The sequence below is a fragment of the Pseudomonas koreensis genome (genome assembly GCF_024169245.1).
GTDB classification, from domain to species: domain Bacteria; phylum Pseudomonadota; class Gammaproteobacteria; order Pseudomonadales; family Pseudomonadaceae; genus Aquipseudomonas; species Aquipseudomonas koreensis_F.
Genome location: NZ_JALJWP010000001.1, coordinates 5,151,334 through 5,264,509, shown reverse-complemented (window position 1 = coordinate 5,264,509; position 113,176 = coordinate 5,151,334). Strand labels below are relative to the sequence as shown.

Sequence of the window (113,176 nt, the reverse complement as noted above, 5' to 3'; positions counted from 1 at the left end):
TCGGCCGCTGGCAGCATCGTCGACAATGGCAGCTGGCGCTTCGTCAATGACGTGCCGACCGGCATCTACACCATTCCGGAGATCAGCTCGATCGGCAAGAACGAGCAGGAGCTGACCCAGGCCAAAGTGCCGTACGAAGTCGGCAAGGCCTTCTTCAAGAGCATGGCGCGGGCGCAGATTGCCGGCGAGCCGCAAGGCATGCTGAAAATCCTCTTCCACCGTGAGACGCTGGAAGTGCTCGGTGTGCACTGCTTCGGTTATCAGGCGTCGGAGATCGTTCACATCGGTCAGGCGATCATGAACCAGCCGGGCGAGCTGAACACCCTGAAGTATTTCGTCAACACCACGTTCAACTACCCGACCATGGCCGAAGCCTATCGGGTAGCGGCGTACGACGGCCTCAACCGGCTTTTTTGACGGGCTCCGGCCGGTGGCCTGAGCCGGCCGGGGAGACCGATTTCAGCAATTCTCAAGGGTGGCAGTGGCCAAACCGGGAAAGTCTGTAATCAGGCTGTCAACGCCGAAGTCGGCGAGTCTGCGCATCAGCGCAGGCTCGTTGACGGTCCACACCGACACATGCAGGCCCTGACGCTGCGCCTTCTGCAGGCGTTCCGGCGTACACAGCGTCCAGTTCAAGGCGAGAATCTCGCAGCCGTAGCTCGCCGCAACCTTCAACGGATCGAGCCAGGCGTATTCGGCCACCAGGCCACGGGATACGTCCGGCACCAGATCCAGTGCTGCCTTCAAGACTTCCCGCGAACTCGAAGTGATCGTCACCTTGTCGAGCAGGCCGTGGCGCTGAGCCATTTCCCGAATCGCCAGCACGGTAGTCGCCGCGCGGGTGCGTGAAGCGCTTTTGACTTCCAGCTGCCAGTGCTCGAAATCACATTGCTCGAACAACTCTTCCAGGGTCGGGATCGGGCACGGTTTGATCCAGCCCGGGCCACCCTTGCGTGCGTCGTAGGTCACCAGTTCGGCAGCGGTGTGCTCGACGACCTTGCCGCGGCGCTCGGTGGTGCGCTTGAGCGTCGGGTCGTGGATGACCATCAGCTCGCCGTCCTTGGACAGGTGCAGATCCAGTTCGCAGCGGCGCACGCCGTGCTTGAGGCATTCCTGAAAGCTGCTCAGGGTGTTTTCCGGTGCTTCGCCCTTGGCGCCGCGGTGGCCGTAGATGAGGGTCACGGTGCTTCCTTAAGTTAAATGCCAGATTCGTTCTGTTCGCGGGCCAGACGGCGTTCCTGAGCCTGCTTCTGCAAAATGTAGCGCGCGAGCAACTGGCGCTGGGCATCGGTCGGGCGTTCGAACTCGGTGCCGACGTCATAGCCATCGCCCTTGGGATCGCAATGGGTGACCCGGGCACGCAGGAGCAGGCCGAGTGCCTGCGGCATCAGCACCAGTTTCACCGACAGGTGCGCGCCGGTGGCGATCGGGGTCGGGTACTGAAAGTCGATGCCGCCTTCGGAGATGATCACCGGCTGCGGCTCGCCGATGTGGCCGAGCACGGTCAGGGCGATCACCTGGCTGAGCAGGTCGATGCGTTTGTTCTGCGATTTGAGGAATGCAGCGATGGCGCGGTCGCGCTCGCTGATCTGCCGCAACAGGTGCTGCGACTCGAATTCGCTCAGGTGCAATTCGCTGAGCAGGTTGAACAGTGGGGAAGCATCCTGCAACACTTCCTGGCCTGCGGCTTCGGGAGCGGACAGGGGCCGAATTTCCAGTGCGATCGTGTCCTCGATACGGTAGTATTCGCGGCGATCTTCTTCATCTAATGTCGACATGGCGAACCCATGGTAGCGGCGGTGGTCTGAGTGTAAAGCTGGTTTTCGACCCCCGCCACAAGGACGTTCCTTTTCCCTCCGAACAAGCCCCGACATGTTCAGACCTCTCTTCGTATTTATCGGCACGCGTTATACCCGTGCAAAGCGTCGCAATCATTTTGTGTCATTCATTTCCCTGACTTCGATGATCGGGCTCGCCCTTGGCGTGGTCGTGATGATCGTCGTGCTGTCGGTGATGAACGGCTTCGACCATGAGATGCGCACTCGCGTGCTGGGCATGGTGCCCCACGCCACCCTTGAGACCGGCGAGCCGATCAACGACTGGCAGAGCCTGGCCGGCAAGGTCAAGCAGAATCGGCAGGTGACGGCGGTAGCGCCGTTCACCCAGATGCAGGGCCTGCTGACCAACAACGGTCAGGTCTCGAAAGTGTTGCTCAATGCCATTGATCCTGCGCTCGAGCGCAATGTGTCGATCATCGACAACTTCATGAAGCAGGGCAAACTCGACGACCTGACACCGGGCAGCTTCGGCATCGTTATCGGCGACAAGGCGGCGACCAAGCTCGGTGTCGGCATCGGCGACAAGGTCACCTTCGTTGCTCCCGAGGTCAGCGTGACCCCGGCCGGGATGTTCCCGCGCATGAAGCGTTTCACCGTGGTCGGGATTTTCCATGTCGGCGCCGGTGAGCTCGACGGCTACCTCGGCGTGACCAATCTGCAGGATCTGGCCAAGATGCACCGCTGGAAAGCCGATCAGGTGCAGGGCTTGCGTCTGAAGTTCGACGACCTGTTCCAGGCCCCGCGCGAGGCGTGGAATATTGCCCAGCAGCTCGGCGAAGACCGTTACTACGCCCGCGACTGGACCCGGACCCACGGCAACCTGTATCAGGCGATCCGCATGGAAAAAGCCATGATCGGGCTGCTGTTGCTGCTGATCGTCGCCGTCGCCGCGTTCAACATCATTTCCACGCTGGTGATGGTGGTCAACGACAAGAAGGGCGACATCGCCATTCTGCGTACCCTCGGCGCCACTCCGGGCACGATCATGCGCACGTTCATGGTTCAGGGCACGGTAATCGGCGTGGTCGGCACGGCCATCGGTGCGGTGGTCGGGATTCTCGCGGCACTGAACGTCAGCGCGGCCATTTCGGCACTTGAAGGGTTGATCGGCCACAAGTTCCTTAATGCTGACGTGTATTTCATTGATTATCTTCCTTCGCAGGTACAGAGCCAGGACGTCGTCATGGTTTGCGCTGCTGCGTTGGTCCTGAGTTTCCTCGCCACCCTGTATCCCGCCTGGCGTGCCGCGCGCACCCAGCCGGCGGAGGCGTTACGTTATGAGTGAGTCGGGCATGAGTGAACAAGCAATTCTGAGCTGCCGTAACCTGGGCAAATCCTATGAGGAAGGCCCGGAGTCGGTACAAGTGCTGGCCGGCCTGCAACTGGAGTTGCACCCGGGCGAGCGTGTGGCGATCGTGGGTAAATCCGGTTCCGGCAAAAGTACCTTGCTCAACCTGCTGGGCGGTCTCGATACGCCGAGCAAGGGCAGCGTCTGGCTTGACGGCGAAGAACTGTCGGCGTTGAGCGAGAAGAAGCGGGGCCTGCTGCGCAACCGCGCCCTTGGTTTCGTTTACCAGTTTCACCACTTGCTGCCGGAATTCACCGCGCTGGAAAACGTCTGCATGCCGCTGTTGATCGGCAAGACCGCCATCCCGGAGGCGCGTCAGCGCGCCACGGCATTGCTGGAGCGTGTCGGTCTGGGCCATCGCCTCGAGCACAAACCGGCGGAACTGTCCGGCGGCGAACGTCAGCGCGTGGCCATCGCCCGTGCCCTGGTCAACAACCCGGGGCTGGTGATGCTCGACGAGCCGACCGGCAACCTCGACCTGCACACCGCCGAAGGCATTCAGGACCTGATGCTGGAGCTGAGCACTTCGATGCGCACGGCGTTTCTGGTGGTGACACACGACATGAACCTGGCTCGCCAGATGGATCGCGTCCTGCAGCTGCAGGAAGGCTGTTTGACCCCCATCTGACTGGCTGAAACCCGGCGTCCGTAAGGGCGCCGGGTCTTTTATTTCCATACGGTGCCCCAGCGAATGTTCAGACCGTTATCGATCTTTATCGGCACGCGCTATACCCGCGCCAAGCGCCGAAATCGCTTTGTTTCGTTCATTTCGATGACCTCGATGATCGGCCTCGCCCTCGGCGTGCTGGCGATGATCGTGGTGCTGTCGGTGATGAACGGCTTCCAGCGCGAAATGAGCTCGCGCATCCTCGGCATGGTGCCCCACGCGACCATCGTCGGCGTCAAGCCGATCGACGACTGGCAGCCGGTTGCCGCCGCCGCAATGAAAAACCCGGAAGTGACCGCCGCCGTGCCGTTCACCGAAATGGAAGGCATGCTCTCCTACAAGGGTTCGATGCAGCCGATCCAGATCAGCGGCGTCGACCCGGCCCAGGAAGGCAAGGTGTCGATCGTCGCCCAGCACATCGTTCAGGGACGTCTCGATGCGTTGAAGCCGGGCGAATTCGGTGTGGTGATCGGTGAAATCACTGCGCGGCGTTTCCGCCTGAACGTCGGCGACAAGATCACCCTGATCGTTCCGGAAGTCAGCACCGCGCCGGGAGGCATTACTCCGCGCATGCAGCGCCTGAATGTGGTTGGCGTGTTCAAGGTCGGTGCCGAGCTGGACGGTTCGATGGGCTTGATCCATGTCGCCGATGCCGCGACCATGCAGCACTGGCAGCCGAATCAGGTGCAGAGCGTGCGCCTGGCGGTCAAGGATTTGTACGCCGCGCCGAAGGTGTCTGCGGACATTGCCGGTGGCCTTGGCGCCGACTTCAAGGCTGACGACTGGACCCATACCCAAGGCAGCCTGTTCAGTGCGATGAAGATGGAAAAAACCATGATCGGCCTGCTGTTGCTGATGATCGTCGCGGTGGCGGCGTTCAACATCATTGCGACGCTGATCATGGTGGTGAACGACAAGGGCGCCGACATCGCGATTCTGCGCACCATCGGCGCCACACCGCGGCAGATCATGGCGATCTTCATGGTGCAGGGCACGGTGATCGGTATTGTCGGCACCATCATTGGCGGTGTGCTGGGCGTGATCGCCGCGCTCAATGTCAGCGAACTGGTCGGCTGGGTCGAGCGCGTGACCGGGCAGCATATCTTCAGTTCGGACGTGTATTTCGTCAGCAATCTGCCGTCGGAACTGCAGGGTGGAGATGTGCTGTTGATCTGCTCGGCTGGATTCATTCTGAGCTTTTTGGCGACGGTGTATCCGGCGTGGCGAGCGGCGAAGATCGAACCGGCGCATGCCTTGAGATATTCGTAAGCGACTCCATGCTCGTTCCCACGCTCTGCGTGGGAATGCCTCAACGGACGCTCTGCGTTCGGCTCTTGAAGGGACGCGGAGCGTCCCGGGCTGCATTCCCACGCAGAGCGTGGGAACGATCAGGTCCGAGGCAACTCGATCACAAACCGCGTCCAACCCGCTTCAGATTCACAACGAATCTGCCCGCCATGCGCCCGCACGATCGACTGGGTAATTGCCAGCCCCAACCCCGCATGCTCACTGCTGCCTTCCTGCCGTGCAGGGTCCGCCCGATAGAACCGGTCAAACAAACGTGGCAGCACGTGCGCTGAAATCCCTTGGCCACTGTTCTCGACGCAAACGCGCACAGCTTTCGCCTCGTCGACGATGCTCAAGCGAACGTATCCCTCGGCCGGGGTGAACCGTAGCGCGTTATCCAGCAGATTCGACAAGGCGCGGCGCAACATGCCGCGGTCACCTTCGATACGCGCCGCCCCCTCACGGCTCAGGTTCACGCCTGCGTCTTCGGCCAATGGCGCAAAAAACTCCAGCAGCATGTCAGCCTCATCCGCCAGTTCCAGCGGTTCGCGCTTGGGCATCAGCAAGCCGTGATCGGCCTTCGCGAGGTAAAGCATGTCGTTGACCAGTTGCGCCATCCATTGCAGTTCTTCGAGGTTGCTGTGCAGTGCTTCGCGGTAATCCTCCAGTGCGCGTGGGCGGGTGAGAGTCACCTGGGTGTGGGTCAGCAGATTCGACAGCGGCGTGCGCAACTCATGGGCGATGTCGGCGGAGAATGCCGAGAGGCGCTGAAACGAGTCGTCGAGGCGAGCGAGCATGGCGTTGAAACTGTGGGCCATTTCCGCAAGCTCTGGCGGCATTTTCTCTTCAGGCAGTCGAGCATTCAGCGATCGCGCAGAAATCCCACAGGCCACCGCGCTCATGCGACGCAACGGGCGCAGACCGCTGCGCGCGGCCCAGGCCCCGAGCAGGGCCGTGGCCAGCGCTGACAGGCCGACGGTCAGCCAGATCAGATGCTGCATGCGCGCAAGGAAATGCTGGTGGTGAGTGATGTCCAGCAGCAGAGTCAGTTGCGGCGAATCCGCTGTGTCCGGGTAGAGCGGGGCGCGCAGTACGCGGTAGTCGGTGCCGTCATGGCTGATCGTCGACAGGCCTGTTTGCAGCGGCAGATTCTTGGGAATCTGCAGTGAACTGTCGTACCAGTGCTGACCGTCGCCACTGGTGATGCGCAACGACAGGTCGGCCTGACGGCTGAGTTCATCGGCCAGCCGCGCTTCGCGCTGGGCAGGCTGCAGATCCTGCAAGGCGCGGCGCAGGCCGATCAGTTTAGCCTCCAGTTGTTGCTGATCGAGTTCGATGAAGTGCGCCTCGCTGGCGCGATTGAACAGCACTCCGGCGAATAGCGAGACCACCGCGGTGCAGGCGGCAAACAGCAGGGCCAGGCGCGTGCTCAAGGACAAGTGACGCATCACAGCGCACGCTCTTCGAGCACGTAACCCATGCCGCGCACGGTGTGGATCAACTTGTTGGGGAAGTCATCGTCGATCTTCAGGCGCAAGCGGCGGATTGCCACTTCGATGACATTGGTGTCGCTGTCGAAATTCATGTCCCAGACCTGCGAAGCGATCAGCGACTTCGGCAGGACCTCACCCTGGCGACGCAGGAGCATTTCCAGTAGGGCGAACTCCTTGGCAGTCAGGTCGATGCGCTGGCCGCTGCGTTCGACCCGGCGGCGGATCAGATCCAGACGCAGATCGGCCAGTTGCAGGCTGGTCTCCTGGGCGATCGCGCTGCCGCGCCGCAACAGGCTGCGCACCCGGGCGAGCAACTCGGAGAAGGCGAATGGCTTGACCAGATAATCGTCGGCGCCCAGTTCGAGGCCGTGAACCCTGTCCTCTACGGCGTCCTTGGCCGTCAGAAAAAGTACCGGCGTGTCGAGGCCGGCGTTGCGCACCGCTTGCAGAATCTGCCAGCCACTGCGCCCGGGCAGCATCACATCGAGGATCAGCAGCGCGTACTCGCCGCTCAAGGCCAATTGCTGGCCACTGTTGCCGTCCGCCACCAGCTCGGTATTGAACCCGGCCTCGGTGAGGCCCTGACGCAGGTACTGGCCGGTTTTCGCTTGGTCTTCGACGATCAACAGTTTCATGGGCGACTCGGGCTGGTTGGGATGTAGAGAAGGCGAGGGCGTTATACCGTGAGATCGGGCGATGAGCGCCAAGCTGACAAAGTTGTAATCTGCCTGTCAGGTCGATGCCAGCGCACAGTGGTTAGAGTTTCCCACAGGCTGAACCTTCTCTTGTTGGAGCGTGACCATGTTTTTTCGCACATCCCTTACGTTAGCTGCCTGTCTGCTGGCATTGAGTTCGCCAGTCTCGGCGACACCGGCGCATAGCTACGCGTTCGGCCAGCCGGCAGCGGCGAGCCAGGCCACGCGCAGTATCGAAATCGTCATGGGCGACATGAACTTCGATCCGAAAATCATACAGGTCAAGGCCGGTGAGACGGTTCGCTTTGTGCTGGTGAATAAAGGCCAGTTGCTGCACGAATTCAACCTTGGTGATGCGGCGATGCATGCCAGTCACCAGCAGGAAATGTTGCAGATGCAGCAGAGCGGCATGCTCACGCCGACAGGGATAAAAGAAATGTCCCACGACACGGCGGGCATGGATCACGCGGCGATGGGCCACGGAATGAAACACGACGACCCCAACAGCGTATTGGTCGAACCGGGAAAAACCGCTGAGTTGACCTGGACTTTCAGCAAGGCCACGAACCTTGAGTTTGCCTGCAATATTCCCGGGCATTACCAGGCGGGCATGGTCGGCAAACTGACTGTCAGTCAGTAAGCACTCAAAGGCGCGGGCAAAGGCTGGTAGAATCCGCTGATTATTCAGTCAGGTTTCCGCCATGCATCCCGCAGCCGAACATTCGCCGCTGGGCAAATCCAGCGAATACATCGCCACTTATACGCCGTCCCTGCTGTTCCCGATTCCGCGCACCGCGAAATGGGCCGAGCTGGGCCTGACCGCCGAAACCCTGCCGTACAAAGGTGTGGATTTCTGGAACTGCTTCGAGCTGTCGTGGCTGCTGCCATCGGGCAAACCGGTGGTGGCGATCGCTGAATTCAGCATCCCGGCGGACTCGCCGAACATCATCGAATCGAAGTCGTTCAAGCTGTACCTCAACTCGCTGAACCAGACGCCGTTCGCCGACGTCGCCACGCTGGAGGCGACGCTGGTCAAGGATCTGTCTGCCGCCGCCGGCAAACCGGTGGGCGTGCGGGTTCGCAGTTTGAAGGACGTTGAGGCTGAAGGCGTCGTGGCACTGCCGGGCGTGTGCATCGACGATCTGGATATCAGTGTCAGCAACTACGAACATCCGCGCCCGGAATTGCTGCGTTGCGACGATTCGCGAATCGTTGAAGAGAGCGTGCACAGCCATCTGCTCAAATCCAACTGCCCGGTGACCAGCCAGCCGGACTGGGGCAGCGTGGTGGTGGAATATCGCGGCGCAGAGCTGGATCACGCCAGCCTGCTGGAATACATCGTCAGCTTCCGCCAGCACTCGGACTTCCACGAGCAATGCGTTGAGCGGATTTTTCTTGATCTGCAGCGGTTGTTGAAACCTGAAAAGCTCACCGTATTTGCACGTTACGTTCGCCGGGGTGGGCTGGATATCAATCCGTATCGCAGCACCGAAGAGGTGCAACTGCCGAACCATCGTCTGGTGCGTCAGTAACTGTAGGAGTGAGCCTGCTCGCGATAGCTGACTGACATTCACCATTGATGTCGACTGGTCCACCGCTATCGCGAGCAGGCTCACTCCTACAGGAGATTGCGTTTCAAATTGTGGAAATGAAAAAGCCCTGCCATCGCTGGCAGGGCTTTTTTGTGCACGGGGGCATCAGATGCCCATGCTGCCCAGCGTGTTCATGATATTGCGCAGGGTGCCGGCGATCGCCGGGTGTTCGACTTCGAAGCGCTCGACTGCCAGGTTCACGCCATCGGCGATGCTCGCGTCCTGGGTGGCAGTTTCCAGCTGGATTTCCGATTCGATCTGCGCCATCAGTGCATGCAGATCTTCACGCTCGACTTCCGACAGCGGAGGATTCTGTTCCAGCTGCTCGCGCAGGGTATCGAGCTGTTTTTGCAGTTCTTGGGCGGGCATGGTGGTTTCCTTTTATCAATAGGCACTGGCATTGACCGCAGCCGCGCGCCAAAGGTCTATGGCTGACCTTTAGATTAATCCACTCTCGGCGAACCTGCATGACGTCGGTCAGGGCTTTTCGCCTTTGGCGCGGCGCGAGCTGATGTCGGCAAGGCAGGCATCCAGTTCGCCGAGATGATCGATCGCCGAATGCACACCAAGGCTGAATAACTGCACAGTGGCCTTGCCGCGCAACTGTTCGCGCTCCTTTTGTGAGAGTGCCTGCCATTCGCTCGGGCTCAGGCCGCACAGCGAGCCGCAGGACGCCAGACCGATCGTCCATAATCCGGCATTCAGGCCGGCCTGTAACAGGCGCGGTTCACCGCTGACCAGGACGCAGCCATCGAGGCGGTCGATGTTCAGATCCATCAATGCTTGCCAGCAGGCATTCGGGGCTGGCCATGGATTCATTGTTGCTGAATGTTGCGTCGGTTTGATCCAGTCCGGCAGCGAGGCGGCCAGTGGCTGAGCGAGGGCAGGGGGCAATTCATCGAGCCACGCGCAGGGAATTCCCTGGCGTTGCAAGCTCTTCAGGCTATCGAGCGCGCCGGGCGTGGTTTCGGCGTGTTCCGGCCGGGCGTTGAGCTGTTGCGCGGCGCGGGCACCGAAATCCACCAGGCAACCGCTCAGGCCGAACAGCACGGCAGTCAGACTGGGCGCGGCGACGGGCAAGGTTTCGGCGTGAGTCATGGCAACGTCCCTGAAATAACGCTCAAGGCTATGGCGCGCGGGTGACAGTTGCATGACAGCCCTGTGAAAGACGACGTAGGAAACTTCCTGCATATCCTTGCAGCGGCAGACTGCCCAAATTGCCGTTTACGCTTATACTAGCGGCCTTAATGTCCGGGCCGAGAGGTCCGCGCCAGTATCAAATCCAAGGAGTTTTTCTATGCGCTGGAGCCCTTCGCTCGCTCAGCTAAGTGTTTGTGCCAGCCTGTTGCTGGCGCCGTTCGCCACCCAGGCGGCCACCGAAGAAGACCCTTGGGAAAGCGTCAACCGGCCGATTTTCCAGTTCAACGACTTCGTTGACACTTACGCGTTGAAGCCATTGGCGCAGGGTTATGAGTTCATCACTCCGCAGTTCGTTGAAGACGGCATTCACAACATGTTCCGCAACGTCGGTGACGTCACCAACCTGGCGAACAACATTCTGCAGGCCAAACCGGCTGCTGCCGGCGTTGATACCGCCCGACTGATTTTCAACACCACCTTCGGTCTGCTCGGCTTTTTCGATGTCGGCACCCAGATGGGCTTGAACCGCAGTGACGAAGACTTCGGTCAGACCCTCGGTTATTGGGGCGTGGGCAGCGGCCCGTACGTGATGCTGCCGCTGATGGGCCCGAGCACCCTGCGTGACGCACCGTCGAAGTACGTCGACAGCTACACCGGCATGTACCGCTACATCGATCACGTGCCGACGCGTAACTCGATCTTCGGCCTCAATATCGTCGACACCCGCGCCAGCCTGCTGTCGAGCGAGAAGCTGATCAGCGGCGACAAGTACACCTTCATCCGCAACGCTTACCTGCAGAACCGCGAGTTCAAGGTGAAGGATGGTCAGGTCGAAGACGATTTCTGATTTCGACCGCTGCCAGGAAGGCGACCCTCGGGTCGCCTTTTTTGTCAGCAGCAGAGCAGCGCCAGCGAGCGTCGCTACCTTCCATCGGGTTACGTTTAGAGGGGTTCTTATAACTCCCGGTGATTTGACAAACAAAGTCGTCGAGCGACAATCGGCGCATGCTTGAAACGCTCTGCGGATGGGAGTACCGTCTGCGCCTTAGAAGGGCACCTCTGTTTAAAACCGCGCGCCAGGCGAATGCTTGAAAGCGCTGCAGCAGAGAGGCTAGAAAGCGAATCCAGTAGTCTGCGCAGGGCCGTTGCCCCGCTCACTACGCCAACCTAATTCTGGCGCCGTTTGCCCACATGCCAAAAACCAGTGCCACGCTGCTGATAATCGATGATGACGAGGTAGTGCGCGCGAGCCTCGCGGCCTATCTGGAAGACAGTGGTTTCAGCGTCCTGCAGGCCGGCAACGGTCAACAGGGTCTTCAGGTATTCGAGCAAGACGAGCCCGATCTGGTGATCTGCGATCTGCGCATGCCGCAGATGGGCGGTCTCGAACTGATCCGTCAGGTCACCGAGCGCTCGCCAGAGACACCGGTGATCGTGGTCTCGGGCGCCGGAGTGATGAACGACGCGGTCGAGGCCCTGCGCCTCGGCGCGGCGGATTACCTGATCAAGCCTCTCGAAGATCTGGCTGTGCTCGAGCACTCTGTGCGCCGGGCCCTGGATCGTGCGCGGCTGCTGCTGGAAAACCAGCGTTACCGCGAGAAGCTGGAGAAGGCCAACCGCGAGCTCGAAGCCAGTCTGAACCTGCTCCAGGAAGACCAGAACGCCGGTCGCCAGGTACAGATGAACATGCTGCCGGAAAGCCCGTGGAGCATCGACGAATTCAACTTTGCCCACCAGATCATCCCGTCGTTGTACCTGTCGGGTGATTTTGTCGACTATTTCCGCGTCGACGAGCGCCGGGTCGCGTTCTATCTGGCGGATGTTTCCGGGCATGGCGCGTCATCCGCCTTCGTCACCGTGCTGTTGAAGTTCATGACCACGCGTTTGCTCTTCGAGTCGAAACGCAGCGGCACCTTGCCGGAGTTCAAGCCTTCGGAAGTGCTCGGTCATATCAACCGGGGGCTGATCAGTTGTAAGCTGGGTAAACACGTCACAATGGTCGGTGGAGTCATCGACGAGGAGACCGGTTTGTTGACCTATAGCATCGGCGGCCATCTGCCGTTGCCTGTGTTGTACACGCCTGACAATGTTCGTTATCTCGAAGGCCGTGGTCTGCCGGTGGGGCTGTTCAATGAAGCCACCTACGAAGACCACGTGCTTGAGCTGCCGCCGACGTTCAGCCTGACGCTGATGTCTGATGGCATTCTGGACCTTTTGCCGGAAGCAACGCTCAAAGAAAAAGAGGCTGCTTTGCCTGAACGGGTGAAGTCAGCGGGCGGCAGCCTGGATGGTCTGCGGCAAGTGTTTGGTTTGGCCACGCTAGGGGAGATGCCGGATGATATCGCCCTGTTGGTGTTGAGCAGGAATCTTCAATGAGTACCGGTAGAATCCAGTTCGCCGAGCAGGACGGCACCTTCGTCCTGAAGTTCGTCGGTGAAGTTCGCCTGACCCTGTGTTCGGCGTTGGATGCGACTATTGAGAAAATCTTCACCGCGCTGAACTTCAACGCGATCGTGATCGATTTGACCGAAACCCGCAGCATCGACAGCACCACCCTCGGCCTGCTGGCCAAACTGTCGATCCTGTCACGGCAGAAGGTCGGTCTGTTGCCGACGGTTGTCACCACCCACGAAGACATCACCCGGCTGTTGCAGTCGATGGGCTTCGAGCAGGTGTTCAACATCGTCAACCACCCGGTGCCGTGCCCGGAGTGCCTGGATGACCTGCCCGATCAGGATCAATCGGAAGAAGTGGTGCGAATCAAAGTGCTGGAAGCGCACAAGATTCTCATGGGCCTGAACGATTCCAATCGTGAGGCGTTTCATGATCTGGTGAATGCCCTCGAAAGACACTGATCTCGTGGATTGATGGTGTCTGGGCCGGCCTCTTCGCGAGCAAGCTCGCTCCCACACTGGATCAGTGTCGATCACAGATCCCCTTGTGGGAGCGAGCTTGCTCGCGAAGGCTTCAGTTCGGTCAACGCGCCTCTCAATGCAGAATGAAAAAGGGCGAACCTGTGAAGGTTCGCCCTTTTTGCGTTCTACCAACTCAAATCACAGCTTGGCCTGCAGCAACGCTTCGAGCTTCTCCTGGTCGCGAGCGAACTGACGGATGCCTTCAGCCAGTTTCTCGGTGGCCATCGCGTCTTCGTTGGACAACCAGCGGAACTGCGCTTCGTTGAGGCTCAGACGCGCTTCACCGGCATTGCCCGGCGCCAGTTTGCGTTCCAGCTTGCCGGTGTCGGCGGCCAGCTTCTCCAGCAGTTCCGGGCTGATGGTCAGGCGATCGCAGCCGGCCAGTTGTTCGATCTGGTTGATGTTGCGGAAGCTCGCGCCCATGACCACGGTCTTGTAGTCATTGGCCTTGTAGTAGTTGTAGATGCGCGTCACCGACTGGACGCCCGGATCATCGGCACCGGTGTAGTCGTTGCCGTTGGCTTTCTTGTACCAGTCGTAGATGCGGCCCACGAACGGCGAAATCAGGAACACGCCGGCGTCGGCGCAGGCGGCGGCCTGGGCGAAGGAGAACAGCAGGGTCAGGTTGGTCTGGATGCCTTCTTTCTCGAGGATCTCGGCGGCGCGGATGCCTTCCCAGGTCGAGGCGATCTTGATCAGTACGCGGTCGCGGCCGACGCCAGCCTTGTCGTACAGCTCGATCAGGCGGTGTGCACGCTTGAGGATCGCGTCCTGGTCGAAGGACAGACGCGCATCCACTTCGGTGGAGATGCGGCCCGGAACCACGTTGAGAATTTCCTTGCCCACGGCAACGCCGAAACGGTCGCTGGCCAGGCCGACATCGCCCTTGCAGTCGCGGACGCAATCGTTCAGCAGTTCGGCGTAACCGTGAATCGCCGAGGCCTTGAGCAGCAGGGAAGGGTTGGTGGTGGCGTCGACCGGTTTGACCCGGGCGATCGCTTCGAAGTCGCCGGTGTCGGCAACCACGGTGGTGAACTGTTTGAGTTGTTCCAGCTTGGAAGTCATGGGCGTGCTCTATCCTATGGGTCTGAAGACATTACCCGAGCGCTGACGGGCACTCAAGGGTGCATTCGTGGATCGATGGCCCCTGCGGCAACAACCTGAAAACGATTGTTTGAAAGGCGGGGCGCGGTGTCGCTGAATACGATGCCAAAACAGCCCACAGGTTCAAAGCAACCGACCTGTGAACAGACCGGTTGCCCAAAGCCTACTCAGCGTTCAACACGCCTTCTACCGACAAGCGTGCCGGTTTCGGCTGACCGTCCGAAGTGAGAAAGCCGAAGTTCTTCTCGCGATCGTTGCTGCCTGAATCACTATTGCGCCATTCGTAGATAGACGTCAGCGGGATAGTCAGACGTTTAACGTCAGCGATAAACGCGTTGATCCTGGTCGCCTGCCCCTCAGGCCCGCCGTTGGAGGCGAGGGCCGAAACTCCCCACTCACTGATAACCCCCGGCAGATTGAAGTTCTGCTGGATAAACGTCTGCGCGTTGCTGATCTGCGTAGCGGTCATGCCGTAAGGGTGATAGGACACCGCGTTGAGGCATTTGGGGTAATCGCTGACGATGCTTTTCAACGCCACCGTCGAAGCCGAGCCAGCGCTTGGCGGCCGGGCGAAGCCGAAGCCGACCCGTGGTGTCGTTTGCGGCTGACCTTCGAAGGCCTTGCACATGCCAGCCATGAACGGCACGAACGTGGTGTCGAAATTGCGCGTCGGCCAGTAGGGTTCCAGATCCGGCTCGTTCCAGATTTCGATCGCGACCAGTTGCGAGCTGTAAGACTTTTCCAGCCCGGTTACGGCGTTGGCGAACTTACCGCCGGCCGTGTCCAGTTCAGCGGGGGAAGTGGCGGGCAATGCCTTGATTGCGCGCACGGTCAGCAGCACCGGCAGCCCGGCAGAAGCTGCGGCGGCGAAGGCGTCGCTGACCTGTTTCTGATAGGTCTTGGCGGTGAGGCTGTCGCTCCACACGCCGAAGCGCACAAAGCTGAAACCTGCTGCTTTGATCTGCGCGGCATCGGCGGCGGTAAAGCTCTGGATCTTCACCTGAACGCCGATGGTTTTCGCTGGAAGGTTGGGGAACAGCTCACTGGCATGAACCTGACTGGTGGCACCGATCGCCATCAGTACGAGGGCGGCGAGTTTATTGCGCTGTGCTGTTTTCATGTCTGCTCTCCTGAAGAGAATGACAACTACGAATATTTATCCCGTTACTCAATTTCCGATAACGGTGATGGCACTAAGTGCGTGAATGTTATTTTTTGTCAGGAAAACAACAACTGAAAATCACAGTTATTTTTAGTCCGCTAATTGTGGTTGGGGCGGCTTAAAACGCTGTGGTACTTAATGTTCCTGTACTAACAGGGCGAAGCTATTTCTGAGTGCAGGAAAGTCGTGAGGGTTCATTAACTTTTGCGGCATGTTGGCTGTTTGATATTACACAGGAAAGCAAGACTTGTTCAAAAAGATCCTGGTTGTCTGCGTGGGCAATATATGCCGAAGTCCGACGGCTGAACTGCTGCTGCGCAACGCGCTGGGCCCGTCCGCCATCACCGTGTCGTCTGCGGGCCTGTCCGCCCGCGTGGGCGAAGGCGTTGAGGCTTCGGCGCGGCAGGTTCTCGAAGAGCACGGGCACTGCGCCGAAGCTTTCAAGGCGCGGCAACTGACTTCGGACATCGTCAATGACTCGGACCTGATCCTGGTCATGGAAAAGGCCCATGTAAATCAAGTGCTGAAGATCGCCTCGCACGCCAGAGGCAAAGTGTTTCTGCTCGGAAAATGGCAGAGCGAGCGCGAGATACATGATCCGTATCGTCAAGGCAAGGCCGCGTTTATTCATGCCCACGCATTGATTGAAGATGCTGTTAGTTCATGGGCAAAGCGTCTCGGGCATTGATGAATATTCTTCAGAACAGTGAATGGTAAGAACAGACTTATGCAGTTACCGTCCGTAAACGGCACCCGCGAGAATGATCAAGACAGTATTGATCTGCTCGGCATCTTTGGCAGCCTGATCGATCAGAAGTGGCTGATCGGTGCGCTCACCGGTGCCTTCATGGTCACTGGCGTCGCCTATGCGGTACTGGCAACCCCGGTGTATCTGGCGAACGCGCTGGTGCAGGTCGAGCCGAAAAAGAACGACATGCTCGGATTCTCCGACCTCAACAGCATGCTCGGTGGGCAATCGCCGTCGGTGACCGAAATCGGCATCATCAAGTCCCGCGCGGTAATCGGCAAAACCGTTGACGACCTGCGCCTGGATATCGACGTCACGCCCAACAATTTTCCAATGATCGGCGGCTTCCTTGCGCGGCGCTATCGCGGTGACAGCGAGACCAGCGTCGCGCCGCCGCGTTTCGGTTTGAACAGTTATGCCTGGGGCGGCGAACGTCTGGAATTCAATCGACTGGAATTGCCGAAAGACCTGCTCGGCAAAAAACTCACCCTGATCGCCGGCGAGCAACAGCGCTTCCAGTTGTTCGATGAGAACGACAATCTGCTCGCCGAAGGTGTGGCCGGTGAAGCGTTTGCCAACGACGGTGTAGAAGGGCAGATCGCTCAACTGGCAGCCAACCCCGGCACGCGTTTTCAGGTGGTGCGCAACCCACGGATCGTGACCATTCAGGGCTATCAGGATGCGCTGGATATCTCCGAACAAGGCAAGGAGTCGGGGATCATTCGTCTGGCGCTGGCCAGCTCTGATGCTGCCGAAGCGGTGAAGATTCTCAATAAGATCGCCTCGCTCTACGTCGAGCAAAACGTGCGCCGCACCTCGGCGGAAGCCGCGCAAAGCCTGGCGTTTCTGCAAAGCCAGTTGCCGCAGGTCAAGCGTGACCTGGCCAAGGCCAGCGATGCCTTGAATGCCTACCAGACCCATGGCAAGACCGTGAATATCTCGCTGGAAACCCAGTCGGTGCTGGGGCAGTCGGTGGCGCTGGAAACGCGCATCTCCGAACTGAAAATGCAGCAGGCCGAGCTCGATCGCAAGTTCACCAAACAGCACCCGGCCTATCGCGCACTGATGACGCAGATTGGCGAATTGACCCAGCAGCAGAAATCCCTCGAGGGCAAGGTTCAGGACCTGCCGGCCACCCAGCAGGAATTGCTCAACCTGACCCGCGACGTTGAAGTGGCTTCGCAGATCTACACGCAGTTGCTGAACAAATCCCAGGAGCTGGACATCGTCCGCGCCGGGGCGGTCGGCAATGTGCGCCTGATCGACACCGCTGACGTCGACCTGACCAGCCCGATCAAACCGAAGAAACCGCTGATCGTGCTGATCGCGACGTTGCTCGGTGCGTTCGTCGGCGTGGCCCTGGTGTTGCTGCGCAAATCCCTCAGTCGAGGCCTCGAAGGCCCGGAGGGCATCGAGCAATTGGGCCTGCCGGTTTACGCCTCGATTCCCTACAGTGCCTTGCAGGAAGAAGAGGACAGCAAAAAGGGCCGTGCCCGCGATGGCGTTGATAAACCGGCCTACTTGCTGGCGCTGCGCAATCCGACCGATCTGTCGATCGAATCGATCCGCAGCCTGCGCACGTGCCTGCACTTTGCCGGGCTCGACTCGACCAACAACCGCATCATGATTTCCGGACCGAGCCCGCAGGTCGGCAAGACTTTTGTCTCGTCCAACCTCGCAGCGGTCATGGCCCTGAGCGGCCAGCGCGTGGTGCTGATCGACGCCGACATGCGCAAAGGTCACCTGCACAAGACCCTCAACACGCCGATCAGCAACGGTCTGTCCGACCTGCTGGTCAAGCGCTGTACTCTCGAGCAGGCGATCAACACCGTCGAGATCGACAACCTGCATTTCATCAGTCGCGGTCAGGTGCCGCCCAACCCTTCCGAGTTGCTGATGCATGCCAACTTCCGTGAGCTGCTGGCGCAACTCAGCGAGCGCTACGACCTGGTGATCATCGACACGCCGCCACTGCTGGCAGTGACCGATGCCGCCATCGTCGGTCGTGAGGCCGGCATCAGCCTGATCGTTACCCGCTTCGGCGTGAACCCGGCCAAAGAGATCGAACTGACCATTCGCCGCTTCGCCCAGAACGGCATCGAGTTGAAAGGCGCGGTGTTCAACGGCGTCGAGAAGCGTGCCGCCAGCTATTACGGCGGCACTGGCTATTACAACTACGAATACGCGTCCGACAAATCCTGATGGTTGCCGATTGTTCTTTCCTGTTTGAAGTGGGTGAGCTGTGAAAAAAATACTGCACGTGGCAGAGACGATCAAAGGTGGCGTGGCGACGGTGATCCGCACGATCTCGGCATCCCCCGAGGACGACGCGGCGAATTATCAACTGGTCTATCTGGTCCCCGAGGATCAGGCCAAAGAACTGCACGGCATCGCGCCCCAGCAGGTGCGTACCTTCCCGCGCAGTGGCCGTAACGTGCCGTCGCTGCTGCGTTTTGCCTGGCGCCTGAGCCAGGTGCTGCTCAAGGAAAAACCCGACATCGTGCATTTGCACAGCACTTTTTCCGGAGTGATCGGCCGTTGTGTCTGCGTGCTGTTGCGGCCGTGGCGCAAGCCGAAAATAGTCTACTGCCCGCACGCGTTTTCGTTCCTGATGGAAAGCTCGCCGACCAAGCAGAAGATCTACGCGTGGATCGAACGGGTGCTGCAGAAAGTCACCGACGTGATCATCTGCGTCAGCCAGTACGAACTCGACAAAGCTGCGCGCTTCGGCATCGAGCGCAAGCGCATGAAGCTGATCTACAACGGCATTCACCACAAGGAGGAGGCGCCGAAGATTGCTGGCGCCGAGCCTATTCATCTGCTGTTTGTCGGACGCCTGGACTATCAGAAAGGCTTCGACGTGCTGCTCAAGGCCTACGCCAAGGTCAATCGCAACGACCTCAAACTCACCGTGGTCGGCAGTGCGGTCAACGAGGATTCGGTGGAGTGCCCGCCGATGGATTCTGTCGAGTACCTGCCCTGGGTGACCCCGAGCGAAGTGCAGGCGCTGTATCAGAAGGCCGATGCGCTGATCGTGCCCAGTCGCTGGGAAGGCTTCGCCATGGTGCCGCTGGAAGGCATGGCCATGGGGCTGCCGGTGATTGCCAGCAACTGCACCTCGCTGCCGGAACTGGTCACCAATGAAGTGTCCGGCTACGTCTTTCCGTCCGGCGATCACCAGGCGCTGGCCGACGTGTTGACGATCATCCAGAAGCCGCGCCTGCTCGACCTCGGCAACGAAGGCCGGAGCATCGTCCGCGAACGCTTCAGCGCCGCATTGATGATCCGCCAGACCTACGACCTGTATCACGCTCCCACTTATTAAGTAGAACTCAAGCTTATGAACGTAACGATTTTGCATGGCTACAGCGCGTCCAACTCCGGTGACGGTCTGCTCGTCGATCTGGCCATTGCTCTGGTGCAGCGTAACTTCGGTGAAGACACCGCAATCAATGTCGTGGCGTCCGATCCCGAGTCGTTCAGCTACCTGCCGCACCCGCGTTTCGATGCGCCGGTGATGGCGGCCAAAGGTCTGGGCCGGGTCAAGCAAGCGGTGTTTCTCAATCAGTCCTACGCCGGGCTCGCCGAGCTGCTGAAGAAGACCGATCTGATCGTTGGTGTCGGCGGCGGGTACATGCGTTCGAAGAGCGCGTTCGAGCACATCAAGCTGAAGCTCGGCCATGCCAAGCAACTGGAAACCGCGATCCTCAGCAAGGTGCCGTCGGTGTACCTGCCGCAGAGCATTGGCCCGTTCCACGGCGAGAGCAACAAGATCGTTGAGCATTACGCCAGCGCCGATGCGGTGTTCGTGCGCGACAACCGCTCTTCGGCGATCTTCGACGCTTGCGAAAACGTCTATCGCGCGCCGGATCTGGCGGTGCAGTCGCTGGCAGGCAAGATTCTCCAGCAGCCTAAGTTCACCCGCTGCGCCGCGTCGCCGGCCACCGTGTGCGTAGTGCTGCGCAAGCCGCCGGAGTGGAGCAAAGAGAAGAAGGTCGCTTACGTGGCCAATCTGAAACTGTTGCTGCAGCGTCTGAAGAACAAAAGCAAAGTGGTCTGCGCCGTGCAAAGCGCGGTGCGTGGCAACGATGACGGCGCGTTCTACCGTGAGCTGGGCATCAACGAAGACCTGCTGTCGCTGAAGGCAACCATCGCCAAATATCAGCCGGACCTGGTCATCTCGGTGCGTCTGCACGGCGCCATCGAATCGCTGCTCTCCGGTGTGCCGGCGTATCACATCAGCTACGAGCGCAAAGGCTTTGGCGCCTATCAGGACATGGGCGTCGAGGACTGGGTGATCAACGGCGGCGACATTGATGTCGACACCATCATCAACACCGTTTACGCACCGAATGCATTGTCGAACTTCGGCAAGCGCCTGACCGACACCTGCCGCGAAATCGAAGCGAAAACCGTGGCGATGGACGAGATCATCAAGGGTGTCGTTCGATGATATTTCGGCTGTTGCTTCGCGGCGGAGCCTTGGGCGCGAAGTTCTTGCTGGTGTTGGCCATCACCCATTACCTCGGGTACGAGGCGCTGGGTTTTTACGGCGTGGTGGTCGCGGCTTCGCTGATCGCTTCGAAGTTCTACAGCGTCGGCTTCAGTTCCGAGATCAACCGGCTGATCAGCGTCGGCGGCAGTTCGCGGCGGGTGGTCGACAAGGTCCTGCTGTTGTACCTGGCGGTGGGGCTGTTGTTGTCGGTGCTGACCGTGCTGATCTATTCGCTGTTTCAGTCGATGGAAGCGACCGCTACGCTGGTCCTCTGCGTGACCCTGGTCTTGCTCACCGAGCATCTGTCGTTCGAAATCAATTCCTTCGTGTTCTCCGCACAGAAAGCCACCGCCGGCGCCTTGCTGTTTTTCATCAAGACTGGCTTGTGGGCGGTGTTGGCGGTCGGCGGCATGATGCTCGGCTGGGTCGCGGGCATCGCCAGTGTGTTGTGGTTGTGGGTCGCCGCCAACGCGCTGGTGATCATCGCCGGATACCTGATCGTGGTGAACGTGCACAAGGGTCGCGAGGCAGCGGTGCTGGACACCGCGACGGTGTGGAAGGCCGGGTTGCCGTTCTATCTCGGCACCGGTCTGATCGCCCTGAGTCAGTACGCCGAACGCTTTCTGATCATCGACCTGGAGCCCTACGCCAGCCTCGGTAAATATGTGTACGCCTGGTCAGCGGCGAACACTTTGCAGGCGTTGTCGTATGCGGTGGTGGCGGTGGTCGGCATTCCGGTGCTGGCCAAGCGTTTTCAGGCCGATCAACAGGCGTTCACGGTCAGGCAACTGTTCGTCAACAAATGGGTGATGCGTTCCCTCGCGGTCTCCGCGGTTGTCGCCGTGGCGATCTATGTGTTTTTCAATCTGCTGCTCAATTACGTCGCCGCCAGCGTGCCGCGTCCGGATAACGCGCTCCTCGCGGTGCTGATTTTCTCCTTCGCCTTGCGGGCGATTGGCGACATCGTCTGGGGCGGTTTGATTGCCTCGAAAAACAGCCGGGTGTCGCTGGCCAGCGCGGCGATCTGTCTGCTGATTTCCGTACCGGTCAGCTATGTGCTGATCGAGCATTACTCGATCTATGGCGCAGCATGGGGCAACGTTTTCGCCATCGTCGTGCAGCTTGGCGTGATCGCGTTATTGACCCGCGTCACCGGCGCGAAAAAGGCTGCGTTGTCATGGGCCTGAAACTGCCGCGCATCGAATTTCGCGGGCGCACATTCGATTCGTCGATTTCCTTTCTGATTCTGTTCACCGGGCTGTTCCTGTCAGTGGCGATGCCGCTGCTGGTGCCGCGCGATCCCGGGCCGGATGCGATGACGTTGTGGTCGTCGTATGCGCGCGCCGACAACTGCAATTTCTGGAACCCGTTCTCGCCGGATCGCTCGTCCTACGAGTGCTCGGCGTTCCTGCTGCGGCCCACCGGGATCAACCTGACCAATGCCTGGGCCTACGGCATGTTCTGCAATTTTTTCCTCACCGCAATTCCGGTGGTGGTGTTTCGGCGCATGCCGCTGACGATCTTTGGCACCCTGTGCCTGTGGGGCATCGTGCGTTCGTTTTTCCTCGAGAACCTGACCAAGGAAATCATCGTCTCGGTAGCGGTGCTGAGCATTCTGCTCAGCGCGTTGACGCGCAAATATCGCGGCGGGTTTTTTCTCTCGGCGGTGATCTACGGCGTGCTGATCCGGCCGTACTGGATTCTGTTTTCGCTGTCGTGGGTCGGCGTCTGCGTGATGAAAAAGTACGTCTCGCGCTTCACCTTCTTTCTGATGCTGTTCCTGTTTTATCTGGCGGTGGCCATGGCGATTCAGCTGGCGCTGGGTTTTCCGGTTTCATCGATCCGTGCGAGCAACAACGAGTTGCGCACAGCGGGCGAGGAGGGCTCGAAGTCGCTGATCGTCTCGTGGCTCAGCGGCAGCGACTTCGTTTCCCAGGCGCTGGACTCGATGATCATTTTCTTCCGCCTGTCATTCCCGGTGGAGCTGATTCTGCTGTCCGGACCGGGGCAGGTGATCTTCGTTGCGCTGATGATCATGACCGCGCTGCTGCTGTTCAAAGTCATCACTTCGACCGACTACAAGGGCGCGCCGATCCAGACCAAACCCAAGGAGCTGATCGCGATTCCGCTGGCATTCCTGTTGGTGCAAGGCTTGTTCGAGCCGGACTTCGGCTCCTTCGCCCGACATTTCTCGATGGTGGTGCCGGTACTGTTCGTCGGCCTGGGGTTGATGCTGCGCGCGAACAAACCGGTGCAGGTCGAATCAAGAATTCTCACTTAAGGCAGGTGCTCTATGTCGAGCAAGAAAAAATCCCTGGAGATCGAAACCCTGCGCGGCCTGGCGTGCCTGCTGCTGGTGCTCTATCACGTCATCGGCCCGCTGGGCGGGGGTTTGAAAATCGATATCGGCTCGCCGTTCCGGGTCATCGCCGATTCGATGGTGTACGTGCGCATGCCGCTGTTCACCTTTATCTCCGGCTACATCTATTCGATCTACAAGATTCGCGACAATGACTTTTCCGCGTTCTTTGCCGGCAAGGTGCGCCGGCTGATCGTGCCGCTGTTCTGCGTCGGCGTGCCGTTCTCGGTGCTGCAAGCGGTGGGGCCGGGGGTGAACAAGGACGTCGGCGTAATCGATGCGCTGTTGTCGTTCTGGGTGCCGATCAATCACTTCTGGTTTTTGCAGGCGGTGTTCAGCATTTTCATCTTCGTTGGCTTGCTGGAATGGCGCGGCCTGCTGCGTTCGGCGACGCGGTTATATGGGTTGTTTGCGGTTGCCGCGGTGTTGTTCCTGTTGCCGCCGTTGCCGCTGGATGCGTTCGGTATCAACGGCGCGATTTATCTTCTGCCGTTTTTTGTCGCGGGGATGATTGGCCAGGAAAATGTCGATGTTTTGAAGCAGCGCTTCAAGGTAATCGGGCCGCTGCTGTTTGTGCTGATTTCGCTGACGTTGCTGTATGTCGCAGCGATCGATCGTGAGCTGATTGTCGATCGTCGCAGTGTGATCGGTTTGACGGTGGGCTGTGTGTCTTGCATTGCGTTGCTGTCGAGTGACATGCGCTCGAAAGCGCTGACCTGGCTGGGCGGGTATTCCTATGCGATTTTCCTGTTTCATGTGCTGTTCGCGGCGACCTCCAGGTTTGCGTTGGGGCGCCTGGGCGTGAAGGATGAGAGCTTGCTGGTGCTCGGTGGTCTGAGTTGTGGATTACTCGGACCGGTGCTGTTGGCGATGGTGTTCAGCCGTTTTAACTTCACTTCCGTATTGTTCCTTGGCGAGCGCGCGGCGAAGAAGCCGTTGGTGCCCGTCACCCCCGTGGTACACACGCAATCCTCCCTGTAGGAGCTGACGAGTGCAACGAGGCTGCGATCTTTTGATCTTTTGATCTTTTGATCTTTTGATCTTTTGTCGTGGCTTGCGAAGATCAAAAGATCGCAGCCTCGTTTCACTCGTCAGCTCCTACAGTGGATCCGTGCAAGTCACACATCCCTGTGGGAGCGAGCCTGCTCGCGAAAGGGCCATCCCGGACAAAGGAAATATTGAATGATGCCAGTAGACGCCCCTCAACCAGTCGCCACCTCGGCCATCACGGTAGAGGATGCCCGCGAACGTTTTACGCAGTGGCGCGATGGCAAGGCCGGCAGGGTGCTGGCCGTTTCGGTAATCGGTGACAGCTACACCGCCGGGCAGGACTTCTATCTGAACAAACTGGTGCAGCGAGTGGCCGCCGAGGTGGGTTTCGCTGGCCCCGGTTATGTCGGTTTCAACCACGGCGCGGCGCTGGGCGGCACGCATTTCAAATACACCCGCAGCAGCGACAAATACTTCGGCGGCGACTGGAAGGTTTCCGATCTGGGCCAGGCCAGCCCGGACAGCCGCACGATCACCGGTAAACCGGGTGCCTGGTTGCAAGTGGATGCCAACCCTTCGCCGCGCATCGATACCGCGGTGACTCAGGCGAAACTGTTATATCTCGGCAACGGCGAATCCGGCGAGCTGCGCTATCGCTGGTCGCCCGCGCAAGACTGGCAACCGTTGCAGCTCGCAGGCTCGGGCGTTCAGGAAGTCGCGCTACCCGGCGCTCCATCAGCCGCAGACTGGTCATTCAAACTGGAAGTGGTGAAAGGCGCGCCGACGCTGTTCGGGCTGTGGCTGGGCAACGAGCAAAAGGGCGTGCGGGTGTCGAAACTGGCGGCATCAGGTGCGGCATCGGCCGATTTCTATCACGCCGATCCGCAGTGGCAGACGCAATGGAAAGCCGTGGTGTCGAAGATTCCGGCCGACGTTTACCTGATCATGCTCGGCGGCAACGATCAGGGCTTTGGCGTCAAGCCTGCGCAGTATCTGCAGAATGTTCAGGGCCTGGTGGGTATGCTGCGCGAGATTCAGCCGGCGGCGAGCATCAACCTGATCATGCGCCAGGACACCACGCGTTCCAGCGCCTACCCGATGTCGGCCTATGTGCAGGTCCTCGAGCCTTGGGCGCGTGAACAGCATTTCGGGTTCGCCAACCTGCAATGCGCATTCGGCCCCGACGTCAAACGCTACGCTGCCGCGATGATCGGCCCGGACAGAATTCATCCTCTGCCGGCCACGGGCGGGAGGGTGATTGCCGATTATTTTTATGGCTGGATCATGGGTAAAAAAGATCCATGCGACGCGGCTTCACGATGATCGTTCCCACGCTCTGCGTGGGAACGCATCCTGTGACGCTCTGCGTCACCCGGCGAAGGGACGCGGAGCGTCCCGGGCGGCATTCCCACGCAGAGCGTGGGAACGATCAGTTCTGTGTGTAGGCGTCGACCTGATCGAGCAATTCGGTGAGCTTCTGCGGCATCAACCGCGCATCACAACGTGTCTCCACATTAATGATGATCGCCGGGTCGTTGCAGCAGATGCGCACGCGAAAGCGCCAGTCGCTGAAGATCACTTTCAGGCCATCGCGGTCATCCATTTCCAGCGCCTGTTCGCCATACAGCGCCTTCAGGTGCGCTAGCAGCGGATAGGGATCGCGCATCGGCCGGCGGATATCGCCGGACGCAGGAAACACACCGATCCGCTCCACCAGCAGAATCGTGCCCAGCCAGGTTTCGTTGGCGCTGGGCAGCGGTTGATGGCGCGACAACCAGCTCATCACCCCGAGGTTGCCCACCTCACGTTCAATCTCTGTCGAATGTTGTGCAATGTTCATGGTTGCCTGCCTCTGGTGGTGGGGAGCCGTCTCAGCGGCCCTTGAGGTACACGTTGTCGTAGCAGAAGTTGGTCGCTTGCAGATAACCCTCGGCGTCGCCGCAATCGAAGCGCAGGCCTTTGAATTTGTAAGCCAGCACGCAGCCGTTCTGTGCCTGTTTCATCAAGGCGTCGGTGATCTGGATTTCGCCGCCCTTGCCCGGTTCGGTGTCGGCGATCAGGTCGAAGATGTCCGGCGTAAGGATGTAGCGCCCAATGATCGCCAGGTTCGACGGCGCGTCCTGCGGTGCCGGTTTTTCCACCATGTTGTTGACCCGGTAGATGCCTTCGGAAATCAGCTCGCCGGCGATCACTCCGTACTTGTGAGTCTGATCGGCGGGCACTTCCTGGATAGCGACGATCGAGCATCGAAACTTCTTGTACAGCTCGATCATCTGCGACAGCACGCCGTCGCCTTCGAGGTTCAGGCACAGGTCGTCGGCCAGCACCACGGCAAACGGCTCGTCGCCGATCAATGGGCGACCGCTGAGAATCGCGTGGCCCAGGCCTTTCATTTCCACCTGACGGGTGTAAGAGAAGGTGCAGGTGTCGATCAGCTCGCGGGTGCCGGCAAGGAATTTCTCTTTCTCCGTGCCGCGTATCTGGTGCTCGAGTTCGTAGCTGATGTCGAAGTGGTCTTCCAGCGCGCGTTTGCCCCGGCCGGTGACGATGGCCATGTGTTGCAGACCGGCGTCTCGTGCTTCTTCAACGGCGTATTCGATCAACGGCTTGTTGACGATCGGCAGCATCTCTTTCGGCATGGCTTTGGTCGCCGGCAAGAAACGCGTGCCGTAGCCGGCAGCGGGGAACAAACATTTACGAATCATAAAAGTATCCTGGACAGTCATGGAACACAGGCGACGGTTGCGCACCAGAGCATGGCGGCAAGTTTCAATGATTATTGAAGGCTTACTTTAATACCCGAGTCAGGTTGTAGATGGCAATTAGTTGCGCGGTTAAAAGGCGGCAATGTTATGAGATGTCGACTACTTCGTTATAAGTTATTTTTAGTCGGTATCTGTTGATAGTGGTAAATGCGCAGGGAGTGCTAATAAGTACCTGAAGATAGTTTGACCGGCAAAAATAATTATTGCCAGTGGTTGAACTAAATTTGATTGTGGTGGTTGTCGCCTTGTTTGTGTGAATTGCTCCGCATATCCACTCGTCAAGGCTTGACACGCTACCGGGTATTTATTCAATGACGGATCGCGCTATGAAGATTCTGGTAACGGGTGGCGCCGGCTATATCGGCTCGCATACCACACTTGCATTGCTTGAAGCAGGTTATGAAGTTGTCGTTCTGGATAATCTTTGTAACAGCAGCGATGCGGCACTTCACGCCGTTGAAGCCATCTGCGGCAAAAGTGCGTGGATGATTCGCGGCGATGTCTGCGATCGCACGTTGCTGGATCGTATCTTTCGCGAACATCAGATCGACGCCGTGCTGCATTTCGCCGGGCTCAAAGCCGTGGGCGAGAGTGTGCGCAAACCGCTCGAATACTACGAAACCAACGTCGGCGGCAGCATCACTCTGTGTCAGGCAATGGCGGCGGCGGGGGTGTTTCGACTGGTGTTCAGTTCCTCGGCGACGGTGTACGGCGAACCTGAGGAAATGCCGATTCGCGAGGATTTTCCCACGGGCAATCCGACCAATCCCTACGGCCAGTCCAAGCTGATCGTCGAGAACGTGCTGCGCGACCTGAGCCTCGCCGAGCCGCGCTGGAGCATCGCACTGCTGCGCTACTTCAACCCGATCGGCGCCCACGCCAGTGGGCACATGGGCGAAGACCCCAACGGCATTCCGAACAATCTGGTGCCTTATATCAGCCAGGTTGCGGTCGGCAGCCTGCGCGAGCTGTCGATTTTCGGTAACGATTACCCGACAGCCGATGGCACCGGCGTGCGCGATTACATCCATGTCGTCGATCTGGCGGACGGACACTTGAAGGCGTTGCAGTCGATCAGCGAACGCACCGGCATTCACACCTGGAACCTCGGCACCGGCGATGGCTACAGCGTGCTGCAAGTGCTGCACGCGTTCGAACAGGCCTGCGGGCGGCCGGTGCCGTACCGGATGATGCCGCGTCGCGCCGGTGATATTGCCGAGAGTTTTGCCGATGCTTCGAAAGCGGCGAAAGAGCTCGGCTGGAAAGCCACGCGCAACTTGCAGGACATGGTTGCCGACACTTGGCGCTGGCAATCGAATCATCCCAACGGCTATTCGCGATGATGGCCATTTAGTCCGATGTTAGTTTCAGTCAGGTTGTTAGATAACGTCGGGAAATTACACTGGCAATGCCTTTTGCAAGTCCGTAGATATAAACCTGCCGTTCGACTTTTAGCAGTTGCGTATGGCTGTGAAAGAACAACGGATCTTGTTCGCGCTCTTTGCGGACTTGAAAGCTACCAGCTCTGACACAGATCTGTTTTTTAACAGTTCGAATGTTAGAAAGGAGTTGTTATGAAAAAAGTGATGGCAGTTGCCCTGTTGACGATGTTGAGCAACTGGGCTGCCGCAGCTGAAGCGCCGTTGACAGCGGTAACCAATGTAGGTGGCAGTGTGGCGGCTTCGCAAGCGCCCGCAGCCAGTACTGCAATGGTTGCCAGTGCTGTAGCGGCGTCCAACAGCGGCGGTAGTGCCAACGGCGGTACCACCGGTACGACAGGTACCACCGGTACAACCGGCACGCATAACTAACAGGAACATTTGTTAGTGCAGTACAGAGTCGCCCGACGCAAGTCGGGTGACTTTGTTTTTTGGATTCGCCCTTGAATAGCGTAGTGCCATTATGACTCGTAGTGTTTATTTTTTAATGTTGGCAAGTCTCGCTTTGCAAGGTTGCATGTTTTCCCCCGGCCAGTACCTGAGCACCAGCGATATCACTCGTCAGGGCGCCAGCGAAAGCAGTCGGGTCGAGCTGATTCCGATCACCCCCAAGCTGATCGCCATGAACCGCGCCACGCAAAAGCGTGAGTCGCTGCCGCCGGAGCTGCTGGTGACGCCAGCGGAATATCGCATCGGCAACAATGACGTGCTGTACATCACCGTCTGGGATCACCCGGAGCTGACCGCGCCCTCTGGCGCGCAACAACAGATCGATGCCAACGGCCGTCTGGTGCGCTCCGATGGCACGCTGTATTACCCGTTCATCAAGGAAGTCCAGGCCGCCGGCCGGACCATCCAGCAACTGCGCGCGGACATCGAACAACGCTTGTCGGCATTCATCGCCGAGCCGCAGGTGGATGTCGCGGTGTTGCGTTTCGCCAGCCAGAAAGTCGTGGTCACCGGCGCGGTAACGAAGGCCGGCCCGCAAGCGATTTCGACCAATCCGCTGAGCGTGGTCGAGGCCCTCGGTTCCGCCGGCATCGACACCAACAATGCCGACCTGTCCGGGCTGTTGCTGACGCGCAACGGGCGGGTCTATCCGCTCAATCTCGACTCGCTCAATCAGCAGGATTCCGAACTGCAGAACGTCTACCTCAAGGGCGGCGATCAGCTGTACCTGCCGTACAACGACAACAAGCGCATCTACGTCATGGGCGAGGTCAACCAGCCACGCGCGCTGAGCTTTAAGACCGCGACCATGAACCTTTCCGACGTGCTCGGTTCGGTCGGTGGCCTGAGCCAGACCAGCTCGAATGGCAACGCGGTGTACGTGATTCGCGGGGTGGAAAATCTCGACGTCGAGCCCGCCAAGATCTACCAGCTCGAAGCCGAATCGCCGACCGCCATGGCGCTGGCTTCGCACTTCCAGGTGCGGCCGCAGGATGTCGTCTACGTCGGTCCGGCCAACGTCACCCGCTGGAACCGTTTCATCAGCCAGTTGGTGCCGTCGGCGTCGATTGTCGGCACCGGGGCTTCGGCAGCGAAGAACTGGAGCGAATACAGCAACAACAGCAAATAAGGCCGCCCGACTGTGAACCTATTGAAAGTGGGCGTGTGCCTGATGGCGGCCTCGTTGCTGTGCGGCTGTAATCCGCTGATGAGCGCGTCGCTGAACAACCTCAAGGCCGCCGTCGTCGGCCCCGATGAAGTTGACGTTTCGGCGGCCGAAGTTGCCGGGGTCAACTACCCGCAACTGAAACTGACCACGCCCTCCGGCTCCGGCGTGCTGGCGCTGGTGCGCGAGCGTGAAGACCTGCAGTTCTGGGTCGCCTCCGGCAAGCAGGTATTGCTGCTGCGCGATGGCCTCGCCGTGCGCAGCATCGGCCTCGGTCTGCAAGGTGATCTGGATGGCACGCGGCTGGCCGATGACTCGCCGTTCAAGCAAGGTCTGCACCACGTCGCCGACGGTTTCACCACGCGGCGCTGGATCGATCTGTACAAGGGCCAGGAAGTCGGTGTGGTCGTCAACAGCCGCTTCTCGCGCCGCTCCACCGAAACCCTGGAGATCCTCGAAAAGCCCTACACCGTGTTGCGCGTCGATGAACAGATTGACGCGCCCGCGATCGGCCTCAGCGCGACCAACCGTTACTGGGTCGATCCGCGTGACGGTTTCATTCTGCAGAGCGAGCAACAACTGACCTCGCAACTGCGCGTGAAGCTGGTGCAATTGACTCCTGATCGCAGGCATCTGCCGTGAAGCGCTCAAGCATTTTGGCTGCGGGTCTTTTGCTGATCGCAGGGGCGAGTCAGGCCGCAGTCACGGTGTCCGGTGACGTCGCCAATCCCGGGCCGATTGCTTTGCCGCCGGGTGGGCGCTTGCTGGATGTGATCGGCGAAGCCGTGCCCAATGCCGAAGGCTATTGGCTGGCGGGCGGTTTGTTGCGTCAGTCGCTGGTCGAGGAACAGACACGGCTCAAGGTCGGCGTGCTGTTCGACCTCGATGTGCTGCAGCGCATGGCCACGTTGTTCGACCGGCCAGGCCGCGCAGCACTGGCACAGCGCATTGCCGAAGAAGTCCGACAGATGCCGGTGACCGGGCGGCAGATCGCTGACCTCGACCCGGTCGCCGTGGAAGTCGGCTTCGCGCGCAACATTCGTCTGGATGACGGCGATCAGCTGATCTACCCGAAACGGGTCGATGAAGTGCAGGTATTGGGCGCAGTCACCGAGCAGTGCCACGTGCCGTATCAGCCGTTGCAGGAGGCTCGCGAATACCTGGGAAGTTGCTCGATTCTCGACGACGCCGAGGCCGATTACCTGTGGCTGATCCAGCCCAACGGCGTGTCGCGGCGTGTCGGTATCGCGCACTGGAATCGCGAGTCCGGACAGTTCCCGGTGGCCGGCAGCAGGATTCTGGTGCCGATTAAAAATGATGATCTTGATCCGCCTCTTCCTGAACTGAATCAGCAGTTGGCCGAATTCATTGCCACGCAGCTGGCCGAGGTGGTTCGTTGAAGTTACGTTTTGCAGCTGTCTTGTTATTGCCCTGCGGTCTGGCCCACGCCGAGCCGCGCATCACCCAGAACGACTTCGGTGGCACCGGTCTGTTGCAGACGCCGACGGCGCGCATGGCCCCGGCCGGCGAGCTGAGCGTCAACGCCAACCGCACCGACCCGTACAGCCGCTACAGCGTGTCGTTGCAACCGCTGGACTGGCTAGAAGGTTCGTTCCGCTATACCGCGATCACCAACCGGCCCTACGGCTCGGAGGCCCTCAGCGGTAGTCAAAGCTATAAGGACAAGGCGGTCGACGCCAAAGTGCGCCTGTGGCAGGAAAGCCACTGGGCGCCAGAAGTGGCCCTCGGCTTCCGAGATATCGGTGGTACCGGTCTGTTCTCCAGCGAATTCTTCGTCGCCAACAAGCGCTTCGACAATTTCGACTTCAGTGCCGGCATTGCCTGGGGCTACATCGGTAATCGCGGCGACTTCGACAACCCGTTGGGTTACGTCAGCAATCGCTTCGATACGCGCCCGGCGCTGGAAGGCACCGGCGACGTCAACTCCGGCTCGTACTTTCGTGGCAAGCCTTCTCTGTTCGGTGGCGTGAGCTACCAGACACCTTGGGATCGTCTCAGTCTGAAGCTGGAGTTCGAAGGCAACGACTACAAGAACGAGCCGAAGGACAACGAGATCAAACAGGACTCGCCGATCAACCTTGGCGCGGTGTTCAAGGTGACCGATTCGATCGACCTGAGCGCCGCGTGGGAGCGGGGCAATACGGCGATGTTCGGCGTGACCTTCCACACCAATTTCGTCAGCCGCAAGGCGCCGGCGAAAACCTACGACCCGACCCCCGAACCGCTGCCGGCGAAGGCGCCGACGACGTCGATGGAGCAGGTCAACTGGGCCGATGTGTCGCGACGTCTGCAGCAGAATGCCGGGTACAAGGTCGAGCGCATCAGCCAGCGCGATTCCGAGCTGATCGTCTATGGCGAGCAGCAGCGGTATTTCCATTCGTCCAAAGCCGTTGGCCGCGCGAGCCGGATTCTCGACAACAGCGTCAACGACGGCATCGACTGGTTCACCGTGGTCAACAAGCGCTATGACTTGCCGCTGGAAGAAACCAGCCTGCCACGCCAGACCTTTCGCGAGGTGATCAACAACGAGGAGCCGTTGCAGTCGCTGCACCGCACCACCGAAATCAACCCGGCGATGCCGCACAACGAGAAAACCCTCTACAGCGAAGCGCCGCAGCATTTCAGCTATGGCGTCGGTCTGGGCTTCAAACAGAACGTCGGCGGCCCGGACGGTTTGCTCTATCAATTCAGTGCTGATGCGGACGCGGAATATCGCTTCAACCGCAACACCTGGTGGAGCGGTTTGCTCAGCGCCAACCTGGTCAACAACTTCGACAAGTTCGTCTATGACGCGCCGAGCGGATTGCCCCGCGTGCGTACGGATTTGCGCCAATACCTGACCACCTCCAACACCACCATGCCGTTGTTCCAGCTCAGCCATGCCGAGCAGTTGGATAAAGACCTGTACGGCATGGTGTACGGCGGCTATCTGGAATCGATGTTTGCCGGCGTCGGTGCCGAAGTGTTGTTCCGCCCGACAGGTGAGCGCTGGTCGGTGGGCGCGGATTTGAACTGGGTGCGCCAGCGTGATTTTGATCAGGGTTTTGCTTTGCGCGATTACTCGGTAGTGACCGGGCATATCACCGGCTATACGGATCTGCCATTCGACACGCTGGCCGCAGTCAGTGTCGGTCGTTATCTGGCCGGGGATTGGGGCACGACCGTGGACATATCGCGCGAGTTCTTCAATGGCGTGCGCGTCGGTGCCTGGGCGACCATCACCACGGCCAGCAGCGCCGAATACGGCGAAGGTAGTTTCGACAAGGGCCTGTACCTGTCGATCCCGTTCGACGAAATGATGAGTATGTCGACCATGCGCCGCGCCAACCTGGTCTGGGCGCCACTGACCCGAGATGGCGGCGCCCGACTGAGCCGCAGCTATCAACTGCACTCGATGACGGATAGCCGGGAAGGGGACATGTTCTATCGCAACTTCGAGAAGATTACCGAGTAAGCGCTGGCCTGCCGAGTCGACACAAAAGCCTTGTAGGAGTGAGCCTGCTCGCGATAGCGCCGGATCAGCCGACATCGTTGTTGACTGACATACCGCCATCGCGAGCAGGCTCACTCCTACATTGGATAGAGGCCACACCGCCAATTCTGGCCATGTCTCAAGCCCCCCTGTAGGAGTGAGCCTGCTCGCGATAGCGTCATGTCAGCCGACATCATCATTGACTGACACAGCGCCATCGCGAGCAGGCTCACTCCTACAGTTGATCATTATCGAACCACTGACCTGGCCATCACCCAAACCCCCTGTGGGAGCGAGCCTGCTCGCGAAGGCGTCGGCACATCCAACATCCCCATCGCCAGACACGCCGCTTTCGCGAGCAGGCTCGCTCCCACAGGGGGCGCACCTGTGTTCGATACCGGTGTGCCAAATCCCGCCCACAAAAAAGGGGACTTTCGTCCCCTTGCGATCTGAAGTGCTGAACCTCAGTAAATGTCCTTCGACAACAACGTAAACGGCGTCTTCACCAGGATCTTCAGATCCAGCCACAACGACCAGCTGTTGATGTACTGCAGGTCGATCTCGACACGCTTCTGCATCTTGTCGATGGTGTCGGTCTCACCCCGGCAGCCACTGATCTGTGCAAGCCCGGTGATCCCGGGTTTGATTCGGTGACGCGCCATGTAGGCGAGGATCTTGCCCGAGTAGTAGTTGTTGTGCGCCACCGCATGCGGCCGTGGCCCCACCAGCGCCATGTGCCCCTGCAACACGTTGAACAACTGCGGCAGCTCGTCCAGCGAAGTGCGGCGGATAAAACGACCTACTGCGGTGATGCGCGAGTCATTACGGCTGGCCTGTTTCACTTCGCGGTCATCGTGGACACGCATCGAGCGGAATTTCCAGACCTTGATCACCTTGCCGTTCCAGCCATGACGATCCTGCTTGAAAAACACCGGGCCGGGCGAGTTGAGTTTCACCGCCAGCGCGATGATCAACAGCAGCGGACTGAGGGCAATGATCGCCAGGAACGCCACGGTCTTCTCAACCAGACTTTTGCTCAGGGCAGCGGTCGGGCGGCTGGTCAGGGGGCTTTCGTTCAGGTAGATCGCCGGCAGGCCGTCCACGACTTTCACCGAGTGGTTGAGCAGCGTCAGGCTGTTGAGGTCCGGCACCCAAACGACATCGACGTTGGCCCCCAGCAAATCGACATACATCGCTTCGATTTTGGCTGCTTCGCTCAGCGGCAGGGTGATGTACAAGCGGCGGATGTCGTGCGCCTCAATCAGCTCAAGCAACTCATCCTGAGCGCCAACGACGCGTGGGGCGTCCGCAGCGAGGACAGGTTTGTCGCCGTTGCTGACCAGGCCGATCAGCGGCAGGTTTTCCAGTTGGCTGAGTTTCTTCGCCAGGCCCAGCGCCAGTTCGCCAGTGCCGACGATCAGCGTCCGGTGTTCGCTTTTACGCGAGCGCTGGTAGTACTTGGAAAACGCATGCAGCGGTGCGTAGAGGAAGGCCTGACCGAGGAAGCCGTACACCGCCCAGCTCAGAATCACCTGACGGGAAAACAGCTCATCGGCCTGGCAGACAAACGCGATGCACGCCAGCGCGGCCATGGTCATCGACCAACCCATGAACAGGCGGCCGAGGCCAGTCAGGTAGTTGTCGCGTTTGCGATAAACGCCACTGAAGGTGTAAGCCGGCACCGAGGCCAGGACGGCGAGGGTGGCGCACATTCGGTAGTAGAACGCGACTGTGCCGGTGTGCTGTTCAGCGAGAATGAACAGCAGCGTCACAACGAAAGCCTGTGCCAGCGCCCATTGGCCCCAAAAGGTCAGTCCCTTGAGGCCCGTGCTTCGATTAATACTGAGAGAAAGATCCATACGATATCCCCAAAAGACGTCCATTCAGGTTTCAACAGTTGAAAGCCGAGTTGTTATGCAGACTTATTGTTTTTGTTTTAGCGAGTGTCTTGAGGTAACAACATCGAGAGCCGAACTGTCGTCAGCCAATAGACTAAGTTATTGTCGGGAATGGTGTCTGACGAGTTCTAACAAGATGGCACTCTGCCAACTTTTTAATATTTAAATATAAGGCTGTTAGAAAAGGTCGTAGAGCAGGGGGTGAAAAGGCGGGGGGGTATTTGTTACTGTTGGCGGGGTGGAGGCAGGGAAGCTCTTATTGAGTCAGGGAGGAAAAATCAAACAGAGTGCTCTTCTTGTTGTTGTAGTCGCACTTTATATCTGTTTGTCTCGGTTTTAATGTCGCCTGTGATTACGCGACGACTTCCTGGATCAAGCAATATCCGCGATTTCTTACGGCTCGAAACAATCGCTCGCCATTACTCGCGCTCTTGAACTTGTCCTGCAAACGGCTCAGGCACATTTCCAGACCCCGGTATTGCTCGGGTTCCCGGCCAATACTGATGATCAAGTCATCACGACTGACAACGCGGTCTTCATGGCTCAGCATTTTCCTGACGAGAGCGGTTTCCAGGCCGGTCAGGCTGATCGCGATAGTGTCCTTGAGCAATACGCCCTGATCATCGTCAAGATGCCAGGTGTCGCTGCAATCCTCAGTACTCTCGCTGACATTCGAGATATTCGCTCGTTCTGCAGTGACTGTCGGAAAGCTCTGGAACGGATTGTCTGTCTGCGCGGCTCGCCATTCATTTTCCAGGGTGGCCAGTATGCGTTGGGTATCATGTTCGATACTGCGCGCAACGTTCTTTCGGCTAAGGCTTGGGTAACTGAACTCCATGACCATCGGGGCGGAAGAGGGCGAAGCAACACCTTCAACAAACATTTGCGCCTGCGACGTGCCAAACGAATTGAAACGCTCACTGGACAAGATGCTTTCCAGTTCACGTTGCGACGTTGTGCTGTGCGTCACAACAACAAAATATTTTCTGGGGAGGGTTGTACTCGTTTCCATGTCTCTCTCCTAAATACACACCAAAATTGGCTAAAAGATAAATCGGCAGGCGAGCAATGACTTCCTCGGAAGTAATCGTAGGCAGGGTTCGGGCCGAAGATGGCCGTCGATAAATTCCACTCGATCTGCTGCTATGTTATGGAGTTTTATTGTTATGGGTCGTGTTGCCGCGCTCATTCAAGTGCTTGAGTTTTATTAAATATGAAGCGGAACTGAAACGATATGGCTGCATCAGACGATCCTTCGTACGTATGCAAAAGGGAAGACTGCCCGAGACTCAGGCAGTCGATATCAGGCCCCGCATCAGGCGATAGCCGTAGCCGCGGATGCTCTGAATCGCGTTTGTACCATACATGTCCTTGATTTTTCCACGCAAGCGACTGATTGATTTTTCCAGTGCCCGAGGATCGTAGAAATTGGCGTTGAGGCCCATGATGCTGGCGATTTCATCATGACTCAGAATGTGATTGCCGGTTTGCGCAAAGGCTTCGAGGATCTTCATCTCGGCGAAAGAAATATCGAGTTTGCGCCGACTGTCCAGCAGGCAGATCCGCGTGGGATCGAGCGTCAGAGTAATATCCCGCTGCCAGTCTTCGCTGTTGAAGAACTCCGTGAGCAAGTCGTCGCTGTCATCGCTCAGTGTGTTGAGCTTGATACAGGCATCGGCGCCGGCGAGATAATACTTGATCTTGTTGACGGCGCCGCGGCCGGTGATGACCGTGCAAATAAGCGGCTTCAAGTTGTTATCGCGCAGACTCTGCACCAGCGCAAGATTGTCTTCCACGGTCTGCGGGCTATCGATGATAAGGAAAATGGCGCGATAGGTGCCAATGTAACCGTGATGTTTATATGAACTAGCGTAAGCACCCGTTTCCAGAGGGATATCGCTCTGCACGTGCCTCGCGATCAGTGTTCTAAAATGATCAGCCACACCCAGGGTACGACCCAGAGCAAGAACACCGGATTCATCGTTTGTCGGGCGCGGACTTCTAGTCGCCAAGTTCCCTGAGAGCATCATGCATTGACTCGAATTAGGTGCTGACATCAGGATGTTAAAGCACCGGTTCTCATCTGTGACTGACAATTGGTAACATTTGCGCGGATTTTAGACGTGGCTCTCGGCTTTTCTAACAATAAGTAGCCTTTTCAAGCTTTTAGTTGATTTCTTCGAGGTTGTGAACTAACGCTTAGATGATGGCGATATGCAATGGTGCCACTATTTTGAGCTTGTGGCGATGGCTTTGTCTATGTCCTTTTGCCATTGATTGGCCATGTCGGCGTTGTGTGAAGTTGGTCACACTTCATATCTGAAATGAAATATTCCTTGGGATAGAACTAAATTTTTTCCATTTAGTTCGTCGGCCGACGATTACTAACATGACTTGAGTGTGGCAGTCCGTTAGACCTATTCTTCGAAATCAAAAGATCGCAGCCCTCGGCAGCTCCTACAAGGAAATGCATTTCAAATGTAGGAGCTGCCGAAGGCTGCGATCTTTTGATCTTCATATGCGCCAATTGTGTAACTCAGATACTCAACCCCGAGTGTTATTGACTGGCCGCTCACCCTGAGTGCTCTGACGGAGGATTAATGGATTTCTGGACCCTTTTCCAGGTGTTGATATTGGGCGCGGTAGAAGGCTTGACCGAGTTCTTGCCGATCTCGAGTACCGGTCACCAGATTATTGTCGCCGACCTGCTCGAATTCGGCGGCGAACGCGCCATGGCGTTCAACATCATTATTCAGCTGGGTGCCATTCTTGCTGTGGTCTGGGAGTTTCGTTCGAAGATCTTCGATATCGTCAAAGGCCTGCCCACCGAACGCAACGCGCAACGTTTCACGCTTAATCTGCTGATCGCGTTTTTTCCTGCCGTCATCCTCGGCGTGTTATTCGCCGACGCGATTCATGAGTATCTGTTCAACCCGATCACCGTTGCGGTGGCCCTGGTTGTCGGCGGCATAGTCATGTTGTGGGCGGAACAGCGCAGCCATGTCGTCAGCGTTGAACATGTCGATGACATGCGCTGGTCTCACGCGCTTAAAGTCGGTTTCGTACAATGCCTGGCGATGATTCCCGGCACCTCGCGCTCCGGTTCGACCATCATCGGCGGTCTGCTCTTCGGCCTCTCACGCAAAGCCGCGACCGAGTTCTCATTCTTCCTCGCCATGCCCACCATGGTCGGCGCCGCAGTGTATTCCGGCTACAAATACCGCGACCTGTTTCAGCCCAACGACCTGCCAGTCTTCGCCCTCGGATTCGTCACCGCGTTCATCTTCGCCATGATCGCCGTGCGTGGCCTGCTGAAATTTATCGCCAGCCACAGCTACGCCGCGTTCGCGTGGTATCGGATCGGTTTTGGATTGTTGATTCTGGCGACTTGGGTGTTTGGCTGGGTGAACTGGACCGCCGCAGCGGCCGCTTGAGGTGTCAAGCCAGGCGGATCAAGCCGCCTGGCTGATATGAGGGGAGGGCATCAACGCCCTTCAAGCAACTCACCCGCCGGATCCAGCAACGCCAGCGGATCCTTGGCCTTGTGAATATCCACCGACAACAGCTGCCGAAACTTGCGCGCCCCGGGGAAACCGGTACCCAAACCCAACACATGCCGCGTGATGTGATGCATCGCCCCACCGGCCTGCAAATGCTCGGCTATATAAGGACGCAACTGCGCCAACGCCTCAGCCCGACTGATCACCGGCGCCGAACTGCCAAACAACTGCTGATCCACCTCCGCCAGCAAATACGGATTGTGATAAGCCTCACGCCCCAACATCACACCGTCGAAAGTCTGCAGATGCTCATGGCAGGCTTCCATGGTCTTGATCCCGCCGTTCAACACAATCTCCAGCTCAGGAAAATCAGCCTTCAACTGCGCCGCGACGTCATAACGCAACGGCGGAATGTCACGATTCTCCTTTGGCGACAGCCCTTCGAGAATCGCAATCCGCGCATGCACGGTAAAACTCGTACATCCGGCATCCCGCACCGTACCGACGAAATCGCACAGCTCGGCATAACTGTCGCGCCCGTTGATGCCGATCCGATGCTTCACCGTCACCGGAATCGACACCGCATCGCGCATCGCCTTGACACAATCCGCCACAAGCTGCGGATGCCCCATCAGGCAGGCGCCGATCATGTTGTTCTGCACACGATCGCTCGGGCAGCCAACGTTCAAGTTCACTTCGTCGTAGCCGTGCTCTTGCGCCATACGCGCGCAGGCCGCGAGATCAAGCGGAACGCTACCGCCGAGCTGCAACGCGAGCGGGTGCTCGGCTTCGTTGTGACGGAGGAAACGTTCGTGATCGCCGTTGAGCAACGCGCCAGTGGTGACCATTTCGGTGTAGAGCAGGGCGTGCTTGGACAGGAGGCGGAGGAAGTACCGGCAGTGGCGGTCCGTCCAGTCCATCATGGGGGCGACGGAGAAGCGGCGGGAGAGTGGGGCGTCTGTGGCGGTGATAGGGGACATTGGCGGTTCTGGATTGGGTGGGGCTGGAAAGTGGGGAGTTTATCAGGATTGAGGTTGGACAGAGCTCCGGAAAGTCAATCCGATGGTGGAGTTCATTCACATGCTAAGAGGGGGATCGGATGCAAATAAATCCGTCCCCGTTTTCCTCGCCAATCTCAGTCTGCGCACCGCAGAAATGATGTTGAAAACGTTGGCAACGTAGCTGTCAGATCGCAGGCGAAAAAAAACCGCCTTTGCGGGGCGGTTTTTTCTAGTCTCGGGTTGCGACCGAGACTGATGCATCACTAGCTACATTGACGTGTGGCCATGGTATGAATCTTTGCGCAAACATGCAACGGTATTTTTGCTAGCGCTGGGGAGCCTTGGAGAAATATTTTCTCGTGGTGATACTGACAGAAATAACGTATTACAAAAACAATCGATTGTCCTGCATGAGGAACCCAAAGAGTAGGCTTGGAGCTGAATATTCTGGGTTATCATGCCGGCGCTCACATGTTAGTGCCGCGGTGAGGTTTGGCTGGTGACTTAACGGTTTCACGCCCGCTGACACGGTTTTGCACCCGTGCCGGATTGATGTCTCGGAGGGACTTCAACCGGCCGCCTCACTGGCTACATTGACGTGTTGGCCGAAGGCACGCGTGATCCGGTAAGCGTGCTCGAGGTTTGGCCCCCAACCTGGAGGCCAAAACGTATGAAGCTTTTGCTGCGTGCGCTGAGCCTCGTATGGAAATTGTTGAAAGAGTTTCGCTTTGACGAGTTCCTGCGAGACCACTTTGACGACCTGAAGTAACGGTCGTTTTCAGAGGGAAAGAACCCGTTTCAGCTTCGGTTGAAGCGGGTTTTTTTTGGATGATGGAACTGTCAAAAATGGGTTTTCAGTAAGCCCTTTCATTAGGTCGCGTAGGACGTTTCGACGTTATCTGTAGTTTGTCGCCAACAGCATCGGCAGCAGCCTCAGTCAATACAGCTCCGGCATGCTGCACGACGATTAACGGTTACTGCGCCGGCACCGCAATCCACTCACTCAACGTCTGCTGATACTTGCCAGTAACCTTGCTCAAATGCAGCCACTGATCGACATACAGTTTCCAGCTAATATCATCGCGCGGCAGCAAGTACGCTTTTTCGCCATATTGCATGTATTGATGCGGATTCACCGCGCACAGGCCCGGTTTGAGTTTCTGCTGATACAGCGCTTCCGACGCGTCGGTGATCATCACGTCGGCTTTGTTGTCGAGCAGTTGCTGGAAGATCGTCAAATTGTCGTGCAGGGCCAGTTGCGCTTTGGGCAGGAAGGCGTGGACGAAGGCTTCGTTGGTGCCGCCGGCAGGTTCCACCAGGCGTACGTCGGGCTGGTTGATCTGTTCGATGGTCTGGTATCTGGCCTGGTCGGCGCAGCGCACCAGCGGGATCTTGCCGTCGGTGTCGAGGGTGTTGCTGAAATAGGCTTTTTTCTGCCGTTCCAGTGTGACCGAGATGCCGCCCATGCCGATGTCGCATTTGCCAGCCTGCATGTCGGGCATCAGGGTTTTCCAGGTGGTCTGCACCCATTGCACCTTGACGCCGAGGCTGTCGGCCAGTGAGCGGGCCATGCTGATGTCGATGCCTTCGAAGTCGCCATCGCTGCGCTTGAAGGTGTAGGGCTTGTAGTCGCCGGTGGTGCAGACGCGCAACTGGCCTTGTTGCTGGATGCTGTCGAGGTGGGTTGTCGGCTCGGCTGCCTGAGCGGTGAAAGGCAACGCGAGCAATGCACCGAGCAGGAATGTGGTTTTTGTCGTTGGCATCTGTCGGACTTTTCTCTGGAGTGGGCGGGAAGAACGTGTTCGAAGTTAACCACGTTCTCACCGTTGATCCAGTCCGACGTTACCCGTCAGTGTTGATCCGTTAGAGGCCCAGCCCTTGCTGCACTACTTGCAGCAGATTGTTTTCCGTCAGTGCAATCGCATCCAGCTCCTGGCCGGTCTCGATAGTCTGCAACCACCAGTGGCTTTCGCCGTGCTCGTCAACGGTGCGCAGCAACGACTGATCGCGCCCTGGCACTTTGATTTCGACACGCCCGCAACCATCCTCGGTAAACCGCGCAATCGGATCGAACATCAAACTGTGATGGTTCGCTTCGATCACCAACTGGTCGATGGCGTAGTCGTGGCTTTCGCCGTCCGGCGAAGTTTCGCAAACGTGCGTAGGATTGCGGCGAATCTTCAATCCCACTTCGGTGACTGGCTGCAGCCAGCCCTCGATGCGGTGGTACAAGTCGTACACCTGAGCAGGCCAGCAATCGATTTCCAGCGCCGCATCAGCCTGGGTATGCCGGGTCTGCTTGAGTCTGGCGGCGAGTTCGTCTGCTTTACTCATGTCGGTTCCCTTGTTGGATGTCTGCCTGTTCAGCGTAGACCTTTGCACGGCGCAGGGCCTTGCCTTGCGTCATGCGCTTGCAATACAAACGTGTCGAAATCAGCGCTGGCCAACGCTGGCCATCAACGAAAACCACGGACGCAGGCGTCCCAAGGAATGGGTCAATGAAAAAGCTGTTTACAATTCTGGCGCTGATTGCGCTGACGGCCGGTAGCATCGGCATGAGCTCGGCGCGTCAGCCGTCATCGAACAAAGCGCAGGCGGAGTCGGTGGCGGGGGTGTTCGACTACTACCTGCTGGCGCTGTCCTGGTCGCCGACCTTTTGTCTGACGCACAAGGACGACGCGCAATGCACCGGCAAGGGTTATGGGTTTGTCCTGCACGGCTTGTGGCCGCAATATGCCAAGGGTGGCTGGCCAGAATCCTGCCCGCCGCTGACGACGCTGTCGGCGGCAGAAACCAGCAAAGGCCTGACGATGTACCCCACGAAAAAACTACTCGATCACGAATGGTCCAAGCACGGCACCTGCAGCGGTCTTGGTGCGATGGGCTATCTGGACAAGTCAGATCAGGCTCTCGGCGCTGTGAAGATTCCGCAGGAGTTGCAGCCGTTCGGCTCGACGTCGTACTACTTCGAAGCGCAGGAGATTGTCGATCTGTTTCGCAAGGCCAATCCGGGTATTCCCGAGGATGGAATTGCGGTGGTTTGCAGCGGCCCGCAGCTGTCGGAAGTGCGGGTGTGCATGGGCAAGGATTTGCAATTCGGCGCGTGTGGCAAAGGGGTGAAGACTCAGTGCCGCGCGGGGGATATCCGGGTGCCGCCGGCACGGTGAGACATCCGTAATGAGCCAGGACAAACAGGCGCTCCCGTGAGCGCCTTTTTTTCGTCTGAAGATTTGTAGCGCTTGGCAAATTCACGCATGCTGCGCGCCTCAAAGGATCTGCACGACACATTGCAAGGAGCTGTTCATGAGCGGAAAACCCGCGGCCCGCGTCACCGACCCAACCGCCTGCCCATTGCCAGGACACGGCACCAACCCGATCGTCAGCGGCTCGCCGAACGTGAATTTCGACGGTCTGGCGGCTGCACGCATGACCGACAAGTCCGCTTGCGGCAGCGCGATCAGCGGCGCTGTATCCGGCACCGTGTTCATCAATGGCCTGAACGCGGCGACGCTGGACAGCACCGGTGGCCACGGTAATGTCGTCATCGGCGGTTCAGGCACGGTGATCATTGGCGACACCGTAGTCGTGGCGCCTTTCAGTGGTCTGCTGCCGATGCCGGTGCACTTCACCGACATGTTGAAACTGGTCAACGATGTGACCGGTGAACCGATGCCCGATCACCCCTACATAATCCAGCGCGCCGACGGGCGCATGGAGCACGGCGTGTCTGATGCCGCCGGATTTACCCATGAGGTCAGTTCGCACCTGCCTGAAACCATCAAGCTGTTTCTGGAGGAGTGAGGCATGACGGCTGAGACGGTAACGTGCGCCAAGGGCAACACTTACAGGCTGCATAAGGAACATGTGCTGACCGACAAGAAGGATGTCAGTGCCAAGCCTGTGCCGGTGGAAAGTACCAAGGCGATTGTGCTTTTTATTGGTGGGGCTGGGGATAAGGAGAGTTATTACTTTTCTGGGCCGTATGGAAACATCCAAGAGGCGCGCAAGGAATTTGATGAGCGAGCTTTAACGCTTGCGAGGGAAGGGAAATACAAGTCGGATTGTTGGGTTACAACCAAGTCAGAGGAAAGCAGGATATACAGCGGTACGTCCTGAGTCTGATCCCGTATAAAAGCTGTCCCGTTTACATCATTGGGCATAGCCTCGGTGGGTGGAATGGCGCGCACTTGACGAAGTTGATGTCGGATTGGAATTACAAAGTTCAAATGTTAATTACCCTTGACCCGGTGGGTGAGGGGGCTTTGGTCTGGGCTGGCTCAGACATCTACTTTGGCGCTCCCGATCCAGTCGCTCTCGACTGGATAAATGTCAAAGCAACGCCATCCAGAAGAGACTCATCAGACGGAGTCGCGGATTTTGGCGAGAAATGGACAATTTCATGCGGACCTTCATTGAACACCAATGTTGACACCAATCACGCGAATGCATTGGGATTGTTCACTGCGCGTATCGCCGGGGGAAAAACGGCGAGTGATCTTCTCTTCGACTCGATCATGAAGGAGTTTCCAGCATGAACAGGACGTTGCTTTGCGCGTTTCTGGCTATTTGCTCAGGGTGCGCCAAAGACCATGTTATGCCTGCCGCTCACCTGAAATTCATGTCAGTTGAAAGAGAGCAGTCTGTTTTATACGTAATCAGATATCAGTCTGATGTTGATATTCTGGATCTTTTTGGACTAGGCGAGCGGGAAGGAATGATCTCAGGCATGCTCAAATGCGCTTTGGCTGACGATCAGGATTTCTCAGTGGGCAAAGGCATTCGGTTTTCCTCATACGGATTGATCAGATCCGAGAAAACAAAAAGCGAAAGTGCCAAATTCTCTTACTTCACCCGAGCGTTCATGAGTGAAACTTCCAGCGATCAGAGTTCGGAAAGACATTTGTCAGTAGCGGAGCTGAACAACCTCCTATCCAATAAAACCCAAATCCCCTGCAAAGTCGTCATCACCGCCTACGGCTACAAAACCTACTACTCAAACACCATGAACATCCCCACCGCCGACCTGCTCCGGGAAATCAACAAACCCGAATAAACAACCCTCGGGGGGACTCACGCAAATCCCCCCGCATCCACCCCCAACTCCCCACGCAAAAACTCCACCAACCCCCGCTGCAACCCGCTCAAAACCCCTTCACGACTAACCAGCGCCAGTTCCGTCGGCGCCAACTCTGGCAAGTCCATACACATCTCATGCTCCGGCAAAACCGCCGAGACCGGCAACACCGAAACCCCTAACCCGGACGCCACCGCCGCTTGAATCCCGGTCAGGCTGTGGCTACCAAACGCCACCCGCCACGGTCTCTGCGCCACGTCGAGCAGGCGAATCGCCCGTTGTCGATACAGGCAACCCTGGGGAAACAGCGCCAGCGGCAGCACGCCCTTGGAGGTATCGAACCCGGGGCTTTTGACCCATACCAGTCGCTCCGGCCAGGTCGCCCATGCCGGGCCGCTGTCGGGTTCGCGTTTGATCAGGGCGATGTCGATGTCGCCGGCATCGAGGCGTTGGCGCAGGTCGAGGCTCATGCCACTGATGGTTTCCAGGCGCGCTTGCGGGTGGCTGCGAGTGAAGCCGGCGAGGATCAGCGCCATGCGCCGCGCGTCGAAGTCTTCCGGCATGCCGATGCGCAGCACTTCCAGATCGACATCGCTGGCCAGTGCTTGGCTGGCTTCAGCGGACAGCGCCAGCAATCGACGCGCATAGTGGATCAGCAATTCGCCGTGCTCGGTCACAGCGACGTTCAATCCGCTGCGGTCGCGCAATAGCAGCGGGTGGCCGGCCAGATCTTCGAGTTTGCGCACCTGCTGGCTGACCGTCGATTGCGTGCGGTGCACACGCTCGGCAGCGCGGGTGAAGCTGCCTTCGTCGACCACACAGACGAAGGTTTTCAGCAGTTCCAGATCCAGCATGGTGGCGGCCATGATAGTGGTTTTACGAATGACTATCGCGTGTTTATTTAATTTCACACTATCACCCCGCGCTCATAAGCTGAAGTCCTCACTCTGGAGGAGTCGACCGATGACCTTGAACAATACGCCACGCCCGCAATGGCTGACCTTCGATTGCTACGGCACGCTGATTCAATGGGACGAAGGCCTGAAAGCCGTTGTCGAAAAAATCCTCGGCGAGAAGGGCGAGCACGCCATCGACGCCGATAAGCTGATCGAAGTCTACGATCGTCACGAGCACCGCCTCGAACAAACCCCACCGCACCGTTCCTTTCGCGAATTGAGCACCCTCGGTCTGCAACTGGCTCTGGAAGAATTGGGCTTGCCGAGCCTGCCGGAAGACAGTCAGCGTCTGGCGGCGGCGATTCCGAACATGCCGCCCTTTGCCGAAGTGCTCGACACCCTCGCGCAACTCAAGGCGATGGGTTTCAAGCTGTGCATTGTGTCCAACACCGACGACGACATCATCGCCGGCAACGTCGCGCAACTCGGTGGTCATATCGACCGGGTGATCACCGCGCAGCAGGCCGGTGCCTACAAACCGGCGCCGCGGCTGTTCGACTACGCTCATCAGCAATTGGGCGTAACAAGGGATGAAGTGGTGCACATCTGCGCCAGCCCCATGCTTGATCACACAGCGGCGCGGGACATGGGTTTTCGTTGCGTGTGGATCGATCGCGGCACGGGCCGGCAGTTGTTGCCGGACTATCGCCCCGACGCGATTCTGCCCAGCCTCGACCGCGTGCTGTCGCTGTTCGAATCCCTCGGCTGGACCTAAGGAGAATTGCCATGGCGCACACCTTGAGCGGCACAGCCAAAACCAGACCAATACTGGCACGGAATCTAGAAACCGAGGCGATCAGCACTGCTCGCAACGAACTCGCCGCGTGCTTTCAACTGGCGGCCTTGCATGGCCTGGAGGAGGGCATCTGCAATCACTTTTCGGCGATGCTGCCGGGGCATGATGATCTGTTTCTGGTCAATCCATACGGCTACGCTTTTTCGGAAGTGACAGCGCAAAATTTGCTGGTCTGTGACTTCGCCGGCAACGTGGTCGATGGCGAAGGTGAGCCCGAAGCCACGGCGTTCTACATCCACGCGCGCCTGCACCAACAATTGCCACGGGTGAAAGTCGCGTTCCACACGCACATGCCGCACGCCACGGCGTTGTGTCTGTTGCAAGGCCCACCGCTGCTGTGGCTGGGGCAGACCGCGCTGAAGTTCTACGGGCGCACGGCGGTGGACGAGGATTACAACGGTCTCGCGCTGGACGCATCCGAAGGCGACCGCATCGCCAGTGTCATGGGCGACGCCGATATTCTTTTTCTGAAAAACCACGGTGTCATCGTCGCCGCGCCGAGCATCGCCGAAGCCTGGGACGATCTGTATTACCTGGAACGCGCCGCGCAGGTACAACTGCTGGCCATGGCCACCCAGCGCGAATTGAAACCGGTGCCCCACGCTATTGCGCAGCGCGCCTATGAACAAATGCGTGAAGGCGATGCGCAAAGTGCTCGCGCACATCTGAGCAGCGCGATGCGGCGGCGGGCCCTGCACAACTGATTAACCGGAAAGAAGCAATCGTAAATAAATCGACGAAAAGCGATCATCCAAACTCGCGAGGCGCCGATAACTGGGCGGGAGGCGGGCGTTTGCTCCGTGCATCCCGGTGGGCTACGCTCACGAACACAAGGGTTTCGGGCTCGCGCCCCTGTCGTACCTGCCCAGGACATGCTTTTGCCAATCCCCATTCACGATCCGCATCAGGCCCCCGGCACGCTCAAGCGCCTGCCGCTGCGCAAAGCGGCGGTGCTGTTCATCGTTGCGGTGAGCCTGTGCCTGTGCGGTCTGCTGTATCTGCAACTGGAGCAGTCGCGGCGTCAGGATCTGGCGGTGGCGAAGATGGCTTCGAGCAACCTGACCCGGGCCATGGCCCAGCAGGCCGAAGACACCGTGCGGGCAGCGGATCTGGTGATGACCAGCCTGGTCGACTGGATTCAGGACGATGGCTATGGGGCGACGCAGCGTCCACGGTTACAAAGAATCTTTGCCCGCCGCGCGCAGCAGCTGGATCAGTTGCACGGCATCTTTCTCTTTGATCGCGAAGGGCAATGGGTCATCACTTCGTTCCCCAATCTGCCCCGTGGCAACGGCGTGGCCGATCGCGAATATTTCAAGTTCCATCAGCAGAATGCCTCGACCGTGGCGCACATCGGTCCGGCGATTCGCAGCCGTGAAAATGGCGAGTGGATCATCCCGATCTCCAGACGCGTCAACGACCAGCTCGGCAACTTTCAGGGTGTGCTGATGGCCGGCATCCGCATGTCGTACTTCGATCAGTTTTTCAAAAGCTTCAGCCTCGATGACAGTGGCATCATGTTCATGGCGTTGACCGACGGCACCTTGCTGGCGCGACGGCCTTTCGATGAGTCGCTGATCAACACCTCGGTGGCCCACGGCGAGATCTATCAAACCCTGTTGCCCCATGCTAACGCGGGCACGGCGATGCTCAATTCGGTGGTCGATGGCGTCACCCGATTGTATGGCTATCAACAGCTCGCCTCGTATCCGCTCGTAGTCTCCGCCGCGACTTCGCAAGACACCATTCTGCAGGGCTGGCACGACCGCGCTTTCCAGTCCAGCGTGATTGTCGCGCTGGTGATCCTCGGGATTGGCCTGTTCGGCTGGGTGTTCATTCATCAGGTGCGCGATGGTGAGCGCATCGAGAAAAACCTGCGCAAGGCGCAACTGGCGCTGGAGCAGATCGCCACCCACGACAGCCTCACCGGACTGGCCAATCGACGCTTGTTCGAGCGTTCGCTGGAGATTGAATTCGCTCGTGGCGCGCGCCAGGTGAGTCCGGTCAGCCTGATCATGCTCGATATCGATTTTTTCAAGCGCTACAACGATGCTTACGGCCATGTCGCCGGCGATCAATGTCTGGCCCAAGTGGCGCAGGTGGTGAAGACCTGTTGCCAGCGCAAGTCGGATCTGGCGGTGCGATACGGCGGCGAGGAGTTCGCCGTGCTGTTGCCGGACACCGATATCAATGGGGCGTTGGCGATTGCCGGGCAGATACGCCGCAGCGTGATCGACAAGCACATCATTCATAGTGGTTCACCGACCGGTTATCTCACTGTGAGCCTGGGCTGTTATTCATTTATTCCACACGGCAACGACAGTCCGCAGGTGTTTATACAGCGCGCGGACGCTGCGTTGTATCAGGCGAAAAATGCCGGAAGAAATCGGGCGGCGGTGTTTGCGCCGGAAGAAGGTTTTGCCGAACTGATGCGTTCGGATCGCTGATCTCAATCACGCTTTTGAAACAATGTGGGAGCGAGCTTGCTCGCGAAGGCGGCGCACCAGTCACCCAATCAGTCGACTGACACAATGCCTTCGCGAGCAAGCTCGCTCCCACAATTAATCACCGTTGCTATCTGGGATGACTCTTGTTCGTTCAGCCGCCCGTGCCACCGCCCGTGCCACCGCCCGCGCCACCTGTGCCGCCGCCGGCCGAACCGGTGCCGCCACCCGCGCCGGAACCCGAACCGCTGGCGCCGCCGTTGGTGCCCGTGCCGGTGCCCATGCTCGAACCAGTGCCCGTGCCGGTGCCGTTATTGGTTCCGGAGCCGGTGCTGCCCGATGGCGAGCCCGGAGTATTGTCAGGCGGCATGGTCGAGCTGCTGGCGCCGCCGGACTCGGTGCCCGTCGCGTCGGTGCTGTCATTGGCGGCGAAGCTGGCGGCGGATGCCGTGGCGAGCAGGCCGGCCAACAGCAACGAAGTGATTTTGCGCGTCATCATGGTACGTCTCCTGAAAAAGGGGATTACCTGATATTGGTCTTGCGCGCCCGAGCCTTGGTGCCGGTCGAGTGACGAGCGGTCAGTTGCCGCGCCCAGTGGCCTACCGTTCTTCTGCAATATTGGCTATTTGCCGAACCACCCCCGGGGACTAACGTAGCCACACATTCAATCGCTACCCCGGAGCCCACCATGCAACCTCGTGCCGATTTCTACACTGCTTCTCCTGATGCCCTGAAAGCGATGATGGCGCTGGAAAATGCCGTCTCGAAACTGCCGCTGGAAAAGAGCCTGATCGAACTGGTCAAGCTGCGTGCCTCGCAGATCAACGGCTGCGCCTTCTGCATCGACATGCACACCGCCGACGCGATCAAGGATGGCGAAACCCCGCGTCGCCTGTTCGCCGTGACGGCATGGCGGGAAGCGCCGTTCTTCAGCGAGCGCGAACGCGCCGCGCTGCTCTGGACCGAGTCGCTGACGCAACTGAGCCTGACCCACGCACCCGACGAAGACTATGACGTGGTTGCTGCCCAGTTTTCGCCAAAGGAACTGGTTGACCTGACCGTGGCGATCAACACCATCAACGGCTGGAATCGCCTGGCGGTGGGCTTCCGCAAACTGCCGCAGGCTTAAGCTGCCCACAATCCGTTGTAGGAGCTGCCGAAGGCTGCGATCTTTTGACTTTGCTTTCAAAAGGCAAGATCAAAAGATCGCAGCCTTCGGCAGCTCCTACGGGCGGAACATCAATGCCCGTCTGCACTCGGCGCCGCCGGCGGTTGCACCTTGCGCATCAAGGGCACCATCGCCGTGGCAATGATGAAGCAGACCATGATCATCAGAAACGTATCGCCATAGGTCTGCGTCTGCGCCTCGCGATACGTCACCAGCCACAACTGGCGCAGGCTGGCAACCCGGTAGAGAAAACCGCCATACCAATGTCCAGCGCGCTGTATCCACTCACGCGTCCGAGGAACAGCGGCGTCAGGTAAATCGTCGCGAACCGTTTCGCTGATCCTTCAGAACTGAGCGTTCAGGCCGTTAAAGTTGCTCAAGCGCAAATATTTCAAAGGAGTTACACATGAACTCAGGGACTGACCCGCAGCGGGAACTGATAGCTATTGCTAAACAACTCATCAACTGGATCATCGGAAAACCGAGTAGCAAGTTTGTGATGTTGGGAATGCTGCTGTGGACGCCTGGAGCACTCGACTTGCTGGCGATGCTGGCCCAGACGGCTCAGGCATTCCGTGGCTTGGCACCCGTGCCATCGGTGCCGGATGACTTTGGTTATTCTCGCGCCTTGGGCATTGTTCTGATCGCGGTTGGCGTTGGTATGACGCTGTTTGAATGGTGGCAACCCCATTCGACCAAGGCTGGTCGTATGAGGGTCGCGAAAGCCAGAGGGCAGGTTCAGTTGCAACGCAACTTGCGCTTGAATTTCGAGAAACTCAACGACGCAGACCTGCAACTCGAGTTTCAAAATGCATGGGGGCCGGTAAACGCTGATCCTCGACAGATTCGCAACGTGTTGGGTACCAAGAAGGCCAATCCGGGGCTGGCTATGGATCGCTTCATCAGAGGTATGGCGTTGGTCAATACCGACGGCGACTGGTTTGTGTTGCGCTCCCGGGCTATCCCGACAGCGTTCTGGAGTTACTTTTTCCTGACCATTGTCTCCGTGTGCGTGGGAGCGCTTTGCCTCATTGTCTTCTGCGCGTCGCTGGTTCTTCCTGGTTGGATGAGTATTCCCGTCGAAACGAAAGGTACTCTGGCGGTACTGGCACTGCTCATTGGTTATTCAGCCTTCGCGTTCAAGGACTTGATGCTCGAGTTCGGCAGCGCAATCAATCTGGCGCGTATGCCATAGAACGCGTTTCGCTGCTGCCGATAAGTCTGGCTGCGGCTCTCGCTCTTGGCCAAGTGGAAGAAGAGGTCAAGGGGGGCGATGAATAAATTGCGCTCGATTAATAAGAAGCATTACTATCCACGCCCCTTTCTCACACGCCGCCCATCCCACATGCGCTCCCGCAGATCCGGCTTTTTCGAGCATTACGAAGAGTTGATCGGCACCTGGACTCGGCGCCTGCGCAATCGCGCGCAGGCCGAGGATCTGGCGCACGACACCTTTGTGCGGGTGCTCGAGGCGGATTCGGCGGCGGTGCAGCAGCCGCGCGCGTATCTGCACCAGACCGCGCGCAATATCGCGGTCGATGGTTACCGGCGCGAGGACCGGCGCGGCGCGATGGAGACGGAGACGGTCGATGACAGTGCGTCGTCAGCGGGCGATCCGGAGCACTACATGCACGCGATCCAGTTGGCCGATTCCATCGAACGCGCGCTCACTGAACTGCCGCTCAACTGCCGCAGGATCTTTGTCTGGCAGAAGATCGAAGGCCTTACTCAGGCGGAGATTGCCGAGCGCCTCGGGCTGTCCAAGAACATGGTCGAAAAGTATATGATCCGCACCCTGCGGCATCTGCGAGAGCGGCTGGATGGCTTGCAATCATGATGCCGTGTGACGTCGAAAAGATCGCAGCCTTCGGCGGCTCCTACAGGGGGCCGTGCCGAATCTCAACCTCAGCCGGACAGGACATTCCATGATGGAGACTCGTGATTGCGCCTGTGGGCAAATGGCGGTGCGTGATGAGGCGGCAGCCTGGTTCGTGCGTTTGCAGGAGCCGAATGTCGACGTCGAAGAACAGCTGCGCTTCGACGCCTGGCTGGATGAACACCCGCAACATCGCGAAGAATTTCAGTTGCTGCAAGGCTTGTGGACGGCGACTGATCTGCTGCCGATGTCGCGTCTCCAGGCGCTTGCCGAAACTCCGCCACCCCGCCGTGAACGCCGTCCGCTGCTGCGTTATGCCGTGGCCGCGAGTGTCCTGGCCGTTGCGCTGGGACTTGGCCTGTCCAGTGGACTCAATCATCCCGGCGGTTACCGCGCCGAGTTCGCTACGGCGTTGGGCGAGCGCAAGCATGTGGCGTTGCCGGATGGTTCGGTGATCGATCTGAACAGTCGCAGCCGCTTGCAGGTGCGTTATGAGCAGAATCGACGGGTTATCGAACTAATCGCAGGCGAAGCGATGTTCAGCGTTGAACATGACCCCTCGCGGCCGTTTGTTGTCGAAGCGGGGAGCGGCAAGGTCACGGTCACCGGCACGCGTTTCGATGTACGCCGCGATGCCACGCAAACCCGTGTGGCGGTGGAGCAGGGTACGGTGAAGGTGCAGGCAAGTGACGCCCCGGACAACCAATTCATCAACCTGAGCGCCGGCCTCGGCACTTCGGTCGATGCGCACGGCAGAGTCCTGCCGGCTTACGCGGTCAACCCGGCGGAGCTGACTGCCTGGCGCCACGGCAAACTGGTGTTCAACAACGCCAGCCTCAGCGAAGTGGCGGCGCAAGTGTCACGCTATCGCGACAAGCCGCTGATCGTGTCCCAGCCGAACGTGGCCAGCCTGCGCCTGACCAGTGTGTTCAGATCCGACGACACCGACGCCTTGCTCAAAGCCTTGCCGAGCATCCTGCCGGTGACCGTGCGCACCCTCGCCGATGGCAGTCAGGAAATAATTTCCAGATAGCATTCAGGTTTTTTCCTCGTTCATCGTCTTCCTGTTCAACTGCAACTGGTTTGCATTAACAGCCGCACACTCTTGCGATCCACAGGACTCCGTACGACGTGAACATCACCATAACCCACAATAAAAAATCCCCTTGGTTGCCACTGGCGCTGGCGCTCGCGGTCAGCGCAGCGATGCCGTTGGCGTTTGCCGCCGAAGCCATTCACATCCGCGCGCAGCCGCTGGGTCAGGCCTTGAGTGAGCTGGGCCAGCAAACCTCGCTGCAGGTGTTCTTCAGCCCTGAGCTGGTGGCCGGCAAACAGGCGCCAGCGGTCGACGGCGACATCTCGCCGGAGCAGGCGCTGCGCCAGTTGTTGCAAGGCAGCGGTCTGGATTATCAGATCAATGAGGGCTCGGTGACGCTCGCACCAGCCGCGACTTCAACTACCAGCAACGGCCCGCTGGAGCTCGGCGTGACCGACATCAAAGTAGTCGGCGACTGGCTCGGTGACGCCGACGCGGCGGTGGTGCAGAACCACCCCGGCGCGCGGACGGTGATTCGCCGCGAAGCGATGCTCGAGCAAGGTGCGATGAACGTCAGCGACGTGCTCAAACGCGTGCCCGGCGTGCAGGTGCAGGACTCCAACGGCACCGGCGGCAGTGATATCTCCCTTAACGTTGGCGTACGCGGTCTGACTTCGCGCCTGTCGCCACGCTCGACCGTGCTGATCGATGGCGTGCCTGCGGCGTTTGCCCCGTACGGCCAGCCGCAACTGTCGATGGCGCCGATTTCCTCGGGCAACCTCGACAGCATCGATGTGGTACGCGGCGCCGGTTCTGTGCGTTACGGGCCGCAGAACGTCGGCGGCGTGATCAATTTCGTGACCCGCGCGATCCCGGAAAAAACCACCGGCGAAATCGGCACCACCCTGGAAACGACTCAGTACGGCGGCTGGAAACACATCGACACCGCGTTCCTCGGCGGCACCGCCGACAACGGCATGGGTGTGGCGCTGCTGTACTCCGGCGTCAACGGTCACGGCTATCGCGAGCGCAACAACGGTAATGACATCGACGACGTGCTGCTCAAGACGCACTGGGCGCCGACCGATCAGGACGATTTCAGCCTCAACTTTCACTACTACGACGCCAGCGCCGACATGCCCGGCGGCCTGACCCAGCGTCAGTACGACGACAAGCCTTACGAATCGGTGCGTGACTACGATCAGTTCAGTGGCCGGCGCAAAGACGTGTCGTTCAAGTGGATCCGCCAGATCGATGAGCGCACCCAGGCAGAAATTCTCACCTATTACACCGACAGCTTTCGCGGCAGTACCATCGCCGCGCGCGATCAGCGCACCCTCAGCTCGTACCCGCGTTCCTATTACACCCTCGGCATCGAGCCGCGTGTGTCGCGGGTGTTCGATGTCGGCCCGACCACCCAGGAAGTCAGCGTTGGTTATCGCTATCTGAAAGAAGCAATGCACGAAGAATCCAGCCGTCTGGCGCTGGTCAACAACCAGCCGGTGGTCACACCGACCTCGGATGGCCATGTATTCCAGGATCGCACCGGCGGCACCGAGGCCAACTCGGTGTATGTCGACAACAAGATCGACGTCGGCAACTGGACCGTCACCCCGGGGATTCGCTTCGAACACATCAGCACTGACTGGCATGACCGCGCCGTGCTCGACACTGCCGGCCGGCCAGTGCCGGAGAAAAACCGTAGCATCGAAAGCAACGAACCGCTACCGGCGCTGAGTGTGATGTATCACTTGTCCGATGCCTGGAAGCTGTTTGCCAACTACGAAACCTCGTTCGGCAGCCTGCAATATTTCCAGCTCGGTCAGGGCGGCTCGGGTGACAGCACCGCCAACGGCCTGGAGCCGGAAAAAGCCAAAACCTACGAGATCGGTACGCGCTACAACGATGATGTGTGGGGTGGCGAGGTGACGCTGTTCTACATCGACTTCGACGACGAGCTGCAATACATCAGCAACGATATCGGCTGGACCAACCTCGGCGCGACCAAGCATCAGGGCATTGAGGCGTCGGTGCACTACGACATGGCCGCACTCGACCCGCGCCTCGATGGCCTGACCGCCAATGCCGGCTTCACCTACACCCGCGCCACCTATGAAGGCGAGATTCCCGGCTTCAAGGGCCGCGATCTGCCGTTCTATTCGCGGCAGGTTGCGACGGTCGGTTTGCGTTACGACATCAATCGCTGGACTTACAACATTGATGGCTTTGCCCAGTCGAAACAGCGTTCGCCGGGCACCGGTGTGAATGCGGATGGCAGCTTCAATGGCAACTACATCACCGAAGGTACGGCGGACGGGCAGTACGGCGACATTCCGGGTTACGTGACCTGGAACGTGCGCGGCGGCTACGACTTCGGCCCGCAGGTGTCGAATCTCAAGCTCGGCGCCGGGGTGAAAAACGTCTTCGACAAGCAGTACTTCACCCGCTCCAGCGACAACAACTCGGGGATGTATGTCGGCGCGCCGCGCACGTTCTTCGTGCAGGCCAGCGTCGGCTTCTAAGGCTTGATCGTTCCCACGCTCTGCGTGGGAATGCAGCCCGGGACGCTCCGCGTCCCTTGCAAAAGCCGAACGCGGAGCGTCCGTTGAGGCATTCCCACGCAGAGCGTGGGGAACGATCTGGCTACGTCCTGCGAGCCTGCTCGCGAAGCTTTCAGACCTTCAGGACTTTGCCGCCGATCGCCACAGCCACCAGCAACACCGCCATCAGTCCAAAGGCAAAACTCAGGCTGCTGGCATGGGCGACAAAACCGATCACTGCCGGCCCGGCGAGAATCCCTGCGTAACCCAGTGTGGTAATCGCCGGCACCGCGATGCTTTCGGGCATCACCGTCTGCTTGCCCACCGCCGTGTACAGCACCGGCACGATGTTCGAGCACCCGGCGCCGACCAGCGCATACCCAACCAGCGCCGCTTGCCAGCTCGGCGCGAAGGTGGCGAGAAACAACCCCGCCGCCGCCAACAGACCGCCAAACAGAATGATCCGCGTCGCGCCGAGCTTGCGCACGATGCGGTCACCGAGCAGACGACCCACGGTCATGGTCAGGGCGAACGCTGCGTAACCCATACCCGCATACGCCGTGTCGATTCCGCGTTCCTGGGCGAGGAACACCGCGCTCCAGTCCAGCGCCGCGCCTTCGGTGAGGAACACGATGAAGCACATGCCGCCGATAAACAGCACGATGCCGTGGGGAATGGCGAAGGCCGGACCGGAGCTTTCGCTGCCATAGGGCAACATGTGCGGCACGCACTTGAGCAAGGCGCCGATCAGCAAAACCACTACCACCAGCATGGCCGCCAGCGGCGTCAGGCCGAGGCCGAGCAGGGCGCTGACGCCCGCCGCACCGACAATGCCGCCGAGGCTGAACAAGCCGTGGAAACCCGACATCATGTGCTTGCCGCTGGCGCGCTCGACGATCACCGCTTGCAGGTTCACCGTCGAATCCACCGTGCCGAGGCCGGCGCCGAACATGAACAGCGTGGCGATCAACGCCGGGATCGACGACACCGTCGCCAGCAACGGCAGCGCCGCGCAGATCAGCAGCGTGCCGCCGGTGGCCACGCGTCGGCAACCAAAACGCGTGGCGAGAATTCCCGCCAGCGGCATGGCCAGAATCGAGCCGACGCCCAGACACAGCAGCAATAACCCCAGCGTGCCCTCATCCAGCCCGGCCCGCGCCTTGGCATACGGTACCAGCGGCGCCCACGCGGCGATGCCGAGGCCGGCGATGAAAAAAGCGACGCGCGTGGACATCTGTTCCAGGCGTCCGGGGACGAACGTGTCTTGGGGGTTGAGGCTGGTCATATCGATCCTTGGCAAAAAACAATCACATCCCCCGAAGGACACTCATACCGCATTGAGGTTCGATCACGGTCTGTTCGAGGGCGGGCAGCCGACATCGTAACCTGTAGGAGTGAGCCTGCTCGCGATGGCGGTGTGTCAGTTAAAAAAATGTCGACTGACACACCGCTATCGCGAGCAGGCTCACTCCTACAGGGGATTGCGGTTTACAGTTGGGTTTAAGCCAGCATGGAATACGGGAATAGGGCATGACAAGGTTCTACGACGCACGCGGCAATATCTACGCTGTGGTTTCGCCCCAAGCCTTGCGCGAGGCCGGAATTGCTTTGCCGGTCAGCGCCGCCGAGTGCGCGGAGTCTCGGCAGCAATGGAGCGAAGCCGCCATCGCTCTGTGCTGCCATTGGCCCGAAGGCCAGCGCCCGGCCAACAGCAAACCGCACCGCAGCGATGGTCTGCTGATCGGCCCGTTTCAGACGTCGGCACCGTTCGATGTGCTCATCGTGAATACCGACGGCAGCCTCGCCGAACGCAGCGGTAACGGTCTGACGATTTTCTCTCAGGCATTGTCCGAGCAAGGCTTGATGCGGGAAGAGGGCGCGGTATTGCGCGTTCATCATGACAAGGATGAAGCGCTGGAAACCTCGGTTAAACCGGCCGAAGTTGAAGGCGTGCGCGGCTTCTGGCTTGATCTCGGTCAGCCCGGATTCGGCCCGCAAGCCGTGGGAGCGCAGTCAGTTGAGAGCGCTCACTTCAATCACCGTGACGTCAGTCATGTCCAGCCCCTCGCACAACTCGATCCCGACTGGAGCTACAGCCAGTTCGTGCGCATCGGCAATCCGCACTGCGTGACGCTACTCGGCGATGCAGGCGCTTTGCCGAGCAACGAGCAGATGCGTGAATCGCCCCTGAACGAAAGGCTGACCGCCATTGCCTATGCCATGCCCATCGGTGCTGGCAAACCCTGTCCGGCCGGCGTCAATCTGCAATGGGCCGTGCTGGCGTCGCCGCAGAAAATATTCGCCCGGGTATTCGAACGCGGCGAGGGGCCAACCGCATCGTCCGGCACCAGCGCCAGTGCGGTGGCATGTGCGGCGTGGCGGGTGGGTTGGGTTGAGGCGGGGGAGGTGCGGGTGATCATGCCCGGCGGCACTGCACCGGTTTTGCTGGAGGTTTCAGAAGGAGCATTGCTGCGGGTGAAATTGTTTGGCGCTGGGCGGTTGATGGATTGATTCGGCCACTAGCGATGCTTTTGTAGGAGTGAGCCTGCTCGCGATGGCGGTGTGTCAGCCACATTTCTATCGACTGAAAGAACGCTATCGCGAGCAGGCTCACTCCTACAGGGTTTGTGGCGAATGGAATATTTGCATTCGACTCAGCGCAATTCTCTGCTGAACTCCACCACCGGCATCTGCCGCTTCATCAACACCTTGCCGCCACGAATCGAATACAGCGGCAGGCCCTGGCTGCGGATCACCTCGTAATCGCTGTCCGCCGACAGAATCAGCAGGTTCGCCGGGCGGCCCTGTTCCAGGCCGTAACGCTCGCCCAGATGCATGGCTTTGGCACTGTTGTCGGTAACCAGGTCCAGCGCACTTTGCAGGTTGCGGTAGCCGAGCATGTGGCAGATGTGCAGACCCGCTTCGAGCACGCGCAGGATGTTGCCATTGCCCAGCGGGTACCACGGATCGACGATGGAATCCTGGCCGAAACACACGTTCATTCCGGCTTCGAGCAGTTCGTTGACGCGGGTGACGCCGCGGCGTTTCGGGAAGTTGTCGAAGCGTCCTTGCAGGTGAATGCTCTCGGTCGGGCAGGAGACGAAACTGATCCCGGAATGGCCGAGCAGGCGGAACAGTTTGGCGCAGTAGGCGTTGTCGTAAGAGCCCATCGCCGTGGTGTGGCTGGCGGTGACGCGGGCGCCCATGTCGCGGCTGCGCGCCTCTTCTGCGAGCACTTCCAGGAAGCGCGAATGCGGGTCGTCGGTCTCGTCGCAATGCACGTCGACCAGACATCCGGTGCGCTCGGCCAGGTCCATCAGAAACTTCACCGAACTGACGCCCTGATCACGGGTGTACTCGAAATGCGGAATGCCCCCGACCACATCGGCGCCCATGCGGATCGCTTCCTCCATCAGCTCGCGGCCGTTGCGGAACGACTCGATGCCTTCCTGCGGGAACGCGACGATTTGCAGATCGATCAGGTGACGGCTTTCCTCGCGCACTTCGAGCATGGCTTTGAGCGCGGTGAGTTGCGGGTCGGTGACGTCAACGTGGGTGCGCACGTGCTGAATGCCGTGGGCGGCCAGCGCCTGAATGGTCTTCTTGGCGCGGGTCTTGGTGTCTTCTTCGGTGATCGTGACTTTGCGCTCGCCCCAGCACTCGATGCCTTCGAACAGCGTGCCGCTCATGTTCCAGCGCGGCTCGCCGGCGGTAAGGGTGGCGTCGAGGTGAATGTGCGGCTCGACGAAGGGCGGCACCACCAGATTGCCGCCGGCATCGAGGTCATCCGGGCCGAGGCTCGGCGCTTCGGTCTGGCGGGCGATGCTGTGGATCAGGCCGTCTTCAAGGTGCAATTCGTGCAGGCCTTCCTGGTTGCGCAGGCGGGCGTTGATGATGTGCATCAGGCGAATCCTTTTTATAAGTCTTGTAGTGGTGCACTGAGGCGACGGGCGCCGAGCACACCGGTGACGATGACATACGTTAGCGCGGCAGCGGCGATCCCTACCAGCGGCGCGACCCAAGGCGAACTGAACGCAGCGACGGTGCCCACCCCGTAGGCCCCGAGCCCCGGCCAGTTGAACGCCGGCAACCGTGCGTCGGCCAGACGCGGATAGTGCCCGCGCCAACGGTAGAAGAAGTCAGCCATGATCACCCCGCCAATCGGCGGAATCACCGTGCCGAGCAGGATCAGATACGGCACCAGCATGTCGTACATGCCCAGCAGGGCGAGCAGAGTGCCGATCACCGCGCCACCGAGGGTCACGGTTTTGCGCCGCCCGGTACGCAGCAGGTTGCAGCCGGCCACGGCGAAGTTGTAGATGGTGTTGTCCTGCGTGCTCCAGATGTTCAGCAAGAGCATGGCCATCGCGGCCATGGCAAAGCCTTGCAACAGCAGCACTTCAACCACATCGGGTTGCTGATAGACGATCGCGCCGTATGCGCCGATCAGCACCATCAGGCCGTTGCCGATGAAAAAACCGATCAGGCTAGCCAGCACTGCGACCCGCGCCGAACGCGAGAAACGAGTCCAGTTGGTCGCCTGCGTCGCACCGCTGACGAAGGTGCCGAACACCAGGGTGATCGCTGTCGACCAGTCCAGCGAACCCGTCGGTATTACGCTGAGCAAACCTTCGAAGCCGCCGACTTTCACCGTCGCCACCCACATCGACAGCATCAGCAGCAACATCATCGCCGGCACCGCGATGTACGAAAGAATTTCCAGCCCGCGATAACCGATGTATGCGGTGGCGCAAAAGCCCAGACCGAACAGCACCATCAGGCCGAGCACCGTGGCCTCATTCAGACCGAAGTATTTGCCGATCACCACCGCCGCCGTCGCCGTGCCCCAGGCGTACCAGCCGATCTGGGTGAAACCGAGGATCAGGTCGCTGAGCTTGCTGCCGACTTCGCCAAAACAGAAACGGCCCATCAGTACCGAATTGAGGCCGCTCTTGAAGGCGATGTAACCCAGGCCCGCGGCGTACAGACCGAGCAACAGGTTGCCGACAATGATCACCGCCATCATCTCGGCAAAACCGAAAGCGACCCCCAGCTTGCCGCCGGCAAACAAGGTCGCGGTGAAAAACGTGAAACCCAGTAACACCATCGCCGTCGAGGCCAGGCCTTTGCGCGCGTGCATCGGCACTTCACTGAGCGGGTAATCGTTGCCGGAGGCGTTCTGCGTCATGGGGCAGTCCTTGCTGGAAGGGGAAGACGAGCAAGGGTTGCAGCGGTCGTGCCAAACGCGGTCGGGCCGGGTATGTATAGACGACACGGCGAAGTCAGGCGCGAAAACGGTGCAGCTGAACGCACCGAAGCCCAATGTAGGAGCTGCCGAAGGCTGCGATCTTTTGAAACCAAATCAAAAGATCGCAGCCTGCGGCAGCTCCTACAGGTGCAGGTGTGTGATTCAGAGAAAGCGCAGCAGGGCGGCGACGATGGCTTCGGGGGCATCTTCCTGGACAAGGTGGCCGGCATTGGCGATGGCGTGAAATTGCGCCCCGGGAATCATCTGCTGCAACGCGCGGCCACGTTCGATGGGGATCCATTGATCCTCTTCGCCCCAAAGAATCTGCACCGGGCAGCGGATCGTCGGGTACAGACTTTCGGCTTCGCGGGTATAGCGTTCATCCATCTGCGCGATCTGCCGGTAGAACGCCGCTTGCCCCGGATCGCCCAGCCACGGATTTACATACGCCGCCAGTTCGTCATCGGCAATTCGACGGTGAATTGCACCACGAATATAGGTCGGCACGATGGCGCGCTGGATGTAATCGGGCAAGCCACTGAAGGCCGCCTCGTCTTGACGCACATGCTGCACAAACGGCGAGCCCCACGGTGTCAATGCGACCGGGTCGATCAGGGTCAGGCTGCGATAATCCTTGCCGTTGAGCAGGTGCGCACGCAACACCGTAGCGCCGCCAAAATCATGGGCGACCATGTCCGGATTTTGCAGGTTCCAATGATCGAGCAGCTGCGCCAGGAGTTCATTCTGTACGCCAAGGGAGACGTCCGCGTCTGGCTGTGCGGACTGTCCGTAACCGAGCAGATCGAAGTAGTGCACACGGTGGGTGGCGAAAAAGTGCGGGGCGATGCGGTGCCAGACATAAGACGAAAATGGCGTGCCATGCACGAACACCAGCGGCGAACCGTCACCGCGCACGGCATAACGCACTTGATGCCCGTTGAAGTCAAAGACCTGATCCAGCAGCCAGTCCGTCATGGGTCTGTCCTCTTGGCGGGAGAACGAAAAGCATAGGCATAAAAAAACAGCCGTAAAGGCTGTATTTGAAAGAACGCGGTCCCTGTAGGAGCTGCCGAAGGCTGCGATCTTTTGATTTTGATTGTAAAAACAAAGATCAAAAGATCGCAGCCTTCGGCAGCTCCTACAGAGGTGTCTGTGTGGCTTATTCCCCGCGATAAATGCAGCCGCTGGTGCACGTCTCATGAATGCGGATCGCGCTGAGTTCCGGCAGCAATGGCTTCATCTCGTTCCAGATGAATTTGGCCAGCACTTCGCTGGTCGGGTTTTCCAGGCCGGGAATGTCGTTCAGGTAGTTGTGATCGAGACGTTCGTACAGCGGCTTGAAAATCGCTTTGATCTCGGAGAAATCGCGAATCCAGCCGGTGTGCGGATCGAGGTCGCCGCTCAGGTGCAGCGCGACCTTGAACGAATGACCGTGCAGGCGACCGCACTTGTGGCCGTCCGGGACGTGCGGCAGGCGGTGGGCGGATTCGAAAGTAAACTCTTTGAAGATTTCCACGGTATTTTCGGCTCTGTTCAGATGGCGTTCGCCGCAGCGATTCGGGCAGGCGGCGAGTTTATCAGCTTGTCTTTGGCCGTGCTGACTAAAGGGTCAGCAAGCGGTCGGCGAGGCGACCGCTGGCCGTCAGCTCGAGGAATTCGTCGCCCAGTCGGCGGCTCTCGTCCATCGCCGCGTGCCAGTATCTCTGCCGGCTCGGCGCATCGCCCATGAAGCGTTTGAAGTCGTTACGGTCGGGCAGTTTGCCGTAGGGCAGGCGTGCCAGATATTCCTTCGACGGCGCGACCAGCACCACGTCCTGCAAACGCTGCACCGAGGCGCGGCGCCATGGCAGGGTCTTGTCGAACCAGCCGGGGATCACCCGATCGGTGAAATGCGGATAGAGCACGATGCCGTCGCCGCTGTAGGGCAGGTCGAGGTGATAGTCGAGCAGGCCGCCGTCACGGAACGTACCGGCACCGGCGCCGGGCAAGTCGCGCACGCCTTCCATGACCATCGGAATCGACCCGGAAGCGAGCAGGGCCTGACGCAGGTTGCCGGCATTGAGGGCAACGAAACGCGAGGGGAAATCGGTCAACGTGTCGAGCGGTGGTGCCAAGCGTGGATCGTGGATGATCAGGCGCTCGAAATGCCGCGACAGCCGTGCACGGCCGCGCAGGTTGTCGGCGATCACCGAGCCCAACGCCAGACCGAGGCGCCCGCGATGGTCTTCAGCGAGGCGGCCCTGGCTTTTCACCACCATGATGTTCAAGCGGTAATCGGCGTTCTCTAGGATGCTCGCATCGCGGCCGTCGAGCAGATCATTAAGCATGCGCTGCGAGCTCTGACTGATCTCGGCCATGGTCACGCCTTTGTTGAAATTCTGCTCGGCGTATAGCTGACCGAGGCGGCGAATGCCTTCGGCGGCGTCCGGCAGGCAGGCGCTGGCGAAGCGCCAGGAACCCACCGATGCACCGATCAGCGAACGCTCGCGCGGCGCACTCGGCAACCACTCGCCGAACAGCGCCAGATCGAGCCCCTGAATGCCCAGCGCCTTCGGCCCACCGGCCGCGCCGGGCAGGGTGCCGACGTCAGCGGCGTGCAGCCCTTGCGCACGAATGCGCGCCATGGCCCGCGGGCCGGCCTTGAGGGTGAGGGCAGGGAACTTGATGTGGATGGCGGTCATACCGGTCTCGATCGTTAGCAAGCTGGGAATTATAAGCCGATGTTGCGACATCCTGTAGGAGCTGCCGCAGGCTGCGATCTTTTGATCTCGGGTTTAACCGTTTCTATGCGGAGGGGGAAAAAGATCAAGATCAAAAGATCGCAGCCCTCGGCAGCTCCTACATTGGAAACGTGGAAGCTGAGCAATGATGGCCATTCAGTTTCAGTTAAGTTGACCCCGCTAAGGTGCCCACCGTAAGCAACCTATAAGAATTCGGAGACACCATGAAAACCCTGACTGCCCTGACCACTGCCTCGATCATCGGCCTCTTTGCCAACACCGCGCAGGCGCGCGATCTCGGACCTGACGAAGCGCTTCGTTTGCGCGACGCTGGTACTATCGTCTCCTTCGAGAAGCTCAACGCCATCGCGCTCAGTAAGCACCCTGGTTCGAAGATCACTGAAACCGAGCTGGAGGAGGAGTACGGCAAGTACATCTACCAGATCGAGTTGCGTGATCCGCAGGGCCTCAACTGGGATCTGGAACTGGATGCGGTGACTGGGCAGGTTCTCAAGGATCATCAGGATACGTAATGAAGCTGAATATTCGCGTCACCCGCCTGACGGCGCTGGCGCTGGTGTTGTTCTGCAGCAGTGCCATGGCTCGCGACCTCGACCAGGACGAGGCGCTGGATCTGCGTCGTCAAGGTGTGATCCTGCCGCTCGAGCAAGTGCTGCAGCAGGCTATGGATCGCTACCCCGGCGCCAAACTGCTGGAAGTCGAGCTGGAAGAAAAACACGACGTGTACGTTTACGAAGTCGAGTTGCTGACAGTCGAAGGCGTGGCGCGCGAGCTGCACTTGAAGGCCGATACCGGCGAGTTAGTCAAAGACAAGGAAGATTGATCGATGCGTTTGCTTCTGGTGGAAGACCATGTACCGCTGGCCGACGAGTTGCTCGCCGGTCTGCAACGCCAAGGCTACGCAGTGGATTGGCTGGCCGATGGCCGTGACGCGGTGTATCAGGGCGGCAGCGAGCCCTATGACCTGATCATCCTCGACCTCGGCCTGCCCGGCGTACCGGGGCTTGATGTGCTGGCGCAGTGGCGCGCGGCCGGCCTGGCGATTCCGGTGCTGATCCTCACCGCACGCGATTCCTGGGCCGAGCGCATCGAAGGCCTGAAGGCCGGCGCCGACGATTACCTGACCAAACCGTTCCACCCGGAAGAGCTGTACCTGCGCATTCAGTCGCTGTTGCGCCGCTCCAAGGGCCAGTCCAATCAGCCGACCCTGCAAGCCGCCGGCCTGCATCTGGACGAAGGCCGCCAGTGCGTGGTTCGCGACGGCGCCGACATCCAGCTGACCGCCGCTGAATTCCGCCTGCTGCGCTATTTCATGCTGCACCCCGAACAGATCCTCTCGAAAAGCCACCTCGCCGAACACCTCTACGACGGTGAGACCGAGCGTGACTCCAACGTCCTCGAAGTCCACGTCAACCACCTGCGGCGCAAGCTCGGCAAAAGCGTGATCGAAACCCGTCGCGGTCAGGGATACCTGTTCGGCGGGCAAGCTTCATGAGATCAATCCAGCGCCGGTTGAGCCTGGGTTTGATCAGCGTGATGGTGATCGTCGGTCTGGTCCTGGCGCAAACCAGCCTGTGGTTGTTCGAAGTCGGTTTGCAGCGCTATCTCGAAGCCGGCCTGCGCAACGACAGTGAAAGCCTGCTGGTGGCACTGGTGCGCGGCCCGCAGGGTCTGCAACTGGATGAGCGGCATCTGTCGCCTGCCTATCAGCGGCCATTTTCCGGGCACTACTTTCGCATCGATTTCTCCGACAGCCACTGGCGCTCGCGCTCGCTGTGGGATCAGGAACTGCCGCTGCTGCCCCACCCGGGGCTCCACAGCAACCTGCAACTGGGCCCGGGCGGGCAACGCTTGCTGATTCTGCGCTCGGACTATCGGCGCCTGGGCCAGTCGATCTCGATCAGCGTCGCCCAGGACTACACGCCGGTCAGCGACAGTTTCCAGCGCATGCGTCAGATCGGCCTCGGCCTCGGGCTGGCGGCGTTGCTGCTGATCCTGTTCCTGCAACGCCTGACTGTGCGCCGCGCGCTGAAACCGCTGGAACGCGCGCGCGAGCAGATCGCTCAGTTGCAGCAGGGCCAGCGCTCGCAACTCGACGATCAGGTGCCGGTGGAACTGGAACCGCTGGTGGCGCAGATCAACCATTTGCTCGCCCACACCGAAGACAGCCTCAAGCGCTCGCGCAACGCTTTGGGCAACCTCGGCCACGCATTGAAAACACCGTTGGCGGTGCTGCTCAGTTTGGCCTCCAATGACAAGCTCGATGACCATCCGGAGCTGCGCAAGATTCTCAAGGAACAACTGGAACAGGTGCAGCAGCGCCTTAATCGCGAGCTCAACCGCGCGCGGTTATCCGGTGATGCACTGCCGGGAGCGTTGTTCGATTGCGATGCCGAGCTGCCGGGGTTGCTGGCGACCTTGAACATGATTCATGGCGAGCATCTGGCTTTGAGCTACGTCGCACCGCCCGGGCTGCAACTGCCGTGGGACCGTGAGGACTTGCTGGAACTGCTCGGCAACCTGCTCGACAACGCTTGCAAGTGGGCCGATGCCGAGGTGCGCCTCAGCGTCATCGAGCGCACTGACGGCTTTGCCCTGAGCGTGGAAGATGACGGGCCGGGAATCCCCGAGGAACAACGTGCTCAGGTGTTCAGCCGTGGTACGCGGCTGGATGAGCAGACCCATGGCCATGGGCTGGGCCTCGGGATCGTGCGCGATATCGTCGATACCTGGGGCGGCTTGATGGTGCTGGGCGAGAGCGAATGGGGCGGGTTGAAAGTGGTGATTGAACTGCCTCGGCGGTGAACCCTTGAAAAGCCCCTCACCCTAACCCTCTCCCAGAGGGAGAGGGGACTGACCGTGGTGATGGGACGAGATACGTCGACCTGAAATACCGAGTCGAACTCAGGATTCGGATGGCACGAAGATCGGCTCCCTTTCCCCCTCGCCCCCCTTGGGGGGAGAGGGTTGGGTTGAGGGGGGATTGCAACTGACACCCCGCACTCGCGCATCAAACGCGAAACTGATCCATCAACCGCTGCTGCTGATTCGCCAGGCTGTTGAGCGACTGGCTGACCCGCGCCGATTCATTCGCCTGTCCAGACAGCGATTCGGTCACATCGCGAATCGTCGCCACATTGTTGTTGATCTCCTCGGCCACCGCGCTCTGCTCTTCGGCGGCGCTGGCGATCTGCAGGTTCATGTCGCTGATCACCGTCACCGCATCGCCGATCTGCCGCAGAGCGGTCACGGCCTGGCCCACCTGCTCGACACTGCCCTGGGCCTGACGATGGCTGTTGCCCATCGAGCCGACCACTTCCTGCGTGCCGTTCTGCAATTGCTCGATGACCTGACGGGTTTCTTCCACCGACTCCTGAGTGCGGCGGGCGAGGTTGCGCACCTCATCCGCAACCACGGCGAAACCGCGTCCGGCTTCACCGGCGCGGGCGGCTTCGATGGCGGCGTTGAGTGCGAGAAGGTTGGTCTGCTCGGCGATGGCGCGAATGGTTTCCAGCACCGTGCCGATCTTCTCGCTATTGGCGGCCAGGCCCTCGACCTGCACCATCGCTGCGCTCATGTCGGCGGCGAGGGTGTCGATGCTCGCGGTGGTGCGATCGATCACCGTCAGGCCTTGGCGGGTGGCGCGGTCGGCGTCCTTGGCGGCTTCGGCCGCTTGTGCGGCGCTGCGTGCGACGTCCTGGGCGGTGGCGCTCATCTCGTGGGAAGCGGTGGCGACCTGATCGACCTGGCGGTATTGCTGCTCCATGCCGGCGCTGGTCTGGGTCGCGATGGCCGAGGACTGGTCGGCGGTATTGCGCGCGTCCTGCACCGAGCGTTTCACCTCGGCGATGATCGGTTGCAGCTTGTCGAGGAAACGGTTGAACCAGCCGGCCAGTTGCCCGAGTTCGTCCTGCTTGTCATAGGCCAGGCGCCGGGTCAGATCGCCTTCGCCGCTGGCGATGTCTTCGAGCATGTGCGCCACGCCGAGGATCGGTTTGGTCACGCTGCGTGCCATCAGCCACACCAGCAGCAGACCGATCAGCGCGGCGAGCAGGCCGAGGCTCAGTTCGATCAGCGTGCCCGAGGTATTGCTCGCATCCAGTTGTTGCTTGAGCGCTTCGGCGCGGCTGACCAGGACTTTTTCCGGCACGTCCAGCAACACGCCCCACGCCGGACCACCGGGAATCGGCTGGAACGGCGACAGCACTTTCAACTGGCCGTTGCTGTGCAGGCTGCTCACGCCAGTGCTTGCGGCGAGCAGGCGCAGCAGCTCGCTGCCGCTGGCCTGATCCACTGCATCCAGCCGTTGGCTGAGTTTGCCGGCATCCGGGCTGTAACCGGCGAGCAGGCCAGCGGGGCTGACGATACTCACGGCGGTCTGACCGTCATACAGCTTGCGACTGGCGTTCTGGCTGATCGCTTGCAGGCTGTTGAGGTTGATGTCGACCGACAGCGAGGCGATGACTTTGCCGTTGACCTGCAGCGGAAAAACGATGCTGGTCATCAGCACTTTCTGGCCGTCGATGACATAGAAGTACGGCTCGATCACGCAGGGTTTGAGGGTGGTGCGCGGGCAGGTGAACCAGGCGTTGGCGGCCTGACCGCTGGGGCCGGTGCTGGTGTCGCTCATGTCGCTTTCCGGCAGCGCCATCGAAGTGACTTTGCCCGGCGTCGGCTGCGACCAGTACAGGGCGAAGCGGCCCTTGTCGTTGCTGCCCAGTTCAGCCTGATCGGCGAACAGTTCGTCCTTGCCGTCCAGCGCATTGGCTTCGAACACCAGCGACAGGCCGAGCAGCTCCGGGTTGGCTTGCAGCGCGGATTTGACCTGACGGGTCATGTCCTCGCGCAGGTCGAAGGCATCGAGAAAACGCTTCTCGGCCTGCTCGCGCAAAAACAGCACCTGACGCGAGAAACCGTGGCCGTACTGATAGGCGTCCATGAACTGTTGACGGATGCCGGCGGCCTGCACTTCACCTTGTGATTCGATCCGCGCCTGCGCCGATTCGGTGAGCATCTCCATGCTCGACGCCTTGACCAGCGCCGAGCTGTGTTCCATGCGATACAGCGAAAGACCGACCAACAGGGTCACGATACCGGCCAGGCAGAGGCCGGCGAGCAGGGTGATTTTCCATTGGATGGAAAGTTGTCTGAGCGACATGGAGAACATCCTTATCCGATAAATATCTGAGACTTTGCACTGTAGCGGCCGTGTTTGGGCTTTCTTTATCCCTCAAGCGCAATATGACCAATTGCGCATGCGGTCCATGTAGGAGCTGCCGAAGGCTGCGATCTTGCGCTTTTGCTCTGGAACAAGATCAATAGATCGCAGCCTTCGGCAGCTCCTACAGGGCCGTGCGACTTTGACAAGGACTGTTCGCTGCGGCACAGTGCGCGCCCTCTAATAAGACCCTCTTTGCAAATCCGCCGGCCAATTCCGGGCGGACTCATCCTGTCTGGCGGTGTGTTTTCACCCGCAGTGTTTTTTGAGGTAGTGAAATGAATGCAGTCATAGCAGCCGTCGGCGTCATGCTGATTCTCAGCCTGTCGCGCGTGCATGTGGTGATCGCGCTGATCGTCGGAGCGCTGGTCGGTGGCCTGACCGGTGGCCTGGGCATCGAAGCGACGCTCAAAGCGTTCAACAGCGGCCTGGGCGGCGGCGCGACGGTGGCGTTGTCCTACGCCTTGCTCGGCGCTTTCGCCGTGGCGATCGCCAAGTCCGGCCTGGCCCATGCGTTGGCCGACAAGGCCCTGGCCATGGTCGACCGGCAACATGCGACCGGCGGCGGTAATGTCAAGTGGCTGCTGATCGGCCTGCTCTGGGTGGTGGCGATTGCTTCACAGAACATTCTGCCGATCCACATCGCGTTCATTCCGCTGCTGGTACCGCCGCTTCTCTATGTACTGACCAAGCTGCAACTCGATCGCCGTTTGATCGCCTGCGTCATGACCTTCGGCCTGATCACCCCGTACATGTTTCTGCCGGTGGGCTTCGGCAACATCTTCCTGAATGAAATCCTGCTGGCCAACGTCGCGCGCAGTGGTGTCGACATCAGCGGTATCAATGTCACCCACGCCATGGGCATTCCGGCGCTGGGCATGCTGGTCGGCCTCGGCATCGCGTTTATCAGCTATCGCAAGAAGCGCGTCTACGACCTGGCGAAGATCGAACAGGTCGAGCAGACAGCGGTGCAGTACAACCCGCTGAGCCTGATGATTGCCGGTGTGGCGATCGCCGCAGCGTTCGTCATTCAACTGCTGCTGGACTCGATGATTATCGGTGCGCTGGCCGGGTTCCTGATCTTCTCGGCGTCGGGCATCGTCAAATGGCGCGAGACCGATGATCTGTTCACCGAAGGCATGAAGATGATGGCGATGATCGGCTTCATCATGATCGCCTCGTCGGGTTTCGGCGAAGTGATCAAGGCTACCGGCGAAGTGCAGACGCTGGTAGAAGCCTCGGCGGCGTGGATCGATCACAGCAAGGGCGTCGGAGCCCTGATGATGTTGCTGGTCGGGCTGCTGGTGACCATGGGCATCGGCTCGTCGTTTTCCACCGTGCCGATTCTCGCGGTGATTTTCGTGCCGCTGTGCGTGCAACTGGGCTTCAGTCCGATCGCCATCGTCTGCATCGTCGGCACTGCCGGTGCGCTGGGTGACGCAGGATCGCCGGCCTCGGACTCGACCCTCGGCCCGACCTCGGGCCTGAACATCGACGGCCAGCATCACCATATCTGGGACACCGTCGTACCGACCTTCCTGCACTACAATTTGCCGCTGCTGGCGTTTGGGTGGGTGGCGGCGATGGTTCTCTAAACGCCCCACCAGTCCCCTGTGGGAGCGAGCTTGCTCGCGAACGCTTTGGATCAGTCACAGTTGTAGCGACTGACACGACGCTTTCGCGAGCAAGCTCGCTCCCACAGGGGACTGGGTATTTCGCAGACTCAACTTTTGCCTCGGCGTGCCGTTAAAGCCTTTAACCACGCCAACAAAATCAAAAGAGTGAGTCCCCCGATGCGCCTGAGTCTGAAGGCTAAAGTCCTGTCCCTTGCCGTTCTGCCGGTGCTGCTCTTTGCGCTGGTCATCAGCGTGACCACGCTGTTCATCCTCCAGGAACAGGCGCGCAAGGAAGTCGAACAGACCCGCGAGCGGCTGCTCGGCGACGCCAAGGCCACCCTGCAAAGTTACGTCGCCGTGGCCATGACCACGATCAAGCCGCTGTATGACGCCGCCGCACCGGGCGACGACGCGGCGCGGGCGCAGGCGATCAAACTGCTCTCGGGCATCCGCTACGGCAAGGACGGCTACTTCTTCGGCTACGACTCCGAGACCGTGCGCCTGTTCAAGGCCAACGACCCCGACGGCGTGGGCAAAAGCTTCAAGGACAACCGCGATCCGAACGGCGTCTACGTCAATCTTGGCCTGGTCAAAGTGGCCAAGGACGGCACCCACTATCTGCAATACAGCTCGCCGCTGCCGGGCAACGCCAAGGTGCTGGTGCCGAAACTCGGCTACACCGAATACCTGCCGAAGTGGGACATGGCGGTCGGTACTTCGGTCAACCTCGACGGCATCGAAGCGCAAGTCGCGCAGGTCGAAGCGCAAGTGCAGGAGCGCGTGCAAGGCGTGGTGCTGAGCATCGTCGGCGTTGCCGTGTTGGTGCTGCTGGTGATCGCGGCGGCGGGCATGCTGCTGGCCAACACCATTCTGCGCCCGCTGACGCAAATGAAAGCCAGCCTCGACGATATCGCGGCGGGCGAGGGCGACCTGACCCGGCGCCTGAACATCACCAGCCAGGACGAACTCGGTGAACTGGCCGGCTCGTTCAACCGTTTCGTCGACAAGATCCACGGCCTGGTGCGGCAGATCACCGAGATGACCAGCCAACTGACCGGGCTGGTCACCCAAGTTTCGGAACAGGCGCAGCGTTCCGATCAGGCCATGGAGCGTCAGCGTCACGAAACCGATCAGGTCGCCACCGCGATCAACGAGATGTCCGCCGCCGCCCAGGAAGTCGCCAAGAGCGCGCAGAACGCCGCCGTCGCCGCCCAGCAGACCGACGAAGAAGGCCAGAGCGCCAAGCGCGTGGTGGCGGGCAGCATCAAACAGATTCATGCGCTGGTCGATGACATTCGCAGCAGCGGCGTGTCGCTGGACAGCCTGCAGCAGGACGTCAGTTCGATTGTCGGCGTACTCGGGGTGATCCGCTCGATTGCCGAGCAGACCAACCTCTTGGCGCTCAACGCCGCGATCGAGGCGGCACGGGCCGGTGAGGCCGGGCGCGGGTTTGCGGTGGTCGCCGACGAAGTGCGCGCGCTGGCCAGCCGCACGCAAATCAGCACCCAGGAAATCCAGGGCATGATCGACCGCTTGCAAGCGGGCACGCAGCAGGCGGTCGAGGCGATGCGCCGCTCCAGCGAGGCCGGCGACGGCACTTCCCAGCAAGCCAATCAGGCCGGCGCCTCGCTGGACGCGATGGCGCAGTTGATCGCGACGATCAACTCGATGAACGCGCAGATCGCCAGCGCAGCGGAAGAGCAGACAGCGGTGGCCGAAGAGATCAACCGCAGCGTGCATCAGATTGCCGTGGCGGTGGACAGCGTCGCCGATGAAACGCAGTTGGGCGCGCAGACCTCGCGCAGCCTGGCAGAGCTGGGGCAGCGGTTGGGCAAGCTGGTTGGTCAGTTCCGTATCTGATCGCCTGAAAAGCCCCTCACCCTAGCCCTCTCCCAGAGGGAGAGGGGACCGATTGGGGGATATTGCGGGATTACGCCGACCTGAAAGTCCTGCTTTGAATCCATAATCGACGCGGTTTTTCAGGTCGATGCAGGAGGTGGTACACCTCGGTCAGTCCCCTCTCCCTCCGGGAGAGGGCTAGGGTGAGGGGCTCTTGATCTTCAGGCTCTGTCCCAATAGGGAATCTCGCCAAAGCATTCGACAAAAAAATCAATCACCGTCCTCACCTTCACCGACAACCGTCGGCTCCCCGGCCACAGCACCGCGATCTGCTGCGGCTCCAGACTGTTCGACACCTGATACTCCCCGAGCACCGGCACTAGTGTGCCTTCGCGCACCGCTTCGCCAATCAGCCACGACGGAAACATCACCAGCCCCAGCCCTTGCTGAGCAGCCTGGGTCAGGGTGTCGGCGTGGTTGCCGGTGATCGGGCCTCTGACGGTGTAGGGGGTCCAGTCGTCGCCATCGCGGCGGAAAAACCAGCGCTGCTGACCGGCCGCGCCTTTGTAGGCCAGGCACTGATGTTGCGCGAGTTCGTCGGGATGCTGTGGAGTGCCGTGGCGTTTGAGATAGGCCGGGCTGGCGGCGACCTGAAAGCGGTGCGGTGCCAGAATCCGTGCCTGCATGCTCGAGTCGTGCAGCGCGCCGATGCGAAACAGCAGGTCCGCGCCTTCCTGTAGCGGGTCGACGTAATGGTCGGTTTGCTGGATGTCCAGTTGCAGCTTCGGATAGCGCGCGCAGAGCTGGCCCAGCCAGGGCGTCAGATGGCGCTGGCCGAACACCACTGGCGCGTTGATCCGCACCAGGCCGGTGGGTTCGCTTTGCTGTTCCTGCAACGCCTGCTCGGCTTCTTCCAGGTGCACCAACAGCAGGCGTGCATGGTGGCCGAGCGTGCGTCCGGCTTCGGTCGGGGTCACGGCGCGGGTATGGCGGTAGAGCAATTGCTGGTTCAGCGCCTGCTCCATCAGCTGGATCTGCCGCGAGATAGAGGAGGGCGCCACGCCTTCGCGGCGGGCGACTTCGGAAAAACTGCCGTGGTCGAGGACCGCCACGAACAGCCGTAACGCCTTGAATCCGAGTTCGTTGAGCCCATTCATGCAATGTCTCGCTGTGCGTGATGCGCAAAAGTGTTGTCCGGATGCTCCCATTTATCGCACAGCGGCGCCAGCCGATAATCCGCGCCATTGTTTATGAGCGTGGAAGGTTGTGTATGCAGACGTTGGATGAGGGGTTGGTCGCGGCACCGGTGAAGCGTTCGGTGTTGCGTCTGCTGTTGCTGCCGCTGGTGATTCTCGCCGGCATGGGCTTGTCGGTGGAGGCGGGGTTGCTCGGGCCGTTGGGCGAGCAGGTCGGGCATTTGTGGGCGACGTTGAGCATCTTCGGCGTGGGTTCGGCGATTCTGTTTTTGCTCCTGCTGTTCGCCGGTCCGCGAAAAGGTCCGGCCCTGACCGAGCTGCCGCGCTGGCAGTTGATTGGCGGATTTCTAGGGCCGATCTACGTGGTGGTGCTGACGCTGGCGACGCCGCACATCGGCATTGCCATGACGATGATCGCGATTTTGTCCGGTCAGGTCGGCAAGAGTGTGTTGATCGACCATTTCGGCTGGTTCGGCGCGACGCGCAAGCAGGTCAACGGCGAGCGCTGGCTGGCGTTGGGTTTGATTGTGGTGGCTTTGGTTCTGATTGCGCGGGGGTGAATGATGGTTCTGGTGATTTTGTTGACGGTGGTGGTGTTGGCCGGCGCGGTGTTGAGTGTTCAGGCGGCGATCAATGGTCGCTTGGGCGAGACGGTGGGGGTACTGCGTAGCAGTCTGCTGACCTTTGCGGTGGGTGCGGTGGTGACCGGGTTGTTGATCCTGTTTTTCGAGCCGGCGCAGGCGGTGAGTCTGCTGGAGGTGCCGAAGTGGCAGTTGACCGGGGCGCTGTTCGGCGTGGTGTACATGATGGTGATGGTCGGCGCGGTGCCGGTGGTGGGGACGGCTGTGGCGACTGTGGCGGTGATTGTCGGGCAGCTGGGGATGGGGATGTTGATCGACAATTTTGGCTGGTTGGGGAATCCGGCGATCGGGTTGTCTTCGAGTCGGATGTTGGCGATGGTGTGTTTGGCGGTGGCGTTGGTTTTCATGTATCGGAGTTCGCGGCAGGCGCGGTGATTTTATTTGTTTGATTGTGTACATATCCGTTGCTGCGGGTGTTGCTGATTACGGTTTCGCCCTTACGGCGAGGCACTTTTTCCAGACGCCGAAAAAGTACCCAAAAAGGCTTCGCCCTGACGTTCGGCCCGCTCGCTGGGGCTCGGGGTTCCTTCGTTCCGGGACCGATCCTGGCGCAGCGGCTCCGGTTTGCTTCGCTGCACCTCCTTCCGCTGTGTCTGGCTGCGCCAGACGGTCGCTGCGCTCCCACGCCCGGATCAATCCCTCCACTCAGCCTGCCGACGGGCTCTGAGATCAAGATCAAAAGCGGTACTCGAGCTAACGCTCATCGTGTGTAGGAGCTGCCGAAGGCTGCGATCTTTTGATCTTGCTTTGCTTTGCTTTGCTTTGCTTTGCTTTTGCTTTTCTGTGGGAGCGAGCCTGCTCGCGAAAGCCATCTCTGCGTCGCCCAATCTCTCAACACTTGTCCAGCCTGCAAAACCACCTCCTACACTGTCTCTTACGGCTTACCACTCAAGCCTCAGACAACCACCACGCAAGGAGTCTGTCCCATGTCCGATAAAAAATGCGACTGCCCCGGCTGCAACTGCACCCTCAAAGAGGGTGAGCATTCCTACGCTGTGCACGGTAAACACTATTGCTGCGAGGCCTGCGCTCATCACCACAAGGACGGTGAAGAATGTGCGATGAAGGGCTGCGGTTGCGCCCATCCGAAATAATCAGGGCAAAAAAAGTGGAGCCTAATCAGGCTCCACTTCCATTTTCAGACTGTCGTCATCCCTTCGCTCAAAGTGCCTCACCGTGCCTTGCAATGTTCGCCCTTCGACCTTGATCACCACGATCCTGGCCTGGTCGAGGTCTTCCGGCACCGGTGCCTGGACACACAAGGTAAAGCGGTAAGGGTCATCCGCCACCGTTTCCAGTGCGACCTCGCAATCCACCGTTTTGGTGATCTGGCCGAAGAAGGTGGTCAGGCCGTAATCCAGTCGGGCCGGGTGATAAGTGTCGGTCATCGGTCGCTTCCCCTTTCGAATGCCAAGCCTGCAGTGAAGGCGATGGGGTCAGTTGGTCTGGCGCCAGGTGACGTTTTCCAGGCCGAATTTTTCTGCCATCGGTTTGCTGGTCTTTTGTACTTTCTCGCGGCCGAAGCGCGGGATGCGACCCACGCCCGCGTCGCAGCTTGCCCAGTGCCAGGCTTCGGCGTTGTCCATTTTGTCCGAGCGGATAATGAACGACTTGGGGGTGCCATGCAGTGTGTAGTCGATGACGTAAAGTTTTGCGTTGTTCATAAAGCCCGTATTCCTCCCTGTGGTAATAAACGGATCGCGCTGTGCCGAGAAAATTCAGTTGGATTGTCCGACGGTATCTATCGTTGGCGAGGGCGGGGCGTGCTGGTTACCATGGCGGCTACGCCAACCCCCCTGTGAACGCTCGCCATGGCCCTCGCCGCGCCCCCTGATCTGACCGACACCGATGTGCCCGTGCAACCGCTGGCGCGGACCTATCCGCGCGGTTTGTTCATCGAGCCGCACGAGCATGTCTGGGGGCAGTTGCTGTATGCGATGAGCGGGGTGATGTGGGTCGAAACCCCGCACGAAGCGCTGGTGGTGCCGCCGCAGCGGGCGGTGTGGTTGCCGCCGGGAGTGCCGCACGGGATTCGCGTGGTGTCGGACCTGCAGATGCGCAATATCTACCTGCGTCCAGCGCTGGCGGCGACGCTGGATGCGACGGTGCAGGTGATCGAAGTCGGTGGTTTGCTGCGCGAGTTGATCGTCGGGCTGGTGGCGCAGGGTGATGACGGCGAGCCTGAATATTACGAGGCACTTGTCGGGCTGGCGTTACTAGAGCTGCGGCGGGCAAGGCGTTCGCAGTTGAAGATTCCGCTGCCGGATGAGTCCGACCGGCGTCTGATGAATCTGTGTCAGGCCGTGATGGCCGCGCCGTCGCTGGAGATACCGTTCGAGCAGCATGCGGAAAACGCCGGGGCCAGCGTGCGCACATTGGCGCGTTTGTTCAAGGACAGCCTCGGCATGGGCTTCGCCGAATGGCGGCGCCAAGTGCAGCTGGCGACGGCGGTGGCGGCATTGATTCAGGGCGTGGCGGTGAGCGTCATCGCTCGTGAACTGGGCTATTCACCGAGCAGCTTCAGCGACATGTTTCGCCGAGAGCTTGGCGTCGCGCCTTCGCAATTTATCCCGGCCTGAACGCTACCCCCTGTAGGAGTGAGCCTGCTCGCGATAGCGGAGTGTCAGTCAGCTCAGCAACATCTGGAAGACCGCTATCGCGAGCAGGCTCACTCCTACAGGGAACTGTGGTGACCTTTTCGATTTGTCCGAAATTCCGAAGTCCTTGGCCGATAGCGTTCTGTCTCATTCCCTAGACTCTGCCCATCACTTACCACGGCGGAGTTCCCTCATGAACTACCTCATTTCTCTGGCCATTGGCCTGGGCGTCGGCCTGCTCTATGGCGCGCTCGATTTCCGTTCTCCTGCACCACCGGCCATCGCGCTGGTTGGTCTGCTCGGCATGTTGGCCGGTGAGCAGTTGTGGCCGCTGGGCCGGCAACTGGTCGCTGGCTGGTTGTCCTGAATTTCCCTTTTTTCACGGTGGATGTGCCCATGAAAGCGTTGCAATTCGATCAGACCGGCGACCTGTCTTCCCTGCGTTTCGTCGACGTCCCGACCCCGGTGCCCGGCGTCGATGAAGTGCTGGTGCAGATCAAGGCTGCCGGCCTCAACCCCAGCGATGTGAAAAACGTCCTCGGTCGTTTTCCCTACACCACTCTGCCACGGATTCCGGGGCGGGATTTTGCCGGGGTGGTGGTCGAGGGGCCGCAGGCGATGATCGGTCAGGAAGTCTGGGGCACCGGGCGCGAGCTGGGCTTCTTCGCCGACGGTGCCCATGCGCAATTCGTCAAACTGCCGGCCAGCGGCGTAGCGCACAAACCGGCGCATCTGAGTTTCGCTCAGGCCGCCAGCCTCGGCGTGCCGTACACCACGGCGTGGGATGCGCTGGAACGCAGCCTGGTCAGCGCCGACACGCGCTTGCTGGTGATCGGCGGCGGAGCGGTGGCGACGGCGGCATTGGCCTTGGCGAAAGTGCGCGGCGCGCAATTGCTGGCCGCGGCGCGCCGGCCCGAGCAGGTGGCGGATTTGCAGAGGCAGGGCTATCAGACGGTTCAACTGGATAAGCCAGAAGACCTCGGTGCGCAGGTCAACGCGGTATATCGCGGCGGCGCCGATGTGATCTTCGACACCACCGGTTTCTGGCTGCCCGCCTCGGTGGCAGCACTGGCCACTTTCGGCCGCATCGCCATCATCGCCGCGCCGGTCGATGGCCACGTGCAATTGCCGGCGCTGGCGCTGTATCGCAAGGGCGGCTCGGTAGTCGGCATCAACTCCTTGTTGTACGGCGTCGAGGCATGCGCGGCGATGCTTGAGCGGTTCGGGCGGTTCTTCGATGAGGATCGCTTGCCGCTGCCGCAGGGCCTGGTGCAAGTGCCGCTGGCGGAAGGGCTGGCGCGTTATGCAGAGGTCAATCAGGGTGGCGGGGACAAGATCATTTTGCTTCCCTGACCCTCATTCCCAGACACATGGAACCCATGTAGGAGTGAGCCTGCTCGCGATGGCGGTGTATCAGTTAAGCAGTCGGCGACTGACACACCGCCATCGCGAGCAGGCTCGCTCCCACATTGAAATTGCAGGCGGTCCGGGATCATTTCCGTAGGAATCTGTCCGTTTCTCTGTGAGCCACGTCCTTTTCGCTCGCAGACTGGCAAAACAGGGAAACGTCTGACTTCACCCATTGCAGCGCGCCGCTGCACAGTCCCGTCTTTCAGTCAGACACAGGGACAAGTGGATGCGCATTGCTGGCAAGCCAGTTGTTTTCACCCTCGAGATAGAAGGCGTTTCCCACGATCTTCAAGTGTTCGGCTTTCGAACCCGGGAAATGCTCAACCAGGCCTACGAACTTGATATCGAGCTGGTCAGCGAGCGCCACGATCTGGATCTGGAAGGCTTGCTGCACCGGCCGGCCTTTCTCTGTTTCGGTGCCGACGGTGGCGGCATGCACGGGTTGGTCTATCGGGTCGGCCAGGGTGATTGCGGTGTTCGGCTGAGCCGTTACCAGATCACCCTGGCACCGCATCTTGCCTACCTCGCGCATCGGCGCAATCAGCGGATTTTCCAGAACCTGAGCGTGCCGCAGATCATCGCCAATGTGTTGGGCGATCACGGCATGCAGGCCGATGCCTGGCATTTTCAGCTCAGCACCGAGTACCCGGCGCGGGTGTATTGCGTGCAATACCAGGAATCCGATCTGCACTTCATCCAGAGGCTGTGCGAGGAGGAGGGCGTGCACTTTCACTTTCGCCACCGCCGTGAGGCGCACCTGTTGGTGTTCGGCGACGATCAGACGGCGTTTCTCAAACACGATGTGACGACCCGTTATCTGCAGGGCAATGGCCTGGTTGCCGACGCGCCGGTTATCGACCAGTTCACTGTGCGCCTTGAACCACGCTGCAACCTCGTCGAGCGCCGCGACTATCACTTCGAAAAGCCTGCGGTGCAGTTGGATGCCAAGGCCAGTGCAGCGCGGGTTCCGCTGCTGGAAGATTATGAGTTTCCCGGGCAGTTCACCCATCGCGAGCGAGGCAAACACCTCAGCCAGCGTGTGCTGGAGCGCCATGGTGCCGACTATCGTCTGGCTAACGGGCGTAGCAATCAGGCGCTGATGCGCGGCGGCAGTTTCATGACCATGGCCGATTACTCGCGCGCCGACTGCAACGATTTATGGTTGCTGACCGAGGTCGAGCACATCGGCAAACAGCCGCAAGTGCTCAAGGAAGCGTTCACCGAGCAGGCTGACGCAGATGGTTTCAGTCAGGGCTATCGCAACCATTTCGTCGCCACACCGTGGGACGTGGTGTTTCGCCCGCAGCTCAAGCATGTCAAACCGCGCGTCAGCGGCAGTCAGCTGGCGGTGGTGACCGGCCCGCCCGGCGAAGAAATCTACAGCGATGCCTACGGCCGCGTGAAAGTGCAAATGCTCTGGGATCGCGACGGCCAGCGCGATGAACAGTCAAGTTGCTGGCTGCGCGTGGCCACCGCCTGGGCACATGACCGCTACGGCAGCGTGCAGATTCCACGGGTCGGCATGGAAGTGTTGGTGGGGTTCACCGAGGGTGATCCGGACAAACCGCATTTGCTCGCCTGCCTGCCCAACGCCGAAACCCCGGTGCCGCTGGACCTGCCGGCGCAACAGACGCGCAGTATCTGGCGCAGCCAGAGCAGCCCCGGTGGCGGTGGTTACAACGAACTGCGCATCGAGGACCGGCAAGGCGCGGAAGAAATCTCCATCCGGGCGCAGCGCGACTTCGTTCAGCACGTGCTCAACGACTTGCGTGTGCAGGTCGACAACCTGCACAGCCAGGTGATTGGCGGCGTCTCCAGCCTTGAGTTGCGCGATGAAGAACATCACCTGACCCACGGCAATCGCCTGACTGAACTCAAGCAGGACGATCATCTGTGGGTGCAGGGCGAACAGCATGTACGGGTCTCCAGCCAACGCGTCAGTGCCGCGCAGCAGCTGCATTTCGGCGCGGGCGAGCAGGTGGTTTTCAACAGCGGCATGCAAATAACCCTGGCGGCCGGCGGACACTGGCTGACGGTGGGGGCGGCGGGGATCTTCAGCAGTACGCCGATTGTGCAGGGCGGGGTGCCAGCGGTGTCTCTGCCAGCCGAACCGTTGCTGCCGGGCGCCACGCCGCTGCTCAAAGCGACATTCGATGCGGTGCAGCAACGTCATGCGCTACTGACCACGCGGACCTCGCGTTGCCTGATCTGCGAGGCGGCTCAGGCATGAGCCTTCTGACGGATTGGCCTGAAGGTTTGCCGTGGGCTGAGCAGCAGGCGTTTGTGCTGCTCGACGGTGCGACGATCGCGGATTTGCCAGCGCAACTGCGAAGGCTCGATCCCGCCGCCAACGCTTTTGCGCTGTTCGACCAGCCACCGTTTTCGGCCCTGCGCGACATCTCGCCGCTGCTGGTGGCGCTCGCTGACGCTGACGATCCGGTGGCGCGGTTTTATCTGCAGCATGCCCAACAGGAGTGGGGCGTGCTGTTGTTCAGCGCCGCGCCGGCGCATGAAATCGTCGAGCACTTGCGCCAGCTGCTGATCGTCGAGCTGCCGGTCGGCTCGCCGGTGTTGTTGCGGCTGGCGGATGCCGCCGTGACGCAGGCGCTGTTTGCCAGCGGCGATGCGAGTCTGTTCGGGCCGCTGGGGTGTGTGGTCACGGCGGATGGTGCGGGGGGAGTCTGGCACTGTCAGCGACCTCAGCACGGGCAGGTTGGGGCGTTGGTGGCGCCGTATCGGTTGAGTGCCGAGCAGGATGCCGCGCTGGATCGGGTGGATCGGCGGCGGGTGTTGCTCGACATCGATACGCACCTGCTCAAGCACTTTCCTGATTTTCATGCCGGGGACACGGCAGTTGAACGCTGGCAACTGCTGGAACGCATCCACGCCCATGCCAGCGAGCTTGCCTTGAGCAGCCCGTCCGAGATTCTGCTGTACGCCAACGTGGTGGCATGGCTGGACGATGCAGCGTGCAATCGGCATCCGCAGATCCATCAGCTGATGCACACACCTTCGCTGCAATCCCCCGGCGAGCGCGTTGCGATTGCCGCTGCAATGGCCTTCCGATGGGTCTCTGAGAGAAATCAATCATGAATCACCCCGCCAACCTCGATGCGTTAGCCGCGTCGAAAGCGCCCATTGGTGCGCCAGCCGCCTGCCCCTTGCGCAACACCCACGTGCAACTGCTGCCCCTCGCTTACGGCCTGGTGGAAAAACCCCTCGACCCCAGCACCGAACTCACGCTGCCGTACACCCTGACCACGCGACCCATGGGCATCCGCCGCCTGCGCGATGGCTGGCTGTACATCGTCGACAACCTCAGCGGCGAGCTCTACGAATATCGCGTGCTGGACGGCGTCATCAGCGCATTGCTGCATCGCGGCAAAAGCGTCAGCGAGGATCAGCGCAGCGCCATTGAAGAACGTCCGGCGTTGATCTTTTCGCGCAAAAGCACCCTCTACGTGACCTTCGCCGACGTGCAGTTGAGCGCGGCGAAATGCCGACAGGTGCTGGACAGCGCGGAGGAGCGCGAGCACTTCATGCAGGCGGTCGATCTTGGCCCCGTGCATTGTCTGATCGGCGGCGAGCATCTGCTCACCGTGGCCCAGGCCAAACAGTGGCTGGCGGAAGTGGCCTGCACAGCGAAACCGCTGGCCGAGGCGGACGCCACGCGGATGCCGGTGGTGCAGGTCAGCGACGCGCCGGAGCACGAGCGTGAACCCTATCTGTGGGAAAACCCGCGACGTTTTCGCGAGGCGCATATCGGCGAATTTCTTGGTCGGGTGCGCGGACCTTATCAGGACGACACGCTGTTTCTGTTGATCAACGACGACCTTGGGGTAATGCGCGACCTGGCCGGTTATCAGGACCTGGTGGTCGGCTGGATCGAGCAGTGGAGCAACACCGATAACAACGAGCGCGACTATCTGCTGGCCAGCTACATCGAGTCGCTGAGCCAGCTCGGCGCTCAGGATTTCGACACCCTGGCCAAGGCCAGCGACGATCCGCGCGCCCAGGCATTGTTCGCTGAACTGGAGCAATTGCCCGAGCCGGATCGGGAAAACACCCGGCAGGCGCTGCTCGAGTATTTGAACAAGGGTGGTGAGGTCGAGCCAGTTGCAGTCGAAGCCACGCCTGAGTTGCAACAGCTTCGCGAAAAGGCACTCGATCAGTCGCTGACGCTGAACCGTTTCGACGGCGTCGCCCCGGATTTCACCGCACATGCTCGCGTCACGGCCGAGGCGGATCGGCGCTTTTACACCCGTGAATATTTTGTTGAAGTCGCCCCGGCCGACTTCGTCGAGCGTCACCTGAGCACACTGGTCGAGCTCGGCAAGGATCAGAGCCGGCGCATGAAAGACGTGCTCGACGGCCCGCTGCTCAGCGGCAAGCGCGGCATCAACGACCTGATCGACCGCCCGGCCATGGACGAGGTGCTGAACAATCATCGCGACAACCTCGGACGCTGGAATCGCCTGCTCGAACGCATCACCGCCGATCGCGCGCAACTGCTGTGCGCCGGGCGTTTCCATCGCTCGGCGTGGTATTTCGACGGGCAACTGCCGGCGCAGATCGATCAGGCCTTCGCCAGCGAATACGCCTGCCTGAAGGACATCGGTCGCAGCGACACGGCCAACGAACAAATGCTCGGTTACCTCGAGCAACATCCGCAACTGACCCGCCCGTTGTTTTACACCTTGCCGCTGCGCCTGCAGACCGAGCACGCCGGGCAATATTCAACGCTGTTCAACGCCGGCATGGCGATGTTCAACAACCTGCCGGACTGGCTGGCCAAATTGCAGAGCATCGAGCAGCCGCAGCTGCCGGCCCTCGACGATCTGCCCGCACACAGCCGCGTCCTCGCCGATGCGGTGCAAGACACCTACAGCCCGGCGCTGAACCTCGGCCTGAACCGGGCGCTGGAAGGCTTCGACCTCGCCGGCGAGAAAATCCCCGACCTCGACGAGCTGTTCCAGCGCTTGCCCAAAGCCCTGCGCCTGCGCGTATTCGACGCCGCGCGAACCAGCGGCGTGACCTTCACCGTGTCCACCCCGGCGGAACAAGCGGCGCTGCAAGCCACGATCAAGGAAGTGCTGCGCGAACGCGACTACCTGAAAACCCTCAACCGCGAACGCAACCAGCTCACCCACAACAAAAATCGCCAGGGCCACAAAACCGCCCGGGCGGTGGAATTGCAGCAGGAAATCGTCCGCGTGCGTACGCAACTGGCCTTGTTCGAAGGAAGGCTGGCGGCGGCGTTGAGCCCGATTGATGAGTTGCCTGATCGCTCGGCACGGCTGTATGGCGCCACCCCGGCGAAAGCGGGCGTGACGGTGGTGTTTCCGCCGGCGCAGCAAGGGGAATTGCGTGGGTTGCTGGAAAATATTCGTGCAGGGGTGGCGGGGGTTTCGAAGGCGAGTCTGGTGCGGACGGAGGGGATGGGATTGTTGGTGGTGTTGGTGCAGGTGGTGAATTTGGTGGGGGTTTATCGGGAGCTGCGCAGGCAGGCTGTAAATGAAAGAGTGTGGACCTCGTTGATGAATTCAGTCGTTGCAACGGGAGCGGCGGGATTTAGTGCCGCACAAAGTCTTGCTGATACGGCGTTAAAAGTTCGCTGCGCTTCTCTAGTGGCAAGCGTTCAGCTCCATGCGTTGCAGACCGTGCACGTGCAGATGGGGAAATTGCATGTGGGATTGGGTTTTTTTACATATTTGTCAGGGTTGGCTTCTTCTACGAACAGTTTTGTCACGCAGCGCAAAAACTGGGAACAGGCGGTTCGCAGTGGAAATCATTCGGCGCAAAGCGCAGCTGCATTGGCGACGATGGGAGCTGGTGGCATGACATCAGCTAGTGGCTATGGTTTGACCAACACTGTCCACTCCACATTCAAGGTATTGAAGGCGTCAAGTAATGCCGCTCGAAGAGCTGCTTGGGCCGCTGCTGGCACACGTTTATCCACCGTCTTTTTCCGCTTCAATCTCGCTGGAGCACTTTTTACTGTTCTAGAGCTGGGGGGCAGCTGGCTGTACAGCCGCTACAACATCAGTGCTCACGATAAATGGTTGAAAATCACACCGTGGAGTAGGGATAGCGAGATGCGTGGCGACCACTCACTTGATGACTATCAAAGTTATCTGGCTTTTTTAATTCACGCACCTTACGCGCAGCTTGGCCCAAATCTGTACGACTCTTGGCTGAAGGATCTGTTATTCAAAGCCAAACCCAGCGATATTCACTTAGCATTGCCGACCCTAACGCTGAATGATCTGCTGTCTCCGTTTGGCGGGAACCCAACCTCCCGTTTAGGTATCGGCGCGCACCGCATTTCAATTCCGCTGCACAGTCGAGGAGCACCACGAGAGCAGCGAGATGTCATTAGTGACGAGATTTTAAGCAGCCTGCGCATCGTGAAGTCCAGCCCAGAAGGACTGATACTTTGTCTCCAGTATCCAGCGGGCCTCGGGTCGGAATTTGTTCCCGCGAAAGAAACGCTGGAATTGGCTGTGTGCGTTCAGACATTGAATGAAAAAGGTGAATGGGCATCTCGAACTCGCGTCATTCACCTAGATCCGCGTGGTGAGGGTCATTTTGGGGTTGTTACTCCCCAACAGGCCAAAGAAAAACCTCCAGTTTTGCTGGTTGACGCTCAACTGTTAGAAAGAGCTGACCATGCTGAATAATCACGATGATCCATTAGCAACTCACCCGCTTCGACAGCCTAGAAAGACCGGTGACACTGAGGCGTTTCCGAGCGGAAAAATTACCTATCTCGCGCCCTTGCCATTACCAACATCAATGCCAGCTTACGGTCCGCATAACGGTGAACTGAATGACGTTTATATGGATTTCGGTTTAGGGACACTGGAGGTTTTTTCTTGGCAAGTCATTTTAGGCGGACCATTCAGCGGCACATTAATGATCGCCTTTCTATATCCACTGATGGGAGGGTTTATAGGACTTCTGTTCGGTGATAGCTGGGAGTTCATTAAAGAAGTCATTGAAGGTATTTTTTTTGCCATTTACAAATTGGCGTTCTCAACGGGTTTGATTGCCTTGTTTATTGGCCTAGGCGTCTGGCACCACGTCCACAAAAAACGTCTATCCCTAATTCCAACCCGCTTCAACCGCCAACGCCGCGAAGTCTGCTTCATGCCCGAAGGCGCCACCGAACCAGTCTTCGTCCCATGGGAATCGCTGTCCGCCTGGATCATCGAAGCCAAAGGCGCCACCCAGTTTGGCATCCACCGCCAATACGGCATGGGCATCGGTTTCTACCAAGGTGAAAATCTCATAAGCCAGGAATTCCAATGCGCCGGCCTGGAGCTTGCGATCAGTCATTGGGAAGCGATTCGCGGTTACATGGAGTACGAAGTCAACGACCTCAAATCGATTCAGGCCTTGCAGGATCTGCAAGGCCCGGACGACCCACCCCACGAAGGCCTGCACACTTTTCGTAACGCCCGCGCGCGGATGCATCAGCAGATCCGTGAAGGCCGCCGCTCGCGGCTGTCGGGATTTTTTTGGTACCTGTATCACGTCATGACTTTATGGACGATTCCAAACCGTTTGGTCGAATGGGAAGTGCGCCGACTCGAAACAATCGGCAAACAGGCGCTGCCGGAAGTCATGCGCGAATGGTCCGAGCCATTGCCAAAAGAGCAATGGGCCAAGCCCAGCGAAGAGCTGTTGCGGCTGAGTGAACAGGTGCGGCGGATGAACAAGCGCCAGCCGCATCGGCCGATTACGCAGATTTTCGCTGAGGTTTGCAGGCGGGCTGTGGACTGATGCAGAGCAGTTTTTTGACCAGAGGGAGGAAGGTTTTTTGCCTGTTTGAGCGCCTTCGCGAGCAGGCTCGCTCCCACAGGGGACCGCGTTGGATGCGGATGTTTCGGTTGAACTTGGCCGAGGTGGGAGACCCTCGGGCCGGCCATTCTTCGGTTGTTGCTACCGGGTCGGTCGAGGAAAACCCTCCGGTTTTGCTGGTAGAAACTCAATACCTCGAATGGGCTGACCATGCTGAATGATCACGATGAGCCTCTTGTTGATGCTCAATGTAAGGTGATTAGACGACCGGGCGATGTAGAGCCTTTTCCAAGCGGAAAGATCACCTATCTCGCACCGTTGCCACTGCCCACACCGATGCCCCCTTATGGTCCACATATCGGTGAGCTCAATGATGTTTACATGGACTTCGGATTAGGCCAGCCGCAAGTTTTTATGTGGCAAATGACGTTGGGGGGGCCGGTCAGTTTAGCGGTTATGGTCATTTTCATATTCCCCTTGATTACGGGAATGCTGGGTGTCGTATTCGGCTATGGTCCAACACTCATTTGGGAATCAATAGTGGGTATATTCCAAGCAGGATATGAAAGCGCGTTACTGACCGAGCCTTTGATTCTACTGATCGGCCTGGGCGTCTGGCACCACTTCCATAAAAAACGCCTCTCCCTCATTCCAACCCGCTTCAACCGCCAACGCCGCGAAGTCTGCTTTATGCCCGAAGGGGCCACCGAACCAGTTTTCGTCCCGTGGGAATCGCTCAGCGCCTGGATTATCGAAGCCAAAGGCGCCACCCAATTCGGCATCCATCGCCAATACGGCATGGGCATCGGTTTTCGTCACGGCGAAACCCTCACCAGCCTCGAATTCCAATGTGCCGGCCTGGAGCTTGCGATCAGCCACTGGGAAGCGATTCGCGGTTACATGGAGTACGAGGTCAACGACCTCAAATCGATTCAGGACCTGCAAGACCTTCAAGGCCCGGACGACCCGCCCCACGAAGGCCTGCACACTTTCCGTAACGCCCGGGCGCGGATGCATCAGCAGATACGTGAAGGCCGCCGCTCGCGGCTGTCGGGGTTCTTTTGGTACCTGTATCACGTCATGACTTTATGGACGATTCCCAACCGTCTGGTCGAATGGGAAGTGCGCCGACTCGAAACAATCGGCAAGCAGGCGCTGCCGGAAGTCATGCGCGAATGGTCCGAGCCATTGCCGAAAGAGCAATGGGCCAAGCCCAGTGAAGAGCTGTTGTGGCTGAGCGAACAAGTGCGGCGGATGCACAAGCGCCAGCCGCATCGGCCGATTACGCAGATTTTCGCTGAGGTTTGCAGACGGGGTTGACGGGGCGGTGCGGGCAGGGTCGATTGCCTTCGCGAGCGGGCTCGCTCTCACAGGAGACCACGGTACAAATGTGGGAGCGAGCCTGCTCGCGAAAGGGCCGCTCGATCAGCACTGAAATCTGCGCTCTCGCGCTCTGCTAGAATCCGCCCCATTCATTGCCAGAGACTCTCCCATGAGCGAGCCGATTCGTCTGACCCAATACAGCCATGGCGCCGGTTGTGGCTGCAAGATTTCCCCGCAGGTGCTGGAAGTGATCCTCGCCGGCAGCGGCGCACAGAACCTCGATCCAAAACTCTGGGTCGGCAACGCGTCGCGCGATGACGCGGCGGTGTATGAGATTGATGCCGAGCGCGGTGTGGTCTCGACCACCGATTTCTTCATGCCGATCGTCGATGATCCGTTCGACTTCGGCCGCATTGCCGCGACCAACGCGATCAGCGACATCTACGCGATGGGTGGCGATCCGTTGATGGCGATTGCGATCCTCGGCTGGCCGGTGAACGTGCTGGCGCCGGAAGTGGCGCGCGAGGTGATTCGTGGCGGTCGCTCGGTGTGCGACGCGGCGGGCATTCCGTTGGCGGGCGGGCATTCGATCGATGCGCCGGAGCCGATCTTCGGCCTCGCCGTCACCGGTCTGGTGGAAAAACGCCACATGAAACGCAACGACACCGCTACCGCCGGTTGCCTGTTGTACCTGACCAAACCGCTGGGCATCGGCATCCTCACCACTGCCGAAAAGAAGGGCAAATTGCGCGTTGCCGACGTCGGTGTCGCCCGTGACTGGATGTGCACTCTGAACAAGCCCGGCAGCCGTTTCGGCAAACTCGCCGGCGTCACCGCGATGACCGACGTCACCGGTTTCGGCCTGCTCGGGCATCTGGTGGAAATGGCCGATGGCAGCCAGTTGACCGCGCGCATCGCCTACGACCGCGTGCCGCGTCTGGACAGCGTCGAGTACTACCTCGATCAGGGCTGTGTGCCGGGCGGTACGCTGCGCAATTTCGACAGCTATTCGAGCAAGGTCGGCCGCGTACAGGAGCTGCACAAGCGCGTGCTGTGCGACCCGCAAACCAGCGGCGGTCTGCTGATTGCGGTCACGCCTGAGGGCAATGACGAGTTCCTCGGCGTTGCTGCCGAGCTGGGCCTGAACCTTGAGCCGATCGGCGAACTGGTCGAGCGACAGACGAACGCAGTCGAGGTGATCTGATGCTCCGCGACTGCACCGACTACCGCGACATTTTCCTCAACGACCGGCCAATGATGGATGTCCGTGCGCCGATCGAATTCTCCCACGGCGCGTTCCCGGGTGTGATCAATCTGCCGCTGATGAATGACCGTGAGCGCGAACAGGTCGGCACCTGTTACAAACAGCACGGCCAGCAAGCGGCGATTGCATTGGGTGAGCGGCTGGTGTCGGCCGAGGTTCGGGAGGAGCGCATTCAGGGCTGGGTCGAATTTGCCCGTAACCATCCCGATGGCTATCTCTATTGTTTCCGCGGTGGCCTGCGTTCACAGCTCGTCCAGCAATGGATCAAGGACGAGGGCGGCATCGATTACCCGCGTGTGGGCGGTGGCTACAAGGCCATGCGCACATTCCTCCTGGAGACGGTTGATCAGGCTGTGGCCGAGTGCGATCTGGTTCTGCTCGGTGGCATGACCGGTACTGGCAAGACTGAAGTGCTGGTGCAGTTGCGCAATGGTCTGGATCTGGAAGGCCATGCCAATCATCGCGGTTCGAGTTTCGGCAAGCGCGCCACCGGGCAACCGAGCAACATCGATTTCGAAAATCGCCTGGCGGTCGATGTGCTGAAAAAACGCGCCGGCGGGATCAGGCAATTTGTCCTGGAAGACGAGAGTCGCGTGGTCGGTAGCTGTGCCTTGCCGTTGCCGCTGTACCGAGGCATGCAAGCGGCACCGCTGGTCTGGCTCGAAGACAGCCTCGACAATCGGGTCGAGCGAATCCTGCAGGATTATGTGATTGACCTGCACGCCGAGTTCGTCGCCGTGCATGGCGAGCAGGGCTTTGCGCTGTATGCCGAGCGCTTGATTTCCAGCCTGAACAATATTCAGCGGCGACTGGGTGGCGAGCGCTATCAGCGAATGTATTTGCAGATGGAGGCGGCACTGGCCGAACAGGCCCGTAGCGGTTCGGTCGAGCTGTTCCGTGAGTGGATCGCCGTATTGCTGCGCGAATATTACGACCCGATGTATGTGTTCCAGCGCGAAAAGAAGGGTGGGCGGATCGAGTTCGCCGGGGAGCGTGGGGCGGTGCTCGAGTATTTGCGCGAGCGGGTGAGCCAGAAGGCTTGAGGTGCAAGCAACTGGCCTCTTCGCGAGCAGGCTCGCTCCCACAGTTGAAATGCGTTCCCCTGTGGGAGCGAGCCTGCTCGCGAAGACGCAAGGTCAGGCACTACAAATCTCAGGTCGGGCAGGTTGCCTTGCCGTTATCCAGCCCCTGCTTGTAGCTATGGCTTTGCAAACTCGCTTTGCCGTTGTGCCACTTCAGGGTCAACACATACAGCGAATCGAAGTCGTTGCCCGCCCAGTCTTCGGTAATGTTCTGTTTTTTGCCGACCGCATTGCCGGCGACCTTGTTGATCAGCTCCGGCAGATAGCCATGGGACCAGGCGGTGTAGATCGTCGAGTTGTGATACTTCTCGTCCAGCAGCTCGCGGGCCAGATCGCTGGTGTCGTTGGCGGAGAACTCGATGTTCACCGGCAGGCCAAGCTTGATCGCGGCCGGGCTGATGGTCATCAGCGGGCGAATGTAGCTGTAGGAGTTGTCCAGTTCGCCTTCCTCAACGTTGCGCGTCGGGTTGGCGGCGAACACGTAATCGGCCTTGCCGAATTTTTCCGGCAGCAGCGTCGACAGATCGATGGCCCGGTTCAGGCCTTGGCAGTTGAGCTGGCCGAGGCCGCCCTCGGGTTTTTCCGCATGACGCAGGAACACCAGGGTCTGCGTGCCGTCCGCCGGTTGTGCGCGGCTTTCACTGGATTCGAGGGACAGAAAAAGCGCGCTGACTGCCAGCAGGGAGGGCAGGGCCACGTACGCGCGATGTTTGAAACGTTTGGCGAAACTCATCAGGTTCGTCATCAATTCGAAGATTCTTCAGCAAAATCGGTTAAGGCTGACAAACCTTGGCACCGCGGGCTCCCAGCACCGGGTGTTTCCCTGTCGTGAACAGCTTCCTCTGCGAGAAAGGCATAGCTCAGAGTCCTGTAATGCCCGTTTGGTTCGATCCGGGCCCGTGCGCAGCACTCTAACGGCAACCTTTGCGGGCATGCAGGCAGGTTAGCGACAGGATGTTACCGTTCGTGTAGGCGCCAACCCGGGCCTACATTATGATCGGCTCTCAATTTGTGACTGGATGCTTCCAATGACCGATCTGTCTGCATTCCCGATTACTCAGAAATGGCCGGCGCAGTACCCGGACTGGATTCAGCTCTACTCCCTGCCGACCCCCAACGGCGTCAAAGTGTCGATCATGCTCGAAGAGATCGGCCTGCCGTACGAGCCGCACCGCGTCGGTTTCGACACCAACGACCAGACTTCGGCGGAGTTTCTTTCGCTGAATCCGAACAACAAGATCCCGGCGATCCTCGACCCGCATGGCCCTGAAGATCAGCCGCTGGCGCTGTTCGAATCCGGCGCGATCCTGATTTATCTCGCCGACAAGAGCGGCCAGTTGCTCGCTCAGGAAGGCGCGCTGCGCTACGAGACCATTCAATGGCTGATGTGGCAGATGGGCGGCGTTGGCCCGATGTTCGGCCAGCTCGGCTTCTTCAACAAGTTCGCTGGCAAGGACTACGAAGACAAGCGTCCGCGTGACCGTTATGTCGAGGAGAGCAAACGCCTGTTGAACGTGCTCAACACCCGCCTCGAAGGCCGCGACTGGATCATGGGCGAGCGCTACACGATCGCCGATATCGCGACGTTCCCATGGGTGCGCAATCTGCTCGGCTTCTATGAGGCAGGGGACCTGGTCGGGATTGAGAATTTCCCCAACGTCACGCGAGTGCTGGAGCGGTTTCTAGCTCGCCCGGCGGTCATCCGCGGCCTGACTATTCCTTCCTGACTCACCGCGTTCCCCCTGTAGGAGCTGCCGAAGGCTGCGATCTTTTGACTTTGATCCTAAAAAACAAGATCAAGAGATCGCAGCCTTCGGCAGCTCCTACAGGGATTGTTGCACCTGCGGTAACGCTCTCTTGGCCGATCCAGGTTTGTCCCGCACCCGCCGCAAGGCATAAGCTGCGCCCCCTACGACTTTCGTCTCATCCGCTGTTTTCAGGAAAGGCCCTATGTCCAGTCAGTTCCCCGAAGCACGTCCCCGCCGTCTGCGCCGCAATGCGAGCCTGCGCAGTCTGTTCCAGGAAACCGAATTCAGCCTGAACGATCTGGTCCTGCCGATCTTCGTCGAGGAAGAGATCGACGACTTCGTGCCGATCACCAGCATGCCCGGCGTGCAGCGCATCCCCGAGCGCAAACTGGCCAGTGAAATCGAGCGCTATGCCCGCGCCGGCATCAAGTCGGTGATGACCTTTGGCGTGTCCCATCATCTCGACGCCAACGGCAGCGACACCTGGCGCGAAGACGGTCTGGTCTCGCGCATGTCGCGCATCGCCAAGGACGCCGTGCCGGAAATGATCGTGATGTCCGACACCTGCTTTTGCGAGTACACCGACCACGGCCATTGCGGCGTGATGCACAACCACGAAGTCGACAACGACCAGACGCTGATCAATCTCGGCAAGCAAGCCGTGGCCGCCGCCCGTGCCGGGGCTGACGTGATTGCGCCGTCGGCGGCGATGGATGGCCAGGTGCGCGCGATTCGCCAAGCGCTGGACGCGGCCGGTTTCACCCAGATTCCGATCATGGCCTACTCGACCAAATTCGCTTCGGCGCTGTACGGCCCGTTCCGCGAGGCCGGTGGCAGCGCGCTCAAGGGTGACCGCAAGAGCTATCAGATGAACCCGATGAATCGTCGCGAAGCCCTGCGCGAATCGCTGCTCGATGAGCAGGAAGGCGCCGATGCGCTGATGGTCAAACCGGCTGGCGCCTACCTCGATATCATCCGCGACATTCGTCAGGCCTCGAACCTGCCACTGGCGGCTTATCAGGTCAGCGGTGAATACGCGATGATCAAGTTCGGCGCCCAGGCCGGGGCGATCGATGAAGATCGCGTGGTCCGCGAAAGCCTCGGCGCGATCAAGCGTGCGGGGGCGGATCTGATCTTCACCTACTTTGCGATGGATCTGGCGCTCGCCGGGATCTAAGCCCAGCACAAATCCAGACTGTAGGAGTGAGCCTGCTCGCGATAGCGGTGTGTCAGACATGAATTTTCTCGACTGACACAACGCTATCGCGAGCAGGCTCACTCCTACAGGGAGTTGTGGTGTGTCAGTTGAAGAACGGGCGGATGCCGTGATCGCGGAAGTAGCGTTCGATCACTTTTGGATCGGCACTGTTTTCGGCAATCGCCACATAGGTATCCGGCCGCAGCAGGTAAAAGCCGTTTCGGCCCAACCCGGCTGTTTCAAACGCCGGGCGCCAGTCGAAGACGTGCAGAGGCAAGTGATGTTCGGCGCACCAGGCGATCATCTCGTCGCTGGTGTCGCCGTAGACATGCACCTGCCAGCACGGTTGCCGTAGCGGCCCGAAATTATCTCCTTCGCCATCATGCGCCCACGGCAAGCGGTCGCCGCCGTGCACATGGCCGGCTTCGCCCTGACTCAGCGGCATGCCGCGATAGTTGAGGGTGACTTGCGACACCGTGCGAAACAGGAATTCGCGGCTTGCTTCGAACGCGGCCATTTTCGGAAGCAGAAACGGCGCCACCCGCATGCGTAGCAGGTCGGCCATGCGCCCCTCGGCGGTGACGAAGCTGAAGACCTTGTCGGTGGTCGAGACCAGTCGGCGGGCGAAGGCGATGCGCTCGGTTTCGTAGGTGTCGAGCAGTTTCGGTTCGGCACCACCGCTGAGCACGGCTGCGAGTTTCCAGGCCAGATTGATCGCATCGCCGATGCCGGTGTTCATGCCTTGGCCGCCGGCGGGGCTGTGTACGTGGGCGGCATCGCCGAGCAGAAATGCCCGGCCGTCACGGAAGTGTTCGGCCACGCGGTGATGCACGCGGTAGGTGGAGAACCAGTGCACGTCTTCGATATGCACTTTCAGGTGTTCGATGGCGCGGCTGCTGACGTCGGAAAATTGCAGGGTTTCGGCACGCTCGGCGCGTTCGTCACGCACCGTGCCGATCAGTCGCGCGCGGCCTTCGCCCGCCAGGGGGAACACCGCGAGAAAGTCCGCTTCGTCCAGATCCAGATGCAGCTCGCCATTGAGCGCCGGGCCGCTGGCCGTGACATCGGCGACGTAGAAGATCTGCTGATAGGTGCCGCCGGGGAAGTCAGTGTCGAGGGTCTTGCGCACCACCGAACGGGCGCCATCGCAACCAGCCAGATAGCAGGCCTGACAGACTTCCTGCTGGCCATCGGGCAGGCGCAGATGGGCGGTGATGGTGTCGCCGGTGTCCTCGAAGCTGTCGAGCGCGGTATTGCGCTCGACGCTGACGCCGTAGTCTTCGAGGCGCTCGAGCAGCAGCCGTTCGTGCTCGTCCTGCGGGAAAATCTCGACGAAGGCGTAGGGAGTGAGGCCTTCGCCGATGCGCTTGAGTGGCAACTGCGCGGCCGGTTTGCCGTTGACCCAGAAGTTCGCCGCTGCGACCTGATGGCCACGACGCACGATGGTGTCGGCCAGGTCGAGTTGGCGATATAGCTCGAGGGTGCGTGCCTGCACGGCCAGAGCGCGGGAAGTAGTGCCGGGCGCCGTAGTCTTGTCGATGATCCGCACGCGTACGCCGAGTTTGCTTAGCCACAGCGCCAGGACCAGACCGGTCGGGCCGGCGCCGATGATCAGCACGTCGCTGCGGTTCATGGGGCTGTCCTCCTTTGGCTGTGCAGCAAGTATGGATCAGCGGGAGAGGGTGGCCAGTGTGGTCGGCCGGACGGGACAGGGCGGCTGTTTTGTGCATACCTGGGAATGGACTGCACGGCTGCAACCCCTCACCCCAGCCCTCTCCCGAGGGAGAGGGAGCCGATCGGGGGCTTTTCAAGACCTGAGTTCGACTGGATATTTCAGGTCGGCGTAGTTCGAGAGAACATCTCGGTCAGTCCCCTCTACCTCTGGGAGAGGGTTAGGGTGAGGGGCTTTTGATCTTTTTAGTGCTTAGAAATCAATCGTCCCGGACAGCTTCGCCACCCGCGGTTCACCCTGGGTCAGGTACCCGCCCTGAGCCGATTCCCAGTACTTCTTGTTCGCCACGTTCTCAACGCCGAAACGCAGCGTTACATCCTTCTCCGAGACCTTGAACGCATAACGCGCACCCGCGTCGAAGCGGTTCCACGTTGGCAGGCTGAGGTTGTTCGCCGCGTCGGCGTATTGCCCGCCGGTGCGCAGCATTCGCGCATTCAGCGCGACGCCTTGCAGACCCGGCACGTCCCAATCCACGCCAGCGTTGAACTGGAAGGTCGGCACGCCGATGGCGTGGTTGCCATCGTTGGCACCGTTGAGGGTGTTTTTCAGTTCGGTGTCCATGAGCGTCAGGCCGCTGATCAGGCGCAGGCCTTCGAGCGGCTCGCCGAACACGTTCATTTCCACGCCTTTGTTGATCTGCTCGCCTTCACGTACGTAGGTGCAAGTGGTCGGACTGTTGATTTCGCAGTAGCCGTCGCTTGGCTGTTCGATGCGGTAAACGCCGAGGCTCGCACCGTAGGTGCCCATGTCGACTTTCACGCCGAGTTCGGTCTGCTTGGAGCGTTTTGGTGCGTAAACCTCGTTGCCGTTGGTCACGCGGAAACCGCCGGAGCTGGTCGGCGAGGTCGGTCCTTGCGCGAGGCCCTCGATGTGGTTGGCGTAGATCGACACATGCTCCCACGGCTTGAACACGATGCCGTAGACCGGCGTGGTGATCGATTCGTCGTAGCTCGAGGAACGCGGGCCGCTGCCGTAGCTGGCGTAGCTGTAACCCTGCACCACCAGTTGCTGACGACGCAGGCCAGCGGTGACCAGCAGGCGATCGTCGAAGAAACCTAGGGTGTCGGAAATCGCCACGCTGCGGTTGAAGGTTTTGCCGACGATGCCCGGATCGTTGAGATCGCCGCCAGCGAAGTTGCCGACCGGTGCCGGCGGGGTGATCGGGTGATAGATGTTGTTCGAGTAGCGCGTCAGGTCGAAGTCATAGGCACTGCGCTGCTCAGCCCAGATCCCGGTCAGGCCGAAATTCAGCTTGTGGCTGACCGGGCCGGTGTTGAATTTGCCGTTGAGGCCGGCCATGACGCTGGTGTTGTCCTCGTCATGGGGCACGAACGAGCCGGTGGTGAACGAGGCGCCGCTGTTGCCGACCAGCGTGGTCGAGTTGTAACGGCCGACTTCACGGGTGTGCTTGGCGCCACCGGCGGCGTAGGCGGTCCAGTTGTCGTTGAGGTCGTACTCGGCGCGGAGCATGCCGAAGGTGTCTTCGATATCGGTGTAGCCCCATTTCGGCGCGTAGTTGGTGTCTGCCGATGGCGCGTCCGGCAGGTGCGTGGCGGTGCCGAGGTTGACCGAGCTGCGGCCACCGTTGACACGTTCTTTCTGATAGGCAAAGTCGCCGGAAATCCGCAGCGCATCGCCGCGATAATCCAGACCAATGGCGAACAGTTTCGAACGCTGGTTTTCGTGATCGATGCCGGTGTCGCCTTCGCGCTGCGACAGGTTGACCCGGGCGCCGAAGCGGTTGTCTTCACCGAAGCGCTGGCCGATGTCGAAGTGGTGACCGATGCGGCCTTCGCTGTTGATGTCGGTGGTATAACGGCGCAGCGGTACGTCGCCAGCGCGCTTGGGTTGCAGGTTGACGCCGCCGCCGATGCCGGAACCGGTCGGGGTCACGCCGTTGATGAAAGCATTGGGGCCTTTGAATACTTCCACGCGTTCCAGTGCATCGGTGGAAATGATCTGCCGGGGCAACACGCCGTACAGGCCGTTATAGGAAATGTCGTCGCCATTGAGTGGCAGGCCGCGAATCATGAAGACCTGCGCCTGGTTGGAGAAGCCCGAGGCCTGGCGCACCGAGGAATCGTTGAGCAGCACATCGGCAACGTTTTCCGCCTGCTGATCCTGGATCAGTTGCTCGGTGTAGGACGCCGCGCTGAACGGCACGTCCATCATGTCCTGATTGCCGAGCACGCCCAACTGGCCACCGCGCGCAACCTGACCGCCAGCATAGACCGGGGGCAGGGCGTTGGGCGCAGGGGCCTGGGCATTGACGTTGACGTCGTCGAGCACCAGCGCTTTGCTGTTTTGTTCAGCAGCGTGAGCGGTGACGGTCAGGGAGCACAGCAGGGCAAGCAAAGTCGGGCGGAACGGAGCGCCGAGTCGAGCTGAAGCGGGCATGTCGGATACCTGGAGGCGAGCGGCCAATGAATAAAATAAGGGCGGCGCGGAACTCCTTGCGCTAATACGACTCCAGGCGCAAATGATAGGTTTTCGCAGTAACGTTATGCAATCAGTTTGTCTTCCGTCGTAGGAGCTGCCGCAGGCGGCGATCTTTTGATTTTTCTTTTAAAACAAAATCAAAAGATCGCCGCCTGCGGCAGCTCCTACACGGGTTGTGTATGGTGGTCTGGCTAATTTGATTGGATGGAGCAACATGCGATTACTCATTACTCTCGGCGCCTTGCTACTGCTCGCCGGTTGCGCCAGCCAGCGCAGCAACGAACCGGCACCGCGCCCGCCGGCCGAAGTGAAAGCGGAAATCGTCCGCCTGCTGCCGGCAAAAACCGCCGACCGTCAGGGCTGGGCCACGGACATCTACGCTGCGTTTGCCGCACAAGGCATCAGCACCACCACGCAGAATCTGTGTTCGGTACTGGCTGTGGCCGAGCAGGAGTCGACTTTCCAGGCCGACCCGACGGTGCCCGGGCTGGGCAAGATCGCCCGCGATGAAATCGATCGCCGCGCCGCCAAGGTGCACATCCCCGGCCTGCTGGTCAGCGGTGCTTTGCAGGTGCGCTCGCCGAATGGTAAGACCTACAGCGAACGCCTGAATGCCGCGCGCAGTGAAAAGGAGCTGAGCGCGATTTTCGACGACTTCATCGGCATGGTGCCGATGGGCCGTACGCTGTTCGGCGGCTTCAACCCGGTGCACACCGGCGGGCCGATGCAGGTCAGCATCGAATTCGCCGAGGAGCACGCCAAGGATTATCCGTACCCGGTGGACGGCACGATCCGCCGTGAAGTGTTCAGCCGGCGCGGCGGCATGTATTTCGGCATCGCCCATTTGCTCGGTTACCCGGTGAACTACCGTGAGCCGCTGTATCGCTTCGCCGATTTCAATGCTGGCTGGTACGCCAGCCGCAATGCGGCGTTTCAGAACGCGGTCAGCCGCGCGTCCGGCATTCCGCTGACCCTGGACGGCGACCTGATTCGCTACGATTCGATCATGCCCGGCAGTACTGAACTGGCGGTGCGCACCCTCGGCAAGTCGCTGGGCATGCGCAACCCGACGATTCGCGATCAACTGGAGAAGGGCAAAACCCTGGAATTCGAAGAGACGAAACTCTATCAGCGTGTGTTCGAACTGGCTGAGCGGGCCGAAGGCAAGGCGCTACCGCGTGCGCTATTGCCGGGAATCGTGCTGCAGAGTCCGAAGATCACCCGCAAACTCACCACAGCCTGGTTTGCCAAGCGCGTGGACGAGCGCTACAAGCGCTGCATGGCCAAGGCCGGATAAAACACGCAGACATAAAAAACCCGGCTGCGGGAGCCGGGTTTCTCTGCGGTGTTGCGCTTGCAGTCATGCATCAGGCAACGCGGCGTTCGATCAGGCGATCCGAACCACCTTCGGCAACGCGGCGTTCGATCAGGCGATCAGCGCCACCTTCAGCAACGCGACGTTCGATCAGACGATCAGCACCACCTTCAGCAACGCGGCGTTCGATCAGACGATCAGCACCACCTTCGGCAACGCGGCGTTCGATCAGACGATCAGCGCCACCTTCAGCAACACGGCGTTCGATCAGACGATCAGCACCACCTTCGGCAACACGGCGTTCGATCAGACGATCAGCGCCACCTTCAGCAACACGGCGTTCGATCAGGCGATCCGAACCGCCTTCAGCCAGACGGCTTTCAATCAGTTTGTCCGAACCGCCCTCGGCGATCATGGTGTGCGCCGGAGTGGCGGCGAAAGCGTTTACTGCAAAAACCGAGAAGGCGATGCTGAGAAGAGTCTGGCGTTTCATGATGGTGTGCTCCGGGGTGTTGTTGGTTGGTATGGAGCTGATGTTACGCCCGGATTTTTTTATGAGAACTTCATTGCCGTGATGATGAACATCGACGGCGATGATGATTAATGTAGGAGCTGCCGAAGGCTGCGATCTTTTGATCTTGATTTTGAGAACAATCAAAAGATCGCAGCCTTCGGCAGCTCTTACAGAGGAACGTCAGAGCACCTTCACCGCACGCCCGATCGCCTGAATCGGCCCGGTCGGCTTGCCGATCGGCGAGCCGTTGGCGCCTTCCAGCGTCAGCTCAAACAGCTGGTTGGGTTGCAGCGGCGGCAGTTTGTCCAGCGGCACCGACAACGCCTGCCCCGGTTTGACCAGGCCCAACGACACCGGCCCCGACCAGCCGTCAGCCTTGGTCCAGAATTCCAGCGCCTTGTCCGCCGGCACGTCGACCACGCCCAGCGGAATCAACTGGATCTCACGTGCATTGCTCGCCTGAATCACCCAGCCCGGCGCCTTGTCCTGCGGCGCCACCAGCACCACCAGATAACTCGGTTTAGGCGCAGTCTGGGTCAGCAGGATCGTGCCGAGCATCAAGGTCGCCGCCAGCCCGGCGGCGCTCAGACCGCGCCACAGCGGCAGCAGGTTCCACCAGGAGGTCAGCGGTTTGCTCACCGTCAGCCGTTCGAGACTGCGCTCGATGCGAGGCCACAGCTGCGCCGACGGTTGCTGAGGTTCGGTCAGATCGGTCAGCTCCAGCAGGCGCCGCTCCCAGGCATCCACGGCTGCACGCAATTCGGGCTCGTCGGGCAAGCGCCGTTGCACTTCGATGCGCTGCTCGAACGACAGCGTGCCGAGCACGTATTCGCCGGCCAGTTCATCCCGTTCCTGCGCTGATTCGCCGGTCATCCCATGCACTCCCGCAAAGCATTGAGGCTGCGCTTGATCCACGCTTTGACCGTGCCCAGCGGCGTGTCGAGGCGCGCGGATATCTGCGCGTGGCTGTAACCGTCGACGTAGGCGTGGAGGATGCAGCTGCGCCGCTGCGGTTCCAGTTGTTCGAGGCAGCGATGAATGCGAGCCGAGTGAACATCGACCGCCTCATCAGGCGCGGCGGCCTCATGTTCTTCGCTGAACGGCGTTTCCCGACTTTGCTTGCGCAGCTGATTCAAGGCCAGATGCCGGGCCACGCTGAACATCCAGCCCCGCGCCGACCCGCGCGCCGGGTCGAACCCGGCGGCGCCGTTCCAGATCTTGATGAACGCCTCATGCACAATGTCCTCTGCCAGCGCCGTATCGCGCACCAATCGCTTGGCTACGCCGAGCAAGCGCGGGCCTTCCTGCACATACAGATCGCGCAGAGCCGCGCGCTCTCCCCGGGCACAGGCAGCGAGGCGGGCTTCGTAATCGAAAACGGATTCGGCTAAAGGCATGGGGTGCAATCTAGCTCACATTTCCCGGAACCACACAGATCCCCTTGTAGGAGCTGCGGCACGCTGCGATCTTTTGATCTTGCTTTTTAGAAGACAAATCAAAAGATCGCAGCGTGCCGCAGCTCCTACAGGAAATTTGTGACACATCCGAAATCAGTTCGCCGCCCAGAAAATATAATCCGCCTGGTACTTCACCATTTCCTGCTTGCCCTTGTTCGCCATCGTGCATTCGCTGCCCGGCGCCACGCCGCCCTTGAGCGCAACACGCTGGATGTAGCTGACCCCGGTCATCGCGCCTTTGCCCTCGGCCGGATTGGCCTTGACCAGTTGATAGGGCAGGTTTCGCGGGCTCGACGGCGCCACGGCCAGTTGTGTGCCGGTGACTTTCGAACCGTCCTTGGCTTGCCAGGTAGCAGGCGGGCCGAAATAGGTGCCGACCTGTTTGCCGCTGCGATCATTGAGCACCGCTTTCGGGCCGACAAAGGTCCACTCGGTCTGCCCGGCCATATTGGGTTTGTCGCGGCATTCGTAGGTGATCTCGCCAACCCCGGTGGTTTCCAGGGCAATCTTGTGCCCGTCCGGCACCTTGATCGCGTCGGGATAACTGCTCTGGGCGAAGGTGGTCGCGGTGAAGGCGAGCAAACCGGTGAAGCCAATCAGCTGGGTGATGTTCATCCGATGATTCTCCGAAAAGGTAGTGCGCTGACAGCACCAGAGTGGGCTGTTACAGGGACTACCCGTGACGGAGGCGATTGGATGCAGTGCCGGAAAAATAAATTTCAAACACAAAGATCAAACCTGTGGGAGCGAGCCTGCTCGCGAAAGCGTCGGGTCAGTCAGCACTTATGTGACTGACGCACCGCATTCGCGACCAGGCTCGCTCCCACAAGGCTCTCTGTAAGGCTTGAGGCCCGAGGCTTTCAGTAACTCTTGGGTGTACGGATGTTGCGGCGCGGCGAAGATCTCGCGCGACGATCCTTGTTCAACCACCTTGCCATCCTTGATCACCATCAAGTCATGCGCCAGCGCATGCACCACCGCCAGATCATGGCTGATGAACAGATAAGTCAGCCCGTGCCTGATCTGCAACTGGCGCAACAACTCCACCACCTGTTTCTGCACCGTTCGATCCAGCGCCGAGGTCGGTTCGTCGAGCAGGATCAGCGCCGGTTCCAGCACCAGTGCGCGGGCGATGGAGATGCGCTGGCGCTGGCCGCCGGAAAACTCGTGTGGGTAACGATGGCGGCTCTGCGGATCGAGGCCGACTTCCTCAAGCACGCGGATCACCGCTGCTTCACGCTCGGCCTCGCTGCCGATGCCATGGGTCAGCAGGCCTTCGGCAATGATCTGCTGCACCGACATGCGCGGGCTGAGGCTGCCGAACGGGTCCTGGAACACCACTTGAATCTGCCGGCGCAACGGGCGCATCAGGCGCTGATTGAGCAGGCTCAATTGCTTGTTGCCGAACCGGATATCGCCCTCTGATTCGACCAGTCGCAGGATCGCCTGCCCCAGCGTCGACTTGCCCGAACCCGACTCGCCGACAATGCCCAGGGTCTTGCCGCGTTGCAGGGTGAAACTGACCCCGTCCACCGCTTTGATGTAATCCTGCTGGCGGCTGAAGAATTTTTTCGGCAGGGGAAACCACACCTTCAAGTCATCGACTTCCAACAGATTGTGCTCGTATTCACTGGGCACCGGCACGCCGCTCGGCTCAGCTTCGATCAACAAACGACTGTAGGGATCCTGCGGCGCACGAAACAGCGTTTCGCAGTCGGCCTGTTCAACGATCTCGCCTTGACGCATCACGCACACCCGCTGAGCAATGCGCCGTACCAGATTGAGGTCGTGACTGATCAGCAACAACGACATGCCGAGGCGCTGCTGCAGTTCGATCAGCAGTTCGAGAATCTTCTGTTGCACGGTCACGTCCAGCGCCGTGGTCGGCTCATCGGCAATCAGCAGTTCCGGCTCGTTGGCCAGCGCCATGGCGATCATCACCCGTTGCCGCTGACCGCCGGAGAGCTGATGCGGATAGGCTTTCAGACGCTGTAACGGTTGGTGAATACCAACCAGTTCCAGCAGCTCGAGCGTCCGTGCACGAGCGGCGCGGCCCTTGAGGCCCTTGTGGATTTCCAGCACTTCGCTGATCTGTTTTTCCACCGTGTGCAACGGGTTCAGCGAGGTCATCGGCTCCTGGAAGATCATCGCAATGCGATTGCCCCGCAGACCGCGCATCTGCTGTTCGCTGGCGTGCAGCAAATCTACGCCGCTATAGCGAATCGCGCCGCTGCTGCTAACGCTCTTGCCCGGGAGCAGACGCAGGATCGAATGCGCCGTCACCGACTTGCCCGAGCCGGATTCACCGACCAGCGCCAGACACTCGCCACGGCGAATGTCGAGGTTCACACCGTGCACCACTTCCTGCCCGGCGAAGGCCACGCGCAGGTCGCGAATTTCAATCAGGTTGTCTTGCATGTCAGCTCCTCGGATCAAAGGCATCTCGGCACGCTTCACCGATGAAAACCAACAAAGACAGGATCAACGCCAGGGCAAAAAACGCCGTCAGCCCCAGCCACGGTGCCTGCAGATTGCGTTTGGCCTGGCCGATCAACTCGCCCAGCGACGCGGTGCCGGCGGGCATGCCGAAGCCGAGAAAATCCAGCGCGGTCAGAGTGGCGATGGCGCCGGTGAGAATGAACGGCAGGTAGGTGAGGGTGGAGGTCATCGCGTTCGGCAGAATGTGCCGGCGCATCAGTTCGCTGTCGGTCAGGCCCAGCGCCCGCGCGGCTTTCACGTACTCCAGATTGCGTCCACGAAGAAACTCGGCGCGCACCACATCGACCAGCGCCAGCCAGGAAAACAGCGCCATGATCCCCAGTAGCCACCAGAAACCCGGCGAGACGAAGCCGGACAGAATGATCAGCAGGTACAGCACCGGCAACCCCGACCAGATTTCCAGTACGCGCTGCCCGAGCAAGTCGACCCAGCCGCCGTAATATCCCTGTAAAGCCCCGGCGAGAATGCCGATCAACGCGCTGATGGCGGTGAGGATCAGCGCGAACAGAATGGAAATCCGTGTGCCGAAAATCACCCGCGCCAGAACATCGCGAGCCTGATCATCGGTGCCCAGCCAATTGCTCGATGACGGCGGGCTGGGCGCCGGTTCGGTGAGGTCGTAATTGACCGTGTCGTAGCTGAACGGGATCGGCGGAAACAGCATCCAGCCGCCCTGATCCTCGATCAGTTTGTGAACATAGCTGCTGGCGTAATCTGGTTGAAACGGCAGCTCGCCGCCGAAATCGGTTTCCAGGTAATCGCTGAGGATCGGAAAGTAGAAAGCGTCGTGATAACGAATCACCAGCGGCTTGTCGTTGGCGATCAGCTCGCCACCGAAGCAGATCAGGCACAGGCCGATAAACAGCCACATTGACCAGCGCCCACGGCGGTTGGCCTTGAATTGCGCGACGCGGCGCTGGCCCAGAGGCGACAGTGTGAACATCAGGCAGTCCTCGCCGAGAAATCGATGCGCGGGTCGAGCAGGGTGTAGCAGAGGTCGCCGATCAGCTTGATCAGCAGGCCGAACAGGGTGAACAGAAACAGCGCGCCGAACACCACCGGATAATCCCGTGACACCGCCGCTTCGTAGCTCATGCGCCCGAGGCCATCGAGATTGAAGATGGTTTCGATCAGCAGGGAGCCGGCGAAAAACACTTCGATCAGCGCCGACGGCACGCCGGCCACCACCAGCAGCATGGCGTTGCGAAACACATGGCCGTAAAGCACGCGCCTCTCGGTCAGGCCCTTGGCTCGTGCGGTGACCACGTACTGGCGACTGATCTCGTTGAGAAAGCTGTTCTTGGTCAGGATCGTCAGCGTGGCGAAACCGCCGATCACCAGCGCAGTAACCGGCAGCACCAGGTGCCAGAGATAATCGCCGACCTTGCCCAATGTGCCGAGGCTGTCGAAGTTGTCCGACACCAGCCCCTGCACCGGAAACCAATTGACGTAGCTGCCCCCGGCGAACACCACGATCAACAGAATGGCGAAGAGAAACGCCGGCATCGCATAGCCGACGATGATTGCGGTGCTGCTCCAGACATCGAAGGCGCTGCCGTTTCTGATTGCCTTGCGAATGCCCAGCGGGATCGAAATCAGGTAGGTGATCAACGTCGCCCACAGGCCCAGCGACAACGACACCGGCAGTTTCTGCACGATCAGGTCGGTGACCTTGGCGCCGCGAAAGAAGCTGTTGCCCAGATCCAGTTGCGCGTAGTTTTTCAGCAGCAGCCATAGACGTTCGTGCAGCGGTTTGTCGAAGCCGTAATGGTGTTTGATTTCTTCGATCAGCGCCGGATCCAGACCTCGGCTGCTGCGCCCGGCACCCCCGACCGCCGCAACTTCGCCGCCACCGCCCATGCTGTGCCCGCCGAAGCCTTGCAGGCGGGCGATGGCTTGTTCCACCGGCCCGCCGGGCGCGGCCTGCACGATAAGAAAATTCACCACCAGAATGCACAGCAGCGTAGGGATGATCAGCAGCAAACGGCGACTCAGATAACGCAGCATGTCACTGCCCCCCCGCTAGCTGAGCGCTCATTTGCTGAGTCGTCAGGGGCCTGGCCGAGACTTCCCACCAGGTGTTGAGGCCTTCGTCGTACGCCGGTTGTACGGGCGGCATGCCGAAACGGTTCTGATACACCGTCGGCGTGCCTTTGGAGTAGTAGTTGGGAATCATGTAGTAACCCCATTGCAGCACCCGGTCGAGAGCGCGGGCGTAATGCACCATGGCTTCGCGGCTGTTGGCCTGGACCAACCCGTCGAGCAGTTGATCGACCGCCGAATCGGCCAGCACCATCGCGTTCGAGCTGCCGACTTGCGTGGCACTTTGCGAGCCATACAGGCTGTACAACTCGCGGCCCGGGGAGACGATCGGATCGCCACTGCGCGGGAAAGCGCAGACGATCATGTCGTAATCGCGGGCGTTGAGACGGTTGATGTATTGCGCCGAATCGATCCGTCGCAGATTGAGCGTGATACCGATCTGCGCGAGGGTGCGTTTGAACGGCAGCAGCATGCGATCGAAGCCGCCCTGACCGTCGAGAAAGGTGAATTCCAGCGGCTCGCCCGCAGCGTTGACCAGGCGATTGTGTTGCGCCGTCCAGCCAGCCTCGGCGAGCAGCTTCAAGGCTTGCAGTTGCTTGTCGCGGATGTAGCCGCTGCCATCGGTTTTCGGCGCCTGATACACCGTGGTGAAGACCTCGTCGGGGACTTGCCCTCGCAGCGGTTCGAGGATCTTCAATTCTTCGGCATCAGGTAGCGCGGTGGCGGCCATTTCACTCTTCGGCCAGAAGCTGTTCTGGCGCACGTAAAAGCCGCGCATCATCTGCTTGTTGGTCCACTCGAAATCCCACAGCAGGCTGATCGCCTGACGCACGCGGCGATCCTGGAAGATCGGGTTTTGCAGATTGAACACAAAGCCCTGCGCCGCCGTGGGTTTGTCCGGCGCCAGAATCGCCTGCTGCAAGCGACCGTCGCGCAACGCCGGGCTGTCGTAGCCGACCACGTATCCGGACGAGGAGAACTCGCGGTTGTAGTCGAACGCACCGGCCTGCAGCAGTTGGCGAGCGACGTCGGTGTCACCGTAGAAATTCACCGTCAGGCTGTCGAAGTTGTACATGCCGCGACTCACCGGCAGGTCCTTGCCCCACCAGTCCGGATCGCGCTGGAAACTGATGCTGCGCCCGGCGTCGACCTTGCTCACCCGGTACGGGCCGCTGCCCAGCGGTGGCTCGAAACCGCCGCCATTGGCGAAGTCACGGGTTTTCCACCAATGCTCGGGCAGCACGCGCAGCGTCGCCAGATCCAGCGCGAGGGTGCGATTGAGGTTGTTCTTGAAGGTGAAACGCACCTGTCGCGGGCCTTCGACCAGCACGTCCTGCACGTCGGCATATTGCTGGCGATAGCTCAGGCTGCCCTTGGTCATCAGCAGGTTGAAGGTGTAGCGCACGTCTTCGGCGGTGATCGGCGTGCCGTCGGCAAAACGTGCCTTGGGGTTGAGGGTGAAGCGCACCCACAAACCTTCCGGGTCGCGTTCGATCTGCTGCGCAACCAGAGCGTAAACCGTGTAGGGCTCATCCAGCGAACGGAACGCCAGCGGCGCGTATACCCAGTCATTGATCTGCACCACGGAAATGCCCTGATCGGCGTATGGCGTGATGTAGTTGTACTGACCGATCTCCATCGACGCACGGCTGAGCGACCCGCCCTTGGGTGCGTCGGCGTTGACGAAATCGAAATGCTTGAAGCCGGCCGGATACTTCGGCGCCTCGCCGTACACCGTCAGCGCGTGACTGCCGGCGGCCAGCGCCGACGCCCCGAAGCACAGCAGCGCACTGCCGAGCAGCAGGCCCGCCATGTTGCGCAAAAAAATCATGAGGTCACTCCTTAATCCCTGAATGCACACAGATCAAACTGTAGGAGTGAGCCTGCTCGCGATGAGGCCAAGTCAGACCCTGCTGGGTTGACTGAAAAAACGCTATCGCGAGCAGGCTCACTCCTACAAGGGGTGTGGTGTTAGCGGTCAGAAGTGATACGTCATGCGCGCAAACAATGTTCGGCCCAGCGGGTCGGTGTAGCGCGGGTCATAGCCGCTCTGGAAGTTGTAGGCCTGGTTGGAGAACGGCGGGTTGCGGTCGAAGACGTTCTTCATCCCGGCATCCACGTCGAGCACTTTGTTGAAGGTGTAACCGGCCGACAGATCCCACACCGAATACGACGCCACCCGCGCGTGCGTCTCGCGATCGTAATCGTTGTAACCGGTGGTGAAGCGGTTGGTCAGCGCCGCCCGTGCCGCGCCGAAGGTCCAGCTACCGGTGAGGTTGTGCTTCCAGCGCGCGATCACGCCGTCACCCTGAAAGTCGCCGACCTTGTCGGTGAACGGACCTTTGATGGTGCTCTGGAAGTCGTACTCGTCGACATAGGTGCCTTGCAGGCCGAGGCCGAACTGACCGTAAAACGTGTTCGGGAAGCGATAGTCGAGCGACACGTCGACACCGTTGGTTTCGACGATGCCTAGGTTGGCGTTGCCGGTGACGATGTAGTTGAGCGTGCCGTCGGCGTTGCGCACGAAACGGTCCGGGTAGGATCCGGCCTGATCGAACACGGTGGATTCCGGGAACGGCTGGATCTGGTTGGAGATGTGAATCCACCAGAAATCCAGACCCACCGACAGATTGCTGATCGGCTGGTAGACGAAACCCAAGGTGACGTTGCGCGCCTTCTCCGGGGCCAGATCTTCGTTGCCGCCAATCTGATTGAGAAATTGCTGACCGCAATCGCGCCCGCCGTTACCGCCCGGTTGCACCACGCCGCCGGTACACAGTGCCGGGTCGTTGTAGTAACCCTGAGTGAAAGTGATGCTGCGCGGCGAATACAGTTCGTACAGCGACGGCGCGCGGAAACCTTCACTGTAGGCACCACGCACCACCAGCTCTTTCAACGGCTGATAACGGAACGAGTATTTCGGGTTGGTGGTGCTGCCGAAGTCGCTGTATTTGTCGTGACGCACAGCGGCGGACAGTTCGAGGCTGTCGAGCACTGGCACGTTGATTTCCGCATAGGCGGCTTTCACGCTGCGATCACCCTCAACGCTGCCGGCCGGGTCGATGCCCAGGCTCTGGATGTCGCCGGCGAACGACTCGAAATCCTGATGGAATTTCTCCTTGCGGTACTCGCCACCCAGCGCCAGACCGGCAGGACCGGCACCGAACCAGTCGCCGATCTCACGGCTGACGCGGCCGTCGAAACCGGCGACGCGGCCCACGGCTGTGGAGTAGGCGCCGTGGTACGCGGCGGCGTCGATGTACTGCTGACCGGCAGCGGTTTGCGGGCCGAACGGGTTGAGCAAGCCGCTGGCCAGACCGTCGATCATCGCTTGGTCACTGACGTAGCCGCTGGTGACGCTGGAAACGATTTTGTTCTGGTTGTACGAGGCGCCGACGTTGTAATCCCAACCGCCGACCAGACCATCGAAACTGAGCAGGAAGCGCTGGCTGGTGTTCTGGTCTTTCGATTCACGCGGGCCAGCGGCGGTCTCACGCCAGTTGACGTCGACCGGTTGCGTCGGGTCGAGGGCGAAATCGGTCGGTGCCGGGGTGATGCCATTGCCGGGGTAGTACGGCGACGAGGAATCCAGGCTCAGTCCGGTCAGTGGCGCCGGGCCGACAGCGACGGCGTTGTTGTTGCGCGACCAGAAGTATTCGAGGTTGGCGTTGTGTTCATCGCCGAGCTTGGCGGTGGTCTTGCCGAAGAATGAGGTCTTCTCGGTTTGCGGCACCAGATCGATATATTCGCGGGTGCTGAAACGGCACAAGCCGTCGCGGGCGATCAGGTTGGGGCCGTTGCAATTGCTGTTGGCCAACGGGTTGGTGGCGTTGCCGTTCTGGCTGTAGTTGCCCGGGAACGCGGTGCCGGAGGTCTGATCGAGACCGCGACCGGGCGCGTAGTCGGTGGCGAAGGAGCGGTCGTTGGCATCGAGGTTCTGCTGTTTGTTGTAGTTGAACACGCCGAGGACGTTGAAGCGGTCTTCTTCCAGATCGCCGTAGCCCCAACTGGCGCTCATGTCCTTGGTCGCACCGCCACCGCTGTGGGTCGGTGTTTCACCGCCGAGGGTCAACGCGCCGTCGGTGAGGGATTTCCTGGTGATGAAGTTGATCACACCGCCGATAGCGTCGGTGCCGTACAGGGCCGAGGCGCCGTCACGCAGCACTTCTACGCGTTCGATGGCGGCAAACGGGATCATGTTCAGATCCACCGCGCCGCCGGCCGAGTTGGTGCCGGACAAGGCATTGTTGGCCAGGCGTCGACCGTTGAGCAGCACCAGCGTTTTGTTCGCGCCGATGCCGCGCATGTCGGCGAAGGACGCCCCGCCGGTGGCCGCGCCGACCGAACCGGCGCTGTTGTTGATCGACTGACTGCCAGTGATGCGCTGGACCAGTTCGGCGGTGGTGGTCACGCCCTGTTTGCGCAGCTCGTCAGCCTTGAGAATGGTGATCGGTACCGCCGTTTCCGCATCGACCCGGCGAATCGCCGAACCGGTCACTTCGACCCGCTGCAGTTGCGTGGTCGGCGCGGCCACGACAGCGGCTGCCGGCGTGGCGCTGTTGTCGTCCTCGGCCGCTTGCACGGTCCCGGCGCCCATCCCCATGGCCACCAGATACAGCGGAACAAAACGGTGGCGAGACATCGTTGCCACCAAAGGTTTGAGCGTGAAGCGTGGAGTGTTCATCAGCATGGTTGTTTCCGATTTTCAGACGTTATCGAATTGGCCTTGTGAGCCGCTCATTGCTCCGCTTCCGGTGATACCGCGCGCGGAAAACCACTTTCTTCAAGCAAGCCGATCCCTCCGAAGACGCGTGGCGTTTTTTTCGGTCGGCCGGGTGCGACGGGATTCTTTTTCAGCGGTGCCGGCGGGTGCTCTCAAGGGCCGCCAACACCGCACTCAGTGGGTGGTCATCACCGAAATCTTGCTGATGCCCGAGCGTTCGATCGATGCCATGGCCTTGGCCACCTGGCCGTAGTTGACGGCGGCATCGGCCTGTAACTGCACGCGCACCTCGGCGTCCTTGGCCTTGACTTCCTTGAGGCTGGCCTCGAGGGATTCCGGGGCCAGTTCGGTCTTGGCCAGATAGAACTTGCCGTCCTGATCGACGCTGACCACCACCGGATCTTTCTTTTCGGCGGGCGCCACGGCGTCGGTTTTCGGCAGGTTGACCTTGATCGCGTTGGTCATCAGCGGCGCGGTGACGATGAACACCACCAGCAACACGAGCATCACGTCGACCAGCGGCGTGACGTTCATTTCGCTGAGCACTTCATCGCTGTCTTGAGTGGAGAACGACATCAGCTGGCCTCCCGCACGGCGGCCGTGCTTTTGCTGGCGATGGCCTGACGGCTGATGGAAAACGCGCTGCGCGAGGCGAGGGCGTCGAAGTCGTGGGCGAAGTCGTCCATATCCGCCGAGGCGAGTTTCAGCCGACGCAGGAAGAAGTTGTAGATCAGCACTGCCGGCACCGCGACGGCGATGCCCACGCCGGTGGCGATCAGCGCGTGGCCTATAGGCCCGGCGACCGCTTCAAGGCTGGCCGAGCCGGTTTCGCCAATGCTTTGCAGGGCTTCCATGATTCCCCAGACCGTGCCGAACAGGCCAATGAACGGTGCGGTGCTGCCGATACTGGCGAGGATCGCCTGGCCGTTTTCCAGCGAGCGACGTTCCTTCTGGATCTGCTGGCGCAGGTTACGCTCCAGACGATCGGAACGGTTGATGGTGTGCGCCAGTTGCTGAGTGGTGCGCGGCGAATCTTCCACCAGCAGGGCTTCGAAACCGCTGCTGGCGATGCGCGCCAGCGAGCCCGGATACTGGCTGGCGTGTTCGGCGGCGGTGAGCAGGTCAGGCGCGCTCCAGAAGGCTTTGGTGAACTGTTTGTTCTGCGCTTTCTGGCGCAGGTACTGGGCCGACTTGACCAGCAGGATCGCCCAACTGACCACGGAAAACAGCACCAGACCCCAGAGCACACCGGGGACAATCATCGAAGACAGTGAATCGTTCATGGCTACACCTCGCTTGCGTTAATCAGTAATGAGTCGGTTGCGCCGTCACTGCGGCAATTTGAAATCGATGGTCTGGGTGGCGAAGCCGTCGATCGGCGTGTCACCGCGCTTGGCGGGAATGAACTTCCAGTTCTTCACCGCCGCGACGGCCGCCTCATCCAGTTGCGGTTTGCCGCTGGACTTGGTCACCGTCACCGCACCGGCACGGCCGTTGGCCAGCACCTGAATGCGCAGCACCACGCTGCCTTCCCAATTACGTCGCAGCGCCAGCGACGGATATTCCGGCGGCGGATTGCCAAGGCTGGCCAGGCCGGAAATCGCCGCCGATTCCTTGACCGGAGCGGGTGCAGCAGGTGGTGCCGGTGGTGCGCTCGGTGTGGTCGGCGCCGCAGGTGCGGACGGTTGCGCCGGGGCGGGCGGCGCTTTCGGCGGCTCGACTTTCTTCACTGGTTTTGGCTTCTCGACCGGTTTCGGTTTCTCGATCGGTTTGGGCTTCTCCAGCGGTTTTGGCGGCGGCTTGACCGCGTCCTCGTCCTCCACAGGCTGCTCGGGTTCCGGCGGCGGTGGAGGCGGGGGCGGCGGCGGTGGTTCCGGTGTTGGCGGGGCCGGAGGTGTCGGGCTGGTCAGCTCGACGGTCATTTCCGGAATTTCCGGCGGCGTCGGCAGTGGCTCCGGTCGCGCCTGATGGAAGAACCACCACGCGCCGCCGTGTATCAGTGCCGACACGGCGATCAGCAAGAGCATCTGTGGTTTGTTCAACCCGCCGGGTCGTGACGTGTTGGCTGTAAACGCCGGCCTGCCCGGGGGCGGCGGAACCGGCGCTTGCTGCAACGTCCCCGGCAGGGTTCTGTGCTTTACCGCATCGTTCATTAAAGCTCCCTCGGGTCAGATGAAGGGCAATAAGGTGCCGTCCGAACATATGGCTGATGTTCGAGTGAGTGGGTGCAACTTTCTTCAAGATGTACGCGAGCCGATAGTTGGACTATCTGTTTAAGTGGCCTCGAACAAACTTATTGGCTTAGGAATATCTTTTTTGATTGCTCATGATCCATTCCCTGGCTTGTTGTTGTTTGGAGACGTTAGCTGTCTCCTGCTTGTTACAGTTTGCAACAGGTGTGCCAGTTATTGCCGAACTGCATTGAGTGGATTATCTCGGTGCTGCCGATGTCGCATTTCTATAAGTTTCAAGTTCGCTCGCTGTTTTATACAGCGCGAAATGGTCTTCAAGTCCTCGCAGAAGGGCTTTTTCGAGTGCGAGTCAGCGTTAACGCCGTATCGCGCGAGTTGGCGAGATAGAGCGGCTGCTCGGTGATCAGGCTCAGCACCTTACGGTGCGCGGCGAATCGATTTGGTGCAGGTCAGTAATTCAGCGGCTCACAGGATATGTTCCTTATTTTGATTCTGGAGTATTGGATAACTGCATCACATTCAGGCGTGCGCTTTTGGTGCAACTTCAATGGCGGCAATTCATTGTTCGACAATCTTGCTAAACCGCCTTTTATTCATTGTCGTATTTAAAAAATAAATAACACCTGGCGCCCGGCGATGCTCGGTCGCCAGGCACGTTAAGTGTGCGTTGGGTTTCAGGTAATAAAGTAGAAACGCACCAAGCCGAATTTGCTCGGCTGGATTTGCAAGTGAGTCGGGTCTGTCGGACGGCGGAAGATCTGAAGATTCACGCGGTGAACTCCTTGTTGCCAGCTCGGACAGGCGAACTTTTGGTTCCCTGTCGCACCTTACAAGAACGCGGATAGCGTTCGATGAATGCTCTTGGTGCGGGATGGGCACCGCCAGCGCTGATTGGCGAAGGTTGATTTCGCAAGTCGGCAGTGCATGGGAAAAACGTGCCAATCACGACACATTTGCAGAATTTTCTACAGCAGGCCAGCCAGCCATCTACCCTGTGCAAAGGCCTTATCGGGGGAAACGGACATGTACCAGCTCTACGGGCACAAGAATTCCGGCGCGGCTGCCATCGAGGCGGCGCTGGAGTTGTGCCAGATCGCCTATCGTTTCATTGACACCGAAGCCAGCGCCGAGGCTGCCGAGGCACTGGGAAAACTCAATCCGCTGAAGCAGATCCCGACCTTGCAACTGCCGGACGGCAGCGCCCTGACCGAAAGTGCGGCGATCCTGATTCACCTGGGCCTGACGTTTCCCAAGTCCGGCCTGTTGCCGAGCGAGGCGGCTGATCGCGATCAGGCGATCCGCGGCCTCGCCTATATCATCGGCAATTGCTACGCGGCGGTCGGCATCATCGATTATCCCGAGCGCTGGTTGCTCACGCCTGACGAGAGCGCACGGCAGAACCTGATCGCTGGCACGCGCCAGCGTCTGCACTTCAGTTGGGAGGTATTTGCCGATCAGTTTTCCGGCGAGCTGTACCTGGACGACGAAACGCCCGGCGCACTGGATGTGCTGGCGGCCGTGGTGAGCCGCTGGGCCGGCAGCCGCGAACATCTGCGCCAGACCCGCCCGGGCTTTTATGCGTGGCTGCAAAGGATTGACCGACACCCGGTGCTGGCACCGGTGTTCGAGCGGCATTGGCCGACCTGAGCTCACCGCAAAACCAATGTAGGAGTGAGCCTGCTCGCGATAGCGGTGTATCAGTCACCTTTGTTCTCGGCTGACAAACCGCTATCGCGAGCAGGCTCACTCCTACAGGGGCGGCGGTGGTGTCCGAGGCTCATTCGCCGCGAATGTACTGCTCCAGCTGTTTGATCAGTTCAGCCTGTTCGGCAATCGCTTCTTTCACCAGGTCGCCGATCGACAGCAGGCCGATCAACTGGCCGTCCTCGACTACCGGGAGGTGG

At 60.0% G+C, this 113,176-nt stretch carries 103 protein-coding genes and 4 pseudogenes (2 of these 107 running past the window's edge); 61 read left to right on the top strand and 46 right to left on the bottom strand.

The genetic code is table 11. The features are described from left to right. Window positions 1–417, top strand: partial view of a Si-specific NAD(P)(+) transhydrogenase gene (gene sthA / locus J2Y90_RS23330; RefSeq protein WP_253503806.1) — the 3' portion only. 978 nt of this gene lie to the left of the window's left edge; 417 of the gene's 1,395 nt are visible here — the last part of the coding sequence; its start codon lies off the left edge, out of view; the stop codon is at window positions 415–417. A gap of 42 nt (window positions 418–459) precedes the next feature. Here sthA and J2Y90_RS23325 read toward each other — a convergent pair whose 3' ends face one another. Further along, window positions 460–1,182, bottom strand: a complete 723-nt coding sequence (locus tag J2Y90_RS23325) for a glycerophosphodiester phosphodiesterase (protein WP_236428758.1) — start codon at window positions 1,180–1,182, stop codon at window positions 460–462. Window positions 1,183–1,196: 14 nt separating this feature from the next. Further along, window positions 1,197–1,778, bottom strand: a complete 582-nt coding sequence (locus tag J2Y90_RS23320; protein ID WP_016775478.1) for a PilZ domain-containing protein — start codon at window positions 1,776–1,778, stop codon at window positions 1,197–1,199. Window positions 1,779–1,872: 94 nt separating this feature from the next. Between J2Y90_RS23320 and J2Y90_RS23315 the strand changes: the two genes are divergently transcribed. The 3 genes from J2Y90_RS23315 (at window position 1,873) to J2Y90_RS23305 (ending at window position 5,122) form a co-directional block, all read left to right on the top strand. Then, entirely contained in the window at window positions 1,873–3,123 is a 1,251-nt protein-coding gene (locus J2Y90_RS23315; RefSeq protein WP_253503803.1) for a lipoprotein-releasing ABC transporter permease subunit, read from the top strand. Then, complete coding sequence (gene lolD, locus J2Y90_RS23310) at window positions 3,116–3,814, top strand: lipoprotein-releasing ABC transporter ATP-binding protein LolD (RefSeq protein ID WP_024013628.1); 699 nt, start codon at window positions 3,116–3,118, stop codon at window positions 3,812–3,814. The genes J2Y90_RS23315 and lolD overlap by 8 nt, the downstream gene beginning before the upstream one ends. Before the next feature lie 63 nt (window positions 3,815–3,877). Further along, entirely contained in the window at window positions 3,878–5,122 is a 1,245-nt protein-coding gene (locus J2Y90_RS23305; protein ID WP_024013627.1) for a lipoprotein-releasing ABC transporter permease subunit, read from the top strand. Between the two features lie 119 nt (window positions 5,123–5,241). Here the strand turns inward: J2Y90_RS23305 and J2Y90_RS23300 are convergent, their stop codons facing one another. Both J2Y90_RS23300 and J2Y90_RS23295 read right to left on the bottom strand, forming a co-directional pair. After that, entirely contained in the window at window positions 5,242–6,588 is a 1,347-nt protein-coding gene (locus J2Y90_RS23300) for a heavy metal sensor histidine kinase (protein ID WP_253503800.1), read from the bottom strand. Beyond that, window positions 6,588–7,268, bottom strand: a complete 681-nt coding sequence (locus J2Y90_RS23295; protein ID WP_253503797.1) for a heavy metal response regulator transcription factor — start codon at window positions 7,266–7,268, stop codon at window positions 6,588–6,590. The genes J2Y90_RS23300 and J2Y90_RS23295 overlap by 1 nt, the downstream gene beginning before the upstream one ends. Before the next feature lie 166 nt (window positions 7,269–7,434). On the opposite strand from J2Y90_RS23295, the gene copI reads away from it, so the two are divergent. Together copI and queF are read left to right on the top strand one after the other, a co-directional pair. Further along, window positions 7,435–7,968, top strand: a complete 534-nt coding sequence (copI, locus tag J2Y90_RS23290; RefSeq protein WP_253503794.1) for a copper-resistant cuproprotein CopI — start codon at window positions 7,435–7,437, stop codon at window positions 7,966–7,968. A 61-nt stretch (window positions 7,969–8,029) separates the two neighbouring features. After that, window positions 8,030–8,860, top strand: coding sequence for an NADPH-dependent 7-cyano-7-deazaguanine reductase QueF (gene queF / locus J2Y90_RS23285; RefSeq protein WP_253503790.1), 831 nt, complete (start codon window positions 8,030–8,032; stop codon window positions 8,858–8,860). A 165-nt stretch (window positions 8,861–9,025) separates the two neighbouring features. Here queF and J2Y90_RS23280 read toward each other — a convergent pair whose 3' ends face one another. Together J2Y90_RS23280 and J2Y90_RS23275 are read right to left on the bottom strand one after the other, a co-directional pair. Next, window positions 9,026–9,289 (bottom strand): DUF4404 family protein, encoded by a 264-nt coding sequence (locus J2Y90_RS23280; protein WP_253503787.1) that lies wholly within the window; start codon window positions 9,287–9,289, stop codon window positions 9,026–9,028. A 108-nt stretch (window positions 9,290–9,397) separates the two neighbouring features. Further along, the gene (locus J2Y90_RS23275) at window positions 9,398–10,018 is read right to left on the bottom strand and encodes an HAD family phosphatase (protein WP_253503785.1); all 621 of its coding nucleotides are present in this window, start codon (window positions 10,016–10,018) and stop codon (window positions 9,398–9,400) included. A gap of 199 nt (window positions 10,019–10,217) precedes the next feature. Here J2Y90_RS23275 and J2Y90_RS23270 point away from each other — a divergent pair, with 199 nt between their 5' ends. From J2Y90_RS23270 to rssC, 3 genes are all read left to right on the top strand, one after another. Beyond that, window positions 10,218–10,907, top strand: a complete 690-nt coding sequence (locus J2Y90_RS23270) for an MlaA family lipoprotein (protein ID WP_253503782.1) — start codon at window positions 10,218–10,220, stop codon at window positions 10,905–10,907. A 344-nt stretch (window positions 10,908–11,251) separates the two neighbouring features. After that, a complete protein-coding gene (gene rssB, locus J2Y90_RS23265; protein ID WP_253503779.1) occupies window positions 11,252–12,436 on the top strand; it encodes a two-component system response regulator RssB in 1,185 nt (394 codons plus the stop codon). Beyond that, entirely contained in the window at window positions 12,433–12,915 is a 483-nt protein-coding gene (rssC, locus tag J2Y90_RS23260) for an anti-sigma factor antagonist RssC (protein WP_003226553.1), read from the top strand. Before rssB ends, rssC begins: the two co-directional genes overlap by 4 nt. A gap of 198 nt (window positions 12,916–13,113) precedes the next feature. Here rssC and tal read toward each other — a convergent pair whose 3' ends face one another. Continuing rightward, window positions 13,114–14,040 (bottom strand): transaldolase, encoded by a 927-nt coding sequence (tal, locus tag J2Y90_RS23255; protein WP_041477315.1) that lies wholly within the window; start codon window positions 14,038–14,040, stop codon window positions 13,114–13,116. Between the two features lie 202 nt (window positions 14,041–14,242). Beyond that, window positions 14,243–15,199 carry a cellulase family glycosylhydrolase gene (locus tag J2Y90_RS23250; RefSeq protein ID WP_253503776.1) on the bottom strand — a complete coding sequence of 319 codons (957 nt, stop codon included), beginning with the start codon at window positions 15,197–15,199 and terminating at the stop codon, window positions 14,243–14,245. Between the two features lie 289 nt (window positions 15,200–15,488). Here J2Y90_RS23250 and J2Y90_RS23245 point away from each other — a divergent pair, with 289 nt between their 5' ends. The 8 genes from J2Y90_RS23245 (at window position 15,489) to J2Y90_RS23210 (ending at window position 25,156) form a co-directional block, all read left to right on the top strand. Then, the gene (locus tag J2Y90_RS23245) at window positions 15,489–15,929 is read left to right on the top strand and encodes a low molecular weight protein-tyrosine-phosphatase (RefSeq protein ID WP_016775466.1); all 441 of its coding nucleotides are present in this window, start codon (window positions 15,489–15,491) and stop codon (window positions 15,927–15,929) included. 39 nt (window positions 15,930–15,968) lie between these two features. Further along, a complete protein-coding gene (locus tag J2Y90_RS23240) occupies window positions 15,969–18,191 on the top strand; it encodes a polysaccharide biosynthesis tyrosine autokinase (RefSeq protein ID WP_253503773.1) in 2,223 nt (740 codons plus the stop codon). 40 nt (window positions 18,192–18,231) lie between these two features. After that, window positions 18,232–19,314, top strand: a complete 1,083-nt coding sequence (locus tag J2Y90_RS23235) for a glycosyltransferase (RefSeq protein WP_367399445.1) — start codon at window positions 18,232–18,234, stop codon at window positions 19,312–19,314. A gap of 15 nt (window positions 19,315–19,329) precedes the next feature. Further along, window positions 19,330–20,442, top strand: a complete 1,113-nt coding sequence (locus J2Y90_RS23230; protein WP_253503768.1) for a polysaccharide pyruvyl transferase family protein — start codon at window positions 19,330–19,332, stop codon at window positions 20,440–20,442. Beyond that, entirely contained in the window at window positions 20,439–21,671 is a 1,233-nt protein-coding gene (locus J2Y90_RS23225; RefSeq protein ID WP_367399444.1) for a phosphoribosylaminoimidazole carboxylase, read from the top strand. Before J2Y90_RS23230 ends, J2Y90_RS23225 begins: the two co-directional genes overlap by 4 nt. After that, a complete protein-coding gene (locus tag J2Y90_RS23220) occupies window positions 21,662–22,765 on the top strand; it encodes a hypothetical protein (RefSeq protein ID WP_056791467.1) in 1,104 nt (367 codons plus the stop codon). The genes J2Y90_RS23225 and J2Y90_RS23220 overlap by 10 nt, the downstream gene beginning before the upstream one ends. Before the next feature lie 12 nt (window positions 22,766–22,777). After that, window positions 22,778–23,824 (top strand): acyltransferase family protein, encoded by a 1,047-nt coding sequence (locus J2Y90_RS23215; RefSeq protein WP_253503762.1) that lies wholly within the window; start codon window positions 22,778–22,780, stop codon window positions 23,822–23,824. A 201-nt stretch (window positions 23,825–24,025) separates the two neighbouring features. Continuing rightward, complete coding sequence (locus tag J2Y90_RS23210) at window positions 24,026–25,156, top strand: SGNH/GDSL hydrolase family protein (RefSeq protein WP_253503759.1); 1,131 nt, start codon at window positions 24,026–24,028, stop codon at window positions 25,154–25,156. A gap of 106 nt (window positions 25,157–25,262) precedes the next feature. Here J2Y90_RS23210 and J2Y90_RS23205 read toward each other — a convergent pair whose 3' ends face one another. Both J2Y90_RS23205 and galU read right to left on the bottom strand, forming a co-directional pair. Continuing rightward, window positions 25,263–25,673: a mannose-1-phosphate guanylyltransferase gene (locus J2Y90_RS23205; protein WP_253503756.1), complete on the bottom strand. Its 411-nt coding sequence runs from the start codon at window positions 25,671–25,673 to the stop codon at window positions 25,263–25,265. Between the two features lie 31 nt (window positions 25,674–25,704). Beyond that, window positions 25,705–26,538: a UTP--glucose-1-phosphate uridylyltransferase GalU gene (galU, locus tag J2Y90_RS23200; protein ID WP_253503753.1), complete on the bottom strand. Its 834-nt coding sequence runs from the start codon at window positions 26,536–26,538 to the stop codon at window positions 25,705–25,707. Between the two features lie 386 nt (window positions 26,539–26,924). On the opposite strand from galU, the gene galE reads away from it, so the two are divergent. The 6 genes from galE to J2Y90_RS23170 all read left to right on the top strand — a co-directional run bounded on the left by galE (window position 26,925) and on the right by J2Y90_RS23170 (window position 33,127). Continuing rightward, window positions 26,925–27,941 carry a UDP-glucose 4-epimerase GalE gene (gene galE, locus J2Y90_RS23195; protein WP_253503750.1) on the top strand — a complete coding sequence of 339 codons (1,017 nt, stop codon included), beginning with the start codon at window positions 26,925–26,927 and terminating at the stop codon, window positions 27,939–27,941. A 231-nt stretch (window positions 27,942–28,172) separates the two neighbouring features. Next, the gene (locus J2Y90_RS23190; RefSeq protein WP_016775457.1) at window positions 28,173–28,409 is read left to right on the top strand and encodes a hypothetical protein; all 237 of its coding nucleotides are present in this window, start codon (window positions 28,173–28,175) and stop codon (window positions 28,407–28,409) included. A gap of 145 nt (window positions 28,410–28,554) precedes the next feature. After that, a complete protein-coding gene (locus tag J2Y90_RS23185) occupies window positions 28,555–29,616 on the top strand; it encodes a polysaccharide biosynthesis/export family protein (RefSeq protein WP_253503747.1) in 1,062 nt (353 codons plus the stop codon). A 12-nt stretch (window positions 29,617–29,628) separates the two neighbouring features. Beyond that, window positions 29,629–30,294: a YjbF family lipoprotein gene (locus J2Y90_RS23180; protein WP_253503743.1), complete on the top strand. Its 666-nt coding sequence runs from the start codon at window positions 29,629–29,631 to the stop codon at window positions 30,292–30,294. Beyond that, window positions 30,291–31,052: a capsule biosynthesis GfcC family protein gene (locus J2Y90_RS23175; RefSeq protein ID WP_253503740.1), complete on the top strand. Its 762-nt coding sequence runs from the start codon at window positions 30,291–30,293 to the stop codon at window positions 31,050–31,052. The genes J2Y90_RS23180 and J2Y90_RS23175 overlap by 4 nt, the downstream gene beginning before the upstream one ends. Beyond that, complete coding sequence (locus J2Y90_RS23170) at window positions 31,049–33,127, top strand: YjbH domain-containing protein (protein ID WP_253503737.1); 2,079 nt, start codon at window positions 31,049–31,051, stop codon at window positions 33,125–33,127. Before J2Y90_RS23175 ends, J2Y90_RS23170 begins: the two co-directional genes overlap by 4 nt. Before the next feature lie 482 nt (window positions 33,128–33,609). Here J2Y90_RS23170 and J2Y90_RS23165 read toward each other — a convergent pair whose 3' ends face one another. From J2Y90_RS23165 to J2Y90_RS23155, 3 genes are all read right to left on the bottom strand, one after another. Further along, on the bottom strand, window positions 33,610–35,004 hold the full coding sequence (locus J2Y90_RS23165; protein WP_253503734.1) for an undecaprenyl-phosphate glucose phosphotransferase: 1,395 nt from the start codon (window positions 35,002–35,004) through the stop codon (window positions 33,610–33,612). A gap of 391 nt (window positions 35,005–35,395) precedes the next feature. Further along, a complete protein-coding gene (locus J2Y90_RS23160; RefSeq protein WP_253503731.1) occupies window positions 35,396–36,055 on the bottom strand; it encodes a winged helix-turn-helix domain-containing protein in 660 nt (219 codons plus the stop codon). Between the two features lie 277 nt (window positions 36,056–36,332). Continuing rightward, entirely contained in the window at window positions 36,333–37,073 is a 741-nt protein-coding gene (locus J2Y90_RS23155) for a winged helix-turn-helix domain-containing protein (RefSeq protein ID WP_253503727.1), read from the bottom strand. 570 nt (window positions 37,074–37,643) lie between these two features. Here J2Y90_RS23155 and J2Y90_RS23150 point away from each other — a divergent pair. Continuing rightward, window positions 37,644–38,477: an undecaprenyl-diphosphate phosphatase gene (locus J2Y90_RS23150; protein WP_253503725.1), complete on the top strand. Its 834-nt coding sequence runs from the start codon at window positions 37,644–37,646 to the stop codon at window positions 38,475–38,477. 50 nt (window positions 38,478–38,527) lie between these two features. Here J2Y90_RS23150 and dusA read toward each other — a convergent pair whose 3' ends face one another. From dusA to J2Y90_RS23135, 3 genes are all read right to left on the bottom strand, one after another. Further along, the gene (dusA, locus tag J2Y90_RS23145) at window positions 38,528–39,523 is read right to left on the bottom strand and encodes a tRNA dihydrouridine(20/20a) synthase DusA (RefSeq protein ID WP_253503722.1); all 996 of its coding nucleotides are present in this window, start codon (window positions 39,521–39,523) and stop codon (window positions 38,528–38,530) included. 995 nt (window positions 39,524–40,518) lie between these two features. Further along, on the bottom strand, window positions 40,519–41,307 hold the full coding sequence (locus J2Y90_RS23140) for a transporter substrate-binding domain-containing protein (protein WP_253503719.1): 789 nt from the start codon (window positions 41,305–41,307) through the stop codon (window positions 40,519–40,521). A 100-nt stretch (window positions 41,308–41,407) separates the two neighbouring features. Beyond that, entirely contained in the window at window positions 41,408–41,878 is a 471-nt protein-coding gene (locus tag J2Y90_RS23135) for a hypothetical protein (RefSeq protein ID WP_253503716.1), read from the bottom strand. 164 nt (window positions 41,879–42,042) lie between these two features. Between J2Y90_RS23135 and J2Y90_RS23130 the strand changes: the two genes are divergently transcribed. From J2Y90_RS23130 to J2Y90_RS23110, 4 genes and pseudogenes are all read left to right on the top strand, one after another. Beyond that, window positions 42,043–42,711, top strand: coding sequence for a ribonuclease T2 (locus J2Y90_RS23130; protein ID WP_253503712.1), 669 nt, complete (start codon window positions 42,043–42,045; stop codon window positions 42,709–42,711). 136 nt (window positions 42,712–42,847) lie between these two features. Beyond that, on the top strand, window positions 42,848–43,345 hold the full coding sequence (locus J2Y90_RS23125) for a PAAR domain-containing protein (protein ID WP_253503709.1): 498 nt from the start codon (window positions 42,848–42,850) through the stop codon (window positions 43,343–43,345). A 3-nt stretch (window positions 43,346–43,348) separates the two neighbouring features. Continuing rightward, a pseudogene (locus J2Y90_RS26810) lies at window positions 43,349–44,079 on the top strand (alpha/beta hydrolase). Beyond that, window positions 44,076–44,597, top strand: coding sequence for a hypothetical protein (locus J2Y90_RS23110; RefSeq protein ID WP_253503699.1), 522 nt, complete (start codon window positions 44,076–44,078; stop codon window positions 44,595–44,597). Before J2Y90_RS26810 ends, J2Y90_RS23110 begins: the two are co-directional and overlap by 4 nt. Before the next feature lie 17 nt (window positions 44,598–44,614). Here J2Y90_RS23110 and J2Y90_RS23105 read toward each other — a convergent pair whose 3' ends face one another. Beyond that, window positions 44,615–45,472, bottom strand: coding sequence for a LysR family transcriptional regulator (locus J2Y90_RS23105; RefSeq protein WP_253505312.1), 858 nt, complete (start codon window positions 45,470–45,472; stop codon window positions 44,615–44,617). Between the two features lie 109 nt (window positions 45,473–45,581). On the opposite strand from J2Y90_RS23105, the gene J2Y90_RS23100 reads away from it, so the two are divergent. The 3 genes from J2Y90_RS23100 to J2Y90_RS23090 all read left to right on the top strand — a co-directional run bounded on the left by J2Y90_RS23100 (window position 45,582) and on the right by J2Y90_RS23090 (window position 48,817). Continuing rightward, window positions 45,582–46,289 carry a haloacid dehalogenase type II gene (locus J2Y90_RS23100; protein WP_253503696.1) on the top strand — a complete coding sequence of 236 codons (708 nt, stop codon included), beginning with the start codon at window positions 45,582–45,584 and terminating at the stop codon, window positions 46,287–46,289. Window positions 46,290–46,300: 11 nt separating this feature from the next. Further along, window positions 46,301–47,074: an aldolase gene (locus tag J2Y90_RS23095; RefSeq protein ID WP_253503693.1), complete on the top strand. Its 774-nt coding sequence runs from the start codon at window positions 46,301–46,303 to the stop codon at window positions 47,072–47,074. A 174-nt stretch (window positions 47,075–47,248) separates the two neighbouring features. After that, window positions 47,249–48,817: a sensor domain-containing diguanylate cyclase gene (locus J2Y90_RS23090; protein WP_253503690.1), complete on the top strand. Its 1,569-nt coding sequence runs from the start codon at window positions 47,249–47,251 to the stop codon at window positions 48,815–48,817. A 151-nt stretch (window positions 48,818–48,968) separates the two neighbouring features. On the opposite strand, the gene J2Y90_RS23085 is transcribed toward J2Y90_RS23090, so the two are convergent. Further along, complete coding sequence (locus J2Y90_RS23085; RefSeq protein ID WP_253503687.1) at window positions 48,969–49,313, bottom strand: hypothetical protein; 345 nt, start codon at window positions 49,311–49,313, stop codon at window positions 48,969–48,971. Window positions 49,314–49,502: 189 nt separating this feature from the next. On the opposite strand from J2Y90_RS23085, the gene J2Y90_RS23080 reads away from it, so the two are divergent. After that, a complete protein-coding gene (locus J2Y90_RS23080; protein ID WP_042609087.1) occupies window positions 49,503–49,943 on the top strand; it encodes a carboxymuconolactone decarboxylase family protein in 441 nt (146 codons plus the stop codon). Between the two features lie 110 nt (window positions 49,944–50,053). Here J2Y90_RS23080 and J2Y90_RS23075 read toward each other — a convergent pair. Next, window positions 50,054–50,221 (bottom strand): annotated as a pseudogene (locus tag J2Y90_RS23075) (DHA2 family efflux MFS transporter permease subunit); the annotation flags it as partial. 167 nt (window positions 50,222–50,388) lie between these two features. Here J2Y90_RS23075 and J2Y90_RS23070 point away from each other — a divergent pair. From J2Y90_RS23070 to J2Y90_RS23055, 4 genes are all read left to right on the top strand, one after another. After that, window positions 50,389–51,177: a hypothetical protein gene (locus tag J2Y90_RS23070; RefSeq protein ID WP_253503684.1), complete on the top strand. Its 789-nt coding sequence runs from the start codon at window positions 50,389–50,391 to the stop codon at window positions 51,175–51,177. 150 nt (window positions 51,178–51,327) lie between these two features. Next, on the top strand, window positions 51,328–51,819 hold the full coding sequence (locus J2Y90_RS23065) for a sigma-70 family RNA polymerase sigma factor (RefSeq protein ID WP_253505309.1): 492 nt from the start codon (window positions 51,328–51,330) through the stop codon (window positions 51,817–51,819). An 88-nt stretch (window positions 51,820–51,907) separates the two neighbouring features. After that, the gene (locus J2Y90_RS23060) at window positions 51,908–52,891 is read left to right on the top strand and encodes a FecR family protein (RefSeq protein ID WP_253503681.1); all 984 of its coding nucleotides are present in this window, start codon (window positions 51,908–51,910) and stop codon (window positions 52,889–52,891) included. Between the two features lie 98 nt (window positions 52,892–52,989). Further along, window positions 52,990–55,416, top strand: coding sequence for a TonB-dependent siderophore receptor (locus tag J2Y90_RS23055; protein ID WP_253503678.1), 2,427 nt, complete (start codon window positions 52,990–52,992; stop codon window positions 55,414–55,416). A gap of 151 nt (window positions 55,417–55,567) precedes the next feature. Here J2Y90_RS23055 and J2Y90_RS23050 read toward each other — a convergent pair whose 3' ends face one another. Beyond that, window positions 55,568–56,719, bottom strand: a complete 1,152-nt coding sequence (locus J2Y90_RS23050; RefSeq protein ID WP_042609095.1) for an MFS transporter — start codon at window positions 56,717–56,719, stop codon at window positions 55,568–55,570. A gap of 245 nt (window positions 56,720–56,964) precedes the next feature. Between J2Y90_RS23050 and J2Y90_RS23045 the strand changes: the two genes are divergently transcribed. Then, window positions 56,965–57,945 (top strand): diaminopimelate epimerase, encoded by a 981-nt coding sequence (locus J2Y90_RS23045; RefSeq protein ID WP_253503676.1) that lies wholly within the window; start codon window positions 56,965–56,967, stop codon window positions 57,943–57,945. Window positions 57,946–58,088: 143 nt separating this feature from the next. On the opposite strand, the gene codA is transcribed toward J2Y90_RS23045, so the two are convergent. The 5 genes from codA to J2Y90_RS23020 all read right to left on the bottom strand — a co-directional run bounded on the left by codA (window position 58,089) and on the right by J2Y90_RS23020 (window position 63,363). After that, window positions 58,089–59,336: a cytosine deaminase gene (gene codA / locus J2Y90_RS23040; protein WP_253503673.1), complete on the bottom strand. Its 1,248-nt coding sequence runs from the start codon at window positions 59,334–59,336 to the stop codon at window positions 58,089–58,091. Window positions 59,337–59,350: 14 nt separating this feature from the next. Continuing rightward, window positions 59,351–60,622 carry a cytosine permease gene (codB, locus tag J2Y90_RS23035; protein ID WP_253503670.1) on the bottom strand — a complete coding sequence of 424 codons (1,272 nt, stop codon included), beginning with the start codon at window positions 60,620–60,622 and terminating at the stop codon, window positions 59,351–59,353. A gap of 222 nt (window positions 60,623–60,844) precedes the next feature. Further along, window positions 60,845–61,657 carry an alpha/beta fold hydrolase gene (locus J2Y90_RS23030; protein WP_253503667.1) on the bottom strand — a complete coding sequence of 271 codons (813 nt, stop codon included), beginning with the start codon at window positions 61,655–61,657 and terminating at the stop codon, window positions 60,845–60,847. A gap of 184 nt (window positions 61,658–61,841) precedes the next feature. Then, complete coding sequence (gene queD, locus J2Y90_RS23025) at window positions 61,842–62,198, bottom strand: 6-carboxytetrahydropterin synthase QueD (protein ID WP_007915588.1); 357 nt, start codon at window positions 62,196–62,198, stop codon at window positions 61,842–61,844. An 85-nt stretch (window positions 62,199–62,283) separates the two neighbouring features. After that, window positions 62,284–63,363 carry a patatin-like phospholipase family protein gene (locus tag J2Y90_RS23020; RefSeq protein ID WP_253503664.1) on the bottom strand — a complete coding sequence of 360 codons (1,080 nt, stop codon included), beginning with the start codon at window positions 63,361–63,363 and terminating at the stop codon, window positions 62,284–62,286. A 263-nt stretch (window positions 63,364–63,626) separates the two neighbouring features. On the opposite strand from J2Y90_RS23020, the gene J2Y90_RS23015 reads away from it, so the two are divergent. The 4 genes from J2Y90_RS23015 to J2Y90_RS23000 are packed head-to-tail and all read left to right on the top strand — an operon-like array spanning window position 63,627 to window position 66,228. Beyond that, on the top strand, window positions 63,627–63,935 hold the full coding sequence (locus tag J2Y90_RS23015) for a PepSY domain-containing protein (RefSeq protein ID WP_253503661.1): 309 nt from the start codon (window positions 63,627–63,629) through the stop codon (window positions 63,933–63,935). After that, window positions 63,935–64,246, top strand: a complete 312-nt coding sequence (locus J2Y90_RS23010) for a PepSY domain-containing protein (protein ID WP_253503658.1) — start codon at window positions 63,935–63,937, stop codon at window positions 64,244–64,246. Before J2Y90_RS23015 ends, J2Y90_RS23010 begins: the two co-directional genes overlap by 1 nt. A gap of 3 nt (window positions 64,247–64,249) precedes the next feature. Continuing rightward, the gene (locus J2Y90_RS23005) at window positions 64,250–64,918 is read left to right on the top strand and encodes a response regulator transcription factor (RefSeq protein ID WP_253503655.1); all 669 of its coding nucleotides are present in this window, start codon (window positions 64,250–64,252) and stop codon (window positions 64,916–64,918) included. Then, window positions 64,915–66,228: a sensor histidine kinase gene (locus tag J2Y90_RS23000; protein ID WP_253503652.1), complete on the top strand. Its 1,314-nt coding sequence runs from the start codon at window positions 64,915–64,917 to the stop codon at window positions 66,226–66,228. Before J2Y90_RS23005 ends, J2Y90_RS23000 begins: the two co-directional genes overlap by 4 nt. A 205-nt stretch (window positions 66,229–66,433) precedes the next feature. Here J2Y90_RS23000 and J2Y90_RS26805 read toward each other — a convergent pair whose 3' ends face one another. Beyond that, window positions 66,434–67,189 (bottom strand): methyl-accepting chemotaxis protein, encoded by a 756-nt coding sequence (locus J2Y90_RS26805; RefSeq protein WP_371699990.1) that lies wholly within the window; start codon window positions 67,187–67,189, stop codon window positions 66,434–66,436. A gap of 102 nt (window positions 67,190–67,291) precedes the next feature. Beyond that, a pseudogene (locus tag J2Y90_RS26800) lies at window positions 67,292–67,438 on the bottom strand (HAMP domain-containing protein); the annotation flags it as partial. Between the two features lie 1,481 nt (window positions 67,439–68,919). Between J2Y90_RS26800 and J2Y90_RS22990 the strand changes: the two are divergent. The 3 genes and pseudogenes from J2Y90_RS22990 to J2Y90_RS26790 all read left to right on the top strand — a co-directional run bounded on the left by J2Y90_RS22990 (window position 68,920) and on the right by J2Y90_RS26790 (window position 72,117). Further along, window positions 68,920–70,236: a Na+/H+ antiporter family protein gene (locus J2Y90_RS22990; protein WP_064361384.1), complete on the top strand. Its 1,317-nt coding sequence runs from the start codon at window positions 68,920–68,922 to the stop codon at window positions 70,234–70,236. A gap of 198 nt (window positions 70,237–70,434) precedes the next feature. After that, window positions 70,435–71,259, top strand: a pseudogene (locus J2Y90_RS26795) (cache domain-containing protein); the annotation flags it as partial. A gap of 36 nt (window positions 71,260–71,295) precedes the next feature. Further along, a complete protein-coding gene (locus J2Y90_RS26790; protein ID WP_437180699.1) occupies window positions 71,296–72,117 on the top strand; it encodes a methyl-accepting chemotaxis protein in 822 nt (273 codons plus the stop codon). Between the two features lie 200 nt (window positions 72,118–72,317). Here J2Y90_RS26790 and J2Y90_RS22980 read toward each other — a convergent pair whose 3' ends face one another. Beyond that, window positions 72,318–73,253, bottom strand: coding sequence for a LysR family transcriptional regulator (locus tag J2Y90_RS22980; protein ID WP_253503643.1), 936 nt, complete (start codon window positions 73,251–73,253; stop codon window positions 72,318–72,320). A 113-nt stretch (window positions 73,254–73,366) separates the two neighbouring features. Here J2Y90_RS22980 and J2Y90_RS22975 point away from each other — a divergent pair, with 113 nt between their 5' ends. From J2Y90_RS22975 to J2Y90_RS22965, 3 genes are all read left to right on the top strand, one after another. Beyond that, entirely contained in the window at window positions 73,367–73,852 is a 486-nt protein-coding gene (locus tag J2Y90_RS22975; RefSeq protein WP_253503640.1) for a DMT family transporter, read from the top strand. A gap of 3 nt (window positions 73,853–73,855) precedes the next feature. Continuing rightward, window positions 73,856–74,308: a DMT family transporter gene (locus J2Y90_RS22970; protein ID WP_253503637.1), complete on the top strand. Its 453-nt coding sequence runs from the start codon at window positions 73,856–73,858 to the stop codon at window positions 74,306–74,308. Window positions 74,309–74,859: 551 nt separating this feature from the next. Beyond that, window positions 74,860–75,027, top strand: coding sequence for a metallothionein (locus J2Y90_RS22965; protein ID WP_253503634.1), 168 nt, complete (start codon window positions 74,860–74,862; stop codon window positions 75,025–75,027). A gap of 21 nt (window positions 75,028–75,048) precedes the next feature. Here J2Y90_RS22965 and J2Y90_RS22960 read toward each other — a convergent pair whose 3' ends face one another. Further along, on the bottom strand, window positions 75,049–75,321 hold the full coding sequence (locus J2Y90_RS22960; RefSeq protein WP_253503631.1) for a hypothetical protein: 273 nt from the start codon (window positions 75,319–75,321) through the stop codon (window positions 75,049–75,051). 48 nt (window positions 75,322–75,369) lie between these two features. Then, window positions 75,370–75,597: a DUF6555 family protein gene (locus J2Y90_RS22955; protein WP_016775403.1), complete on the bottom strand. Its 228-nt coding sequence runs from the start codon at window positions 75,595–75,597 to the stop codon at window positions 75,370–75,372. 147 nt (window positions 75,598–75,744) lie between these two features. Between J2Y90_RS22955 and J2Y90_RS22950 the strand changes: the two genes are divergently transcribed. The 10 genes from J2Y90_RS22950 (at window position 75,745) to mnmH (ending at window position 89,373) form a co-directional block, all read left to right on the top strand. Then, window positions 75,745–76,512 (top strand): AraC family transcriptional regulator, encoded by a 768-nt coding sequence (locus tag J2Y90_RS22950; protein WP_253503628.1) that lies wholly within the window; start codon window positions 75,745–75,747, stop codon window positions 76,510–76,512. A 211-nt stretch (window positions 76,513–76,723) separates the two neighbouring features. Next, window positions 76,724–76,897 (top strand): DUF1427 family protein, encoded by a 174-nt coding sequence (locus J2Y90_RS22945; RefSeq protein WP_073471384.1) that lies wholly within the window; start codon window positions 76,724–76,726, stop codon window positions 76,895–76,897. Between the two features lie 29 nt (window positions 76,898–76,926). Continuing rightward, complete coding sequence (locus J2Y90_RS22940) at window positions 76,927–77,883, top strand: quinone oxidoreductase family protein (protein WP_253503624.1); 957 nt, start codon at window positions 76,927–76,929, stop codon at window positions 77,881–77,883. A gap of 283 nt (window positions 77,884–78,166) precedes the next feature. Next, window positions 78,167–80,170 (top strand): type VI secretion system tip protein TssI/VgrG, encoded by a 2,004-nt coding sequence (tssI, locus tag J2Y90_RS22935; RefSeq protein WP_253503621.1) that lies wholly within the window; start codon window positions 78,167–78,169, stop codon window positions 80,168–80,170. Continuing rightward, complete coding sequence (locus J2Y90_RS22930) at window positions 80,167–81,033, top strand: DUF4123 domain-containing protein (protein ID WP_253503618.1); 867 nt, start codon at window positions 80,167–80,169, stop codon at window positions 81,031–81,033. The genes tssI and J2Y90_RS22930 overlap by 4 nt, the downstream gene beginning before the upstream one ends. Continuing rightward, complete coding sequence (locus J2Y90_RS22920) at window positions 81,030–84,620, top strand: toxin VasX (protein WP_367399443.1); 3,591 nt, start codon at window positions 81,030–81,032, stop codon at window positions 84,618–84,620. Before J2Y90_RS22930 ends, J2Y90_RS22920 begins: the two co-directional genes overlap by 4 nt. Beyond that, window positions 84,610–85,725, top strand: coding sequence for a SoxR reducing system RseC family protein (locus J2Y90_RS22915; RefSeq protein ID WP_253503611.1), 1,116 nt, complete (start codon window positions 84,610–84,612; stop codon window positions 85,723–85,725). The genes J2Y90_RS22920 and J2Y90_RS22915 overlap by 11 nt, the downstream gene beginning before the upstream one ends. A gap of 228 nt (window positions 85,726–85,953) precedes the next feature. Continuing rightward, window positions 85,954–87,063, top strand: a complete 1,110-nt coding sequence (locus J2Y90_RS22910; RefSeq protein WP_253503609.1) for a hypothetical protein — start codon at window positions 85,954–85,956, stop codon at window positions 87,061–87,063. Window positions 87,064–87,235: 172 nt separating this feature from the next. After that, window positions 87,236–88,270 carry a selenide, water dikinase SelD gene (gene selD / locus J2Y90_RS22905; RefSeq protein ID WP_253503606.1) on the top strand — a complete coding sequence of 345 codons (1,035 nt, stop codon included), beginning with the start codon at window positions 87,236–87,238 and terminating at the stop codon, window positions 88,268–88,270. Next, window positions 88,270–89,373 (top strand): tRNA 2-selenouridine(34) synthase MnmH, encoded by a 1,104-nt coding sequence (mnmH, locus tag J2Y90_RS22900; protein WP_253503603.1) that lies wholly within the window; start codon window positions 88,270–88,272, stop codon window positions 89,371–89,373. The genes selD and mnmH overlap by 1 nt, the downstream gene beginning before the upstream one ends. A 109-nt stretch (window positions 89,374–89,482) precedes the next feature. Here mnmH and J2Y90_RS22895 read toward each other — a convergent pair whose 3' ends face one another. Further along, window positions 89,483–90,157, bottom strand: a complete 675-nt coding sequence (locus tag J2Y90_RS22895) for a histidine phosphatase family protein (protein ID WP_253503600.1) — start codon at window positions 90,155–90,157, stop codon at window positions 89,483–89,485. Window positions 90,158–90,440: 283 nt separating this feature from the next. Between J2Y90_RS22895 and J2Y90_RS22890 the strand changes: the two genes are divergently transcribed. Together J2Y90_RS22890 and hemB are read left to right on the top strand one after the other, a co-directional pair. Next, complete coding sequence (locus J2Y90_RS22890) at window positions 90,441–91,139, top strand: glutathione binding-like protein (protein ID WP_253503597.1); 699 nt, start codon at window positions 90,441–90,443, stop codon at window positions 91,137–91,139. A gap of 223 nt (window positions 91,140–91,362) precedes the next feature. Further along, window positions 91,363–92,337 (top strand): porphobilinogen synthase, encoded by a 975-nt coding sequence (gene hemB / locus J2Y90_RS22885; RefSeq protein WP_042609118.1) that lies wholly within the window; start codon window positions 91,363–91,365, stop codon window positions 92,335–92,337. 124 nt (window positions 92,338–92,461) lie between these two features. Here hemB and J2Y90_RS22880 read toward each other — a convergent pair whose 3' ends face one another. Next, entirely contained in the window at window positions 92,462–93,991 is a 1,530-nt protein-coding gene (locus tag J2Y90_RS22880) for an FAD-dependent oxidoreductase (RefSeq protein WP_253503592.1), read from the bottom strand. Between the two features lie 291 nt (window positions 93,992–94,282). After that, window positions 94,283–96,487 (bottom strand): TonB-dependent receptor, encoded by a 2,205-nt coding sequence (locus J2Y90_RS22875; RefSeq protein WP_253503590.1) that lies wholly within the window; start codon window positions 96,485–96,487, stop codon window positions 94,283–94,285. Window positions 96,488–96,743: 256 nt separating this feature from the next. Between J2Y90_RS22875 and J2Y90_RS22870 the strand changes: the two genes are divergently transcribed. Further along, window positions 96,744–97,826, top strand: a complete 1,083-nt coding sequence (locus J2Y90_RS22870; RefSeq protein WP_253503587.1) for a DUF1615 domain-containing protein — start codon at window positions 96,744–96,746, stop codon at window positions 97,824–97,826. 70 nt (window positions 97,827–97,896) lie between these two features. Here the strand turns inward: J2Y90_RS22870 and J2Y90_RS22865 are convergent, their stop codons facing one another. The 12 genes from J2Y90_RS22865 to J2Y90_RS22810 form a co-directional block, all read right to left on the bottom strand. After that, entirely contained in the window at window positions 97,897–98,337 is a 441-nt protein-coding gene (locus J2Y90_RS22865; protein ID WP_253503584.1) for a phage infection protein, read from the bottom strand. 201 nt (window positions 98,338–98,538) lie between these two features. Further along, on the bottom strand, window positions 98,539–99,231 hold the full coding sequence (locus J2Y90_RS22860; RefSeq protein ID WP_253503581.1) for an anti-sigma factor: 693 nt from the start codon (window positions 99,229–99,231) through the stop codon (window positions 98,539–98,541). Then, window positions 99,228–99,755: a sigma-70 family RNA polymerase sigma factor gene (locus J2Y90_RS22855; RefSeq protein ID WP_253503578.1), complete on the bottom strand. Its 528-nt coding sequence runs from the start codon at window positions 99,753–99,755 to the stop codon at window positions 99,228–99,230. Before J2Y90_RS22855 ends, J2Y90_RS22860 begins: the two co-directional genes overlap by 4 nt. 153 nt (window positions 99,756–99,908) lie before the next feature. Beyond that, on the bottom strand, window positions 99,909–100,430 hold the full coding sequence (locus J2Y90_RS22850; protein ID WP_253503576.1) for a DUF3455 domain-containing protein: 522 nt from the start codon (window positions 100,428–100,430) through the stop codon (window positions 99,909–99,911). Window positions 100,431–100,598: 168 nt separating this feature from the next. Further along, window positions 100,599–102,233, bottom strand: coding sequence for an ABC transporter ATP-binding protein (locus J2Y90_RS22845; RefSeq protein WP_253503573.1), 1,635 nt, complete (start codon window positions 102,231–102,233; stop codon window positions 100,599–100,601). A 1-nt stretch (window position 102,234) separates the two neighbouring features. After that, window positions 102,235–103,257, bottom strand: a complete 1,023-nt coding sequence (locus J2Y90_RS22840; RefSeq protein ID WP_253503570.1) for an ABC transporter permease — start codon at window positions 103,255–103,257, stop codon at window positions 102,235–102,237. After that, complete coding sequence (locus J2Y90_RS22835; protein WP_253503566.1) at window positions 103,257–104,321, bottom strand: microcin C ABC transporter permease YejB; 1,065 nt, start codon at window positions 104,319–104,321, stop codon at window positions 103,257–103,259. Before J2Y90_RS22835 ends, J2Y90_RS22840 begins: the two co-directional genes overlap by 1 nt. A 1-nt stretch (window position 104,322) precedes the next feature. Next, window positions 104,323–106,188 (bottom strand): extracellular solute-binding protein, encoded by a 1,866-nt coding sequence (locus J2Y90_RS22830; protein ID WP_253503563.1) that lies wholly within the window; start codon window positions 106,186–106,188, stop codon window positions 104,323–104,325. Window positions 106,189–106,335: 147 nt separating this feature from the next. Beyond that, entirely contained in the window at window positions 106,336–109,047 is a 2,712-nt protein-coding gene (locus J2Y90_RS22825; protein WP_253503560.1) for a TonB-dependent receptor, read from the bottom strand. 207 nt (window positions 109,048–109,254) lie between these two features. After that, complete coding sequence (locus J2Y90_RS22820; RefSeq protein WP_016775377.1) at window positions 109,255–109,656, bottom strand: ExbD/TolR family protein; 402 nt, start codon at window positions 109,654–109,656, stop codon at window positions 109,255–109,257. Continuing rightward, a complete protein-coding gene (locus J2Y90_RS22815) occupies window positions 109,656–110,363 on the bottom strand; it encodes a MotA/TolQ/ExbB proton channel family protein (protein ID WP_253503557.1) in 708 nt (235 codons plus the stop codon). The genes J2Y90_RS22820 and J2Y90_RS22815 overlap by 1 nt, the downstream gene beginning before the upstream one ends. 45 nt (window positions 110,364–110,408) lie before the next feature. Continuing rightward, window positions 110,409–111,233 carry a TonB family protein gene (locus tag J2Y90_RS22810; RefSeq protein WP_253503554.1) on the bottom strand — a complete coding sequence of 275 codons (825 nt, stop codon included), beginning with the start codon at window positions 111,231–111,233 and terminating at the stop codon, window positions 110,409–110,411. 1,062 nt (window positions 111,234–112,295) lie between these two features. Between J2Y90_RS22810 and J2Y90_RS22805 the strand changes: the two genes are divergently transcribed. After that, window positions 112,296–112,919 carry a glutathione S-transferase N-terminal domain-containing protein gene (locus J2Y90_RS22805; RefSeq protein WP_253503552.1) on the top strand — a complete coding sequence of 208 codons (624 nt, stop codon included), beginning with the start codon at window positions 112,296–112,298 and terminating at the stop codon, window positions 112,917–112,919. Between the two features lie 130 nt (window positions 112,920–113,049). On the opposite strand, the gene J2Y90_RS22800 is transcribed toward J2Y90_RS22805, so the two are convergent. Continuing rightward, window positions 113,050–113,176 carry the 3' end of a CBS domain-containing protein gene (locus J2Y90_RS22800; RefSeq protein WP_253503549.1) on the bottom strand. Its footprint extends 314 nt past the window's final position, so 127 of the gene's 441 nt are visible here — the last part of the coding sequence; its start codon lies off the right edge, out of view; its stop codon occupies window positions 113,050–113,052.

What these genes read in the sequence shown, in the direction of transcription:
- J2Y90_RS23320 (WP_016775478.1), bottom strand. Translation starts at nt 1,778, where the DNA reads ATGTCGACATTAGATGAAGAAGATCGCCGCGAATACTACCGTATCGAG.
- J2Y90_RS23315 (WP_253503803.1), top strand. Translation starts at nt 1,873, where the DNA reads ATGTTCAGACCTCTCTTCGTATTTATCGGCACGCGTTATACCCGTGCA.
- lolD (WP_024013628.1), top strand. Translation starts at nt 3,116, where the DNA reads ATGAGTGAGTCGGGCATGAGTGAACAAGCAATTCTGAGCTGCCGTAAC.
- J2Y90_RS23305 (WP_024013627.1), top strand. Translation starts at nt 3,878, where the DNA reads ATGTTCAGACCGTTATCGATCTTTATCGGCACGCGCTATACCCGCGCC.
- J2Y90_RS23300 (WP_253503800.1), bottom strand. Translation starts at nt 6,588, where the DNA reads ATGCGTCACTTGTCCTTGAGCACGCGCCTGGCCCTGCTGTTTGCCGCC.
- J2Y90_RS23295 (WP_253503797.1), bottom strand. Translation starts at nt 7,268, where the DNA reads ATGAAACTGTTGATCGTCGAAGACCAAGCGAAAACCGGCCAGTACCTG.
- copI (WP_253503794.1), top strand. Translation starts at nt 7,435, where the DNA reads ATGTTTTTTCGCACATCCCTTACGTTAGCTGCCTGTCTGCTGGCATTG.
- queF (WP_253503790.1), top strand. Translation starts at nt 8,030, where the DNA reads ATGCATCCCGCAGCCGAACATTCGCCGCTGGGCAAATCCAGCGAATAC.
- J2Y90_RS23280 (WP_253503787.1), bottom strand. Translation starts at nt 9,289, where the DNA reads ATGCCCGCCCAAGAACTGCAAAAACAGCTCGATACCCTGCGCGAGCAG.
- J2Y90_RS23275 (WP_253503785.1), bottom strand. Translation starts at nt 10,018, where the DNA reads ATGACTCACGCCGAAACCTTGCCCGTCGCCGCGCCCAGTCTGACTGCC.
- J2Y90_RS23270 (WP_253503782.1), top strand. Translation starts at nt 10,218, where the DNA reads ATGCGCTGGAGCCCTTCGCTCGCTCAGCTAAGTGTTTGTGCCAGCCTG.
- rssB (WP_253503779.1), top strand. Translation starts at nt 11,252, where the DNA reads ATGCCAAAAACCAGTGCCACGCTGCTGATAATCGATGATGACGAGGTA.
- rssC (WP_003226553.1), top strand. Translation starts at nt 12,433, where the DNA reads ATGAGTACCGGTAGAATCCAGTTCGCCGAGCAGGACGGCACCTTCGTC.
- tal (WP_041477315.1), bottom strand. Translation starts at nt 14,040, where the DNA reads ATGACTTCCAAGCTGGAACAACTCAAACAGTTCACCACCGTGGTTGCC.
- J2Y90_RS23250 (WP_253503776.1), bottom strand. Translation starts at nt 15,199, where the DNA reads ATGAAAACAGCACAGCGCAATAAACTCGCCGCCCTCGTACTGATGGCG.
- J2Y90_RS23240 (WP_253503773.1), top strand. Translation starts at nt 15,969, where the DNA reads ATGCAGTTACCGTCCGTAAACGGCACCCGCGAGAATGATCAAGACAGT.
- J2Y90_RS23230 (WP_253503768.1), top strand. Translation starts at nt 19,330, where the DNA reads ATGAACGTAACGATTTTGCATGGCTACAGCGCGTCCAACTCCGGTGAC.
- J2Y90_RS23225 (WP_367399444.1), top strand. Translation starts at nt 20,439, where the DNA reads ATGATATTTCGGCTGTTGCTTCGCGGCGGAGCCTTGGGCGCGAAGTTC.
- J2Y90_RS23220 (WP_056791467.1), top strand. Translation starts at nt 21,662, where the DNA reads ATGGGCCTGAAACTGCCGCGCATCGAATTTCGCGGGCGCACATTCGAT.
- J2Y90_RS23215 (WP_253503762.1), top strand. Translation starts at nt 22,778, where the DNA reads ATGTCGAGCAAGAAAAAATCCCTGGAGATCGAAACCCTGCGCGGCCTG.
- J2Y90_RS23210 (WP_253503759.1), top strand. Translation starts at nt 24,026, where the DNA reads ATGATGCCAGTAGACGCCCCTCAACCAGTCGCCACCTCGGCCATCACG.
- J2Y90_RS23205 (WP_253503756.1), bottom strand. Translation starts at nt 25,673, where the DNA reads ATGAACATTGCACAACATTCGACAGAGATTGAACGTGAGGTGGGCAAC.
- galU (WP_253503753.1), bottom strand. Translation starts at nt 26,538, where the DNA reads ATGATTCGTAAATGTTTGTTCCCCGCTGCCGGCTACGGCACGCGTTTC.
- galE (WP_253503750.1), top strand. Translation starts at nt 26,925, where the DNA reads ATGAAGATTCTGGTAACGGGTGGCGCCGGCTATATCGGCTCGCATACC.
- J2Y90_RS23190 (WP_016775457.1), top strand. Translation starts at nt 28,173, where the DNA reads ATGAAAAAAGTGATGGCAGTTGCCCTGTTGACGATGTTGAGCAACTGG.
- J2Y90_RS23185 (WP_253503747.1), top strand. Translation starts at nt 28,555, where the DNA reads ATGTTTTCCCCCGGCCAGTACCTGAGCACCAGCGATATCACTCGTCAG.
- J2Y90_RS23165 (WP_253503734.1), bottom strand. Translation starts at nt 35,004, where the DNA reads ATGGATCTTTCTCTCAGTATTAATCGAAGCACGGGCCTCAAGGGACTG.
- J2Y90_RS23160 (WP_253503731.1), bottom strand. Translation starts at nt 36,055, where the DNA reads ATGGAAACGAGTACAACCCTCCCCAGAAAATATTTTGTTGTTGTGACG.
- J2Y90_RS23155 (WP_253503727.1), bottom strand. Translation starts at nt 37,073, where the DNA reads ATGATGCTCTCAGGGAACTTGGCGACTAGAAGTCCGCGCCCGACAAAC.
- J2Y90_RS23150 (WP_253503725.1), top strand. Translation starts at nt 37,644, where the DNA reads ATGGATTTCTGGACCCTTTTCCAGGTGTTGATATTGGGCGCGGTAGAA.
- dusA (WP_253503722.1), bottom strand. Translation starts at nt 39,523, where the DNA reads ATGTCCCCTATCACCGCCACAGACGCCCCACTCTCCCGCCGCTTCTCC.
- J2Y90_RS23140 (WP_253503719.1), bottom strand. Translation starts at nt 41,307, where the DNA reads ATGCCAACGACAAAAACCACATTCCTGCTCGGTGCATTGCTCGCGTTG.
- J2Y90_RS23135 (WP_253503716.1), bottom strand. Translation starts at nt 41,878, where the DNA reads ATGAGTAAAGCAGACGAACTCGCCGCCAGACTCAAGCAGACCCGGCAT.
- J2Y90_RS23130 (WP_253503712.1), top strand. Translation starts at nt 42,043, where the DNA reads ATGAAAAAGCTGTTTACAATTCTGGCGCTGATTGCGCTGACGGCCGGT.
- J2Y90_RS23125 (WP_253503709.1), top strand. Translation starts at nt 42,848, where the DNA reads ATGAGCGGAAAACCCGCGGCCCGCGTCACCGACCCAACCGCCTGCCCA.
- J2Y90_RS23110 (WP_253503699.1), top strand. Translation starts at nt 44,076, where the DNA reads ATGAACAGGACGTTGCTTTGCGCGTTTCTGGCTATTTGCTCAGGGTGC.
- J2Y90_RS23105 (WP_253505312.1), bottom strand. Translation starts at nt 45,472, where the DNA reads ATGCTGGATCTGGAACTGCTGAAAACCTTCGTCTGTGTGGTCGACGAA.
- J2Y90_RS23100 (WP_253503696.1), top strand. Translation starts at nt 45,582, where the DNA reads ATGACCTTGAACAATACGCCACGCCCGCAATGGCTGACCTTCGATTGC.
- J2Y90_RS23095 (WP_253503693.1), top strand. Translation starts at nt 46,301, where the DNA reads ATGGCGCACACCTTGAGCGGCACAGCCAAAACCAGACCAATACTGGCA.
- J2Y90_RS23085 (WP_253503687.1), bottom strand. Translation starts at nt 49,313, where the DNA reads ATGATGACGCGCAAAATCACTTCGTTGCTGTTGGCCGGCCTGCTCGCC.
- J2Y90_RS23080 (WP_042609087.1), top strand. Translation starts at nt 49,503, where the DNA reads ATGCAACCTCGTGCCGATTTCTACACTGCTTCTCCTGATGCCCTGAAA.
- J2Y90_RS23070 (WP_253503684.1), top strand. Translation starts at nt 50,389, where the DNA reads ATGAACTCAGGGACTGACCCGCAGCGGGAACTGATAGCTATTGCTAAA.
- J2Y90_RS23065 (WP_253505309.1), top strand. Translation starts at nt 51,328, where the DNA reads ATGCGCTCCCGCAGATCCGGCTTTTTCGAGCATTACGAAGAGTTGATC.
- J2Y90_RS23060 (WP_253503681.1), top strand. Translation starts at nt 51,908, where the DNA reads ATGATGGAGACTCGTGATTGCGCCTGTGGGCAAATGGCGGTGCGTGAT.
- J2Y90_RS23050 (WP_042609095.1), bottom strand. Translation starts at nt 56,719, where the DNA reads ATGACCAGCCTCAACCCCCAAGACACGTTCGTCCCCGGACGCCTGGAA.
- J2Y90_RS23045 (WP_253503676.1), top strand. Translation starts at nt 56,965, where the DNA reads ATGACAAGGTTCTACGACGCACGCGGCAATATCTACGCTGTGGTTTCG.
- codA (WP_253503673.1), bottom strand. Translation starts at nt 59,336, where the DNA reads ATGCACATCATCAACGCCCGCCTGCGCAACCAGGAAGGCCTGCACGAA.
- codB (WP_253503670.1), bottom strand. Translation starts at nt 60,622, where the DNA reads ATGACGCAGAACGCCTCCGGCAACGATTACCCGCTCAGTGAAGTGCCG.
- J2Y90_RS23030 (WP_253503667.1), bottom strand. Translation starts at nt 61,657, where the DNA reads ATGACGGACTGGCTGCTGGATCAGGTCTTTGACTTCAACGGGCATCAA.
- J2Y90_RS23020 (WP_253503664.1), bottom strand. Translation starts at nt 63,363, where the DNA reads ATGACCGCCATCCACATCAAGTTCCCTGCCCTCACCCTCAAGGCCGGC.
- J2Y90_RS23015 (WP_253503661.1), top strand. Translation starts at nt 63,627, where the DNA reads ATGAAAACCCTGACTGCCCTGACCACTGCCTCGATCATCGGCCTCTTT.
- J2Y90_RS23010 (WP_253503658.1), top strand. Translation starts at nt 63,935, where the DNA reads ATGAAGCTGAATATTCGCGTCACCCGCCTGACGGCGCTGGCGCTGGTG.
- J2Y90_RS23005 (WP_253503655.1), top strand. Translation starts at nt 64,250, where the DNA reads ATGCGTTTGCTTCTGGTGGAAGACCATGTACCGCTGGCCGACGAGTTG.
- J2Y90_RS23000 (WP_253503652.1), top strand. Translation starts at nt 64,915, where the DNA reads ATGAGATCAATCCAGCGCCGGTTGAGCCTGGGTTTGATCAGCGTGATG.
- J2Y90_RS26805 (WP_371699990.1), bottom strand. Translation starts at nt 67,189, where the DNA reads ATGGAGCAGCAATACCGCCAGGTCGATCAGGTCGCCACCGCTTCCCAC.
- J2Y90_RS22990 (WP_064361384.1), top strand. Translation starts at nt 68,920, where the DNA reads ATGAATGCAGTCATAGCAGCCGTCGGCGTCATGCTGATTCTCAGCCTG.
- J2Y90_RS26790 (WP_437180699.1), top strand. Translation starts at nt 71,296, where the DNA reads ATGACCAGCCAACTGACCGGGCTGGTCACCCAAGTTTCGGAACAGGCG.
- J2Y90_RS22980 (WP_253503643.1), bottom strand. Translation starts at nt 73,253, where the DNA reads ATGAATGGGCTCAACGAACTCGGATTCAAGGCGTTACGGCTGTTCGTG.
- J2Y90_RS22975 (WP_253503640.1), top strand. Translation starts at nt 73,367, where the DNA reads ATGCAGACGTTGGATGAGGGGTTGGTCGCGGCACCGGTGAAGCGTTCG.
- J2Y90_RS22970 (WP_253503637.1), top strand. Translation starts at nt 73,856, where the DNA reads ATGGTTCTGGTGATTTTGTTGACGGTGGTGGTGTTGGCCGGCGCGGTG.
- J2Y90_RS22965 (WP_253503634.1), top strand. Translation starts at nt 74,860, where the DNA reads ATGTCCGATAAAAAATGCGACTGCCCCGGCTGCAACTGCACCCTCAAA.
- J2Y90_RS22960 (WP_253503631.1), bottom strand. Translation starts at nt 75,321, where the DNA reads ATGACCGACACTTATCACCCGGCCCGACTGGATTACGGCCTGACCACC.
- J2Y90_RS22955 (WP_016775403.1), bottom strand. Translation starts at nt 75,597, where the DNA reads ATGAACAACGCAAAACTTTACGTCATCGACTACACACTGCATGGCACC.
- J2Y90_RS22950 (WP_253503628.1), top strand. Translation starts at nt 75,745, where the DNA reads ATGGCCCTCGCCGCGCCCCCTGATCTGACCGACACCGATGTGCCCGTG.
- J2Y90_RS22945 (WP_073471384.1), top strand. Translation starts at nt 76,724, where the DNA reads ATGAACTACCTCATTTCTCTGGCCATTGGCCTGGGCGTCGGCCTGCTC.
- J2Y90_RS22940 (WP_253503624.1), top strand. Translation starts at nt 76,927, where the DNA reads ATGAAAGCGTTGCAATTCGATCAGACCGGCGACCTGTCTTCCCTGCGT.
- tssI (WP_253503621.1), top strand. Translation starts at nt 78,167, where the DNA reads ATGCGCATTGCTGGCAAGCCAGTTGTTTTCACCCTCGAGATAGAAGGC.
- J2Y90_RS22930 (WP_253503618.1), top strand. Translation starts at nt 80,167, where the DNA reads ATGAGCCTTCTGACGGATTGGCCTGAAGGTTTGCCGTGGGCTGAGCAG.
- J2Y90_RS22920 (WP_367399443.1), top strand. Translation starts at nt 81,030, where the DNA reads ATGAATCACCCCGCCAACCTCGATGCGTTAGCCGCGTCGAAAGCGCCC.
- J2Y90_RS22915 (WP_253503611.1), top strand. Translation starts at nt 84,610, where the DNA reads ATGCTGAATAATCACGATGATCCATTAGCAACTCACCCGCTTCGACAG.
- J2Y90_RS22910 (WP_253503609.1), top strand. Translation starts at nt 85,954, where the DNA reads ATGCTGAATGATCACGATGAGCCTCTTGTTGATGCTCAATGTAAGGTG.
- selD (WP_253503606.1), top strand. Translation starts at nt 87,236, where the DNA reads ATGAGCGAGCCGATTCGTCTGACCCAATACAGCCATGGCGCCGGTTGT.
- mnmH (WP_253503603.1), top strand. Translation starts at nt 88,270, where the DNA reads ATGCTCCGCGACTGCACCGACTACCGCGACATTTTCCTCAACGACCGG.
- J2Y90_RS22895 (WP_253503600.1), bottom strand. Translation starts at nt 90,157, where the DNA reads ATGACGAACCTGATGAGTTTCGCCAAACGTTTCAAACATCGCGCGTAC.
- J2Y90_RS22890 (WP_253503597.1), top strand. Translation starts at nt 90,441, where the DNA reads ATGACCGATCTGTCTGCATTCCCGATTACTCAGAAATGGCCGGCGCAG.
- hemB (WP_042609118.1), top strand. Translation starts at nt 91,363, where the DNA reads ATGTCCAGTCAGTTCCCCGAAGCACGTCCCCGCCGTCTGCGCCGCAAT.
- J2Y90_RS22880 (WP_253503592.1), bottom strand. Translation starts at nt 93,991, where the DNA reads ATGAACCGCAGCGACGTGCTGATCATCGGCGCCGGCCCGACCGGTCTG.
- J2Y90_RS22875 (WP_253503590.1), bottom strand. Translation starts at nt 96,487, where the DNA reads ATGCCCGCTTCAGCTCGACTCGGCGCTCCGTTCCGCCCGACTTTGCTT.
- J2Y90_RS22870 (WP_253503587.1), top strand. Translation starts at nt 96,744, where the DNA reads ATGCGATTACTCATTACTCTCGGCGCCTTGCTACTGCTCGCCGGTTGC.
- J2Y90_RS22865 (WP_253503584.1), bottom strand. Translation starts at nt 98,337, where the DNA reads ATGAAACGCCAGACTCTTCTCAGCATCGCCTTCTCGGTTTTTGCAGTA.
- J2Y90_RS22860 (WP_253503581.1), bottom strand. Translation starts at nt 99,231, where the DNA reads ATGACCGGCGAATCAGCGCAGGAACGGGATGAACTGGCCGGCGAATAC.
- J2Y90_RS22855 (WP_253503578.1), bottom strand. Translation starts at nt 99,755, where the DNA reads ATGCCTTTAGCCGAATCCGTTTTCGATTACGAAGCCCGCCTCGCTGCC.
- J2Y90_RS22850 (WP_253503576.1), bottom strand. Translation starts at nt 100,430, where the DNA reads ATGAACATCACCCAGCTGATTGGCTTCACCGGTTTGCTCGCCTTCACC.
- J2Y90_RS22845 (WP_253503573.1), bottom strand. Translation starts at nt 102,233, where the DNA reads ATGCAAGACAACCTGATTGAAATTCGCGACCTGCGCGTGGCCTTCGCC.
- J2Y90_RS22840 (WP_253503570.1), bottom strand. Translation starts at nt 103,257, where the DNA reads ATGTTCACACTGTCGCCTCTGGGCCAGCGCCGCGTCGCGCAATTCAAG.
- J2Y90_RS22835 (WP_253503566.1), bottom strand. Translation starts at nt 104,321, where the DNA reads ATGCTGCGTTATCTGAGTCGCCGTTTGCTGCTGATCATCCCTACGCTG.
- J2Y90_RS22830 (WP_253503563.1), bottom strand. Translation starts at nt 106,188, where the DNA reads ATGATTTTTTTGCGCAACATGGCGGGCCTGCTGCTCGGCAGTGCGCTG.
- J2Y90_RS22825 (WP_253503560.1), bottom strand. Translation starts at nt 109,047, where the DNA reads ATGCTGATGAACACTCCACGCTTCACGCTCAAACCTTTGGTGGCAACG.
- J2Y90_RS22820 (WP_016775377.1), bottom strand. Translation starts at nt 109,656, where the DNA reads ATGTCGTTCTCCACTCAAGACAGCGATGAAGTGCTCAGCGAAATGAAC.
- J2Y90_RS22815 (WP_253503557.1), bottom strand. Translation starts at nt 110,363, where the DNA reads ATGAACGATTCACTGTCTTCGATGATTGTCCCCGGTGTGCTCTGGGGT.
- J2Y90_RS22810 (WP_253503554.1), bottom strand. Translation starts at nt 111,233, where the DNA reads ATGAACGATGCGGTAAAGCACAGAACCCTGCCGGGGACGTTGCAGCAA.
- J2Y90_RS22805 (WP_253503552.1), top strand. Translation starts at nt 112,296, where the DNA reads ATGTACCAGCTCTACGGGCACAAGAATTCCGGCGCGGCTGCCATCGAG.